This is a genomic window from Schwartzia succinivorans DSM 10502 (genome assembly GCF_900129225.1).
Classification (GTDB): Bacteria; Bacillota; Negativicutes; order Selenomonadales; family Selenomonadaceae; genus Schwartzia; species Schwartzia succinivorans.
In genome coordinates this window covers 1-115,343 of the sequence record NZ_FQUG01000007.1, presented here as the reverse complement: position 1 = coordinate 115,343, position 115,343 = coordinate 1, and the positions used below count along the sequence as shown (strand labels likewise).

Below are 115,343 nucleotides of genomic sequence, written 5' to 3'. Positions count from 1 at the left end.
AACAGCTCTGTCAGTATTTGCAGCGTGTAACGCCTGTGGAACGCAGGGTGGATTTTTTCCTGGCGGATGAGATGAAGCTTTTCCGCAGGCAGGAGGTAAAGGATGCGCTGGCGTTCGTGAAGCTTACGTTGAATAAATACGATGCGGCGAGTATGAAGCGTATTCTGAAGCGGTTTGTGACGGGTATCGGTCAAAAGACGATAGATAAAATTGAGTCTGAGAAAATGCGTGAATCGGGGCTTCGCCTGACAGATTTCCTCGATGAGAGCATTCTTCAGGATGGGGACAGCTACGCACGGCTCATCCGTGAGTACGATGCAGGGAATGTAGTGGTATTTGATGTTGAGTCCACAGGCGTAGATACAACGGAGGATGAGATAATACAGATTGCCGGAGTGCGCCTTGGCGCAGATGGAGGCATAACCGGAAAGTTTAACCGTCTTTTGCGGAATACAAAGCCGGTCGGGATGTCGGAGACAGTGCACCACATATCCGACGAAAAGCTGGCAAAGGAAGGCGGCGATCCGAGGGAGGTCATAACAGAGTTCCTTGAATTCATACGGGGAAGTCTTATTGTCGGGCATAATGTGTCCTTTGACCTCAGTATCCTGCTCAGTGAAACGGAAAGATTGGGGCTTTCACGGCCTGATTTTGCAGGCTGGTATGATACTCTTGACATATACAGACGTTTTTATCCAAGGCTCACAAATCACAAGCTTGAATCTCTTGGCGCGTACATAAAGGTCAGCCATCCGTCCACACACGACGCGTTCGACGATATATGTGCTACCGCGGAGCTTCTTTCATATGCAGTCAGGGAAAATATTCGCCCGACGCAGGATATCCGCCGTCAGTGTATCGCAAAATACGGGCATTTCTTTGAGCAGATTGCGGGGTCTATTGCGGAGCTGCATAGGGAAATTATGCGAAAGCGTCCGATTGAATTCCTGGAGTGCATTATCAAAAATCATCTGCTTGCCTACTATAGAAAAGAAGAGCGAAGGATGGAGCATCTTCGTGAGCTCTACCGTGCAATGCGTAAGTATGATACGGGAGAGCAGAGTACACATGATACGCTCATACGGTTTATACGTACGGCAGCGCTTTCAACAAACCCGCTCGATGCAGGTACACAAAGACAAGAGAAGGTGCCGATTATTACGGTGCATCAGGCAAAGGGCATGGAGTTTGATTACGTCTTTATTGCAGGTCTTCATGAGAATGGATTTCCCAGCTACCGCGCAGTAAAGGACGGAAACCGTGCGGAGGAGCAGCGGCTGTTCTATACGGCTGTTACACGGGCAAGAAAACAGCTTTTCCTGTCGTGGTGTCAGTATGTGAAAAATCATAAAGAACAGATGGAGAGTACGTTCATTGCGTCAATACCGAAAAACTGCATTGTTTATTGTTTATAACTCGGTAAAAGATGTCTCCCACTTCTGGAAGTGGGGGCTGGGACTAATAACAGGCGGTGAGCATATCTCCCGCCTCGTTGAAACGCTGACAGAGGAAGTTTTGCCTTTGGCAAAACTGGAACAAAGGCGTTATGATGGTTAAAATTTAATTAAAAACAGAAAATTCAGAAGGATTTTGTAATTCTGTATAGTATATTATCAAGACATAGGAGAAAATGGAGTTAAATGCTAATGACAAGGAAGGGGTACTTTTTATGAAATGGTTGGACAATATACGCGTGGCGTATAAACTGGCAATACTTGCCGTGATCGCAATTTTTGGAATGGGTCTTGTAGGCTTCTCCGGATATTCTGCAATCCGGTCTGCTGAAGAGGCTCTTGATGAGATTTACGGTTCGTCCGTTGTTGCTCTTGGGATTGTCGGAGAGGCAAATACACAGATGCGTTATTCCCAGGCAATGGCGGTAACGACTACGACGTCTGTCGGCAATCATGAGCGTGTGAAAATGCTTACCGATAACTTCCATCGTGCCGCAGGTATTGTTGATAAGAGTATTAAGGATTATGATGCGCTTCCGTACAAGAACGAAGCCGGAACGGCGCTTATGAAAAAAATTGCAGCAGAATGGGCAGAACAGAAGCCGATTTTTGAGAAAACCTGTCAGCTTGCTGCAGACGGAAAACAGGCAGAAGCATTCGAGTATTACACCAAGAACGGTGCTACGCACGCGGCATCCATAGGTAAAAATTTAAACGAGCTTCTGGCTTTGGAAACAGCAAATGCAAAACGTCTTGCAGATGAAAATAAGGCAGAAATGGAGCAGACTATCCGCTTCATGGTCATTGAGCTTATTGTCATTCTTGCTGTTGCTATTTTCTGTGTTCTCGTTATTTCCAAGAAAATCACGAATCCTCTTGATGTTACGATGGCAGCTCTTGCTAAAATGCGTGACGGTGATTTCGTTGTCACCAATCGTACCATTGACCGCGAGGATGAGTTCGGAGAACTGGCAGACATGGTTGTAGATGTCCGCAAGTCACTCAATACTCTTATGCGTCAGACAAATGAGTCCGCCGAGCATCTCGCTGCGGCTTCCGAAGAGCTTACAGCAAGCTCTCAGCAGGCAGCGCAGGCATCCAGTATGGTTGCGAACTCGGTTACTGATGCTGCAGGTGCTACCGCTGAGCAGCAGACCTATGTCAATGACGCTATGGAATCTATCAATCATACTGCTGAGTCCATTGATCGTCTGAACCGCACGGCAGAGACGGTATCGCATCATGCTGCTGAATCCAAGAATGAAGCGGAAGAAGGAAGCAAGGCAATCCAGCAGGCTGTTGAGCAGATTATGAGCGTTGAAAAGATTGTAAATAATTCTGCCGCAACTGTTGATAAGCTTGGCAAGAGCTCTCAGGAGATTGGTCAGATTGTCAGCGACATCTCCGAAATTGCTGAGCAGACGAATCTTCTCGCACTTAATGCCGCTATTGAAGCAGCCCGCGCAGGCGAAAACGGCCGCGGCTTCTCGGTAGTCGCTGAAGAGGTAAGAAAGCTCGCCGAGCAGTCTCAGGAGGCTGCACAGCGCATCACGACTCTTATCGGTGGTATTCAGGCGGATACAAACGAGGCTGTTCAGTCTATGCAGGAAGGCAGCAGTGCTGTTAAGGCCGGTACTGAATCCGTAAGCAAGCTGAAGGAGGCCTTCGACCGTATTCAGACTGCAGCTCTCGGTGTTTCCGAGCAGGCAGATGCTATCACGGCAGAGGTTCATGCAGTTGCACAGGAGACAACGAACGTCAAAGAAAAATCCTCACGTATCCTCGAGAAGGGTTCGCAGGTATCCGGCGAGATGGAAAATGTTTCTGCGGCATCTGAGGAGCAGTCGGCTTCCGCAAGCGAAATTGCTTCGGCAAGCAACTCTCTTTCGGAGCTTGCTCAGGGACTTCAGAACTCGCTGCATAAATTTAAGTTCTGATTTTCGGAAAAAGGTAATATTGATGAGGGGACTGCGTTCTGCAGTCCTCTTTTTTGTTTAAATTCGTACTTTCATCTGCGAAAAATAATTATGGAAATCTAATAAATTGTCAGAAAAATATATTTACTGTGCTATTATCTAAATGATATAATAGCCATAAGCTGAAAGTATATGCATTTCAAAATAAAGGAGAGGATATGGAATGTTAAAGAGATTGATGAGTATGGTTCTTATCGCGGCAATCGCCCTTATGACGGCGGCCTGCGGAGGTGGCGGCTCTGACACTGCGAAGAAGGACGGCAAGGTTGACCGCAGCAAGGAATTTGTTACGGTGCTGACAGGTCCGACCAGTGGTATTTATTTCCCGATAGGCGGTGCTTTCTCAAAGGTTATCGGCGAGATGGGGTATAAGACTTCGGCGACTGCAACAGGCGCGACAGGTGAGAACATCAATGCAATTCTTACAGGCAAGGGCGAGCTTGCCATCGCAATGTCCGACTCCGTTATTCAGGCTGTGGAAGGCTTTGGAGCGTATGAGGGCAAACCTAAGGCTACTGATCTCCGTGCTATGATGGGCCTGTGGCCGAATGTAGTACAGATTGTTACTACTGAGGACTCGGGAATCAAGACATTTGCCGATATCAAAGGCAAACGCGTCGGAGTCGGTGCACCGAACTCCGGTGTTGAGCTGAATGCCCGCATGATTTTTGAGGCAAACGGTATGAGCTATGATGATGCGAAGGTAGACTACCTTTCCTACGGTGAAGCTATTGACCAGATGAAGAACGGTCAGTGCGATGTAGCTTTTGTAACATCCGGCCTTGGCAATGCAACGATTAAAGAGCTGGGCACTTCAAAGAAGATTGTATTTGTTCCGGTAGAGGGTGAGGCTTTGAAAAAGCTCACTGCAAAATATCCGTTCTACGTTGAGTGGAAGATTCCTAAGGATACCTATGGAACAGCAAATGATACGGTAACTGCGGCTGTCATGAATATTATGCTCGTATCGAAGAATCTCTCTGATGATGTAGTATATGACCTCCTTGAGGGAATTTACTCCGATAAGGGCCTTGAGACCATCGGCGCATCCCATGCAACAGCTAAGCGTGAAATCAAACTGGAGACCGCTCTTCGCGGAATTCAGGGTACCAGCGTGAAGCTGCATCCGGGTGCGGAGAAATTCTATAAGGATAAAGGCATCCTGAAATAAGCCGACATGAAAAAAACGGCTGCTGCGCTTTGCGCGGCCGTCGTCCTCATCGCGGGGCTGTGGGTGCTGAACGAGCTTTCGGCACAGACCGTGCTTCGGATTTACGACTACGAAACGAAAGAAATCTATGTTGAAGTTCCGGCCAAAGAAGGCGATAAGCTTTTCTTTGGCTGGATTCATTCTTGGGAGAAAATTCCGTGGCATGAGTATTACCATATTGATGCGAATGGCGATCTTATACTCGATATGATTGCTTATCCTGCCTTTGGCGCAGGTATCCCGGAAAATAAGGGCACTGAGGTATGGATTGATGACGACGGCATGATTTATATGAACAATATCGGACAGGTTTTTCACGAATTCACATGGATTAATTCGCACTTTGCCACTCGGGACATCGCGCTGAACGACGTCGTGATTGCGACTGGCGAAACGCTGCCCGAGCATACGCGGGTTAATCTCGTGGTTACAAAAAGGAGATTCTTTGATGGCAAAGGAACCGGAAAATAAGCTGCTTCAAAGCGAGGAAGCTGAGAAGCTGGAAGAAAAATCAAAAGAAATTATACGAAAGCTGGACAAGGAGTCGGCAACGCGTTCATTCAAAAATCCGCTGATGAAGAAAATATTCTTTATCGCATGTCTCCTGGTTTCAGGGTATCATCTTTATACGGCGGCCTTCGGTCCTCCGGTGACGCTTGTACACCGTTCGCTGCATGTGGCGATGATTATGGCACTGGGTTTTTTGATGTATCCTGCCGGGAAATCCTCGGACATGACGAAACCGTCTGTTCTCGACTGGATTCTGTCGCTGCTTTCCTTTGCTGCACCGATTTATATCTGGTCTGATTACATGGGCGTGGTGCAGCGTGCAGGCAATCCGAATAACACGGACCTTGCCATGGCAACGCTTCTTGTGGTGCTGGTTCTGGAATGCTCGCGCAGAGTCACGGGAAATGCGCTGACTATTCTTTCTGTGGTGTTTATCATCTATGGACTCTTCGGGCGTGAATTCCCGGGAATGTTCATGCACAGGGGATATGACTGGGCATCTCTTTCTAATCACTTCTTCGCGAACACAGAGGGTATTTATGGTACGTCCGTAAGCGTAGCAGCCAGCTATATCTTCCTGTTTATCCTCTTCGGCACGGTAATGTCGAAGTGCGGCATGGGGCAGTTCTTTAATGATATTGCACTGGCCCTCGCGGGACATACAAAGGGCGGCCCTGCAAAAGTATCTGTTATTGCCTCGGGCTTTTTGGGTTCGATTAATGGTTCAGCGGTAGCAAACGTAGTTACGACGGGTGCATTTACGATTCCGCTGATGAAAAAGACAGGGTACTCAAAGGAGTTCTCAGGTGCCGTTGAAGCGGCTGCCTCGGTAGGCGGACAGCTTTTACCGCCTATTATGGGCGCGGCGGCATTCATCATGGCAGAAATGATAAGCGTTCCGTATTCGACAATCATTACATGGGCTGCGATTCCTGCACTTCTATATTATTTGAGTATTGTCCTGCAGGTGCATCTCAGAGCGTCAAAGGACGGTCTTATTGGTCTTCCGAAGGAGCAGCTTCCGAAGACAAGCGATGTTATGAAGTGCCGCAGTCATTTGCTGCTGCCGGTTCTCTTCCTGCTTTATATGCTGTTCTTCTCCGGAACAACGGTAATTTTCTCGGCGGTAATGACAATCCTTGTTACCATCGTGGTATCGATGTTCAGAAAAGAGACACGCATGAGCCTTTCAGGCTTTCTTGACGCGCTTGCAAACGGCGCAAAGCAGACTGTCTCTGTTGCTGTTGCCTGCGCCTGCGTAGGTATCATCATAGGTGTCTGCTCAAAAACGGGATTCGGCCTGACCATGGCTAACACAATTATCGCGTTAGGCTCTACAAGCTTGCTGTTCACGTTGTTCTTCACGATGATTACCTGTATGATTCTCGGCATGGGACTGCCTTCGATTCCTGCATATATCATCACTGCGACGATTGCAGCTCCGGCATTGGCGAAGCTTGGGATACCAGCAGGCGCGGCCCACATGTTCTCCTTCTACTATGCGATGTTTGCGAATCTGACACCGCCTGTAGCGCTGGCATCCTTTGCCGCGGCAGGACTCTCGGGCGGAAATCCCATGAAGACAGGCGTTGCATCGGTGAAACTGGCGATAGCGGGCTTTATAGTGCCGTTCATGTTCGTTTACGCGCCTCAGCTCATGCTGATAAATACAACCTTGGCAGAGGGAGCGTGGGTTGCGGCCAGCGCCTGCGTTGGCGTATTCCTGATTGCCGTATCCGTAGAGGGATATCTCTTTACACGCATGGCAGCTTGGCTCCGCGTAGTGGCTGCGGCAGGAGCACTGCTCCTGATTAAACCCGGTTTTGAAACTGATGCAATAGGGCTTGCCGTATTGCTTGTAGTTTTGTTCTGGCAAAAGAAGAAAGCGGCAAAGGCCGTCGCTGCGTAAGATGCATAAATAAAACCACCTTCCAGGAAATCTTCGGAAGGTGGTTTTTTATTGGTGTCTGCCTTTGTATGAGCAAAGCGTGTTATTTAGCTGCAGCGAGGTCATTCAGGAAGTTCTGCATGCGTTCCTTCGTCACGTGCTGCATGACGATGATATGTGCAAGGTCGCCTCCAAGTCTGTCATCATAATCAGGCGCAAGGTCGTATTTTTTCATGATTGCTTCGGGAGGTCTCTTGAAATAGATTGTGTTGGACATTGGCTCCTGCCATGCCTAGTGCCGTTGGCAAAACGCTGACAGAGGAAGTTTTGCCTTTGGCAAAACTGGAACAAAGGCGTTATAAATGTGATTTAACAATACACTTTTTGACGTTTCTGCAAAAAGTGTATTGTTAAATTGCGCTTGGACAGATGGAGGCTGCTCTATATATTCAAAGGGGGCAGCCCGGGCACATACCTGCCTGATTTCGCGCTGGATTTATAGGGCTTTGTATGATACAATATAAAGTGATTCTTATCTTTGGTTTGCACAGATTGGAGCGTGGACGATATGCTGAGAAATGTCCTTTGGGGGGGACATGTCCGGCTGATTTCGTGCGCGTTGTTATATGGTAATGCCTTGGAGGGCGGACTATGTCCGCTCTCCTTTTTTTGCATCCGATTGTTTGCGCAGCGGGGCTTCGCTCCCCATCGCAGGGAGAGGGGATTGGGATGAAACGCTACTTTTTCATAGGAATAGCAGTGATTTTGACGTTGGCGTTGGCGCTGGTCGCTTACGGCACATGGCTGAACGTCAGTGACGAGAAGCAGATTGCGCGGCGCATGGACGAGCGCACTCTGATGCTGACGGGAGCGCAAGCGCAGAAGCGTTCCCTGCGCCCTATGGTGGAGATGGACGCGGTACGGCTCTATAGCGAAAATATGGCTGACACCGTTGCTCTCGTGGACGGGCGCATAATCGAAATGTATGTTACGAAAAACAGCCCGGTTCGCAAGGGTGACGTGCTGATGCGTCTTGCGAACGACCAGATTCCGTTGCAGATTCAACAGGCTGCAGCCAACGTCCGCCGCATGGAGGCGGCTCTCGCACAAGCTACGAACGCCTATCATCGCCAGCAGCGGCTGATGGCAAAGGAAGCCACCTCGAAGGAAAAATATGAGGAAGCCGAGGCGCAGTACTTGGCGGCGCAGGAGGCACTTGCCGAGGCGGAGGCGCAGCGCGCGCAGTATCTGGTGCAGGAAGAACGTCAAAATGTTGTCGCTCCCGTGGACGGAAACGTACTATTGATTTATCAGCGAGAGGGCTCTTATGTGCAGGGGGGGACGCCGTTGGCTCTCGTTGGGGATTTCAATCGGTTGCTGTTCTCAGTAACACTGGACGACAAGTACACGCGGCATTTTTCTGTCGGGGAGACGGCGGAGCTGCATTTCCCGGCACAGGCTATGAACAAGGCTTACGATACCGAGTACGCAGCAGGTAATCAGGGCAAAGCGGAAAAAATCTTCGCAACCATCACGGAAATTACGCCGCCTCTTTCCGAGCCGGCGGGCATCCGGCGCGTGGTATGCTCTGTTGACAACCGGGCGAGGGTTTTGGAGCCGCTGACTTACAACGGTGTTTCTCTGCGGATGCGGGATAGCTATGAATGTCTTTCTGTGCCGCTGTCAGCTATGGTGGATGCTTCCCATGAGGAAGTTTTTGTGGTCAATCCCGACGGGACGGTTAATCGTCGGGAGGTCAAGGCGGGAGCAAATGACGGAAGGTATATAGAGATTCTGTCCGGACTGACCGAAGGCGAAGCAGTAGTCGTTGAGAGTTTTGACGGCCTGGAGGATGGAATGAAGGTGGATGTCTCCATCGAAGAAAAGACTGCGAACAACAAGGGGGGCAAGGGCTGATGGCGGAGGAAAACGTCGCGAATACAGGCGCAGCAGCGAGGTATAACAAGAAAAGCGAGGCAATCTTCAGCCAAGAGGCGCTGGATAAGATGCGCTCCCCTGAAAAACTCGATACTGTGCTGCCGATTACCTCTCCCATCAGTTGGATGGGGCTGATTGCCGTGGCGGTGATGATGGCCGCGGTGGTGCTCTGGTCGATTTTTGGGGCGTTTACGGTAAAGGCTACCGGTATGGGGCTGATTATGGATCCGAACGGCGTCGTGAATGTGACCTCGATTATCGGCGGCAGGCTGGATAAAATCTATGTTCATTCCGGTGATACCGTGGAAAAGGGCGAGCGTATTGCACATATCGAGCTGGTGCAGGAAAACGCGGCAACGCGGATGGCTCAGTACGGGCCGGAGCTGGCCACCAGCGGGCGTGACGCGATGAATCGCGTGCAGGAATACGATATGCGCCGCAGTCAGAAGAATGCTTCCGAATATATTTACAGCAGTCATGATGGGACAGTTGATGAAATCCTTGTGGAGGAGGGGAGCACCATTTCGGCGGGGCTTCCGGTATGCAGTCTGCGGCTGGCAGGCGGGCGAAAAGACCTCAAGGGGGTTCTTTACGTGCCCGTGGATAAGGGCAAGCGTATCAAGCCCGGCATGACCATCCAGCTTGCGCCGAACGGCGTGGACGTTTCACAGTCGGGCAGTCTCTTGGGCACAGTGCGCTCCGTTTCACAATACCCGACTACGCTGCAGGCCATGCAAAAGCGGCTTGGCAATGACCAGCTGGCACGGTGGATTGTACAGACGCAGCAGAGCGCGGTGATGGAGGTCACTTTTGATCTTGTGAAGGATGAAAGCTCCGAATCCGGCTATCTTTGGACTTCCTCTGTTGGTACTCATAAGCCTGTCACAGCCGGCAGTTTTTGTACGGGAAGCATCATCATCGAGCGCAAGCCTCCCATCGAAAAGGTCTTTCAAAAGCTCTCTCAATGGTTGAGGAACAGGTGAATCTATGAGCGTAATGGATAAAATTTCGGGGATGTTCTCCCACGGTGACGGATCGCGGGTAAAAGTGCCGACGGTGCTTCAGATGGAGGCCACGGAATGTGGCGCGGCGGCTCTTGGCATGGTGCTCGCTCATTACGGTCTTTGGATTCCGCTGGAAATGCTTCGGCAGGAATGCGGCGTGAACCGCGATGGCTCGAAAGCGAGCTGCGTACTCCGCGCGGCGAGGGCGCGCCATTGCAAAGCCGACGGCTACCGTTGGACGGCAGGCGATATTTTGGAGCTGGTGCCGAAGAATCCCTTTCCATTGATTATTCATTGGGAATTTAATCATTTCGTCGTCCTGGAGGGTGTTGTTGACGGCATCGCGTATCTGAACGACCCGGGCATGGGGCGGCGCACCGTGCCGTGGGAGGAGTTTCGCACCTCTTATACGGGTGTTGCCCTCAAGGTTGAGCCCGGAGAAGGATTCGTCAAAGAGGGAAAACGATATAGCGTGTATGGCGACATCTGGAACAAGCTCAAAGCGGACAAATGGGCAATGGTTTTCATCCTGATTCTGGAGCTTTGCGCGATTATCCCGGGTCTTGCGGCCCCGGTCATGAGCCAGATTTTCATGGATGACATTTTGACGCGCAAGCATCCTGACTGGATGTTCAATTTCTGTCTTGCCATGACGGTTTCTTTCATCGTTACGGGCGCGATTTCTTTTCTACGTGCCGTGGTATTAACTGCGTGGCAGAGGAAGCTGACGCTGGCAGATTCTTCCGGATATTTTTGGCACCTTCTGCGGCTGCCGATGCAGTTCTTTCATCAGCGGTACGCTGCGGAGGTTGCCGGACGTGTGGGATTCAACGAAGCGATTGCGGGTGTCTTGTCCGGCCCCGCGGCGACGGCGGCGCTGGATCTCGTTGTTGCGGTTTTCTATCTGCTTTTGCTGTTGCAGTACAACGTGACGCTGACTCTCATCGGCATAGCCTTCAGCTCGGTGGGGATTATTCTTTTCTTCGCCATGCGCCGTCATCTGACCGATCTCAATATGCGTATTCAGCAGGACGCGGGCAAGGCCTACGGCGTTGCGATGAACGGTCTTCGCATGATTGAGACCATCAAGGCCAACGGCGACGAGGCGGATTTCTTCACAAAATGGGCGGGCTACCAGACGAAGGTTCTGACCGCTTCGCAGGAAACGGCCATGTGGCAGTTATCGGTGACGCTTCTGCCGACGCTCCTCGGCGGTATCAACGGAGCGCTGATAATGACCTTCGGAGGATTCTCAATCATGGACGGTGCGATGACTGCCGGTATGTTCATGGCGTTCCAGAATCTGATGGGAAGCTTCCAGGCTCCGGTGAACACGCTGGTTGGGCTTGGCTCGGCGCTCCAGACGACGGAAATGCAGATGCAGCGGCTGAACGATGTGCGCCGCTATAAGGTAGATGAACTGAACTTTCCGGAAGACGATGCACAGCGGACATTTCCGCGGGAGAGGCTGTCCGGGGAATTGACACTTTCGGATGTGAGCTTCGGGTACAGTCCTTTGGAAAAACCGTTATTGGCGGGGTTCAATATGCACCTTCGCCCCGGCGGATGGGTGGCTGTGGTGGGGGCATCCGGCAGCGGCAAGTCGACACTGGCGAAAATCATCACAGGGTTGTACATGGAGTGGGGCGGCACGGTGGCCTTTGACGGCGTGCCCAGGGAAAAGCTCCCCCGAAGCGTGATTTTGAATTCCGTGGCGGCAGTGGATCAGGATATTTTTCTGATTACGGGTACAGTTGCGGAAAATATCGCGCTGTTTGACGCTTCGGTGTCACGGAGTGACATCGTACAGGCGGCGGAGGATGCCTGTATTCACGAGGATATCATGAAGCTGGAGGGCGGATATGAAGCGAATGTCGCCGAGGGCGGGCTGAATTTCTCAGGAGGCCAACGGCAGCGGCTGGAGATTGCCCGCGCGCTTGCGGTGAACCCGTCGCTTCTTGTGCTGGATGAAGCTACCAGTGCTCTCGACCCGATTACGGAAAAGGCCGTGCTGGAAAATATAAGGCATCGTGGATGCTCCTGCCTGATTGTCGCCCATCGTCTTTCCACCATCCGTGACTGCGACGAGATTATCGTACTGGAGCGTGGCAATGTGGTGGAACGGGGGACCCATAGGGAAATGATGCAGCATGACGGGCCTTACCGGCATTTGATTGAGGAACGGGAGGCGGAGGAATGAAAGTGAAGATGAACGTCGGGGAACGATTCGAATTAACGGAAGAAAATAAATTCGCTAAAATCGTTTCCGGCAGTGCAGAAGTCTATGCCGTGACAACGGGTGACGCTTCCTTCCGCCAGTTTTACCTGATGACTCTGGGTGAGGGCGACGCGGCGTTTCCGGCTTTGGACGAGTTTGGCGAGATTGAGGTGGTGGTTTCGGCTGCCTCCGATATCGAGCTGGAGGAAATTCCTTTTGACGGCCTGACGCCAGAAACTTTGAAACCGCTGATGAAAACGTGGTTCAAGAATCTCGGGGAGATTCCGTGGCTGCGTCTCATGGCGGACAAGGGTGACGATATTCTCCGGTCGTGGCGGGATGATACGGTACTGGAGGGTGCCGTCGAAAGCGATGCGTTGATGACGGAGTTTACCGAGAACGAGCAGATTTTCGCGATGTTCCTCGGAATGCAGTTCGGTTCTGAGGACAAACGCCTCTCTCGCCGCATAAAGCTTCGCGCCTGGGGCAAAAGGATGCTCGTCGAAAATTCCATTCGGAATCTTTTGGGCGAGGAGCCGCTTCCGTATGAGAGCTTCGGGGATGGCGGAGAGGTTGTTGGTGAGGCGGTGTTTGTCGTCACTGAAGTCGCAAAGGCTATGGGAATGCCTGTAGAAAATATCAGACTTTCCGCCGATACGGCGGCTCGGCTTGATCAGGTGGGGATACTGCGCCGCCTCACGCAAAAAGGGAATATGCAGCTTCGTCTTGTGTCGCTTCCGGATGGGTGGCACAAGCAGGATATCGGCATCATGATTGGTTATTGGGGAGAAGAAAAGCAACTAGCCGCGCTGCTTCCGAGTTCGCCGGAGCATTATCGGGCGGTGACGCCCGGACATCCTCAGGGGATTCCCATCGACGACGAGACGGCTGAGCAAATCGCGAAGGACGCGTTTGCCTGCTACGCAGGATTTCCGGCAAGGGCACTGAAGGTCATGGATCTCCTGAAATTCATGTTCAGGCAGTGCTGGAAAGCCGATTACCGCACAATTATCATTACGAGTTTAGTTGCGGGATTGATTCCGCTGGCTACGCCCATCATCACCGAGACGATTTTCCAGGATATCATTCCCATCCTCGACAGACAGGGACTTGCCACCGTCACGCAGGCGCTGATGGTTACAAGCTTTACGACAGCGGCACTGTCTATAGTGCGTTCTATTGCAATCATGCGTATTGCGACGAAAATCGAAATCACCTCTGAGTCAGCACTTTGGGGGCGGCTTTTATCGCTTCCACCCAATTTCTTTCGCCGTTACACTGTGGGCGAGCTGGCAGGACGCATGGGCGGCCTCGGCGCTGTCAAGGGACTCGTTTCCGGCAACTTTGTCGGAACCGTATTCAGCTTCATTTTTTCCTTTTGGAGCATTTTCCTGATGTGCTACTACAGCTTGAAGCTGACGGCTGCAGCGATAGGAGTCTGGATAGTTTATTCCCTGTTCGTTTTTTTTGTTTTTCGCCGGGTACTGGAATTTCAGCGAAAGATTATTGAGGCAAGTAACAAGACGGCAGGAACGGTGCAGCAGATTTTCGCCGGATTGGCGAAGTTCCGCGTACAGGGTGCCGAGGAACATGCATACCACTTGTGGAGCCGTGATTTCGGTAATCAGTGGAACTGGGAACTCAAGCTCCGTTGGCAGAACAACTATACATCGATTATTTCGAGCATCCAGCCCTTTATCCTGACGATGCTGCTTTACTATATCGCGGTAAACGGCAACGGCGATGCAGGCACCGGCGGAAAAGCCGTGCAGCAGGGAATCAGCTATGCGCAATTCATGGCGTTCAGCGCGGCGTATTCGTCCTTCAACGGGACGCTGGGGCAGGTCATGGGCTTCATCGGAACCTTCTTTGGCATCCAGCCACAGCTTGAAAATTTGCGCCCGATTTTGCAGGAAGTACCGGAGAGCGCCGGAGACAAGGCGGATGCCGAGACGCTGACAGGCGCGATGGAGGTCCGCCACCTTTCCTTCGCCTATGAGGGCGGCGAAGAGGTGTTGCACGACGTTAGTTTTCGCGTCCGTGCCGGGGAGAATGTCGCAATTGTCGGAAAATCCGGCTGCGGGAAATCCACGTTGGTTCGCTGTCTATTGGGATTCGAAAAGCCGACGAAGGGGTCGGTTCATTACGACGGACAGGATCTTTCGGAGCTTTCTCTGCCTTCGGTTCGCACGCAGATGGGCGTGGTGCTGCAAAATGGTCAGCTGATGACAGGCGACATTTATACCAATATTGTAGGCACGCGACTGCTCACGCAGGACGATGCCTGGGAGGCTGCGGAAGCGGCGGGCATTGCCCAGGACATCTCGGAAATGCCCATGGGAATGCAGACCGTCATCAGCGAAGGCAGCTCTAATATTTCAGGCGGTCAGCGGCAGCGCCTCCTGATTGCCCGCGCCCTCGTGGGGAAACCGGCAATCCTGATTTTCGACGAAGCGACCAGCGCCCTTGACAACCGCTCTCAGGCTATAGTCACCGAGAGTCTCGACCGACTGAAAGCCACGCGAATTGTTATTGCCCATCGTCTTTCAACGATACGTGGGTGCGACCGCGTGATTGTGTTGGATGAAGGGCGCGTTGCAGAGGTGGGCGGCTTTGACGAGCTGATGAAAAAGGGTGGCATTTTCGCCGAGCTTGTGAAACGGCAAGTCGCGTAATTTGGAAGACTCCCCCTGTCAGCTGTGCTGACATCCTCCTCAAAGAGAGGGACTTTGGTTAAGCCTCTCTCCTTGAGGGAGGTGGCAGGCTGAACAGATAGACTCGTGGTTAAGCCTCCCTCTTTGAGGAGCGACATGCCGGTGGCATGTCGCTTGGCACGAAGTGCCGGAGGGAGTACTAAACAATTTTTAAGGGAATCCATTATGATACAACAACCTTCAATTGAAGAACGACGCTTATATTGGAATAAAACTGCGGCTCTCGCCGTCGCGGACGAAGGCGCGTTCGTGGAGCTTTACAATGAATTTTTTCCGGTGGTCTATAAATTCCTGCTGTCGAAATGTCGGAATGTGGAAATGGCTGACGAGTCAATCAGCCGCACGTTCCTCAATATGTACGTCCATCTTGCCGAATACGACGAGCGCAGGGGAGCTTTTTCTACGTGGCTGTTCCGGATTGCAGTCAATGAGTTTCGCATGATATTACGGGGGAATCGAAGCTCGTTGGATAAGTCATGGGATGAGGGGTTCGACCCGCCGGCGCCGGAAAAGGAAAGCCCCGAGACGCGGATTGTAAAACGGGAGCAGGAAAAAGAGCTTCACGGTGCGCTGCAAAAGCTTTCGGAGAGGGAGCAAAAGATCCTCACTATGACCTATTGGCTGGATATGTCGGCGGAAGAAATAGCGAAAGAGCTCGGTATGACGGCGGAGGCCGTATGGGCATCCCTTTCACGGAGTAGGAAGATGCTGAAAAAATATTTGGAGGAAAATCAATGAGGATACTGATGAAACAGGCGGGACGCCTTGCGGCGGCGATGTTTTTCGCGACGAGCTGCGCATTCTGCGAGGCCGCGATACCGCTTTCCCTGTCTGAGAGTGTCGAGATGGCCCTCGAAAGTGACGAGAGCATTGCGGCTGCTGAGGCAGGAAAGCAAACGGCGAAATGGCAGCTTTCCGCTGCCCGCCGTGCCTCCGGCTTCAATATCAATTGGCGTTCCGGTGCAAATCGTATCGGGGGTTCGGACTATGAAGGGTATCGGCAGCGGTACAGGATTGGATTAAGTGACGACCCATATGAGCACAGATTTACGAATAGCGTTTCTGCCGAGTTTCCGCTCTACACGGGGGGACGCGTAGAGAACAATATCGAGGCGCGCCATCACGGTCTTTCTTCCGCTGACCTTACGCTGGAAAACACAAAGCAGACTGTGAAATATCAAACTACCGAAGCCTATTACAACGTGCTGCAGCGGAAAAATCTTGTGCAGGTAGCCGAAAGCGCGGTACGGATGTCAGGTACGCAGCTTGCCCTGATTGAAGCGCAGTTTAGTGAAGGTGCGGTGGCAAAGTCAGATGTGCTCCAGATGCAGGTGCAGCTCGCGAACTATCAGCAGAGCCTGGTAAGCGCGGAGGGAACTCTCTCCGTCGCGAAGAAATCTTTGCTTGCCTGCATCGGGCTGCCAGCAGATACGGAGTTTGAGACGACGGACAGCTTTTCCTATGAACCGTTTGGTTTGGAGCTTTCCGAGTGTTTGGACTATGCGTTGGAAAACCGCCCGGATGCGGCGGCGGCGCAATATACGGTGAAATCTGCGGAGGCGCAGAAGCAAGCGGCGAAGTCAGGCTATCGGCCTACCCTCTCCGCCGTCGCCTCAAAAAGCATTGCCGATGAAAAAGCTTTTCGCCATGAGCGAAGCGAAGCGTGGGAAGCGGGAGTTACTCTTTCGTGGAATGTTTTTGACAATATGGTGACTGCGGCTAACGTCAACGCGGCAAAGTATACAGCTGAGCGTGCGCAGGCTGAAGCGGAGCTTTTGCTGCGGAACGTCAGGCTGCAGACAGAGAGCGCCTATATTCGGATGAAGGCGGCGGAAGCCAATATACAAACTACAGCTGAAGCGATTAAGTATGCCGAGAATCGTTATGAGATTGCTAAGGTCCGCTATGAGGAGGGCGTTGATATTCTGCTTGCAGTGACGGATGCGCAGGAAAAGTTAACCCAGGCCCGCACAAATTATTATACGGCGCTTTACGAGTACAATCTGAACAAAGCGGCGCTTGCAAAGGCTATGGGCGTCCCTGTGGACATTGATGTGCCGCGTTATGTAGCCGCAAGAGATGAAGGAAAGTCAGAACCGAGGGCCTTCGACGAAGCTTCGCTTCATCCTGCCGTTTCGGCGGACATGGAAAAAACTGGAGACAAAAAGTAAAGGCGGAGGACAAAAATTGCAGCAGGGTGCAGGATTTTCAACCCTGTACCAAAAAACTGAGCAAGGGTGATGTTTTTGAAAAGCAACACATTCCGGGTATCCGGACTAAATTTCAGTGAGGCTGTGGCGTGGCTGGATGCGGAACTGGCAAAGACGAAAGCAACGGAAGAAGAGCAACGAACGGCGCAGCTTCTTTTTGAAGAATGTTTTTCACGGATGGAAGCGGCTTTTTCCCCGACCGAAGATTTTTCCGCACTGCTAGTTGTGCGGCAGCGGTGGGGAGATATATCCTTCCGCCTGTCGGCAAAGGGGGAAGCGTACAATCCGTTGTCAGGAACTAATGAGATATTGGAACACGACGGGGTAGACTCATACGGCCTTGCCATCCTGCTGTCGTATAAGAACAGGATTGGCTATAGCCGTAAAAACGGTGAGAACGTCATCTCAGTCAAAGTGCATGAAGCTGACGGCAAGCAGACGGGAAAGGTTGTCGCGGCTCTTGTATTGGGGGTTGCTTCAGGGCTTCTGATGAAGGCCTTTCTCGGAGAGGTCCCGCTTCGATGGATTGATCATATGATTCTTGATTCAGTTCAGGAGATGTTCATGAATGCCCTTCTGATGATGGTGGCGCCGATGGTGTTTTTTGCTGTGCTGTCAGGCATCACCGGAATTTCAGATGCGGAGGACGTGGGGCGGCTCGGCGGAAAACTCGTTGCCGTTTCTCTCACAAAGCTTCTTGTCACTGCCCTCATTGGCATAACGGCCGGTGTTCTTTTGTTTCCGGACGCATCGCCTGAGCTTCTTGCGACAATCCCGGAGGGGGGCAAAGCGGCGGAATTTTCTTTGAGGGACATGATTGTAGGTATTATTCCCAACAGTCTTATGAAGCCTTTTTTGGGAGGAAGTATCCTTCAGGTACTTTTTCTTGCCTGCTTTGTCGGGGTGATGATTAACCGGGCTGGCGATCGGGCAATGCCGGTAAAGGAGGCCATAGAGTTTTTGAATCGCCTGTGCATGGACATGATTGACGTCGTAGTGCAGTTCATTCCGCTGCTTGTCTTTGCGTCTATGGCGCATCTGATGCTGTCCACCGGGCTTGAGGCATTGCTCCCCTTGGGGAAAGTCCTGATTGGCGACGTTATCGGACTCGGACTTGTGTTTCTTGTCTGCGCGGCTTTCGCTGCGGCCTTCGGGGGTATGGCTCCCGGACATTTTCTAAAGCAGCTCGCGTGCTTTGCCCCCGTTCCCTTTGCGTTGAACAGCTCCAATGCCTGCCTGCCGCAGACTATCTCCTTTTGCGCGGAAAAATTCGGTGTCGACCGAAAGCTTTCCATGTTCGCGCTGCCCGTGGGCATACAGCTCAACATGAACAGCACAGGATTTTATATCGCCATCGTCACGGTATTGATGGCCCGGACCTGCGGCATTGCGTTGGATACGGACACCATGCTTTCTATGTTCATATCACTGTTCATCGTTTCCTTTACGCTGCCTGGATGTCCGGGGGCGGTGCTTATCGGTCTTTCTACGGTTTTTGCTGCCGTAGGCATACCGATGGGAGCGGTTATGTTATTTCTGTGTATTGATCCAATCGTGAGCATGATTAACACGGTCGGCAACGTGACCTCAAATATCACAAGCACGCTCCTTTTGGCACGTACGAAGGAAAACGGAGACGCGCCACGGAATCGGTTGTAATATTTTTTTCAATATTTTTTCAAAATCCTGTCAGGATTTTTCAGCTGACGCATATATACAGGTGAAAGGAAAAGAAAGGAGGGCGGCGCAGATGGATGGTAAAGAACTGGAACGGAAGCTCGGGGAATTTGATTTTTCCCTTCTTAGCCCGGTGCGCGTCCCGTTGCTGCACAAGCTCCTCTCCATGCGACGTTCACAGGGGAGTATCGCGGAGGGAAGCGGAAGCCTCTGGACGCGGCAGCTGGACGACGAGGCACTGGACATGGTGGCAGCGGCAGGTAATCCGATTGTGACGGAAAAATCAAAGGATAAAAATAAACGATAAGAGGGAGGCAGGCAAAATGGCAAATGAAGAAATCATGGCAAAAACGATGAATGAGGATGAGCTGGCGCAGGTGACCGGCGGGACGAGAATAGAAACCTATGAGCTTATCAAATTCTACAAGTCTAAAGGGGTTAAGATGCCGAGCAACTTGGAGGCTGCAGCGAGGCAGGCGTGTATTCTGGTGAATCGTGATCTGAACATCAGCGTTGCCTTGAATATTCAAGATAACAGCGAAGATTCAAAAAACAGCTACTATGACAGGAATAAGAAATATTCTCATGCAGAAATCATGGATATGCTTCATAAAAAGTATGGGAAATAAAAGAATCACTGCATTTTCAAAAACCTGTCAGGATTTTTCGGCTCAAGCACATATACAGATGAAAGGAAAAAGAGAAACAATGATGTAATTCAAAAAGGAGGTAACGAAAATGGCAAACGAATTGATGAACAAGCAGATGACGGACGATGAACTGGAGAATGTGGTGGGAGGCAAAAAGGTAGTCGTCCTGTTCCGGAATGTCTGGCCGAATTTCGCGATCGGCGGGGATTATCAGGGAGATATGGACGAGCTCATTAAGTTCACCAAACAGGGAAATTTCCAATATGTGGACCAGCTCATGAAAAACAGCAAGGGCTATAAGGTCTGGCATCACGTGAATCCGCAGTATATCGACAAATTGAAGGAGCGATGGGAAAAACGCGGCTACGAAGTGATTGTGCACGACATAAAGTAGTAGTGAGTTCATCTTGAATAATCTTGAATTCAAGAAGGAGGAAAACATCATGAAAATCGGAGACAAAGAGATTACGAAGGAAATGCTGGAAAAGGCTTCGGCTTGCAAGACGGCAGAGGAACTCGCAGCCCTCGCGAAGGAGAACGGCGTCGAACTGACCGTAGAAGAGGCGGAGGCGTATCTGGCAAATCAGGAGAAGGGTAAGCTCACCGGTGAGGAGCTGGACGCTGTGGCAGGAGGCCACAAAGTTATGAAACCCGGCGGAAAGCATAAGGGCTGTTTCCTCACCACGGCAGTCTGCGAATATCTGGGCAAGGCGGATGACTGCGAGGAGCTGACGACGCTGCGGGCCTATCGTGACGAGTGGCTGGCGAAGCAGCCGGGCGGCAAGGAGCTGATCGATGAATACTACGAGATTGCTCCCGGCATTGTCCGCGCAATGAAGGAATCTCCGAACTACAGCGAGCTTTGCGAAGAGCTTCTCAGCCGTTATATCCGCCCCTGTCTCGCACTGATTGCCGAGGGCAGAAATGAGGAATGCAAGCGGCTCTATATCGCAATGGTGCGTTACGCTGAAGGACTGGTGAGCGCGGCGGCGTAAGTGCGGCTATGTAACAAAAAAGCCCGCAAAACGCGGGCTTTTTCACAGAAAGAAAGGCGGCTCGGGAAATGAAGGGAGGAGAAGACGATGACGGACGAATTGTTAGATAAAGTGATGACCGACATGGAACTGGATAACGTGGCGGGCGGCGTCGGGTACGCGTACTTTGTGAAGCGCAAGGACGGAAAATACAACGTCGTCAGCGCCAACGACAGATTGACCCCCGAACAGGTCAAAGGGATTATGGCGGGGAAATCTCTCATGAGCCTGGGAATCGAGAGAGGCGTTCATACCCACTTCTTTGGGGGAATCCGGGCGGATAAGCTGGGCGAGCTCAAGGTTAATCTGGACAGGGTATATAAAGGCTGCAGGTTCCAGCACCTTTAAGGAAACTAATAAAAATCATCGGGATTCTACTGATTCGTTCAATAAATATCACTAAACATGCTTTACCTGCGGGGAGAAGGCATGTTTAGTGTCTTTTGGTTGTCGAAGCAATATTGCGAAGAAGGGGGGCGTTCATTTGACCGGCAGGATGAGCATTGAGCGGCGGATTTTCCTGCTGCTGTTTTTTACAGGGCTTGCGTGTTTTGCTGCCTTTGAGGCAGTTTCCTTCATAGGCCTGTATGGCGCGCAGGAATACGCTCTCGAGAACGGCCGGGAAATGGGAAATTCCGCCGCGGCCTTTGCAGAGGAAACTACTGACGAGCAGGCGAAAAAGCGGTTCGCCCTCATGGCGGAAGAAAAGGCGCGCGGCGTCAATAACGAGATAGGCCGACTTCGAGAGGATGCGAATCTTCTTGCCAAGACGATGACGCAGATTTTGACACATAAGGAGCTTTACCTGCCGCGTGAGCTGCCGTTTGGTGGCGAAGTTCCCGTAAGGTCCAAGGAACCATATCTTTTTTTCATCCCTGCGCTTCGCGAAAGCGGTGGGATCGATGACGTCTTGTCCGAAGCGCGGATTGCGGCCAACGCGGCGGACAATTTGGCGCTTTGGACGCAGAGTTATGACGACGGGTACGAGATGACTTGCTTTTATGCCTCTGAGCGCGGATATATCATCAGCGCGGACGTTATGGCGGAGGGGAAGGATTTTGTAGAGTTTTTTGATACTTGGTACTCGCCTGCCTTCGATCCGAGAGAACGCCCATGGTATCAGGAAGTCAAGGCGACCGGGAAGGCTGTGTTCACAGGCGTTTATGTCGGGGTGGAGGGGTATCCCTGTATTTCCTGCGTCGCGCCCTATTACGACGAAAACGGTTTTGCGGGTGTGGCCGGTATTTCCAATAATATCGCCACATTGTATCGGCAAATCTCGATTAATACAATCGGGGACAGGGGCGTTAACTTTATCTTGAACGAGAAGGGAGAGGTCATTCTTTCCTCGGAAAAGGAAGGACCGTTGGCCGCTTCAGCGACGCCGAAGGATTTTCAAAAGTACGGAGAGATGTCCCTTGCGCTGGAAGCGGCGTGCATGACCCGGGGACTGTCCGACGTGGCGCGGATCACGATGGGAGGCAGGGAATATTATCTTGCTTACGCGCCGATTCCAGACGTCGGCTGGAGCTTTGGCACTTTGATTGAGCGTGACGTCGTAGTGCAGCCGGCGCGGGACGCTAAATCGTACCTTTTGACACAGGCGGAGACTTATTCCGCGTCACTGCGTTCCTTTTTCTGGGATAACCTCTTGCGGACGGCGGTTCTGCTTCTGGTGCTTTTGGCGGCGCTCTTTTTCGCGAGCCGAAAGGTCTCGGACCGCTTCGTACGTCCTATCCTTGCTCTGACGGCGGGGGTGCGCGAAATTTCGGGCGGTAACCTCGACAAGAAGCTTGACGTCAAGACCGGCGACGAGATCGAAACATTGGCAGACAGCTTCAATCAGATGACGGACGAGCTGAAATCGTATATCGAAAATCTCGCAAAAACGACGGCGGAGAACGAGCGCATCGAGACGGAGCTTTCGGTGGCGGCACGCATACAGGCGAGCATCCTGCCTAAAAAATTCCCCACGCGGAGCGAGTTTGACCTTTTCGCGTCTATGGAGCCGGCGAAGGTGGTCGGCGGTGACTTTTACGATTTTTATTTCCTTGATGAGAAACATTTGATGGTCACGGTGGCGGACGTTTCGGACAAAGGCGTGCCTGCCGCGCTTTTCATGGTGGCAGTGAAGACGCTTCTCAAGGACTGTGCGCTTACCTACGGCACGGGAGACAAACTGTCGGTCAACGGGAAGCAGCGACGTCCTGCCGCCCCGCTGACACTAAGCCATCCATGGCTGTCGGAGGTCGTGGCCCGAACCAACGACCGCCTCGTGGAGGCCAACGAGGAGGGGATGTTCGTGACGGTGTTTACAGGTGTACTGGACGTCGAAACGGGAGAATTTGTCTATGTGAACGCGGGGCACAAACCTCCATTGGTGCGGCGAAACGGAAGCTTTGCATTTATGCCGGTGGCAAAGGGGCCGATGCTCGGCGTGATGGAAGGAATGGAATTTCCCGCGGAGCGTCTGATACTTTCCCCGGGTGATTTGCTTTTCCTTTACACCGACGGTGTGACTGAGGCTATGAACGGAGAGCTGGACATGTTCGGAGAATCGAGGCTGCAGGAAAAAATATCTCAGTTGTCGGAAGCAGGCACGGTAGAAGAAATCCTCACGGCGGTGCGCGGTGCGGTGGAAGAACACGCGGATGGTACAGAGCCTTCCGATGACATTACGATGCTGGGACTGGCGTACAAAGGTCCATGATATATTTTGGAGGAAACACAAATGGCTGAAGAAACGATTACATTTCAGACAAGCGAGAAAAACGGGTGGACCCTTTGGGCTGTTCGTGGGCGGCTGGACAGGATGACGGCACAGGAGGCGGGAGAACGGGCAGATCAGGTTTTCCCGGCGGCACAGAGGTTCGCTGTCGATATGAGCGGGCTTGAATATCTTTCCAGCGCGGGGATTCGTGTGCTGCTGAGGCTGACGAAGCAGGCAAAGACCGAAGGCAAGGAGTTCGCGCTTGTGGCGCCGTCCGGAATGGTGAAGGTTGTACTGGCCGAGTCCCGTATGGATATGTTTGCCACAGTTTATGCTACAGTTGATGAATTGCCGCTGTACTAAGGAGAAACAGCGAAGGATGGATGATGAAAGGCCCCCGTAAGTTAGCCCAAAGGTCTAACTTATGGGGGCTCTGTATATAGGCGATGGTTCCCCTTTTTTGTAAAAATTTTTTATTAAATTGTAATAAAATTGTAATAACTGCTAGAAGGAATTTTTATAGCTGTGTAGAATACAATTAATACGATATATGTTATTATGTAGATGTAAATAGATGAAACGTTAGGGGGTATTTTATGATGAAATGGTTGGATGATATACGTGTTGCCTACAAGCTGGCGATTTTAGCCGTGGTCACGGTTGTCGGCATGATGATTATCGGAGGCTCGGGCTATTTTGCCATCAAGAAAGCTCAGGCGGATATGGAGACGATGTATGCTTCGTCGGTTCAGACACTGGTGTATATTGGAGCTGCAAACGGAGATATGCGCCGTGCGCAGGCTATGGCGGCTTCGGCAATTGTTTCGGCAAATGATCCGGCACGTGTGAAAAAGCTTACAAACAGCCTTCAGGAAAGCCTGAAAGCCGTGGAAGCCAGCATAAAGAAGCTGGATGAAATCCCGGGAAAGAATGCGGATGCTGTTGCACTGCTGGAAAAAATCAAGAAGGATTATAATGAACTCAAGCCAATTCTAGAAAGGACGCTTGAATACGTTGCAGCAGGGCAGTCACAGTCTGCCGGAGAGTACTATACCAAGAACGGAGCAAGCCGCGCTTCTGCAATCGGCAAGGAGCTGGCCCAGCTCACACAGCTGCAGGCGGATATTGCAAAACAGCTGAACGAACAGAATGATGCTGATACTGAGCGCACAATCCGGTTCATGGTTGTTGAGCTTATTGTTGTTCTCGCTATTTCAGTTGTTGCTGTTCTCATTATTACCAAAAAAATTACAACTCCACTGGAGCTTATGACAAACGCGCTTGTGAAGCTGCGTGACGGTGATTTTATCATTACTCAGCGCACTATTCAGCGCGATGATGAATTCGGCGCTCTCGCAAATATGGTTGCGGATGTACGTAAATCCTTGAACAGGCTCATGAGAGACACCAATGCGTCGGCTGAGCAGCTGGCGGCCGCATCTGAGGAGCTTACAGCAAGCTCTCAGCAGGCAGCGCAGGCATCCAGCATGGTTGCAAATTCCGTTACCGATGCGGCAGGTGCTACCGCTGAGCAGCAGACCTACGTCAATGATGCAATGGAATCCATCAATAATACTGCAGAGTCTGTTGAGCGTCTGAATCAGACAGCTGAGACTGTATCCCAGCATGCATCCGAGTCCAAGGATGAGGCTGAGGCAGGAAGCAAGGCTATCCAGCAGGCTGTCGAGCAGATTATGAGCGTTGAAACAATCGTGCAGAGTTCTGCCGCGACGGTAGATAAGCTTGGCAAGAGCTCTCAGGAAATCGGTCAGATTGTCAGTGACATTTCAGAAATTGCCGAGCAGACAAATCTCCTTGCGCTTAACGCCGCGATTGAGGCTGCCCGTGCAGGTGAAAACGGCAGAGGCTTCTCCGTTGTTGCAGAAGAGGTCAGAAAGCTTGCCGAGCAGTCCCAGGAGGCTGCTCAGCGCATTACAAATCTTATCGGAGGCATTCAGTCTGATACAAATGAGGCTGTTCAGTCCATGCAGGAAGGCAGCAGCGCCGTAAAAGCAGGAACAGAGTCTGTCAGCAAGCTTAAAGAAGCCTTTGACAGGATTCAGGCTGCAGCTCTTGGTGTTTCCGAACAGGCAGACACGATTACGGCAGAGGTTCGTGCCGTTGCAGACCAGACTGCAAATGTTAAGGAGAAATCCGCTAATATCCTCGAAAAAGGTACGCAGGTATCCGGCGAGATGGAAAATGTCTCGGCTGCATCCGAGGAGCAGTCCGCATCCGCAAGTGAGATTGCTGATGCAAGCAATTCGCTGGCGAAGCTGGCTCAGGATTTGCAAAATTCTCTCAGCAAATTCCGTTTCTAAAGCTGATCGAATTAAAGCAGGCTATGGGAAATTTCCCCATAGCCTGTTTTTGTGTGGTAGAATGAAGAAGATGGGAAGGAGATAATGTAATTATGAAAAAGAGTATGTTTCGTTTTATGTTTATGTTTGTTTTGGCTGTATCGCTGATGCTTCCGTCCGTGGGCCGATGCGAACATGGACTGCCTTACAGCTCATATGCCCCTGTGCTTATGTATCATGATTTAAAGCCTGTTCCTCTGAACGGCTTTGATGTGACGCCTGAGGCATTTGAACGGCAGCTTGACTGGCTGAAATCAAATGGATACCGTACGCTTTCCATAGATGAATACATTGAATGTATAGATAAGGGCGCATTCCCCGAAAAATCTGTGCTGATTACATTTGATGACGGATATCAGGGAATTTATGATTATGCGGTACCTGCGCTCACGAAGCGTGAGATGAAGGCGGTTTTTTTCATCATCACCGACGCAGTTGATACCGCACTGAACGGTTATCCGTATATCACAGCCAAGGAGCTTAAGGAAATTTCAAAAAATCCGTATGTTTCCATCGGCTCCCACTCTGTGACACATCCGTCAGACCTCAGGCTGGGAACATACAGGGAAAATCTTCATGAATTTATGGGTTCAAGGGGTTTCCTGAGGCGTGTCACGGGACAGGATTGTAATGCGCTTGCATATCCATGCGGAAATTATGACGAGTCGGTTATCTGGGCGGTAAGTGAAGCAGGGTACAAGGCTGCTTTTTCCGTACAGCGCCGCGGAGCAATGGGGCAGGATACGCGCTGGTCTATTCCACGTATATACATGGGCTTGAGCTTCTGTGAGAATGATGATTATCTTTTCAAAAAATATGTACAGGAATACGCGCAGATGGATGAAGGAATGTTCAAGGAGCAGTATTACTGGATTAATGAGTAAAATGAAATGAGGACTTTATGGACATAAAGGGCGATCTTGTCAACGTCAAAACCCATATACAGGAAAAGCTGATGGCACTGTACGAGCTTACGGTGCCGATAGGTCAGCTTTCGACGCGTGAGCTGAACGAGAGAATGCTGGAGATTACTGAGCAGCTTGGGCGTGAGGTAGCTGTCTATATATCCAGACAGGGACGTATTCTTCAGGTCGCCCTTGGCGATGCAGCAACGGTAGACCTGCCGCAGCTGAAGCAGAAAACACGCTCAGATAAACGTCTTTCCGGAATTCGCTGCATACACACGCATCCGACGGGTGATGTGCGGCTGAGTGAGCCTGACTTGTCTTCACTTCGGCGGCTTCGTTTTGACTGCATGGCTGCCATCGGGAAAAGGGACGGCAGGATTCTCGGCAGCATAGGAGTATTTTCGGGAGAAACACAGGATGATGGGACGCCCGGGCTTTTGGTCTATGGGCCTGCTCCCGATACGGTGCTGCATCAGGTCAATCTTTCGATGATGGTTACAGCTGTCAATAAAAAATTGAGCGAGGAGACGACACAGACCACGGATGACCGCCCTGAGCGTGCAGTTCTTGCAGGTGTTGAACGCATGCAGCGCGGCATATGGGGAATTGAGGAGTCCATGGATGAGCTTGAGCGCCTTGCGGAAACTGCGGGGGCTGTGGTTGTGGGGAGGTTCTCACAGCGGAGAGAAAGACCTGATTCGGCGCTCTTTCTTGGAAAGGGCAAGGTTAACGAAATCGCCATGGAGATACAAAATCTCGATGCTGACCTTTTAATCCTTGATGATGAGCTCACCCCCTCCCAACAGCATAATCTTGAACGGATGCTTGGAATACGTGTCATAGACAGGACGGCACTTATCCTTGATATTTTTGCTCAAAGAGCCAGATCCCACGAGGGAAGGCTGCAGGTGGAGCTTGCTCAGCTGAAATACAATCTTCCGCGCCTTGGCGGACAGGGGCTTGTGCTTTCACGTCTTGGAGGCGGAATAGGAACCCGAGGCCCCGGAGAAACAAAGCTTGAGGTAGACAGACGGCGTATTCACACGCGAATCCATGATATTGAAGAGCAGATTAACGGCATGAAAAAGACGCGGGCACTCTACCGCACGCGCCGTCAAAAATCGCGGATGCCTCTTGTGGCGCTTGTGGGTTATACAAATGCGGGCAAATCCACTCTTTTGAACCGTCTTACGGGTGCAGATGTATTTGCTGAGGACAAGCTGTTTGCAACACTTGACCCGACTACAAGACGGCTGGAGCTTCCAGAAAAAAAGGAAATCCTTTTGACGGATACTGTCGGGTTTATTCAAAAACTTCCGCATACGCTGGTGACTGCATTTCGGGCTACTCTTGAGGAGGTAACGGAGGCAGATCTTCTTTTGCATGTGGTGGATGCAGGAAATTCCAACGCAGAACCGCAGATTGAAGCTGTTATTGAGGTGCTGAAGGAGCTTGGTGCCGACGAAAAGCCGACGCTGTTTGTGTTCAATAAGACAGATTGTGTTGAAAATGAATATGATCTTGAGCGGCTTACGCGGTATCGCGATGCGGTATGCGTTTCGGCAGCTACAGGAGCGAATATAGATATTCTTCTTAACCGCATCGAATGTTTTTTCAAGGCACAGTCTGTAGAAGCGGAGCTGCTTGTTCCATACAGTGATGGAGCCGTAATCACTGAGCTTCACGCGCTGAATGCTGTAAAGGAAACGGAGTATGTCGAAGATGGGACGAAAATTACTGCAAGCATACCTGAGGCTGAAATCGCCCGATTTGAAAAATATATGTTAAAGAAATAGCGGTTCAAATATTTTCATCAAAATATCATAGTAATTTCGTAGCATATCCGCTATGATTAAAGAAGAGTAATCCTTTGATTTGCGGTCTGCAGATGATGCAGGCAGAAGGGAGCTATGTTATGAGTAATACTATTATTGAAGCGCTGAAGACGCGCCGCAGCATCCGCAGGTACAAGCCGGATATGGTACCCCAGGAGATAATTGATGAAATCATAGATGCAGGTCTTTACGCGGCTAGCGGACACGGAGAGCAGAAGCCGATTATAGTTGCCGTTACCAACAAGGAGCTTCGTGATGAAATTTCTGTTAAGAACTGTGAAATAGGCGGCTGGTCACCCGAGGTAGATCCGCTTTACGGGGCGCCTGTGGTGCTTATTGTTCTTGCGCCGAAGGACTGGGCGAACAACAAATACGATGGAAGCCTTGTTATAGGGAATCTCATGCTGGCGGCAGATTCCCTGGGAATAGGAAGCTGCTGGATTAACCGGGCAAGAGAAGAATTTGAGTCCGAATGGGGTAAGGAGCTTCTTAAAAAAATAGGAATAAAAGGCGAGTGGGAAGGAATCGGCCACTGCATTCTGGGATATCCTGAGGACGGTGCAAAGCCGCAGGCTGCTCCGCGTCTGCCGGGACGTGTATACTATGTGAAGTAAAATCAGGAACTGCCGGAGAAGCGTAATTGCATCTTCGGCAGTATTTTTTCCTAATATTAATTTGATTTGAGGGAGTTTTTTGGCAGAAATAATTATTCGCGATGCAGTACCTGAGGATGCAGAGGCGCTTTTGGCAATATACGCGCCATATATCAGGGATACTGCTATTACCTTTGAGTACGATGTGCCATCTGTGGAGGATTTTCAGCATCGTATCATAAACATCAGCGAAAAATATCCGTATCTGGTGGCGGAGGAGGGCGGCAAAATAATCGGCTATGCCTATGCTGCCCCCTTTCACGTAAGAGCAGCATGCGCCTGGGCTGTGGAGAGCTCGGTTTATATCGACCGTGAAAAGAGGAAGGCAGGGCTTGGACGGCGTTTGTATGAAGCTTTGGAGGCGGCGTTGAAAAAGATGGGGATTATAAGCCTCGAGGCATGTATAGCGTGGCCACATGAAGGGCAGGAGGATCCGTATCTTACGAAGGACAGTGTGGGATTTCATACACATCTGGGATTTCGGGAGGTAGGTCACTTCAAGGATATCGGTTCGAAATTCGGACGATGGTATGACCTTATATGGATGGAGAAGCTTTTGGGTGAGCATGTCCCAAATCCTCCTGCTATAAAATCATATAACTCGGCCCAAAGATGTTCCCCACTTCTGTAAGTGGGGGTTAAGACAAATAACAGGCGGTGAGCATATCTCCCGCCTCGTTGAAATGCCGCAGAGGAAAGTTTGCCTGTGGCAAACTTTGATTTAAGGCATTATAATGAGAGCAAATAAAAAACAGCCTGAAGCAGATTTTCTGCGGAGGGCTGTTTTTTATGGCTGCGACAGCAATAATTCCCGTGGTAATTTGGAGGCGGCTTCTACGTCATGGGTTATCAGAATAAGAGTTTTCCCGTTTTGCTGTATATGCGAAATAACATTTTCAATCAGCCGGGCACCCGTGATTTTATCGAGGCCGTCAGTTGGTTCATCCAGAATAAGACAGGGAGCATCACTGGCTATTGCCAGTGCCGTCAGCAGGCGGTTTCTCTGACCGCCTGAAAGGCGGCTGCCGTTTTCACCCATTGGCTCGTCCAGCTTCATCGGCATTATTCTTACGTCATTGCCAAGGCATGCAGTATCCAGTGCCTGCCATATTTTTTCATCTGTTATGCCGGGGTGCAGACGTGTGAAGTTATCACGGATGGAATCGGAAAATATGTGGCACTGCTGGATGGAAGCAGAAAAATAACTGCGAATAATATCAGCCGAAAGATTGCTGTAGGGTGTACCGAACAGAGCTATTTCTCCATGATCCGTCGGATATAACTTTAACAGAAGCTCTGCAAGAGTAGTTTTCCCGCTTCCGCTGTCTCCGCGTACAGCCATGGATTCACCCTTTGAAAGGTTAAAGGAAATGGTAGAGAAAACAGGATACCCTTTCGAATATGAAAAGGATATATTTTCAGCGGAGAGAATATGTTCGGAAGAACTGTCCAAGGGAGAACTCTCTACGATGTCTGCCTGCTGCGGTTTATCTAAGATACGCATAGCAGATTCTACAGCGTTGAGCAAGGGGAAGGCTGCAGCCGTTAATTCCGCGAAGTCGATGTAAAGGCCCAAAAGCAGCAGTATCCATACACCAAGCCAACGCGGTTCAAGGGTGCCGTTTCCAATTGCCTGAATCAGAAGAGAAAGGTATACAACAAAAGAAATCTGTCTGATGATATCGAGACATGCGGAAGTAATTTCCTGCTGCGACTGCTGTGCATTAGCGGCTTCCCCATAGCTGACGGCTCCGTTATCAAGCTTTGCCATGAAGCTGTTTTGCTGTCCGGACATGATGAGCTCGTCACGTCCTTCGGAGACATCTGTAAGTGTATCGCGGTAAATATTTACAGGCTCGTTTCGCTTTACCATATTTATTTTAATAACAGGTAATATTATATGAATACCATAAACAAAGCACACAAGCGCAGATGAAGCAGGAGAGATTTCATGAAGCCAAAGGCACAGACAAAGGGTGAGCATGCCTGTACTTAAGACAGGCAAAAGCCAGCGCAGGTAAAAATCGCGCAGCAGCTCTGCGTCTTTACTGAGCTGCTGCATATACTGTCCCTGTTTTGCAAGAGAGGTTTTCAGAGGCAGTTCGCGGCACATTTTTGTATAAATCATAAGCTGCAGCTTTTCGAAGCATCTGAAAGCCAGCCTATGAGAGAAAAGGCGCATCAGGTATCTTGCGGCTGCACGGCTTATTCCGAAGAAGCGCACACAGGTAATACCGAGTGTCAGAGCGTAAAGGGGAGGATGAAGAGCGGCATAGCTTATAATCCAGGCGGCAGAACCCATGAGGCAGATTCCTGCAAGCCCGGAAATGAATCCCAGGAAAAGCATGAGCAGCAGCTTTGACAGACCTGCCAGCGAAATGAGTTTTTTTATGGCAAGCAGATTACTCATACCGCACCTCCAAGGAGGGCGCAGACATGACAGCTTCAAGTTGTATTTCTCTGTCTGCCCATTTTCTTACCGCATCACGGTGCGATATGACAATCAGGGTTTTACGGCGGGCGAATTCAGAGAGCTTTTCCAGGAGCTCCTGTTCCTCCGCGGGCTCCAGCCCTGCTGTGGGTTCGTCCAGAAGGACTACAGGACGGTCCTGATAAAATGCCCGGGCGAGGCCGAGACGTTGGCACTGACCATTGGAAAGTGCTTGCCCACCGGCACCAAGAACGGTATTATACGGGAGTGAAAGCCCCGTGTACGCTAAAATCTCTTTTATTTTAGTAACGTTATCCGAGGCGTGTTCAAACATGCTTATATTGTCTGAGAGAGTTCCTTGAAATATATGAGGCATCTGGGGGACATAGGTAATAATTTTTTGGCGGCTTTCAAGAGCGAAACCGGCAAGATTTTTGTCATTAAACAATATGCAGCCATTATCTGCAGGCAGAAGCCCGGCGAGCAATTTCAGAAGGGTAGTTTTCCCGATGCCGCTTGTTCCACAGATACAGGTAATATTTTGGGCAGGGAAAAAAAGATTGATATTATGCAGTACAGGAAGCGGCGCATCGGGGTATGTGAAGGAAAGCCCCTGAATTGTTATATCAGGAGGGATTTGAAGGGTATCATCAGTGTGCTGCCCTGAAGATACGTCAGAGACATCAATTGTTTCCTGAAGGGCTTTCCTGGCTGTGCTTACATCTGCGGCAGCATGAAAGGCTGTGCCGCCCTGACGCAGCGGCCGATAAAATTCCGGGAGAAGGAGCAGCAGGAAAAAGGCTGTGGTGAAATCTGTTTCACCATAAAGCAGACGCAGACCAATGCTTACAGAAAGAATAGCAATTGTCAAAGTAGTGATGAGCTCAAGGGCAAAGCTTGACATGAATGCTATTCGAAGCACTTTCATTGAAGCATCGGTAAATGCACGGCTGTTTTTCATGAGCCGTTGGCCATTGGTCTTTTCCTGACGAAAGATTTTAATGGTGATTATACCTGCGAGCATATCCCTGAAGGATGCGGTAAGCCGGGCAAGCTTTCTCCACTGGTCAAGTGTGGCGGATTTTGTTTTATGCCCGATAAGAGCCAAAAGTATTGGAGCAATGGGGAGTGTCACCAGGACAATCACAGCAGACTGCAGGTCTGTAACAAAGATAAGAATAAGAATCAGCGGCATTAAAACAAGGATTGAAAGAAGCTGTGGCAATATACTGCTGCTTATTTTATCCAAAGCATCGGTGGTCTCAACTGCCAGCAGCTGAAGCCTGTCACTGGGGATTGCCTGCATTATGAGGCAGCGGTGGAGCTTTTTTCGTATTTTTAGTTGAAGCCTGGAAGCAAAAGAATGCAGACGGTTGTTGAGCAGATACTGCAGAATAATCCTTGTCAGCAGAAAAAACAGCAGCAGTCCTATATTGGGGGCTGCTGCGTTCAGTGAAAGATTCTGCAGGAATACATCACAAACAACCCGGCTGAGCTGCCAGGCTGCGCCTATGGTGCATATGGAAACAAAAAGCTGAAGCAGGCAGAGAAAGGAAACTGCCTGCTTTTCATTGTATAAAACGTCAGTAATTCGCATGGTCCTGGCCGGCCTTTATTCGATGTCTGAAAACCCAATATGTCCAACCCTGATAAATGAGTACAACGGGGACAAGACAAAGCGCAGCTATCGTCATTATGGACAAGGTGTATTCAGTAGAGGCGGCATTCCGTATAGTCAGGCTCCAGTCAGGATTCAGGCTGGATACCATAAGCCGTGGGAACAGCGCCGAGAAAAATCCTGCTGAAATACAGACAATACTCAGGCCGGTCAAAATAAACGCGCGCAGTTCATTCCGATGCTTCATGCTCAGGTACCCGAGAAGCAGCGAAACAAGTGCAAGCAGGAAAAGAACCACGGTTATCGGGTGGAGTGCCAGATTTACCTTTTGATGAATGAGCAAAGTCAGCAGTGCAAGGCTGATAAATGCAATTTTACCGCCCATAAGCCCGAGCTTCTGAATAGTGAGGTGAAGGCGGTCCTTTTCAAGCTTTAAGGCAAGGAAATTTGCCCCGTGGAAGGTGAAAAGGCTGACAAACGCGATGCCGCCAACAACTGAGGCCGGACTGAGTAAATCTAAAAAAGCTCCTTTATAAATCATATCCTTGCTTATAGGGAGACCAATCAAAAGGTCTGTCATAGCCACACCCCAAAGCAGGGCGGGAAGCGCTGACCCGATAAAAATAGCCTTGTCCCATGTCTGCTGCCACAACAGGGATTCATGGTGATGACGAAGCTCAAAGGCTGCGCCGCGAAGAATCAGCGCCATAAGCATGAGAAACAGCGCAATATAAAATGTGCTGAACATGGTGGCATACACATGAGGAAACGCGGCAAACAAGGCACCGCCTGCGGTTATCATCCAAACCTCATTGCCGTCCCATACGGGAGCAATAGAGGAGATGACCTGACTGCGGTCCTTTTCGCGGCCGCTTATAAATGGCAGAAGTATTCCAACACCGTAATCAAACCCTTCAAGGAAGAAGAAACCGGTAAATAAAACGGCTATGAGGATAAACCAAAGTACATTGTAATCCATCACAAATTCCCCCTTTCCTGGTCGGCGGATTGAACGGTAGTTGTCCTTATGACGCGGCAGGCAGCGTAAAATGCCGCTACAGCCAAAATAAGGTAAATAAGAGTAAAGCCTGTCATGGTGAGAAGTACATTACCGGGAGTAAGATTAGGAGAAACCGCATCTGCTGTTTTCTGAAGACCTACTACAATCCAGGGCTGACGTCCTGCTTCCGCGATGAACCAGCCCGCGGAATTTGCGAGGAAGGGAAGCGGCAGCAGCAGCGGCATGGCTGCAAGAAGACACTTAAATCTAACCAGAAGCTCCGGCTTTACAAAGGAAATTCCTCCGAATATGAAAGCTATGCCTGCCATTGCACTGCCACAGGCAATCATTAAACGGAAGCTCCAGAAAAGACCGCTGACATCAGGAGTATAATTTCCAGGACCGTATTGTGCCTCAGCCGCTTTCTGCAGTTGATTTATGCCTTGAACAGCTCCTTCCGGTTTATTGTACAGCATAAAGGAAAACATACCGGGTATTTTGATTTCCATGTCGTTTTTGCGTGCATCCTGATTTATATCCGCGACAACGGCAAAGGGGGCAGGATTTTCTGTTTCCCAGAGAGCTTCCATACTGGACAGCTTCATTGGCTGTGCTTCAGCAAGATACTGTGTGTGCATGTGCCCTGTGCCCATAGTTCCCATGATTCCGATAAATAAATATATGGACACACCCTTTAAAATCTTCATGAACGCATTGCGTGAAGCATAATCACGGGCAATCTTCCAGGCACATATAACAAGAAGCAGGAATCCGGCGGTTGCTATTCCAGAAAAAATCGTGTGACTGAGCTCACCTATGACGTACGGATTTGTAATAAGTGCAGTAAAATCCGTCATAACGGCACGTCCGTTTTCTATCGAATATCCTACAGGGTGCTGCATAAAAGAATTGGCTACAAGAATCCAGAACGATGAAAGATTGCTTCCGATAGCAACGAGCCATATGCAGGCACAGTGAAGCTTTTCGGGCAGCTTATCCCAGCCGAACACCCATATTCCAAGGAAGGTGGATTCGAGGAAAAAGGCGGTAAGAGCTTCCATAGCCAGCGGAGCGCCGAAGATATCCCCCATGAAGCGTGAGTATTCGGACCAGTTCATGCCGAAATGAAATTCCTGAACAATTCCTGTCACAACGCCCATGGCGAAATTAATCAGAAAAATATTTCCGAAGAATTTAATGAGCTTTCTGCAGGAATCCTTCCAGTGACTTCGGTTTGTCGTTACATAACATGTTTCCAAAAGTGCCAGAAAAAGAGTCAGTCCAAGGGTAACCGGAACAAACAAAAAGTGGTAGACGGTAGTTATGGCAAACTGCCATCGAGATAAGGATACTACGTCCATAAAAACACTCCCTTCTTAGACGTGCCCGCACATTTATGAAACTAAATTTATTATTAATTCAATACTATCATAAATTTATGAAGATTAAATTATATAGAAATTTATTTTCTCATATATGCAAAAACAGCGCCTGAGTGCAAAACATTTTCATCTTTTGTACTCAGGCGCTGCCGCGTTTGTATTTATCCGAATAATTATTTCATGCCTGTGCCTTCTCTTTTTCGTATTCTTCAACAGCGACAAGAGCGGCTTCGATAGCGACCTGGAAGATAGCTTCCTGGATTTCCGTATTATCGATCATAGTAATAGGGCCTTCTTTAAGTGCGTTGTGTACGCGGGTTGCGATGCGTGCACGAAGAGTTATTTCGTTTGCCATGCGTTTCACCTCCCTTTTTCAATGATTATACCATAAATCTCATGAAGCAAACCACCATTTGAAAATATATTTTTTATATACCATATGATTAATAATAATAAGCTTTAAAAGATGCAATAAATGTGAGTCGACATTATTTCTGATACATGTTACGAAAATATCTTTGAAATAATATTTTACATCCTCAGGAAAGGAAATTTTTTACAGGATGTGTTAATATATTACAGGATGTGTGAAAGAATAGGAAAAAATGATGATATGTAAGACAAATGTCTTGTTAACGAAAGAGGGACGTTGAATGATTCAGCTTTATGCTGTTATTTGGATGTGCGTAAACGGGTTTGGGCTTTATATGATGCGTGATTCAGAGGCCGAGGAGAAAGGTGCGGCTGAAAAAGCCGAGGAAATAATTGAGGAAATTGAATTCATGGAAAAATTTACCTCGTATGAATTCAGCGGAAAGGAATTCCTTATATATTTTGCTGTTTTTTTGGCTATGGATATTGGAGGATATTATCTTGCCGCAGGACATGTGGAATTTGCACCCTGGACGCTTTGGCTGTTTTATGCGGCTGTAGGATTTTTGGCTGTGGATGCTGTTCTCGACCTTTACAGCCTGTATGATATAATCCATACGAAGGATTCAAAGGAAAGCAAGGAGAAGTTTGCAGAAAGTCTTCGCTCGGCGGGTGAATCACTGAACTGGATTTCTTTCCTGTCACTTGGAGGTAAGTTTTTGGTTTCTGTAGCCCTTGTGCTTTGGACAGTGTTTCCACGATAACCGGATTCCGATAGAAAGGAGAAGAGAGAATGCTTGGCGGATATGACAGCATAGAGCTTCTTTTCGGAAAGGAAAACCCTTCTTCCTTTGATGGCGTTGCTTTTGTTTCGGATATTTCCCGCTTCAGACGCATTTTGGCGGTCGGGGATATTCACGGCGAGTACCAAAGAATGCGCTCTCTTTTTGACGCGATGGATTACCGTCCGGAGGAAGACCTTCTCGTTTTTCTCGGCGATTACATTGACAGGGGAGCTGAGAGTCTTCGCTGCCTTGCAGAGGTAAAGTCGATTTCAGAGACATATCAAAATGTAATCACACTCAGGGGGAATCACGAATCCCTTCTTTTGGATCACTTTGTTGAGCATGGAATAGAGGATATTATAGCGAGGGAGGGAATATGGCTTGAGAACGGCGGAGATGATACTTTGTACCAGCTGCGCCGACTGTACGAAAAAAGTCCGGCAGAGTTTGAGTCAATGCTCGGCTTTGTGAAAGGCCTTAAACGGATTGCTGTGGTTGGAAGGGATTTTATTTTCACACATGCAGGATTCCTAAAAAAGCCTTATCTTAAGCAGAAAGAGGAAATGCTGTGGGTGCGCAGGGATTTTTACAACGGTTATGCGGGGAAGCAGACCGTGGCAGTGGGCCATACTCCTGTGCAGCGGCTCCGCGCGGAAAGCGACGGGACGCCGATACTGCAGAAAAATCATATATGGCTCTGCGATACCGGTTCATTCCGGTATGACGGGCACATCAGCTGCGTGGACGTAAAGACGGGGGAATTTTGGCAGAGCGAAGATAAAATGGAATAAAAATACGGCGCATCGGAGCGATATTTTCCGATGCGCCTTTGTTGTTTGCCTATTTGCATGTATTTTTGGGTTTGGGAAGAAGAAAGGTGGAAGCCGCCGCGGCTGCGGATATAATGACCACCAGCACCATGACAGAATAAATGCCGTATGTATCTGCATACTTTCCAAGGACAGGAACGATGATGCCGCCAACGCTGAAGGAGAGTCCCAGGGTAATGCCCGAGGCAAAGCCTATACTTTTTGCGAGATAGCTCTGACCAAGGACAACGAATGCCGCATAGGGACCCTGCATTGCAAAGCTCATGGGAATCAGCATAGCGTAAACTGCCCATATATGGCCTGAAAAAACAGCGACTGCAAGACAGGGAACAAGGAGACAGCAGCCGTATCTGAGAGTTTTAACATATCCTTTGCGGTCAGAGAACCAGCCGCCGACCAAAGTGGCAAAAACACCGGAAATCGAAATTATTGAAAGTGTCGCGCTGCCGACGGCATGAGATGTGCCGAGAACCATGATGCAGTACAGCGGAAGGAAACTGCTGATAGATGTAAATACTGTGGAGCGGAACAGTATGACGAGGGTAAGCTTCGAAAAGGCGCTCCAGTCGTTTGTACCTGCTTCTTTGGATTCCGCGCCGGCAGTTTTTTTATCTTCCTCAGCAGCGGCGCGTATACGTGGAGCTAGGACGAGCATTGTGAGTCCCATAATCAGGCTTGTTATGCCGTAGAAAGCAGTGCCCTTCATTCCAAATGTGGAGAGCAGAAAGACGGCGAGGAGCGGGCCGAATCCAAAGCCACCGTTGCCGCCAACGCTGAAAATACTCATACCCTGACCACGGTTTTCCCCGGAAACGGCATTGACCATACGGGCAGCTTCAGGGTGAAAAATCGCGCCGCCTATTCCCATCATAGTAACTGCTGCAAAAATTGCCCAGTAGTCAGAGAGAAATCCTGTCAGTGCCATGGAAAGCCCCGACATCAGTATACCAAGCCCCATGAACCATTGACGTGAGCCCCTGTCTGCCAGCCAACCGAAAATCGGCTGAATGACCGAGGACAAAAATGAGGACGCAAACATAAGACCTGCGATTGCGGTATAATCCATTCCGTATTCTGTTACGAAAAAAGGCAGAACAGCAGGGAGCGAGCCGGAATTTATATCGACGCTGAGATGTCCTGCCGCAAGGAAATACAGGAATTTTTTGTTCATATAGACAGTCTCCTTTTGATATATATTTTACACCGTCAAGGATAATAAAACAAAATCCGCAAATGCGCATTGGTGTTGAAAAGTAATTTGCAAAACGCAGGCAAATGTGCTATAAAAAAGAAAACGTTTGTTTAAGCAGGATTAGGAAAAGCGGAGGTTCGGATAACCGGAAGAAGTCAGTCTGAATTTCGGAGGAGATAAAAGTGGCGGCACCGACTTTGAAAAACTGCCCTGTATGTCATAAGCTTTTTCTCGACAAAGGCTATGGCGTCTGCAACAACTGCATGCAGGAGCAGAGTGAAACAAAGCAAAAGATTCTGCAATATGTGCAGGAGCATCCCGGCTGCACGGTGGCAGAGATTGCCTCTGCACTTAATGCTCCGATGAAGCTTATAAAATATCTCCGTGAGCATGGCGATCTTGTTGACCTTGGGGCGGCGATAAAATACCCGTGCAAAAAATGCGGGGCTTTGATTGACAGGGGTACATACTGTCGTGCCTGCACCAGTGAGTTCGCAGAGGCAAATCAAAAGATTCAGCAGAGAGTTCAGTCGGCGGAGAGGCTGTCTGACCTTTCTAAGGAGCTGAAAAAGGACAACAGCCCAAAGAAAAAAGTAAAGCTTCGTATGCATTTTATCAATATGAATGATGACACCTGACTGTAAACCGTTTTTCGTACTAAATACAATGAAGTGCGAAAAACGGTTTTTTTCTTACAAAGAAAAAAAAATTGTGTTTTAGCAGGATTTTTCTTCTAAAAAGTTGTATTGTAGACATGTGGGGAATGCCTTAAGGCAGAAATTAAACAGATGCTGATTTTAGGGTGTGAAAAGTTATGCGCAGCAATTTTAGGACGAATAAATTTTTATACGCTGTTTTCTTACTGTTTTTTATATATGTGAGCATTTTCGGAAGCACTTGTGTGTGTGCAGCTCCGGACCGGCCCTCCGAAGGCTCCGGTAAGGTGGTACGGGTTGGCTGGTATTACTCTCCGTTTAACTACATTGATAATAATGGCAGGCGTACAGGATATGCCTATGAGTACCAGAAGAAAATAGCGGCTTATACAGGCTGGTCGTATGAGTACGTCACAGGCTCCTGGGTAGAGCTGATGGATATGCTGCGGCGCGGCGAAATAGATCTTATGTCAGATGTGTCTTTCACAGAAAAACGCGCCGCGGATATGATTTTCTCCTCACAGCCGATGGGGATAGAGGAGTACTTTATCTATATTGATACAGGCCGCAGGGATATAGACCCGGATGATTTTTCCACGCTTAACGGAAAACGAATCGGAATCAACCGGGGAAGCGTGCAGGAAAAATGCTTTATCAGCTGGGCTGACGAGCATGATATTCATGCGGAAATCGTTCACCTTGATGGAACAGGAAAGGAAGCCGTTAAGGCGCTTTCTGATGGGGAAATTGATGCTATAGTAAATGTTCCGGCTTTTGCTCTTTACAACGAAAACATCTACCCGATAGCAATGGTTGGCTCATCTCAGTTTTACTTTGTATTAAGCAATAATCGTTCGGACCTTTATATGGAACTTGATTCCGCGATGAATCAGATACAGAGTCTTAACCGTTATTACACTAAGCAGCTGAATGAAAAATACCTCAGCAGTGAAAATGCTTTTCGCTTTCTTCCGGTGAGGGAAGCGGAATGGCTGGATTATCACGGGAAAATCCGTGTCGGGTATTGGGAGCACTATCTGCCGTTTTGCGACAGGGATGAGAATACAGGTGAATTGACGGGATTCCTGGATGAATGCCTGAAGCGGATTTCGACAAGCATGAGGAATGCTCATGTAGAATTCGAACCGGTGCCATATAAAACACTTGAAGCAGCAATGGAAGGTCTTCATAACGGCGAGATTGACTGCGTGTTTCCTATTACGCTGGATCTTCACACTGCCGACGAACAAAAGGCGCTCGTAACAGAGCCTTTTGGAACCTCCGGGGTTATAGCGCTTATCAGAATGAAGGGCCGTGGGGAGTTCAATCCGCTGGGAGTAAAGCGGGCAGCTGTCGAGTCCGGCAATATATGGATGCAGTCTGTCATAAGCGAAGATTTTCCAACGTGGGAAACAGTTGTTTGCGACTCCGAGGAGGATTGCATCAAGGCTGTCATAGATGGGAAAGCGGACTGCTTCCTAGTGAGCAATTATCGCCTGAACAGACTTATGGGAGCCGTGGGAAGAAACGGACTTGTTCCGGTTTCTACAGGAAAAACAGTAAATTTGGCGTTTGCTGTTCGCAAGGATAATGTGATGCTGTATTCTATCCTTGGGCGTATGACAAATACACTTTCGGACGCGGATATATACTCATGGCTTGGTCGTTATTCATACGTCGACAGGAAGGTCAGCCTGTGGGGATATATCAGGGAGCATTTCCTTTTGACGCTGTCAATTCTGGTTGCGATTATTGCTGTTATAAGCATTATGTTTATACGCAGCGTAAGGGCAAGAGAAAGAGCTCAGATTTTGAATAAGGAGCTTGAAAAAGCACGTGAAGCTGCTGAGGCGGCCAACAGCGCAAAGACTTCCTTCCTTTTCAATATGTCTCATGATATCCGGACGCCAATGAATGCAATCATGGGCTTCAGGGACCTTTTGGAGAAACATCAGGACGAGCCTGAAATGCGTGCCCATTATCTGGAGCAGATCAAAGATGCCAGCGGTGTTCTTCTGTCCATCATAAATAACGTGCTTGAAATGGCAAGAATCGAAAAGGGTACCATTGTGCTTGATGAAATGCCTCTGGAAGTTGAAAAATTCGCGAACAATGTATTCTCGGTTTTTCAGGAATTGATGGATGAGAAAGAAATAAAATACACAATGCATCTTAATAACAAGACAAAGTACGTTTACTGTGATGCGACGAAAACAAACGCGGTATTCATCAATATCCTCTCAAATGCAAATAAATATACCGGGGTGGGAGGAAGTGTTCATTTTCAGCTGGATGAGCTTCCGTCCGAAAAGGAAGGCTGGACGGTTTTCCGTACAACAATTTCTGATACCGGAATAGGAATGTCGGAGGATTTCCTGCCACATATTTTTGAGGAATTTTCACGGGAGCAAAATACCACCCACAATAAAATTGAGGGAACCGGGCTGGGAATGCCTATTGTAAAGCGGCTTGTGGAGTTCATGAAAGGAACAATTGAGGTCAAAAGCAAAAAAGGAGTAGGCACAACCTTTATTGTGACGTTTCCTCTCCGCATTGCGCAAAATGCAGCGGATCATCAGCCCGGAGTAGTTGAAGTGAACCCGGAGCAGTTCAAGGGGAAACGCATTCTGCTGGCTGAGGATAATGAGATTAACGCGGAAATTGCAAAAGCAATTCTTGGTGAAGCCGGATTCGACATTGACTGTGCGGAAGACGGAAATATTTGCGTAAATATGCTGGCTGAGGCTCCTGCACATACCTATGATGTGATTTTGATGGATATCCAGATGCCGAATATGGACGGCTATGAAGCCGCCAGAACTATTCGCGCGATGGATGACGTGGAAAAGGCCAATATCCCTATACTTGCGATGACTGCCAATGCCTTTGAAGAGGACAAACGCAATGCCTTTGATGCAGGCATGAACGGTCATATTGCAAAGCCAATAGACGTTAAGCTGCTAATGAGTGAACTCGCAAGGGTATTGTTCAGATAAGTCTTATTAAGCGGTATGGCATTTTGATTTTTAAGAGAGATGAAAGGCGGTAACTCCTGTCAGCTCTCTTTTTCAATTTGCTGTATTCGGGTAGAGAAAAATTTTCTATCGTGATATTATGAACTTGCATGATAGCAGACGGGAGGAAAATAAATGCAAAAAATTGAACGGCACGATATTACGCTGCGTATTTTATTTACGTTTTTGACCTGCGGGCTTTACGGGCTTTACTGGATGGCGCAGGTGACGAACGATGTGCATGCGGTATCAGGAAAGCCTCAGTGTGCCGGCGGAGGAAAGGCGGTACTGTTTTCAGTGCTTACATGCTCCATTTACATGTACTACTGGATTTATAAAATCGGAGGCGAGCTTGTAGAAGCGCGTTATCGGATGGGGCTTGCTCTTGATGTGGTAGAGAAAAAAATCTATAGAAATGTCATTGTGATAATGACACTGGTATCGATTGGCATTTCCGGGCTGCAGATTATCCTGCAGTCATTTGATGATGAATACGCCAAAATGAATCCTGATCTTTTACTTATGCTTTTGTTCTGGGCCTTCATTATCAATGTCGTAATTCAGGGAGGATTGGCGGCGCTGCTCCTTTGGTTCGTGTATAAACGAAGCAATCCAAGTCCACGTATTTTATATGTCCTTATGTTTTTGTTACGTACAAATATTTTTACTTTAGGTTTTCTCCAGGACTCGTTGAATGATATTTCCGACAGACAGGCTAATGGAGAAATAGAATTGCAGCGGTGATAACAGAGGGGAGTGGTTCCTGTGAACGCAGTAAAAATCGACCATATTGTGCTTACGACGACAGCACCTCAAAGATGTCTTCACTTTTATCGGGATATACTGGGGCTTACGGTGGATGAATACGAGGGACGTTACAGCATACGGCTGGGCGCATCGAAAATCAATATTCACACACGTGCCGCAGAATTTGAGCCTGCGGCGTCATATCCGCTTTCGGGAAGCCTTGATTTCTGCATTAACGTGGATGGGGACATTCATGAGGTGAAGAAGGAGCTTTTGGCACGTGGTGCGGTATTGGAACGGGACATTGTACAGAGATACGGATCACAGGGGCCGATGCAGAGTATTTATCTCCGTGATCCCGATGGAAATCTCGTTGAGCTTGGCTTTTACGGAAATGGGGAAAATTCCGGAGACGGAAAATGACGGTATACGCATATTATGAATCCCCACTCGGCAAAATCACCATGGAGGCAGAGGAAGGGGCGCTTACCGGGCTTTGGTTTACCCGCGACAGTGAGAGGGAAATGACGGAATCGGATTCTAAAATTTTTGATGAAACAAAACGCTGGCTGATGGATTATTTTGCCGGCAAGAGCCCCGATTTCATGCCTGAACTGCGTTTGCAGGGGACTGAGTTTCGAAACATCGTATGGAATATTCTGCGAACAATCCCATACGGGGAAACGGTTACGTACGGAGCGGTGGCTTCTGAGGCTGCGCGGCGCATGGGAAAGACCAGAATGTCTGCCCAGGCTGCGGGCGGCGCTGTCGGACATAATCCCATCTGTCTTATTATCCCGTGCCATCGTGTCATAGGCTCGGACGGAAGCCTTACAGGATACGCGGAAGGGCTATGGAGAAAGGAAGCACTGCTGCGGCTGGAACAGACAGGCTGCATTTGAAATATACAATTGGAAGGATAACTACATGGAAAAACATTTTGATATCAATGAACAGGGTTTAAGCGTGCGGTGTAAGCTCTGTTATCATAAAGATATCTCGTTGATAAAACATATTGTAATTTCAGCACACGGCTTTGGTGGTAACAAAGAAAACCGCTCCACGGCAAAATTTGCCGAGAGGTTGACTTCTAAGTACAAGGAGTATGCAGTTATCTGTTTTGACTGGCCGTGTCATGGTGACGATGCACGAAAAAAGCTGGTGCTGGACGAGTGCATGACCTATCTGACGATCGTGACAGAGTACGCAAAAAAGGAGTTTAACACTGAGGATATCTACCTCTATGCCACCAGCTTTGGCGGCTACCTCGGGCTGAAATATATCGCGGAAATAGGAAATCCATTCAGGAAAATTGCCCTTCGTGCCCCCGGAACTGATATGTATGAAATCATGGGGCATAACATATCGGAGCCTGACCGTGTGAAGCTGGAGAAGGGCAAGGAAATCCTTGTGGGCTTTGACCGCAAAATGAAAATAGATAGGGATTTCATGGAAGGACTCAAAAAGAGCGATGTCCGCAATTACGAATACTTTGATTATGCGGACGATATAATCATTATTCACGGAACAAAGGACGAGAAGGTTCCTTTCGAGGATTCTGTGAGCTTTGCCGATAAGAATGTCATTGAGCTGATTCCTGTCGAAAATGGCGACCATATACTCACAAATCCAAAATCAATGGATTTTGCGATACATACGATTATCGAATTCTTTGCCCCGGAAGAATGAAAAGCGTATTAAAAGGGTAGGTCAAAAATCTATTTGTGTTTCAAAATAATCTAGGATAAAAGGCATAGATAAAATTGACAATGATTATTATGCGTGATACGATGAAAATGAAGAACCTTCATATATGATATATTTTGAAGCTTATTGGTACTAAAACTTCCAATGAGCGGATTTGCTTTTGTGCTATGTCTGCAAGAGAAAAGAGCTTTATAGTGAAACGCGATTGTAATAAAACAAATGAATATGAATTTTCAATCCCTTCTTAAATAATAGGAAGGGATTTTATATTTCTGTTATATGGGCATACCAGTATATGTATTAGAAAATGATTGGAAAACTGTTTATAGGAAAGGGTTTTCGTATGGACGTAAAGATTATTTATCTGACAAATGACGGACGCAGATATGCGGCTATGAAGGATTCATGTCTTATGCTGCAGGAGCAGGGGAAAATATCTGATCTCTGCATGCCGGTCAAGATGGAGAAATCAAGTGAGTGGAGCTTTGGCTGGGAGAAAAAGCTTTCAGGAGCAAAGCTCGTGGTGGCGCGTTTTCTAAACAGTGTAACGAAGTCCGATTTTTGGGAATCGTGCATGAGCTTCATGAAAGCGCACAATATTCCGTTTCTTTTGGATTCGGTAAAGGAAGACATTTCCTGGGGAATTGAACCTGAGATTGCAAGACGGCTCAAGGAGTACACTTTTTATGCCGGCCGTACGAACTTTAATAATTTTTGGCTTTATGCGGCCTCGCTTTACTGCGATGGCGTGGAGACTGCCTCTGAGCCAAAGCCTATATGCTGGGCGGGAATTTATCATGCAGGGATGGAAGAGCTGTGCATGACAAACCTCGATGAATACCGCAGCAAGTATTGCAGGAACGACCGTCCAACTTTCGGTATTCTTTTTTACCGTGACGAATGGATATGGGAGGATCTGGATTACATAGACGCGCTGACAGCTGAGGCAGAGGCGCAGGGATATAACGTAATTCCTGTCTTTACGAATCAGGTTGCGGATACTTCAATCGGAATGATGACGCTTCGCGAGGTACTTTCTTCTTATTTCATGAAGGATGGAGTGCCTGTAATCGATACGGTCATCACAACAATGAAATTTTCTCATACCGGGAATGGTAATCTGACCGCAGAGGACTTCAAAAAATATGGGGTTCCATGGCTCTCTGCGTATACGCTTTTAACAACGGAGGAAAGCTGGAGGGAAAACAGCGAGGGCATGAGTGCGGTGGAAACCTCCATAGGCGCTGCGCTTCCTGAGCTGGATGGTGTTATTCACGGAGTTCCTATTTCGGCAAAATATGTCATGCCGGACGGCGCAATCAATTACCGTCCGATACCTGAACGTATCCGCGCTATGATAAAAAAGGCTGGAAAGTGGGCGCATCTCCACAGAATGAAAAATGAGGACAAGAAGATTGCGCTTATTTTTCATAACTATCCTCCGAAGAATTACAACATCGGAAGTGCGTCGGGACTTGACACCATGGAGAGTGCGCGGCTTCTTCTCGAGCGTATGAAGGAGGAAGGGTATTCTCTGGATTTTATTCCGGAGAGCGCAGAGGAGTTTATAAAGCTCATGACGTCGCATGCGACAAATGATTTGAGCCTTATGACTGACCGACAGGCTGAGGAGTGTGAAAAACTCTCTGCTGAGGAATATATTACATATTTCAATACGCTTCCTGAGGAAGCAAAAGAAAAAATGACGGAGCAGTGGGGAGAGGCTCCTGGAAGCATAATGCTTTCTGATGAAGGCAATGTTCTTATTCCGGGAACTATGGATGGCAATGTTTTCCTTACTGTGCAGCCTGCGCGCCAGTATGGCATGGACCCGCAGCGCGTATACCATGATCCGTCGATTTCTCCGACACATCAGTATCTGGCATTTTATTACTGGCTGAGAAATGTGTTCAAAGCGGATGCTGTTATTCATTTCGGTACCCACGGCAACGTGGAGTGGCTTCCGGGCAAGGCTGTAGGTCTTGACGAAGCTAGCTACCCGGATATCGCCATGGGTGAGATGCCGAATATCTATCCGTACCTTATGACGATTGCGGGCGAGGGCATAATCGCAAAGCGCCGTTCGGGAGCCTGCCTTGTTGGTTATCTTCCTGCTCCTACGGCAGATGCCGGGGCCTTTGATGAAATCGCCGAGCTTGAAAAGCTCATGGACGAGTATGCACATTTCAAAAGCCGTCAGGACGGTCAGGCGGCAGAGCTTGAGGATAAAATCAGGGAGCTTGCCCAAAAGGCTGAAATGGACGAGTCCGTCCCCTATGAGGAAGGCATGGACTTTGAGAAATATCTGCGCGAGCTTCATTCCTATATTGAGGATCTGCAGGACAGTGAGATTCACGTCGGACTGCATGTTTTGGGGCAGCCGCCAAAGGGTGAAATTCTCGTAAGTGAGGTGGAGCATCTTCTCCGTCTTTCCAACGGTAAGATTCCTGCTCTGATGGATCTTTGGGCGGAGAAGTTTGAGACAACGCAGGAGGAGCTTGAAAAAGCACCCGATGTATTCATTGATGCGCTTGGCAAGACAGCAGGCGAGGTCATGAATATCATCCGTACGGAAAGCCATGCTTTTGTCGCTGCGCTTGCTGAGGAAGATTTCGCTCCGGAAGCGGCAGAAAATGTAATGAAGCTTTCGATTGTTTCCGAAGGAAAGGAAGAGTGGAAGGAAAAGCTTCACTCTCTTGCGGAGTTTATTGTTACTGAAATTGTGCCGCGGCTCATGCGTGCCACGGATGAAATGCAGCATACAATAGATGCGCTGGCAGGTGGATATGTTCCTGCCGGGCAGTCCGGTTCGCCCAGCGCCGGCGGTGTGGACCTTTTGCCGTCGGGCAAAAATTTCTACGCGGCAGATCCAAGAGCGCTCCCGTCGGAAGCAGGCTGGCTGACGGGCAAAAAGCTTGCGGATAAGATGATTGAACGTTACATTACTGAACAGGGAAATTATCCGGAAAATATCGGAATGGTGCTGTGGTCAGGCCCGAACATGAGAAGCAGCGGACAGGATATAGCGGAATTTTTCTATCTTCTGGGCGTCCGCCCTGTATGGCAGAGAGGCAGCCTTCGCGTGATTGGACTTGAGGTCATTCCAAAGAATGAGCTTAAGCGCCCGCGCATAGACGTGACAGCGCGCATAAGCGGTCTGTTCCGTGATACGCTGCCGCAGATTGCTGAGCTTATGGATAATGCTGTTCTTATGGTGGCAAAGCTTGATGAAAGTGATGAGGATAATTTCGTAAGAAAGCATATAAACGAGGACAGCGAGGCCTTGAAGGCTTCGGGAGTGTCTGCGGATGATGCGTGGCGAAGCGCGGCGTACCGCGTGTTTGGCGATGCGCCGGGAACCTACGGCACGGGCATTAATCTTCTGCTGGATTCGAAGAACTGGGAATCCGAGAAGGATATGGCGGACGTCTATGTACGCTGGGGCGCACATGTATTTGGAGGCGGCCGACGCGGCGAGTTCCAGCCGGAGCTTTTCAAGAAACGGCTTTCAACGACGGAGCTCACGGTCCAAAATCTTGAGAGCCACGATATGAATATTTTGAGCTCCGATGACTACAACGGTTTCCAGGGGGGAATGGTTGCGGCCATCAAGAGCTTTGGAGGCAAGGCTCCGATTTCATATGTTGGCGACAGCGCTAACCGCGGCAAGCCGAAAATCCGGACTGTTGCCGAGGAAATGAAGAGGGTTGTGCGCTCGGAGTCGCTTAATCCGAAATATATCGAAGGACTCATGCAGCATGGCTACAAGGGTGCCATGGATATGGCGAACCGTCTCAACATCAGCTTCCAGTGGGATGCGACAAGCAGTGTCATGGAGGACTGGATGTATGAGGATTACGCGAAGAAGTACGCCTTTGATGAAAAGGTACAGAAATGGATGAAAAAGGTCAATCCCTGGGCACTTCAGAATATCGCTGAGACGCTTTTGGAAGCGGAGCAGCGCGGTATGTGGGATGCAAAGGACGAAACAAAGGAAAAGCTTCAGGAGCTCTATCTTTCTGTTGAAGGAGAGCTTGAGGAAGATGACGAGGATTAAGAAAGGAAGAGCAGATATATGAAAAGAGTAAGTACATTTCCGTTTACGGCAATTATAGGTCAGGAGGATATGAAAAAGGCCCTTATTCTGAACGTAGTCAATCCGCGCCTTGGCGGTGTTCTGATTCAGGGTGAAAAGGGTACGGCAAAATCCACAACGGTGCGCGCTCTTGCCGAGCTGCTTCCGCCGCGTCCCTGCATTGTCGGCTGCCGTTTTCATGATGATCCGCATGACAAGTCGAACTGGTGCGACGAATGTCATGAAAAATATGATAACGCTGAACCTGAGACAGAGCTTCTTCCCATGCGCGTTACGGAGCTTCCGGTAAGTGCTACGGAGGACCGCGTTGTAGGTACTCTCGACATCGAGGCTGCCATCCGCGAGGGAAAACGCTCCTTTGAGCCGGGCATCCTTGCTGACGCAAACAGAAACATCCTCTATGTGGATGAAATCAATCTTTTGGACGACCATGTTGTCGATGTTCTCCTGGACTCGGCTGCAATGGGAATCAATACTGTGGAACGTGAGGGTATATCCTATTCCCATCCGGCACGTTTTTCCCTCGTGGGAACGATGAACCCTGAGGAAGGCGATATTCGTCCGCAGCTTCTTGACCGTTTTGCGCTTTCAGTTTACATAACAGGAGAAAAGGATCTTGATAAGCGCGCCGAGGTCATAAAGCGCCGTCTTGAATATGAGGATGACCCGGAGGCTTTTAACGCAAAATGGGCAGAGGAGCAGGAAAAGGAAGTCCATCGCATTGAGCGTGCTATAAAGCTTCTGCCGCAGGTTACGGTGACAAACGAAATCCTCCGCATGGCGGCAGAGATTTCCATAACGCTTGGAGTAGAGGGACACCGTGCGGATATTACTCTCATAAAGACTGCAGAAACAATTGCTGCTGTAGACGGTCATACCGAGGTTACGAAGGAAGACCTGAGAACAGCTGCACGACTTGCGCTGCCGCACCGTATGCGCCGTCGTCCGTTCGAGGAGCAGAAGCTTGATTGGGAAAATGTTGACAAGGTGATTGACGCATGAGACGGCAGGGATACCCGTTCGCCGCGCTCTGCCGCATGGAAAAGGTAAAGAGTGCCGTGATGATGGCGCTCGTTAATCCAAATGCCGGGGGGCTCCTGGTGAGCGGAGAAAAAGGAAGCGGTAAATCTACCCTTGGACGCGCCGCCCGTGAGCTTACGGATATGCCATGGGTTGAGGTTCCTGTAAGCGTGACGGAGGACCGTCTTTTTGGCTCTATTGATGCAGAGGCAGCTGTGCGCCTCGGCAAGCGTAAGCTGCAGCCTGGACTGCTTGATGAAGCTGACGGCGGCATCATGTATATTGATGACGCAAATCTTCTGCGTGAGGACATTCTGTCCTCTGTTCTTGGAGTACGCGAGGCAGGCGGATACCGCCTTGAGCGTGACGGGCTTTCGGAGCAGTGCGATACGAAGTACACTGTTCTCGCGGTAATGACACCTGAGAGCGGGACACTTGGGGCTTCTGCCCTTGACCGCTTTGGTATGTTTGTATCCATTGACGATGAACCGGATGAAGAAGCGCGCATGGAGATTATGCAGCGTGTTCTTTCCTATGAGAAAAACGGGGAAGCATTCCGTAGGGAATGGCTTGAAGAAACCGGGAAACTGAAAAAACAGATTGCGGATGCCAGAGCGCTTCTGCCCGAGGTGGAAGCATCGGATGCGATGATTCGTCTTGCGGCTGTCTACACCTTGAAGGCAAATGTGGCAGGTCATCGTGCAGATATCTATATGATTGAAGCGGCCCGTGCTATCGCGGCTCTTGCGGGACGTACGTATATACTGCCGAAGGATCTCGAGCGTGCTGCTGAATTTGTCCTGCCGCACCGCATGCGCCCTGAGCCTCCGCAGGCAGAGGAGCCTCAGCAGCAGACTCAGCAGGAACCGCAGCAGCAGGAGCAGCAGCCACAAAAAGAGCCTCCACCGCCGCAGGAAATGTTCGAGCAGCCCCCAACGCCTGAAAACGATAAGATTGACACGGAAGAGCACGAGGGCAATAATGAACAGGATAAAGACGAACGCGAGCACATGGAGAACCCGAATGCGGGAAACGATGAGCGCGTGGATGCTGCAGACCTCAATGTCGTGCTGCCGCCTGTATGGATAGAGCCTGTAAAGGGCAGGGAGAAAAAGAAGGGCAGCGGAAAACGCAGCGCAACAAGAACCGACGAACGACAGGGAAGATATGTCCGTGCAGCACTTCCGCGAAAAAAGGTTACGGATGTTGCCTTTGATGCGACGCTCCGCGCGGCTGCACCGTTCCAGAAATGGCGTAAAAAGACCGATTGCGCCCTCGTTATTGAAAAGGAGGATATCCGTACTAAGATTCGCGAGAAGCGCACCGGAAATATTTTTCTTTTCGTAGTTGATGCCAGCGGTTCAATGGGAGCGCGGGAACGCATGAAAACAGTCAAGGGAGTTATTTTAAAGATTCTTCTTGAAGCATATCAGAAGCGCGACCGTGTCGGCATGATTGCATTCCGCAAAAAGCAGGCGGAGGTGCTGCTGCCTGTTACAAAGAGCGTTGATTTCGCGCAGAAAAAGCTCGCATCAATGCCTACGGGAGGCAAGACACCACTGGCAAAGGGAATCGAAAAGACGGCCGACCTGCTGGACATGATGTACCGACAGGACCCTGCCCAAGACCCTGTTGTAATATTCATTACGGACGGGCGTGCTACGGCATCGTTGAATGAAGGCGGAGATCCGGTAGAGGAAGCAATGCATGAGGCATCCCGTGTCGCGAAGCATAATCTCCCGATTGCCGTTATTGATACGGAGAACGGCTTCATAAAGCTTGGGCTGGCCAAGAAGCTTGCAAAAAAGCTTGAAGCATCTTATTTCCACATGGATAAGCTTTCAGAGGACAGCCTGCTGCATATTTGGAGGAAAATGAGCTGATGATAGAGGTTAAAAATCTCTCAAAGGTTTTTAAGTATAAAGATAAAAAGAATCAGATGGCGGAAAAGACCGCGGTGGATAACCTGTCGCTTGATATTAAAGCGGGGGAAATCTTTGGCCTTTTGGGTCCGAACGGCTCCGGCAAAACCACGACAATTCGAATGCTCACTATGCTGTTAAAGCCTACCACAGGAGAGATTTTTTATGATGGAAGGCATGTGGACATTGATGATAAGGATGTACGCGAGGTTAAGCAGATGTTTGGCATTGTGCCGCAGAATCTTAACTTTGACATGGACCTTACTGTCAGGGAAAACATGGAGCTGCACGGGCGGCTCTACCATATGAACCGCAAGGACCGCGAAGAACGCATTTCAGAGCTTTTGAAATATGTAGGGGTTGAGGAGGTCATAAACGACAAGGTACGCAATCTGTCAGGCGGTATGAAGCGCCGCGTTCTGATTGCACGTGCGCTTATGCATAATCCGCGGATTCTCTTTATGGACGAGCCCACGGTTGCCCTTGACCCGCAGGTACGCCGGCGTATATGGGAGCTTATACGTCAGCTTGCCAATAAGGGTACGACGGTGCTTATTACAACTCATTACATTGAGGAAGCTGAGGAGCTTTGCGACCGTGTTGCAATAGTAAATCACGGAAAGCTTCTCGATATCGACACTCCGCAGGGCTTTATTTCCAGACTTGGACGCTATGTCGTGGAATGGACGGAGGGCACCCATAAGGAGTTCAAGCTTTTCAATTGCCGTGAGGAAGCAGGTCAGTATCTGACACAGCTCGACGCTCCGGGTGGAATACGAAAATCAAATCTTGAGGATGTCTTTATCGAAATGACCGGACGAAAGGAGGGGCTCTGATGCTGGGAGATATCTGGACGGTATTCTGGCGGGATTGGGTTGTTTTGAAGCATCGCATGACGGCATTTATCCTGAGCCGCATGGTCGCCCCGATTCTTTACCTTGTCGCTTTTGGATGGGGACTGGGACGCAGCATTCAGACTGCGGCCGGAGGTTCGTATCTTGATTTCCTTGTGCCGGGTATTATGGCGCTGAACTCCATGAACATCAGCTTTAACAGCGTTATACAGGTACATGCTGAAAAGGTTTACCATAAAAGCATCGAGGAATATCTCACCTCACCGATTTGGCCCCATGCCTTCGTAATAGGCAAAACCCTTGCAGCGGTGCTGAGAGGACTGATTTCATCGGCGATCATAATATGCCTCGCCTATGCCTTCGGTGCGAATTTCACAATTACGCCGCTGTTTTTACTTGTGCTTGTACTGAACTGCGCGGTCTTTGCCGAAATCGGCTTTGCCGCGGCAATGTATATAAAAACCTATGAGCATATGGGACAGGTAAATACCTATGCTCTTTTGCCAATGTCATTTTTGTGCGGAACATTTTTCTCCACACATACTTTGCCTGACGCGCTTCGCTGGTTTATCGAGCTTCTTCCGCTTACACATACCAGCTATCTTCTGCGGGGCATTGCCATGAATCAGGAGGTTTCACTGCTATCTGTAGGAGTGCTTCTTCTTTATCTCGTAATTGTGTTTGTTGTCGGAAGTAAGGCATTTTTGAAGCTGAGAGAATAAAATTTCATATAAATAAAGCCACACAGTGTGATTGCTGTGTGGCTTTTGTGTACCATACAGAATACAGTCAGATAATGTTGAATGACACTGTTATATGTGATAGCATGAAAACAAAAATACCAAATAACAAAGAGCAGGAGTAACAATGATAAACATACGAAAACTGGAAAGTGAATTGTGGGAGTCGGCAGACTTGCTTCGAGCAGGCTCAAAGCTCACATCAAATCAATACTGTATGCCCGTGCTGGGACTTATATTTTTACGCTACGCGTTTAGCCGCTTCAAAATGGTAGAAGCGGAAATCCTAAAGGATAGACCAAAACGCGGCGGTCGTGTAATGCCTGTAGAAGCAAGTGACTTCGCGGCGAAAAGTGCGCTGTTTCTGCCGAAAGAAGCACAGTATGATTACCTTTTGAACCTGCCAAAGGACATAGCGTCGGCAGGGATGGTCAATAAAGCAGGACACTCCATGAACACATTGGGCGAAGTCGTCAACAACGCCATGGAACTTATCGAGGAACAGAGCGAGCAGCTCACGGGTGTATTGCCTAAAACCTACACAGATTTTTCTGATGATCTCTTGAACGACCTTCTCCGTATTTTCAGCAACAGTGCTCTTGATGAAGTAGGCGGGGACATTGTCGGACGTATCTATGAGTATTTCCTCAATAAGTTTGCAAAGAATATTGCTTCCGATGACGGCGTGTTCTTTACGCCGAAATCCTTGGTAAAAATGATTGTAAATATTTTAGAGCCGAAAAGCGGTGTGCTCCTTGATCCCGCCTGCGGATCGGGAGGCATGTTCATACAGTCAGGTGACTTTGTGAACCAGTCGGGAATGAATGCCAACAGCGCTATGACCTTTTATGGGCAGGAAAAGGTGGGCTATAATGCTCAGCTCTGTCTGATGAATATGGCGGTACACGGACTCACGGGCAAAATTAAGTCCGGCGACGAAGCCAATACCTTTTACCATGATGCCCATAATCTCATGGGGAAATGTGATTATGTCATGGCGAATCCGCCCTTTAACGTGGACAAGGTAAAGGCGGCAGACTGCGCGGATGATAAACGACTCTCTTTTGGGAATCCGTCAATCAATAAGAATAACGAATTTGGCAATGCCAATTATCTTTGGATATCGTATTTCTACAGCTATCTGAACGATAAAGGCAGAGCCGGATTTGTCATGGCTTCTTCTGCTACGGACAGCCAGGGAAAAGACAAAGATATAAGACAAAAACTGGTACAGACAGGGCATGTGGACGTAATGATAAGTGTAGGGAACAACTTCTTCTACACGAAATCGCTGCCCTGCTCTTTGTGGTTCTTTGACAAAACAAAACCACAGGAGCTAAAGGATAAGGTTCTTTTTATCGATGCACGGAATTATTTTACTGTGGTGGACCGTACCCTCAATGAATGGTCGGAGTGGCAGCTGAAAAATCTCAATGCTATCGTCTGGCTTCATCGTGGCGAAAAGGATAAATACTCCAGGCTCTTGGCAGAGTATCATGAGGAATTGAACAGCGATAAGGCTTTCGCAGATATTTTAGTGATACTGCAGGACGAGGAAACAAGCCTTCGCGCAGAAGCGAAAAACGCCGTGGACGATGCAAAGAAAGCCGAAAAAGCCGCCAAAGCAAAGAAGGAAAAATATACAGGCAAAAAAGCAAAGGCAGTACAGGCGGAATATGATGAAAAGCTTGCCGAGCTGGCAGAGCGCATCACTACAGCCAAGGAAGCAGTCTGGCTCTATGAAAAATTCGGTGAGGGTGAATATGCTGATGTGCTTGGACTTTGCAAAGCGGCAACAATAGACGAAATCGAGACAAAGGGCTGGTCGCTTACTCCCGGCGCTTATGTGGGCGTAGCTCCCGTAGAAGATGACGGCGTGGACTTCGGCGAGCGCATGAAGGAAATTCGTCAGGAGCTTTTGCAGCTTCAGGCTGAGAGTAATAAACTGATGGATACTATCTCCAAGAACATGAAGGAGTTAGGCGTATGAATGATAATCAGAACGGTGAAATAGTCATTTATCAAACCGAGGATGGCAATACGAAGATAGATGTACGTTTTGAAAATGAAACTGTCTGGCTTACACAAGCACAGTTGGTGGATTTGTATCAATCCAGCAAGGCAAACATAAGTGAACACATAAAGCATATTTTTGAAGAAGGAGAATTGGATGAAAAGTCAACTGTTCGGAAATTCCGAATAGTTCGGGTAGAGGGTAACAGGGAAGTGGCAAGAGAGGTTACTCATTATAATCTCGATATGATAATCTCTCTTGGATATAGAGTAAAGACTATGATTGCCACTCAGTTCCGTCGCTGGGCTACTGAGCGGTTGAAGGAATACATTATCAAAGGCTTTACTATGGATGATGAACGACTTAAAAATGTCGGTGGCGGTAACTATTGGAAGGAACTCCTTGACCGCATTCGGGATATTCGTTCATCGGAAAAAATGCTTTATAGGCAGGTTTTGGATTTGTATGCCACAAGTCTCGACTACAATCCTAAAAGTGATGAATCGAAGCGTTTTTTTCAGATTGTTCAAAACAAGCTCCACTATGCGGCTCACGGACATACGGCTGCGGAGGTTATCTATGACCGTGCCAATGCGGAGGCACCTTTCATGGGATTAAAAAGTTTTTCGGGGGATTTTCCTGTCTTGAAGGATGTGAAAATAGCCAAGAACTATCTTGATGAAAAGGAACTAAAAATACTGAACAACCTGGTATCCGGTTATTTCGATATTGCCGAAATCGCAGCCATGGAGCATAGACCTATGTACATGGAGGATTACATCACTCAGTTGGATGCTGTTTTGACCTCTGGTGGCAGAGGTATTTTGACCAGTGCCGGCAAAGTGAGTCATGATATGGCAATGGATAAAGCAAAGCAGGAATATAGAAAATTTCAGGTTCAAAATCTCTCTCCTGTGGAGAAGGAATATGTTGAGAATATAAAGAATGTGGAAAAGCTCGCAAAAAAGAAATCCAGAGAGCGGTAACATGATTTCATGGAATAATGTAGCTCTCGAAGAAGGAGCAGGGGAATGAGCTGGGAGAAAGTAAAGCTGGAGGATGTGTGCCTGTCAATTTCTGATGGAGATCATCAAGCACCACCAAAGGTAGATAATGGTATTCCGTTTGTTACCATTTCAAATATAAATAGCACAAATAAATTTGATTTGTCTGAGGTAATGTATGTACCGCAGGAATATTATGACCATCTTGATAGCAAAAGAAAGCCTCAAAAAGAGGATATTCTTTACTCTGTAGTTGGTTCATTTGGTATACCTGTTTATATTGATTGTGATGAAAAATTTGTTTTTCAACGTCATATTGCTATTTTAAGACCTGATTCAAAAAAAATAGTATCTAAATTTTTGTATTATGTCATGCTCGGACGCGAGTTTTATTTGCAAGCTGATGCTGTTGCTGTAGGTGCTGCACAACGAACTGTCAGCTTGACAGCTTTAAGGGATATGACTGTGAATGTTCCTTCGATGGAAACTCAAAAGAAAATCGCAGATATTCTTTCCGCTTATGACAAACTGATTGAAAACAATCAAAAGCAAATTAAGCTGTTGGAGGAAGCAGTGCAGAGGTTATATAAAGAGTGGTTCGTTGACTTGCGCTTTCCGGGACATGAAGATGTGAAGATTATTGACGGTGTGCCAGAAGGATGGGAAAGAGTTTGTTTGTCCAATTTTATCGAGTATGAAATTGGAGGCGGCTGGGGGGATGACATTCCGAACAGAGAAAACCCAAACCAAGCGTATGTAATTCGAGGAACAGATATGCTAGGTATAACACATGGAGAAATAAATTCATTGCCGCTTCGATATCATGGTGAAACTAATTTAATGAAGAGAGAACTTCAAGCTGGAGATATAATTTTTGAAGTTTCGGGTGGAAGTAAAAATGAGGGTGTGGCTAAGTGTACATTAATAACGTCACAACTGTTGAATTATTTGCATAAGCCTGTTATGTGCGCTAGCTTTTGTAAGCTGATTCGCCCAATCAGAAATCATTCAAATTATTTACATGATTGCCTTAAGTATTTACGTGCCTCTGGGAGAACGTCAGAATACGATAAACGAAGTGCGAGCAGTATTGTGAATTACCGTTGGAAGGATTTTTTAACGCAAGAAAAAATATTATTTATTCCAAATGATATTCTTGAACGTTACAATGACATGTCGAGCAAAATACATTCAAAGATAATGACTCATTCATTACAAATAGAGTTATTAAAGCAAGCTCGCGACCGTTTATTACCTAAGCTAATCAGCGGAGAGATCCAAGTGTAAATGGGGGTAATCCTATGAGCTACGATTATTCGGAGAATATTTTGGTACAGGAAAGCTCCGGTAATTTATTGGAGAAATTAGGCTGGGATGTCGTATTTGCCTACAATAAAGAAATACTCGGAGACGATGGAACCTTGGGGCGTAAAAGCTACAAGGAAATTTTGCTGTCCCGATATTTTCAAAAGGCATTGAAAAAGCTGAATCCGTGGATGACTGACAGCCAAATAATCGAAGCTCAAAGGGCATTTGAGAGCCATCTTTCTACGGCTTCTCTTTTGCAAATCAATGAGGAGAAATACTCTCTTATCCGTGACGGTATCCCTGTCACTGTAAAAAAGCCCGATGGCAAGACGGAGACGAAGCGGGCAAAGCTCATAGATTTTCAAGCTCCTGATAACAATGATTTCCTCGCGGTAAAGGAAATGAAGATTCACGGCGACCTGTACCGCCGTCGGACGGATATTGTAGGGTTTGTGAACGGCATCCCTCTGCTTTTCGTCGAGCTGAAAGCAACGAATGTAGAGGTAAAGAACGCCTACGAGGATAACTACACAGATTATCTTGATACGATACCGCATCTATTTTACTATAACGCGTTCTTGATACTGTCAAACGGTGTGGAGGCAAGGGTAGGTACTCTCGGCAGCAAATATGAGTTTTTCCATGAATGGAAGCGTCTGTCGGAGGACGATGAGGGCAGCGTTGCACTGGCAACGATGCTCATGGGTATCTGCAAGAAGGAAACTTTTTTAGACCTGTTGGAGAATTTTATTCTCTTCGACCACAGCGGCGGCAGTACGGCGAAGATTTTAGCCCGAAATCATCAGTTCCTTGGGGTCAATGAAGCAGTAAAGGCTTACGGAAATCGGGAGTTCAACGATGGCAAGCTGGGTGTATTTTGGCATACGCAAGGGTCAGGAAAAAGCTACTCCATGGTGTTCCTTGCGCAGAAGATTCTTCGAAAGTTCGCAGGCTCGCCGACCTTTGTTATTTTGACAGACCGCGAAGAGCTGAACAGCCAGATATGCGATACTTTTGAGAACTGCGGTATTTTGGGTGCAGGAAAGGGAACCCGTTATCTTGCAACCAGCGGAGATGATCTGATAAATAAGCTCAGGGGAAATCCGGGCTTTATCTTTACGCTGATACAAAAGTTTAATAATCCGGAGGCGGAGCCCATCTATCCCGACCACGATATTATCATCATGTCTGATGAGGCGCATCGCAGCCAGTACGGAATATTCGCTGATAATATGATGAAGCTCCTTCCGACAGCAGCGAGAATCGGATTCACGGGGACACCGCTTTTATCCAACGACAATATTACTGCCCGCACTTTCGGCGGGTATGTATCGATTTATGATTTCAAACGGGCGGTAGAGGACGGAGCGACTGTACCGCTTTACTATGAGAATCGGGGAGAAAAGATTCTTGACCTACATAATCCTGAAATAACGGATAAGATACTGGAAGCGATAGAGCAGGCTGATTTGGATGTAGACAGGCAGGAGAAGGTGGAGGCAGAGTTTGCCAAGGAGATTCATCTGATGACGGCGGCTCCGCGACTAAGGTCGATTGCCAAGGATTTCGTGCGTCATTATTCGGATTTGTGGACAAGCGGAAAGGCTATGTTCGTATGTCTGAACAAGGTCACCTGCGTACGCATGTATAATTATGTTCAGGAGTATTGGCAGGAAGAAATCAAGGCGTTAAAACGACAGATAAAGGGTGCCGCACAACAGGAAGCGCAGGAGCTTGAGCGAAAGCTGAAGTGGATGGAGTCTACGGAGATGGCTGTGGTAATCAGCCAGGAGCAGAATGAAATTCAGACCTTCAGCAAGTGGAAGCTGGATATAAAGTATCACCGCCAGAAGATGGAAAAGCGCGAGCTGGATAAGGAGTTCAAGGATAGGAATAATCCGCTCCGCGTAGTATTCGTCTGCGCAATGTGGCTTACGGGATTTGATGTGAAGTGTCTTTCGTGCTTGTATCTCGACAAGCCCCTCAAGGCGCATACGCTCATGCAGACCATTGCACGCGCCAACCGTGTCAGCGAAGGCAAGAGCAACGGGCTTATTGTGGATTATATAGGTATAGTGAAGGCGCTTCGCAAGGCGTTGGCTGATTATACGGCGAATGTGGGCAGGGGCGAAGGCGTTGATCCGACGGTGGATAAGGACGAACTGATAAACCGCATACTGGAAGTCATTGCCAAGACGAAGGAATTTTTGTCAGGAAAGGGCTTTGAGCTTGATACGTTGGTCGAGGCGGTAGATTTTGAAAAGATGTGGTATCTGCAGGAGGCGGCAAACCTTGTCTGCGGAAGTATGGAGGATAAAAAGACTTTTTCAACATACGCTTCGGAGCTGAACAGGCTGATGAAGTATGCAGACCGTGATGATATTACAGGGACTGACCGCAAGGAGTATGAGGCGATAGCAGCTATCTTCGCTCAGCTGAAGAAAAAGAGAAAGTCTACGAATATCACTGATCTGATGGTAAGGGTTAGCTGTATTATTGGCGAGTATGTGCAGATTGAGGATATGAAAACGGAAGTTCATGATGCACCTGCCAAGCGGTTTGATATCAGTGCCATTGATTTTGATTTGCTTCGTCGGGAGTTTTCAAGGGTACAGCATAAAAATCTCATGATGAAGGATTTGGAGGAAATAATTCTTCAAAAGCTGGACGGGCTGATTTTTTCTAATCCGAACCGAATTGATTATTATGAGAGGTATCAAAAGATTATTGATGACTACAATAAGGAGCAGGACAGAGCTACCATCGAAAAAACGTTCATGGACCTGATGGCTGTGGTCAAAGACCTCAGTGATGAAGAACAGAGGTATGTCCGTGAAGGTTTTACTGATGATGAGGAGCTGACTTTGTTTGATTTACTGCTTCGTGATGATTTAAGCAAACAGGATATCAAGAAGCTTAAGGAAGTGGCAGCTAGTCTGCTTCAGAAGATAAAGATGCTGATTTCTCAGTTTGATCACTGGACAGATAAGCAGGCAACGAAGTCGGCAGTAGATAATCTTATTCGTGATACTTTATGGGCGGAGCTTCCGGAGTGCTACGATGAGGTAAGTATTTCGAAGTATCGTCAGAAGGTCTATGAGTACGTGTATATGCGTTATAAGGATATTGCGTGAAGTGGTATGACAGAAAATCCCCGACTACGACATTGTGTTGATGTCATAGTCGGGGATTTGTTTTTGCGAGTATTTTACAGCAGTTTTTCGATATCTGCTGCGATAGCGGAGGGGACTGTTGTTGGCTCAAAGCGGGCAACTACATTTCCTTCGCGGTCTACAAGGAATTTGGTGAAGTTCCATTTGATATCGTCTCCCTCGAGGAAATGAGGGAAGTTTTCTTTAAGTGCGGCTACGAGCTTTTCCGTGATGGGATGGTTTGCATCGAAGCCCTCAAAGCCCTTCTGACTGACGAGATATTTAAAGAGCGGCTGTGCTGTTTCATCACGGACATCGCCTTTTTCAAAAATCTGGAAGGTTACGCCGTAATTGAGACGGCAGAACTGCTGTACTTCTTCGTTTGTACCGGGATCCTGCTCCGCGAACTGATTGCAGGGGAAGCCTAAGATTTCAAGTCCCTTGTCTTTGTATTTCATGTAGAGGTCCTGAAGCTCCTTGAACTGCGGAGTGAAGCCGCATTTGCTGGCAGTGTTTACAATGAGCAGTACCTTTCCTTTATAATCCGCGAGGGATTTTTCCTCGCCTTTGCTTGTCTTTACAACAAAATCATAAATTCCCATGTGAGTTCTCCTTTCATCAGAGCCCGAGCATTGCGTCGAGTTTTTCTTTGTCAAAGCTTAATACATAATCCTTGTCGTTAACTGTTGTTATAGGAACGACGAGGTCGCCTGTCAGCTTGTAGCAGGCTTCACGGTCTGCATCGTTTTCCTCGATGTTATGCTCCTCAAATTCTACGTTTTTGCTTTTAAGATATTTTTTTACTTTATCACACCATGGACATTGTGTGATGGAATATACTTTTACCATTCTGTTTTTCCTCCTTTAAGGCCATTGATATATTTTTCAGCCAGAAGAGCGGCTGTCGTTCCGTCTGCGGCGGCGGTAGTCAGCTGGCGTATTTCTTTTTCGCGGATATCTCCTGCCGCAAACACTCCGGGAATCTTTGTGCGGCAGTCCTCGCCTGCAGGAATGCGCCCCCCGTTCAGTCTAAGCTCAGTCTCGAAAAGCTCTGTATTCGGGTCTACGCCGATGTTGACGAAGAGTCCGTCAACGGCAAGACTGTATTTTTGCCCGTTGTTTTTGTCCCAAAGCTCTATGCTTTCGAGGCGGTCTTGTCCGCTAAGCCCTTTGATTTCCATGTTCAGCATGACTTCAACCTTTTCGTTTTCCCTGAGCCGCTGCTGCGAAACTTCATCTGCACGAAGGGGTGAACGGTTTATTAGGTAAAGCTTCTGTGCGTATTTTGTAAGGAAGTTGGCAGCATCTACGGCAGCGTTTCCACCGCCCATAACAGCGATGATTTTGCCCTGATACATGTGTCCGTCGCAGAGCTCGCAGTAGTGTACACCCTTGTTGGCATAGCGCGGTTCTTCAGGCAGCGGAAGCTTGCGGCGTGTCATGCCTGAGGCGATGATGACAACGTCGGCTTCGTATATATGCTCATCGGTTTCGATAATTTTAGGTGTTGCATCAAGCGTTACCTTTTGAATCGAATCAAACTCGTCGATAACAGCGCCGAAGTTTTCCGCCTGCTTCTGGAGAGTTGCGATGAGTTCGCTTCCTGCGACCTTTTCAAAGCCCGGATAGTTTTCAATGCCTGTGGCATTTGCAATCTGTCCGCCGATAATACCGTTTTCCAGAACCAAAACTGAAAAATTCATGCGCCCGGCATAGAGGGCGGCAGTAAGTCCCGCCATTCCTGCACCTATAATCACGATGTTCTTATGCTCGCGTTTTTTTGTCATAAGCGCTCCTTTCCTGCTGAAAGAGTACACGACCTGTTGTTTTTAAAAATACTTTTCTTGTTTAAATTATATATGCTTTATATTATAAATATCAATAGAATACAGAAAATTTATTTTCATTTAATGATTCAAAATTTTATTGAGATCATTCAGTAAGCGTTGGACATTTCGGAGAATGTAGCTTGGGTACTCGGGAAAAAGTTTCAGGACGGCAAATTCTCTGCAGCCTGCTTCGATTTTGCAGCCAAAAAGAAAAATCCCCAAAAGAGGAGATCGATAAAGAAATGTAGAATAAGGTTCAATAGGAATAATATTGCCAGCCGTTATTGTATTACGTCGGATCATGTCTGGTTATGCCGGGTTGCGGCAACGGTCATTCCCATTATATGTTGGGCTATGCTCTCCAAACCGTCGGCACCATGGTGGATATGAATACGGATTCGCACAAGTTTATGACGGAAATCCTCCCTGCCGCCGTCAAGCGGGCAAGGGAAAACGGTTCAACGACTGTCTTTGGCCAGGGCTGGAATCTTGCAAGCTTCCAGTAGGTGAGAATATCAGTTAAAAAATGGGAATGTGCATAAGTGATTCTTCAATCATGCACATCCCCATTTTTCCCATTTTTTCACAGCCCCTTATAACGCCTTCGTTCCAGTTTTGACAATGCTTAACTTGACAAGCTGAGAATCGGAGAGGAAAATAAACATGGATAAATGTGTTTTATTATTTGAAAGATATTGAGTGTAAATTATGAATGCTTCTTTTTGGGGACGCGTTCTACGAGAGGAAAAATCATGGAAGAGATAAAGAAAACTGAGCGTCTCTTTGGAGAAAAGCAGGAAGATTATCTAACGGTGCTTACACAGATTGATATACCTCTTGCGATATATCAGTATGTGAATAATAAAATTGTAACGATTTTTGTTTCGGACGCCCTGATGGAGTATATGGGGCATGGCATTACAGACCGCGAAACAATGATTGAGTTTTATAATGAGGATATGTACAGGTATGTGCATCCTGACGACCGCGACCGCATTATTACTGCTGCGCGGGATTTTGCTACGGGGCGCAGCGGTGTATACGATGTGGTCTATAAGGAACAGCTGCCGGTGCGGACAGGATGGTCGGTTATTCATGCTCACGGATACCATCATAACATGAGCGACGGAACCAGATATGCAATAGTGTATTATGATGATATCACGACGGCGAGGGAGCTGAACAGGGCTCAGGAAGAGCTTGTGAACCGCACTTTCTTCGAGAGTCTTGCTCAGTACGATGAAGCGATTGCTATTTTTGATACGGAAACACATGAGCTTTTTTATGTAAATGAACGAATGAGGAAGTTTGTACCTCCGCCTCCGGGATATGCAAATGGGATTTCTATTGAAGAATATCTTGGAATCAGCGTACTTCCATTTTCGGCGAATGAAATGATTGAACGCGGGAAATTCACCATGATGGTTCCTGAGAAGGAGAAGGTTATGATTTTCCGTGCTTCAAGAACTGAATGGCACGGCCGTGAGGCGTGTGTGCTCCTGCTGGCAACTCACGAGGACGGACAGCTGGTGGATGAGCTGACAGCACTTCCGTCGCTTAATTACCTTCGTGTCCACGGGGAAAAGGAAATGAAGACCTCAATCCCGGGACCAAGAAATTTCAGCGTTATATTTTTTGATATTTGTGATTTCAAGGAATACAATTATCTCTTTGGCTATGATGCGGGAGACAGGCTTTTGAAACAGTGCGCTGATGTTATACGCGAACATTTCAAAGGGGAATTTGTCTGCCGTTTTTATGATGACCATTTTGTTGTTCTGAGTACAAAGGATAATCTGGCAGAAGAAATCGCATCGGTATGCCGTGATATTATCGGTTCCGGCTTTGGCACAACCATACAGCTCAAGGTCGGCGTGTACGAAATGAAGAACAGGGACGAGGGAATTATTTCCGCGTGTGAAAAGGCGCAGATTGCGCGCAAGTGGATTCAGTTTGATTCGTCAAAATTCTGCTGCTTCTATGAGCCTTATATGCAGGAAATAGATGTTTTGCAGCAGTATGTTGCTTCACATATTGACGAGGCAATTGATGAAGGATGGATTGAGGTCTATTATCAGCCGATTTCCTGTACTCTTTTTGGCCGTATATGCAGTTTCGAGGCGCTGGCACGGTGGAGAGACCCCGAACGGGGCCTTCTGGAGCCGGGGGTTTTTGTCGGTGCACTTGAAAAATCCCATCAGATTCATAAGCTTGATGCATATATGATTCATCTGGTGTGCAGGGATATGCGTAAGAGAATGGACGACGGTGAGACGGTTGTGCCGATATCCTTCAATCTTTCGCGCCTTGATTTTGTATCCTGCGATATATTCCAAATAATTGAGGATGCCGTAGCTGCTGAAAATATAGACCGTTCTATGCTCCATATAGAAATTACCGAGAGCCTTTTTGCGGCAAACACGTATATCAAGGAACAGGTTGTACGTTTCCATAAAGCGGGCTACGAGGTATGGATGGACGATTTCGGCAGCGGATATTCTTCTTTGAATGTGCTGAAGGATTATGATTTTGATGCGCTGAAAATTGACATGGTGTTCCTTTCAAAGTTTGACCAGCGGTCTAAGGATATTATCCGTGCCATTGTCGTAATGGCGAAGAAGATAGGTATCCGTACACTTGCAGAGGGTGTTGAAACAGAGGAGCAGCTTGCATTCCTCAGGCAGATAGGTTGTGAGTTTGTTCAGGGATATCTTATCAGCGCGCCTCTTCCTATACGTGATGGCATAAAGCTGCTTGAATCAAAAAATTTCTCGTTGGTCAATCCGAAGGAACGAGTATTTTTCGGTAATGCATCAAAGCTGGATTTTACGACGGACAGATCCATGGCTGTTACTTTTTATGATGGACAGAACCAGCATTTCCTTTTTGCGAATGATAAGTTCAAACAGGCACTTGCTGATGTGGGGATGACTTCACTGAAGGATGCGGAGGATGAAATGAATGAAAGACATCTTCCCACAGGCCGTATGTACCGCAGCTTTGTGGAGCGTACTGCTGCCAGCGGAAAACAGGAGGAGTTTACCTATTCTGCCGGGGGCAAGTATATGAGGCTTACCTTAGAGGCCATTTCAGAGATGGACGGTAAATATATCTTCGTAAATTCTCTGGAGACAATGACGGTGCACGCAGACACGAAAAAGATAGCTCGGTTCAACAGATATCTTATGGCGATGGCTATGAGCTATGATGACGTTGCGCTAATACACTTTGATGAGGATTATGCGGAAACTATAATAAGCTTAGGAGCATTTTATGATGGTGATGATGCGCGGCATTATAAGCTAAAGGAGAGCTGCAGACTTTACGCGGAGATTTTTGTTCATCCGGAGGATCGGGATGCGTACCTGGCTTTTGCTGAGCCTGATACACTGATTAAGCGGATAGAAGACGCGGAAGCAGGTTATCTTTCCGAGGAATTCCGCCGTCGCCGCAGCACTGAAGAACCGTATATATGGCATCAATATACGGTGTTCCTTATGCCTAATTCCGAAAATCTTGTAATGCAGATGGTTCGCCGCGCACCGCATGCCTTTCACTGCGGCTGCAGGGAGTAGGCTATGCTGACATATTCTTTTGAGCATATAGGGAAAACACCGCTTTACGAGCATCTTTACAGATGTGTTCGGGAGGATATTCTTGAGGGACGGCTGGCTCCGGGGGAAAAGCTGCCCTCAAAAAGGGCACTGGCGCGTAACTTGGGGATAAGCACTATAACCGTGGAGAATGCGTATGGACAGTTAATGGCAGAGGGCTACTGCTATTCAGTGCCAAAAAGCGGCTTTTTTGTGACGGAAACAATAGAAAAGCCACCTGTGCAGACGATGCGCCCTGTGACGGAGATTACTGCGGAGCCCGAGCCAGTAAAGTGGCGTATAGATTTCACTGCTAATACGATGCGGCCTGAGGATTTTCCCTTTGCGGTATGGACCAGGCTTTTAAGACAGATTGTCAGCGAGGCCTCCGAGGAACTGCTTGTTCGTTCTCCGAGCAACGGGGTATTTGCACTGCGTCAGGCAATTGCGGAGCACCTGAGAAATTTTCGTGGGCTTAATGTGGCGCCGGAACAGATTGTAGTCGGGGCAGGAACGGAGTATTTATACAGCCTTCTGGTGAAATTTTTTGGCAGGGACAAAAGATTCTGCGTGGAAAATCCCGGCTATGACCGCATAAAGAAGGTCTACGCCGGCAGCGGAGCCTTCTGCGGGACTGCGGATATGGATGAGCAGGGAATAAAGCTTGAGGATGTGGAGCGTCTTGGGACCGATATTCTTCATATCAGTCCGTCGCATCATTTCCCTACGGGAATAATTATGCCCGTCAGCCGTCGGTACGAGCTGCTTTCCTGGGCAGGTCAGAAGCAGGGCCGCTGCATTATCGAGGATGATTATGACAGCGAGTTCAGAATGACCGGACGGCCGATTCCCACACTTATGAGCATTGACGCTGAAGGGCATGTCATTTATATGAATACCTTCAGCAAAAGCTTGACTCCGACGATACGTATAAGCTATATGGTTCTTCCTGTGAATATGGTTCGCCCTTTTAATGAAAAGGTCGGCTTTTACAATTGTACCGTGTCGAATTTCGAGCAGTATACGCTTGCCAGGTTTATACATGAAGGTTATTTTGAAAAGCATATAAACCGTATGCGAAATGTTTACCGCCGCCGCAGGGAGGAGCTGCTGACGCTTCTGCGTTCAAAGGAAAACAGCAAACGTCTTTCCATCATTGAACGCGGCTCAGGGCTGCATTTCCTATTGAAATTCAATACAAAACGCAATGATGAGGAAATAGTACGCCGGCTTGAGGAGAAGGGTATTCGTATGCGTCCGCTTGCTGCATATTATGAAAATCCAAAGCCGGAGGCCGCGCATATTTTTGTTCTGAATTACTCGAACCTTGCCGTGGAAAAACTTGATAAGGAATTGTTCAAGGGAATTTTGTAAGCAAAGTGAATAAACCATAAGAAAAGCCGCCGGGCGTCTGAGAACGCCGGCGGCTGTCTTTTAATCCTGTGATATTTTTCTTGCAAACAAGACTATGCAAACGACTGCGAAGGCTAAACCCGCAGGATAGCTGATATTGGTTCCTAACTGCAGGCCTTCCTTTGCCTGTATTATGTAGGTGAAGGTAACGGCTGACATGAAAGCCGCAGGGATTGCTGCCATGAGCCAGGCCTTGCTGTCTTTGATTGTTTTGTGCAGATAAACCGCACCCGTCCAAAGAACAATCATAGCCAAAGTCTGATTGGTCCATGAGAAATAACGCCAGATGATATCGAAATTCATCTGCGAGAGTATACCGCCTATCGCAAGCAGTGGAACGGCAAACATCAGTCGGTTGACCATATTCTTTTGCTTTACCTTGAACCAGTCTGATAAAGTAAGACGGGCACTTCTGAAGGCCGTGTCGCCTGATGTAATCGGGCATGCGATAGCTCCAAGCATTGCCAGAGTTGCACCTATATATCCTGTCATACTTCCGTCACCGCCCATAAAGCCGGTACAGATTTCGTAAACAACGCTTCCTGCGCCGCCCTTTGCCATGGCAGCTGCCAGTCCGTTTGTGCCGTCGTAGAAGGTTATTCCCGCAGCAGCCCAGATAAGAGCAATGATGCCCTCTGCAACCATCGAGCCGTAGAAGATAGGACGTCCCAGATGCTCATTTTTCAGGCAGCGGGATATAATCGGCGACTGAGTGGAGTGAAAACCCGAGATAGCACCGCATGCGACAGTGATAAACATGAGCGGCCAGATTGGCATTGCATCTCCCTTTGGATGGAGATTTGCCAGCTGCATTTCCGGCATGGTATGTCCGCCGACACCAAGCAGCATGCCTCCCATAATCCCGATTGCCATTATAATCAGGCAGGCGCCGAACAGCGGGTAAAAACGGGCAATCAACGTATCAATCGGAAGTAATGTCGCGAGGAAATAGTACAGCAAAACGCAGGGCAGTACTATGGATACTGATACACCTGTAAGCTTTGAAAGAAGACCTGCAGGGCCTGTCATGAAAACTGTTCCAACAAGGATAAGTAGTACTACAGAGAAAACCCTTATTGCGAAGCCCATGGTGTCTCCCATGTGGTTTGCTACTACCTCGGATATGCTCTGTCCGTCCTCACGCTCAGAAATCATTCCCGAGAGATAATCATGGACGCCGCCGGCAAAAATCGTTCCGAGGACAATCCAAAAATAAACCGAAGGCCCCCAAAGTGCGCCCCCCAGCGCGCCAAATATAGGACCGAGACCGGCAATGTTCAGAAGCTGTATCAGAAACGCTTTCCAGGTTGGAAGCAGGATATAATCAACCCCGTCATTATGAATCATGGCAGGAGTTGGCTTATCCGTCGGTCGAAACAGTTTCTCAACGAATGTGCCGTAAATAATGTACCCCAAAATTAAAGCACCCAAAGCACACAAAAAAGTAACCACAATACCTCATCTCCAGACTTATAAAAATTTTATCTGAATAATTAGATAATAACAAAAATTGTTTGTTTAGTCAAAAACTACATTAAATGATAAGGATAAAATGTTTGCTTGTGGCAAACTCTGATTTAAGGCATAATATTTTTAATTAAACACTATTCGGAGGCGGGTATATGCGTTTTTTTCATTTGTCGGATTTGCATATCGGACTGAAGCTTATGAATCATGACCTCAGCGAGGATCAGAGGCATGTTTTTAAGGAAATCGCTGAATATGCGGGGGAAAGGCAGCCGGATGCCATTGTCATAGCCGGAGATATATATGATAAAGCGGTTCCGTCGGCAGAGGCTGTGGAGCTTTTTGACGAATTTGTCATGATGCTTACGGAGGCTGCTCCAAAGGCAGAGCTTATGATGATAAGCGGAAATCATGACAGCGGCTCGCGGGTGAATGTGTTCCGTGGAATTTTAAGCCGCCATCATATTCATATGATTGGACTTCCACCGCGTTCAGATGATGAACGTATCGAAAAGGTTACGCTTAAGGATGAAAACGGTCCTGTGAATTTTTATCTTCTGCCATTTGTTAAGCCGTCTATGGTGAGGGGCATAGTTGCAAAGGAAGGAGAGGCAGGGCTTTCCTATGAGGAATCCTTGCGCCGTCTTTTTGCACGGGAGAATATAAACACTGATGAACGCAATGTGCTGGTGAGCCACCAGTTTTTCCTGCCGTCGGGCGAGGATGCCCAAAACATAGAGCGCATGGAATCGGAAATCTGCACTGTCGGGAACGTAGATGCCGTAAGCGCAGAGCTTCTAAAGTCCTTTGATTATGCTGCCCTTGGCCATATACATAAGCCAATGAAGGTCGGCTCGGAGCTTATCCGTTACTGCGGTACGCCGCTTGCGTGTTCTGTCAGCGAGGCAGGGCAGGAGAAAGGTGTTATTGAGGTAACGCTTGAAGCGAAAGGCGAAATAAAAACAGAGGTGCTTCCTTTGAAGCCACTGCGTGAGGTGCGCGTACTCAAAGGAAATCTGGAGGAAATTTTGGCTCAGCCGTCGGATGACTATGTGACAGTGATTCTGACAGACGTGAATGGAAATGATTCCTTTGATATGCAGGACCGTCTTCATTTTGCTTTTACTCATCTCCTGGAAATCCGCAGGGAGGAAAACCGCGCGGCAGATTATCAGGTGGAACTTACAGGGCTTAAGCATTTGGATGCCTACGAGCTTTGTACTGAATTTTTGAAGGATTTGAATGATGAAGAAAAGGGTATTTTACGTGAGGTCATAAATACCGCCAGGGAGGTGAACTGACATGCGCCCTGAAAAGCTTGTGATGCAGGCCTTCGGCTCCTATGGAAAGAAGACCGTTATTGATTTTACTATACCTAACCAGAATCTTTTCCTTATTACTGGTGATACTGGGGCAGGAAAGACCACAATATTTGACGCGATGGTTTTTGCCCTTTACGGCGCAGTAAGTGCCGGGGATACAAGAAAAGAAGGAGAAGCGCTGCAGAGTCAGTTTGTCGGAATAGATGTTGAGCCCTTTGTTGAGCTTACCTTTACCGAGGAGGATGGCGGTGAACGAAAAACCTATACGGTAACGCGTGTGCCACGCCATGTCAGACCGTTGAAGCGAGGCAAGGGGACAAAAGAGGAATCGGGATCGGTTACGCTTCTGATGCCTGACGGTGCTGTTTACGATGCCAAGACCACAGATGAGAAGATAATCGAGCTCATCGGACTTACAAAGCAGCAGTTCATGCAGGTCGGCATGATTGCACAGGGCGAATTCCGTCGTCTGCTGGTTGCAAAATCGGACGAAAAGAAAGAAATATTCCGCCGCCTTTTTGATACAGGAGTTTATCAAAAGATTGTAGAAGAGCTGAAGCAGCGTAAGGGAACCGAACAGGCGGAAATAGAGAAGCTCTGGGCAGAGGTAAAGGCACAGACAGGAATCCTGCAGTTCCCGGAGGAAGAGGAGCTTTCCGCGCTCCGCGATACAATAAAAACGTCGAAAAAGCCTGCTGTCGCGGAGCTTGAGGCCCTTTTGGAAGGGCTTGCTCCTTTCTGTGAAAAGGAAGCAGACAGGCTTTCGAAGCTTGATGCTGAGCGAGGGGAAGCTGCGCAAATCAGAGATAAAAAGAAGGAGCTGCTTACACAGGCGGAAACTCTTTTGATCTCCTTTGATCAGCTTGAACAGGCAAGGAAGACCATAAAGGAAAATGAAGTACTTGAGTCGTCTATGAAGGAAAAGGAAAAGCTTTCGACGCAGATAGACACAGCATACGATATTCTTGCGGTTTATAATCGTTTTGAAGACGCAGATAAAGACCTTCGCAATTCCGGGGAAAAGCTTGCTGCACAGAAAGAGCTTTTGCCGAAGCTTACGGAAAAGTCCGGGAATGCGGCAAAAGCAGAGGATGAGGCCAAGACCACGCAGCAGGAAGCCGAGCGCTTGCTGGCAGCGGTAAAGGTAAAGACTGATGCCGCTATGAAGCTTTTTGAGGAACTCTCAAGTGCCGAAAAAGCGGCCAGCACCGCGAGAGGCATGTGGGAAAAGGCGGCTGCCGAAAGGGAAAAGGCGAAGCAGGCACTGGAAAATTTTGACAGGGATATCAGTGAAAAGCGTAAAGAAGCGGATTCCTTGCAGAATACAGGGGCAGAACTCAAGGATGTGGAAAATAAAATTGCTTCCATAAGGGAGGCGGAGTCACATCTTATCGCTGCAAAAACAGCGCATGATGAGTATCGTAAATGCAGTGCTGAATACAAGGCTGCGGTTGAGAAATATGAGGCGGAAAGAAAGAAATATGATACAGCAAACAGTGAATTTGTTTCCATACAAAAATCTTTCCTCGATGCGCAGGCAGGGTTCCTTGCAAGAGAAAAGCTGCATGATGGCGAGCCTTGTCCTGTGTGCGGCTCTTTGGAGCACCCTGCGCCCTGCAGACTTCCTGAAGGGCAGGAAAACCTGACCCGTGAAATGGTGGAACATGCAAAAGCGGAAGCGGAATGCTGTTCAAAAGCACAGGATAAGGCATCAAAGGATGCCGGAGACAAAAATGCGGCACTTGAAGCAAAGAAAGAAGAGCTAAAGGGGCTGCTTGGCTCACTTAGAAATGCAATGCAAAAGGTGATTGAGGTTCCTGAGGAGCTTCGGCTTCCCATTGCTGAGAAAATGATTGCGGAAGCACACGGGGAACTTGATGAGAAGGAAAAAACGCTTAAAAAGAAAACCGACAGGTACAACGAGCTGCAAAAAGAACTGCAGAAAACGGACGAAAATCGTGAAGCGTTGAAAAACGCAGAGGAGCTGGCCTCACAAAAAGAAAGTGAAGCAAGGACCGGAAGCGATACTGCGGCAGCGGCCTTTGAAACGCTGAAGAAAAGAAAGAACGAATATACAACGGAGGCTGAAGCGAAGGAAGCACTTCAAAAGGCTCAAAAAGAAAAATCAGATAAGGATAAAATGCTTTCGGCAGCGCATGATGAGGCTGAAAAAGCAGCCAAAGCAATGACCGAAGCAAAAGCACTGATTGAGAGCTGCGAAAAGGAGATACCAAAAAAGAGAGAGGAATTACAAAAACGGCTTGAAGAATACAAGATGATGTGCAAGGAAAAAGATCTTTCTGAGCTTGAATGGCAGGAGCTTACAGGCAGTCATAAAAAAGAAGATGTGGAACGACTGCGAAAAGAGGTTCAGAAGTTCAGTGATGTCATGAACAGAGCGAAGGCAATAGCAAAGTCTGCGGCAGAGGTGGTTAACGGAAAGTCAAAGCCGGATATAGAAGCACTGCGGGCAGAGGCTGAAGCATCGGATGCTGCCGCGAAGAAGGTACAGCTGGAGTATGAGGAGCTTTCAGGACGTGTAAAGACGAATAAAGCTGCCTATGAAAATCTTTTGAACGGTCTGGATAAAAGAAAGGAACGTATGCACAGATATGGGGTTATCGACTCCCTGTACAGCAGACTTTCTGGAAATGTTACAGGCGGACGAATGGATATTGAAACATTTGTACAAAGGCATTACTTAAAAAATATTCTTATTGCTGCTAACAGAAGATTTTCCATAATGTCCGGAGGACAGTTCGAGCTTCAGCTCATGGACAACGAAAATGCGGCAACTGGGAAAAATCAGGGACTTGACCTCATGGTGTATTCCTTCGTGAATAACAATGAGCGCAGGGTAGATTCTCTCTCCGGCGGCGAGTCCTTCATGGCTGCTCTTTCCCTTGCTCTTGGCATGGCAGACCAGATTCAGGCAGAAACAGCGGCAATCCGCCTTGATGTCATGTTCATTGATGAGGGCTTTGGTTCTCTTGATGGGGCAAAATGCGGACAGGCTGTGAGGATTCTTCAGCGGATGGCGGGGGGAGACAGATTGATAGGAGTAATCTCTCATGTTTCGGAGCTTAAGCAGAGTATTGAAGACCAGCTTATTGTCACAAAGGACGAAGAAGGAAGCCATACACGATGGATCATAAGCTGATAGGGGTTTCCCTAAATGGCGGTTGAAGATAGCGAAACGAAATGATATAATTTCATTATTGAGATTGATTGAATAATCAATAAACAACGGAGGCGACGGAAAATGAAAAAATCATTCCTCTTGCTGGGGACACTCCTTTGTGCTCTGGCAATGCTCTTGGGCGGCTGCGGCGGCGGAGACAAAAAAGCAGATGCACCAAAGGGCGGAGACAAGGAGCTCACAGTTTACACAGCACGCAGTGAGAGCCTGAACAATGCAGTTATCCAGAACTTTGAGAAAGACACGGGAATCAAGGTAAATGTAGTCGTAGCCGGCACGGGCGAGGTCGTTAAGCGCGTCGCGTCGGAGAAGGCTAACCCGCTTGGAGATATTCTCTGGGCAGGAAGCGAAGCTATGCTCGCATCCAAGAAGGATCTTTTCCAGGAATATGTATCTCCTGAGGACAAAAACATGATGCCGGAATTCCGCAACACGACGAAATTCTTCACGCCGGCATTCTCTGACCCGACGGTCATGATTGTTAATACGGATATGACTAAGGACATGAAGATTGAGGGCTTTGCCGATCTTTTGAATCCTGCTCTTAAGGGCAAGATTGCTTTCGGCGACCCGGTCAATTCTTCCTCGGCATTCCAGTCCCTCGTCGTTATGCTCTATGACATGGGCAACGGTGAGCCGTTCAGCGAAGGCGCATGGAACTATGTGGATAAATTCCTCGCTCAGCTTCAGGGCAAGATGTCCAACAGCTCCAGTCAGGTTTATAAAGGCGTAGCAGGCGGTGAGTATGCTGTAGGTCTTACATGGGAGGATCCTGCGGCTTCTCTCGTGAAGAGCGGCGCACACGTAAAGGTTGTTTTCCCGAAGGAAGGCGCTCTTTATGCTCCGCAGAGCGTTCAGATTATCAAGAACTGCAAACATCCTGAGAACGCAAAGAAATTTATCGACTACATGCTGTCTGAAAAGATTCAGAACCTCGTAGGCACAACGCTGACGGTGCGCCCGCTTCGTCAGGGTGCTAAGCTCGCAGATTACATGACACCTGCTGACAAAATCAAGATTGCTCCGAAATTCGATGAGAAATGGGTATCGGAGAACAAAGACAAGTTTACCAAGATGTTCACGGAGCACCTTGAAAAATCCATGTAAGATAGAAAACGAGAGCGCCGGCACATGGGAGATACTTTATGTGTCGGCGTTTTTTATTGAGAAGGAGTTAAGGAAAAAGAAATGAGTGTTTCCATCGAAATTTCTGATGTAATAAAAAAATATCAGGATAATACGGTTATTAAAGGGCTGTCCCTGTCAATAAAACCGGGAGAATTTTTCACCCTGCTCGGCCCGTCGGGCTGCGGCAAAACAACGCTTCTGCGCATGATTATCGGATTTAACTCCATTGAGGGCGGTACTATCGCGGTTGACGGCAATGTTATCAATGATATTCCTGTCAACAAGCGCAACATGGGTATGGTTTTCCAAAACTATGCGATTTTCCCCCATCTTTCCGTTGCGGACAACGTTGCTTTTGGCCTGAAGCAGAGAAATATTCCAAAGGACGAGCAGAAAAAGCTGGTTGAAGAAATCCTTGATGTCGTTAAAATAGGACATCTGAAGGACCGCATGCCGACACAGCTTTCAGGCGGTCAGCAGCAGCGTGTGGCTTTGGCCCGTGCAATAGTCATCCATCCGCAGGTGCTTCTGATGGACGAGCCGCTGTCCAATCTTGACGCGAAGCTGCGTGTTGAAATGCGCAACGCAATCAAATCTATTCAGCAGAAGGTAGGAATTACCACGGTCTATGTTACTCATGACCAGGAGGAGGCCCTTGCCGTTTCCGACCGTATTGCGGTAATGAATGACGGAGTTATTCAGCAGGTAGGTACGCCAAAGCATATTTATCAGCGCCCATATAACCGTTTTGTATCCCACTTTATCGGCCTTTCCAACTTCTTTGACGCAAAGCTGACCAAGGTAAACGGAATGCCTGCCGTAGACTTTGGCGGCTATGTCGAAGCAATGACGAATATTGATACCACCATACTCGGAGATGAATGGGAGAACGCTCCTGTTATGGTTGCGGTACGTCCTGAGGAGTTTGCCGTTGCAAAGGATGGAGAGGGTCTCGAAGCTACAGTCCTCAGCTCGGTATTCCTTGGTATATCCACGCACTACTTCATGCGTCTCGCTGACGGGAAGGACGTTGAGGTCATTACGCCGTCGGACGCAAACGCAATCCTTCCTGACGGAGCGAAGGTAAAGCTCCGTGTTCTGCCGCAGCGTATCAATGTGTTCACCGCTGACGGAAGCCGCACACTTATCGCGGATGACGAGGATGGTGAGCCGGCATGAGCCTGAAAAAGCCAAGCATCTGGATGGCGTTTACACTCGTCATTCTGTGCTTCTTTGTACTGTTCGTCGTATATCCGCTGTTTCTTATCATGTATCAGAGCGTAGTTGACCCTGTAAATCATCAGCTTACGCTTGATTATTTTACGAAGTTCTTCGGGCGGAAATTCTACTGGAGCACTCTGGTAAACAGCTTCAGCGTAACAATCTGCTCAACGCTTTTGGCAGCACTTATCGGACTTCCTATGGCATATCTTTTGCGCAGCTATAAGATTCCTGCCAGCAAATACGTAAATATTCTTATCGTTATTTCGTACCTTTCGCCACCGTTTATCGGAGCGTACGCATGGATTCAGCTTTTGGGACGAAACGGCTTCATCACGCAGCTTATTAACCAGCTGCCCGGAATTCACTTCGGCGGAATTTACGGCTTTGCCGGTATCGTTTTGGTATTCTCTCTGCAGTCCTTCCCGCTGATTTATATGTACGTGTCGGGCGCGCTGAAAAATATGGACAGCTCACTTAACGAAGCGGCTGAAAGCCTTGGCTGCGGTGCTTTTGACCGCGTGCGTCAGATTATACTGCCCTTGGTCATGCCGTCACTTCTTGCAGGCTCGCTTCTCGTGTTCATGCGCGTGTTCTCGGATTTCGGTACGCCAATGCTCATTGGTGAGGGCTATAAGACCTTCCCGGTACTCATTTACACCCAGTTCATGGGTGAGGTATCCACGGACGACCATTTCGCGGCTTCGCTCTGCGTTATTGTCGTGGCGATTACGCTTTTCCTGTTCTTCCTGCAGCGCATGATGGCAAAGCACTATTCCTATGCAATGACAGCTCTTAAACCTATGCAGCCTGTAAAAGCAAAGGGAATGGAAAAAATTGCGTCGTATCTTTTCGTTTACGGCGTCTGCTTTATCGCAATGCTTCCGCAGCTCACGGTTATCTTCACATCGTTCCTTGAAACGGTGGGAGGCGCGGTCTATACAGGCAGCTTCTCGCTGATGAATTATGAGAATACTCTTTTCGCGAAGGATAATTCGTCTATATTCAACACGTATGCCTTCGGCTTGGCAGCCATCGTATTCGTTGTCGTACTGGGTATTTTGATTTCCTATCTCACGGTGCGTAAGCCGTCTATGCTTACAAGTCTTCTGGATACTCTGACCATGTTCCCGTACATCATTCCGGGTTCTGTTCTTGGTATCGCGCTCCTTTCCAGCTTCAACTCAGGGCTTATCGTCCTTTCGGGAACGGCGCTTATCATCATAATTTCGCTGACGATACGCCGTATGCCGTACACCATACGCTCCAGTACAGCCATCATAGGACAGATTTCTCCAAGCGTGGAGGAGGCTGCTGTGAGCCTAGGCGCAAGTGAGTTCACCTCCTTCCGCAAGGTCATGGTTCCCATGATGCTGCCGGGTGTTCTCGCAGGCGCAATCATGAGCTGGATAACGCTTATCAGCGAGCTCAGCTCCTCGATTATCCTCTATACACAGTCCACAAGTACACTGACCGTTGCGATTTACGCGGAGGTTATCCGCAGCAACTTCGGCAACGCTGCCGCGTACTCCACGATTCTGACACTGACCTCTATTCTTTCGCTGCTGCTGTTCTTCAAGCTCACGAAAAACGAGGATATAAGTGTGTGATGTGAATATTTGAAAAAAGAGCCCGTTGCATTAAGCAATTTGCCTAATGCAACGGGCTCTTTTTTCGGGCTTAAATGACGTTATTTTCGTCGATACAGAACGCGGAGAAAATCTCTGAGAGTTTCCCGTTCATCATCGGTAGGGAAATGTGCGTAAATCGTATATCTGCCGTTCATCAGTATGTTTTCCAAATCTGTTAAATCTTCTTCTATTGACGGGTCATCGTTGCCAAGCAGATAATCTATGGAAACGTCATAGAAATTTGCAATCTTTTTCAGCGTCTCATAATCAGGTTCTCGAATGCCACGTTCATAACGGCTATAAGTATTTTGTGTAATGCCTAGCTTTTGTGCGGCTTCGCCCTGAGACATTTCCTGATGTTCCCGTAGGTTTCTTAATCGTTCACCAAACATGCACCATTCCCCCCTGTAATCAGAGTACGATAGTGTTGTCATAAATTGTCCATTTAGGATAATAATATTGAAATTATCCTAAATGGATTGTAAAATTAAATCTGGATTTGATTTGCAGGGAGTGGGGTTTGTGCTATTTAACTCGTATGCGTTTATTTGTGTTTACTTACCTATTGTATTTGCAGGGTTTTTCCTCACAGCAAGATATGTGGGCCATCGAGCTGCGACTTTGCTGCTGGTAGCGGCATCTTTTACCTTTTACGGATACTGGGATATTCGCTATGTTCCGTTGCTCTTTACATCCATATTATTCAACTATTTCATGGGGAAGAATATAGGAGAAACAAGCCGAAAGAAATTATGGCTCATTATAGGATTAACAGGCAATATTGCATTGTTGGGATATTTTAAGTACACGGATTTTTTCATCGCTACAATCAATGACCTTAGCGGGAACGCATTTGATTTGCCAAACATAATTCTGCCCCTTGGCATTTCTTTTTTTACTTTCACGCAGTCAGCGTATCTTGTAGACGTGTATCGGAACGAAGCAGCAAAGCATGATTTTCTCACCTATTGCGAATTTGTGACAATCTTTCCCCATCTTATTGCGGGTCCAATCATCAGCCATAAGGAAATGCTTCCACAGTTCACGTCAGAAAAGACTTTTCACGTCAATATTGAAAATGTAGCGTTGGGACTGACTCTTTTTGTAATGGGATTGGCGAAAAAAGTTTTGATTGCTGACAATCTTGCGCCTATCGTTAATAAAGTATTTTCAATGGCTGACAACCTGACATTTTTCGAGGCGTGGATAGGGGCGCTCTCATATACTTTTCAGCTCTATTTTGATTTCTCCGGTTATAGTGAAATGGCAATTGGATTGGGGCTGATGTTTAATCTGAAATTTCCGGTGAACTTTAATTCACCATATCAGGCGCAAAGCATGATTGATTTTTGGCGGCGATGGCACATGACTCTGGGGCAGTGGGTGAAGGATTACCTTTATGTTCCCATGGGTGGCAACCGTGACGGAGAGTTCATGAAGATGCGGAATCTTTTTGTCAGTATGCTGCTTATTGGATTGTGGCATGGGGCAGGCTGGACTTTCATTTTATGGGGTGGACTTCACGGTGTTTTCCTGATGGTGAATCACTGCTGGCGAAGACTGAAAATAAATCTTCCTGGTGTGGTTAATTGGGGACTTACTTTCATGTGTGTTGTCGTGTGCTGGGTATTTTTTAGGGCGAACAGTGTAGGTGATGCTGTGGCAGTGTTGTCTGCAATGGTGAATGTGCATAACATTGCCTTGCCAGATGGTGGATTTTATGCGAAATATCTGTCGTTCCTTAGTCAGTATGGAGTGCAGTTTATCAAATGGACAGTTACTTCCAGCCTGTTGAATACAGGGGCGTTGTTAGTGGTATTAACCGTGGTTCTTGCGTGCTTTCCTAACCCACAGCTTTTCATCAGTCGTATGCAATCACACCCGCGGCGTATGACGGTGTTGGCAGGGGTGTTGGGAATGCTTTTTGCAATAATACTTCATTCTATGGGTTATGTCGAATCAGAATTTTTATATTTTCAATTTTAAGGGGCGTATAAAACGTGAGTTTTTACCGGAGATACATCATCATTTTTGCTTTAGCAATGATTGCAGGTTTGGCACCAAAACCATTATTGTTCTTTGCTAATTTAGGATACCCTAATATGGCGACATACAATTGTGATGGCTTTTTTCAGGTCAAAGATTCGTATGCAAATTCCATAAACGCACCTAAAATAATGTTCATTTCCGGTTCAAATACTCTTTTTGGCGTTGACACTGAAAAAATTGAAAAAGAATTTCGAATTCCTACAGTTAACTATGGTGTAGCAGCGCCGCTTCATTTTTATATTTTTCATAGGGCAAAGAAATATATTCACAGCGGTGATACCGTTATTCTCCCGCTTGAATATGATTTTTACGACGATGATAAAATGAACCCGTCCTTGGGATATGTTGCATATATAGCAGGTTATGATCCTGCTTTTTTTTACGACATGTCATTTGTCGATAAGATTATTTTTATAAAATCGATGAATATACAAACTTTAATTAAGATAACGTGGAAGCGGATTATATTAGCAGAGAATGAAGATGATGAGCATTATGACCGCAAATATCTCAATAAAAATGGGGATATGACCTATAATCCTGTAGCAAAGAAAAAAGACTTGACAACATATATGGGAGAAATGTTTCCTAACGATTCAATATCGAGTGATGCCCAAAAGGAACTGGAAGATTTTATCAGTTATTGTCATCAAAGTAACATAACTGTTTATGCTGCATGGCCTAATTTGCTACATGGCGAAAAGAAATTTTCGGACAAGGACTTGGGAAGAATACATGCTATTGAAGCTTTTTATCGTGAAAATGATGTTGAAATTCTCGGAAACTACAACGATTGCATCTATGATGCAGAGCTGTTTTATGATAGCTGTTACCACCTTAACGAAGAAGGCAAGCGAATACACACAGATTATCTTATTCGGTTGCTGAAGGAAAAACTTAATCGCTAAGAAGTATTTTTGGCAGTTGTCGTTGCTTGGTAGGTAATAAAAAAGATGTGACAAAAATAAAGTCTTTGTCACATCTTTTTTTACGGTTTCAGCGAGGTAACGGGAACAACATATACACCATCTTCGCGTTTATATGCGGCATTGCTTAAGCCACAGAGGACACAGAGAAATTTTGGTTCTTTTCCTTTGCCTTCTTTTGCAATATCGGCGCGGATGCTCAAAAGATTTTCTGCGGCGGAATCAATTTGATGGGCGCCCAGTTTGATTTCGAACGCGCCCCAGTCGCCGTTTGGCATTTCCACAATCGCGTCGATTTCTTTTTCACGATAGTCCTGATAATGGAAGAGCTTGCCACCGTGGGGCATAGCATAAAGCCACAGGTCGCGCTCGCACATGGATTCAAACAGGAAACCCATTGTATTAAGGTCGTTGATAAGGCCTTCTTCGTTCAGCCCAAGCAGGCTGCAGGCAATGGAGGGGTCGGTCAGGTGACGCTTGCTGCTTTGCTTGACTCGTACCGATGAACGAACACCGGGGCTGAAAGGTGGCTGGTCTTCGATTAGATACAATCTGCGAAAGACATCCAGATATTCTGCAATGGTGGGGTCGCTTATAGCAATGCCATCAACATCCATAATATCTTTTTTGAGTGTCTTGTTTGATACGGTCGTTGATTCGTTTCTTGCCAAAGATTTCAGCAGGCGAATCATTTTTGAGCTGTCTCTTTTTATTTCATCAAGGCGGTTAGAGCCGTCATCGATTATGGCGTTAATATAACCCTGGGGGAGAAGGTGGTATTTTTCCTTCGGAACCGTCAGACTTTGGGGCCAGCCGCCGCGGACAATGAGCTGCGCTATTTTTTTCAGCTCGACGTCTCCGGTCAGCTGTGTCTCGACGTCTCCGGTAAATAAGGAGTGAAGAGATACTTTCCCGTCAGAATCGCCGGATTCCCATAGGGACATTGTACGCATTCGGAGAGGAACGATGCGCCCTGCACCGCTGTGCATTATGCCTTTTCTTTTCGGGGTAGATGAGCCGGTCAGAATGAACTGCCCCTGTGCCTGACGACTATCCACTTCATAGCGTACAGCATCCCAAATACTCGGAACCTCCTGCCATTCATCAATGAGTCGTGGGGCTTCTCCCTTCAAAATCATAGCGGGATCAAGCTGTGCCAGCTTACGGTTTTGAAAATTATCTTTTGAATCACCCAGCATAAACTGACTGTTGCAATTGTGCATGGCAGTCCATGTCTTTCCACACCATTTCGGTCCTTCAATGCAGACAGCGCCGAACGCTTCAAGATGGTCTTTTATTATGCTGTCGATAATTCTGGAGCGGTAGTCATTGTTTTGCATTTTACGCACCTCGTTTTCACAAATTTATGGTATCGATTTTATCAAATATGCTAAATTTATTTTATCAAATTCGTAAAAGTGACTTTATCAAATTTACTAAAATCATTTTATCAGATTTCAAAATTGCCATCAACCTGAATCATCGAATGATTAATTATAATGCCTTCAATTAAAGTTTGCCATAGGCAAACTTTCCTCTGCGGCATTTTGCCAATGGCACTAGCTTCGCGTCGCGCGAGGCGGGAGAGATATGCTCACCGCCTGTTATTAGTCCCAGCCCCCACTTACGACGCGCAGCTAGTCCTTTAGGGCAGAAGTGGGGGACATCTTTTGCCGAGTTATATTATGAACGCAAAAAGACCTGAACAAATGCAGTTTTCGCATTCATTCAGGTCTTTTATTTTGTTACCAGCCGCCGGAAGAACCGCCACCGCCGGAGCTGCCACCGTGACCGCCGCCGGAGGAGTGATGGCCGCCACCGGAATGACCGCCGCCGGAGTATCCGCCACTGCCGCCACCGCCGCCGGTGGGGAATTTATCCGTAAAGTCGATAGCGCCGGAGGAAAGAAGCAGGAGCAGGTAGCTGAGTCCCATGAGAAGCGTATAGAACATCTGCCAGAGGCACCAGATGAGAACCCCGATAAGGCCTATTCCGATTATGGCGCCCACGGCTAATTCCCAAAATGACATATCGTCCACATCTTCCTCGGTTACGACGTTTTGCTTTGTTTTTGCCGCCGACACAGCCGTTTCTACTTCCGCAGGAGGGGTCAGGCCCTCTGCTGAGTATGCTTTTCGGACAAGCTGTCCGTAGGCTGCGAGGATTGCGGGGGAGTAGTTTCCTGCCCGAAACTGAGCTTTCATGCCATCAAGCACCGTACCGGCATAGCCGTCGGTAATGGTTCCCTCAAGGCCGTAGCCAACCTCGATGCGGAACTTTCTGTCATTCTTTGCAATGAGAAGCAGGACACCGTTGTTTTTCTTCTGGTCGCCCAGGCCCCAGTTGCGGAAGAGCTTATTAGCGTATTCTTCAAGGTTATCCCCGTCCAGTGAATCTATCGTCACCACTGCTATCTGAGCCCGTGTCGCTTGGTCGAGAGCTCTGCCCATGGCAAGAATTTTTGCCTTGTCCTCCGCACTGACCATGTTTGCTTTGTCCTGGATATAAATATCCTGCGTGGGCATGGGAGGAATCTCTGCCGCGTTGCACGAGGGCAGAAGCACAGTAAGCCACGCGAACAGAAAAACAAAAACAGAGAAAAGCCGTTTTATTTTTATATTCATAGTTTGCTCCTTTTACCATCCGCCGGAAGAACCGCCGCCACCCGAGCTTCCGCCGCCAAAGCCACCGCGTCCGCCCGATGAGCCTCCTCCGAAACCAAGGAAGTCTTTGAAACTCAGATCAAAGTCGTACCGCCAGTCAATAAAGCCTGAGCTCAAAAGATAAAGTCCCCAAAGAAGAATTCCCATTATGACCCGATAGAAAAAGAAAATCAGGAGAAGGGCGATAGCGCTGAGCACGACGAGAAACAGAATCCCAAGCCAGAAAGGAAACTCATCCTCTGCGTCCTCCACACTTTTGGGAACCTCCATGTTTTCTGCTTCGTAGGCTTTCCGCGCGAGCTTCCCATAAGCCTTGACGATGGCAGGAGAATAATCCCCGTCACGGAAATAGACCTTCATATCGTCGAGAACCTCACCGGCAAAGCCGTCGGTAATGACCCCCTCAAGTCCGTAGCCTACCTCCAGACGGAATTTTCTGTCCTCCTTAGCAATCAGGAGCAGAACACCGTTATTTTTCTCCCTTCTGCCGATTCCCCATGAGCGGAACAGTCGGTTCGCGTAGTCCTCCAGATTTTCTCCGCCAAGCGTATTCATCGTAACAACGACAATCTGCGCTCCGGTTTTTTCGTCAAGCTCTTTGCCGACTGCAAGAAGTGTCTGCCTGTCCTCGGGCGACACCATAACTGCGTTGTCCACAAGATAAATGTCCTGTGTCGGTGCAGGGGGAAGAGCCTGCGCTGCGTGGCATGCAGGAAGGAAAAACGTCAGACATGCGGCAAGACAAAGAAGAAATAAGGCAATCTTTTTCATCCTGCGGATTCCTTAGAACTTCACCTGCGGTACAGCGTGTGCAGCTTCCTCTGCTGCGAACTGTTTCATCGGTGTATAGCCCATCATTCCTGCGAACATGTTGCCCGGGAAGGTTTCGATTTTTACGTTGTATCGCTTGATGGCGTCATTGTAGTCGCGCCGCGCTACAGCAATGCGGTTTTCTGAGCCCGCGATTTCGCGCATAAGCTCAGTGAAATGCGCATCGGACTTGAGCTGGGGATAATTCTCAGCCACCGCAATCAGGCGGCCGAGTGCTCCGGAAAGCTGGTCGTTTGCAGCAGCCATTTCCTCCGGCGAGCCTGCGCCCATGACTCTCGTGCGGGCCTCCGTGACTTCCTTCAAGGTTTTTTCCTCGTACTGCATGTAGCCCTTGACAGTGTTGACAAGGTTCGGAATCAAATCAGCGCGCCGCTGAATCTGGTTTTCTACCTGACCGTACTGTGCATCTACGTCGATGCGGGCTGTCTTAAGCGAATTGTAAATACCGACAAAGCAGCCTGCGACTAGAAGCAGCACACCGAGAATTACGCCGAGAATACGCATGATGATACCTCCGTTTGAAAATTGATTTTTCTTATCTAATAATACAGAAACAAAGAACCTCACGCAATAGGATTCACGATTGATATGTATGGGGCGGTTTGTTGATTTTTTTTGATATAGAAAGGTATACTTTAAATGCGAAACGAAATTATATAATGTGTGTTGAAATGATAAGAATTTTGCAGAGCAATAAAATCGTTAACGGAGATTTTCTATGCGTGTGATAAAAGAAACAGTAAGCCAAGTACAGAGGCTTATTGATGAATGGGACGAAGAAAAAAATAAAGAAGCTGGAATCGACCCGACCAAACTAGGCTCACAATCAAATACTTACGCTTTTTGGAAATGTAACAAGTGCGGGTACAGATGGCGCGCAAAAATCAGCAATCGTTACAATGGGCGAGGTTGTCCTTGCTGTGCTCGCAAGGTAGTAGTCCCGGGAATCAATGACCTTGCAACCACACATCCGAAATTGGCTCAAGAATGGGATTATGAACGTAATGGGGACTTGACTCCGGATAAAGTCCTCTATGGAACTTCAAAGCGTGTTTATTGGCTGTGTCCTGAAGGGCACAGCTATTCCGCAACAATTAATCATCGTTCCGGAGTTAATGGTACATGCTGTCCTAAATGCAATTCCGGCAGACAGACTTCATTTGCGGAACAAGCCTTTTTTTACTACATAAAGAAAGTGTTCCCTGATGCGATTAGCCGTTATACCGAAATCTTTACAAATGGTATGGAGATAGATATTTATATTCCTTCAATCAAGTTAGGAATTGAATATGATGGCGAGGCATGGCACAAAAAGGATAAAAGAAAGCGGGAACAGAAAAAGTATGCAATATGCAAGGAAAATGGAATTTATCTTTTGCGTGTAATGGAAAAGTCGTCGGAGGAAAGTTTTTTAATAGCGGATGAAACCCTTTCGTTGCCGGAACCATTATATGAACATAAATATTTGGCACGGGGGATTCGCGTCCTTTTGGATAGAATTGATCCTTCCTGTAATATATGGACAAGAAAGGATATAAGGCAGGTCTATTCAGATGTGGATATAAATATAGAACGTGATGAACGAGAAATTCGTGCATATATGACTAAATTACGCAGTGGTTCTTTGCAGGAGTTATATCCTGATGTTGCGGCCGAATGGCATCCGCACCTTAACGGAACAGTTACTCCTGATAAGGTAAAACCTGGTTCTGATTACAAGGCTGTATGGATATGTAAAAAGTGCGGAAATATTTATAGGTCTGTGGTAGGGCACAGAACAGGCAAGCATCCAACGGGATGTCCGAAATGTGGGGTGAAAAAAGTTATTGATGTTAATCGAAAAGCAGTAAAAATGCTTGATCCAAAAACGGGGAATGTAATGAAAATATTTCCGTCGATATCTGAGGCTTCTAGGCAAATGCGGATAAGCAATAGCAATATCTCGTCAGTTTGCAAAAATAAAAGGGCCCAGGCTGGTGGGTATGGTTGGGAATATGTGTAGAATTTTAAGACATTAATTTACGGTGCAGCATTTTGACTGCAATATTGTGAGAAATGGAATAATAGTGCTGCCTATGCTATACTAAAAAAGAAAGTGCTCGAAGGGATGTGAATTATATGATGCATCAGTTTATGGAACTAAATGATGGTACTCAGATTGTGCATTCAGATGTCCTTTTCGATGAGCAGGGAAAGGAATATGTAAAAGTCTACATGGAGAAACCAATTCACCTTGGTTTCAAATCTGCTTATTGCTATTTACCTGCCTATAAATGGGATAAAATTGACGGATTTGATGAAGAGGAATTGGCTAGCTTAAAGGAGATTGTTCAGTCAACTGCACATCTGATTATTCAATTTGCACGGCAAGGAGGACTGGGTAATGCCGCAAATTTTTAAGATTGCGGGATACTTGGTATTTTTTTGGTCGAATGAAAGTGAGCCATTAGAGCCAATTCATGTGCATATAACGCAGGGTACACCATCGGCATCCGCAACAAAGGTATGGATTACGCGTACCGGCAAATGCTTATTGGCGCATAATAATTCCAAGATTCCTGAACGAGTTCTGCGAGATATTATGTTCGTAATCGAAGCAAGGTCAGAAGCAATTATTAAGCAGTGGTATGATTTTCATAATGAAATATCATTTTATTGCTAAGGTGTTGTTAAAAATTTTAGCAGAAATTATCAAGGATGTTTACAGCATCCTTATTATTTTGCATTTTATTTAACGTACAGAATTATTGGTTATAAAATACGTAGTAACTGACAGCAAAGGTGGATTTTGTTTGACTGATAATGTAAAAACAGGTATTAGGATTAAGGATATATCTTTCCTTGGTTTTCTTGCGGCGATGGCGCCGCTTTCTACGGATATGTATTTGCCGGGACTTCCGCAGATGACGACTGAGCTGGGGGTAGGAGCGTCGCTCATTCAGCTTACTCTTACAATGTCCATGGCAGGAATGGCAATCGGCCAGCTTTTGGCCGGGCCTGTCAGTGACCATTTCGGACGGAAATATCCCTCTGCGGCAGGAATGACGGTATTCATGCTTTCGTCTCTGGGCTGCGCGATGGCACCGGATATCATATCTTTGCTCGTAATGCGTCTGATACAGGGCTTGTCAGGTGCCTTTGGTATCGTAACGGCGCGGGCAGTTGCCAGGGATTTATACACAGGAGCTGACCTAACCAGGTTCTTTTCGCTCCTGATGCTGGTAAACGGAATAACGCCTGTTCTCGGGCCTGTGGTTGGGGGACAGATTCTCTATTTCGTTTCTTGGCGCGGTGTATTCGTTTTCCTGTGCTTTGTGGGACTTGTACTTATGCTTGGCTCTTTGCGTATGGATGAAACGCTTCCTGATGAACGGCGGATAAAAAGCATGGGCGGCAGCTTTAAAAGCTTTGTAGAGCTTCTCCATGACCGTGCATTTTTCGGACAGTGTTTGGTACAATGCTTTTTCTTTTCGGCATTCTTTTCGTACATAGCAGGCTCATCTTTTGTGTTTCAAAATATCTATGGTATTTCGCCGCAGGAATACAGCATTCTTTTTGGCACGATTGGTATAGCGGTAGGTATTTTCGGAGTTGTTCCTGCGCGTCTTGCAGGTCGTGTTCGTGACATTTCGCTTCTTCGTTACGCCCTTTCGCAAGGATTGGTCGGCAGCATTCTTTTTGCGATTGTTGTATGGCTTCACGGCCCCTTTGCAGCGGCCGTGGGAGCTCTCCTTGTGGCAGTGCCTATAGTATCTGTCATGGGCGCTTCAAGCTTTTCTATGGCAATGCGCACCCAAGGGAAAAAGGCAGGCAGCGCAGCCGCGCTTATCGGATTTTTCTCTATGATATCCGGAGGCATAATGGCACCTCTTGTGGGCATCATGGGCGAAATGGACGCGAGGCCTATGGCGGTGCTGATGGTATGCGGTACGCTCGGCGCTCTTCTCTGCTGCGAGATTTTTGTCGCACCATCGGAAAAGAAAAAATCTGATTCGTAGTTCGTTAAACTGAAAACACCAACCCCTGCAGAGCAGTTAATGCTTTTGCAGGGGTTATTTTTGCAATGATGAGAGGAATATTTTTGTCATTGATTTAAAGTTTCTATATTTTACGTGACATCCCATTATTTCATTACCATGCAATAGTAAATCAGCTTCTGTTCTGCTATTAAATACCATAGGGCATTCGGACAGGAGAGGCACCGAATCGAGTCGTTTTCCAGTAGTAAATCTTGTTTGATTTGATTCAAGCAAGGTGAGGGGTGGAATCTCTTTTCTTCCGTTTTTTCGATTGCTTTTTCCAGCTTTTCCTTGTCCAAATCTTGCGTTGTCATTTCTTCGTTCATTTCTGTCTGCCTCCAAAATTTTCAAGTATGAATCATTAATTTGCTTATATGCAAATTGGATATCTAAGTCCATTTCTTTACCAGAAACCAAAAGCTTTGCGATATCATTTTCGCTTCCAAAAACAGCAATTTTATCATGAAATATATTATTTGAAAGAGATAATGCCATTGCCATTGTTTCGATAGATGCATCTCTTGTAACACATATTTTCCCGTGCTGATCCATCTTAATATTGCCATATGGACTTTCGTATAAAAGGTATTCCTGGTTCAAATTTATGTATTCTTTTTCTTTAGAATCTAAGATTAATCCATTCAGAAATTTATCGTGTTCACGCATCCTTTCTTCATCAATATCTTTATATTTTCCCCCACGCATTATGTAATCAATTTTCTTTCTTCCTTCAATTCTGCTCCCGTTCTTATGGGAGTCATTCTTCATTGTGAAATGGTATGTTGCCATATTTCATCCCTCTTATTTATTCAATTAAGCCATTTATACAAACCATAAAACGAACCCCAAACAACGTAGTTCAAGGAGCGTAGGCGAGTGGCATGAATTTTATTTTTTGAGTGACCGCAAATCCTTTATGGATGCGGTCCGAACGGGGTTTCTTAACATAGAAACCCATAAGTGAGCGTGGTCTTTTTCAGAACCTTGTTTTCGTTACTCCAAATTTTATATATTCGGGAACGTTGAATTATGTTTTTTGATGATAAATTTTGCGATTTTTTAGCACGTAATTTTCGTCAAAAAATGCGCAGCTTTTTAGGCAGAAATTTTGATTAAAAATGCTAAAAATTATTTTCGGAATGTAATGCGCAAAACGTTGATTTTATAAGGAAATGCAGCATTGTTTTTAACGCTGTGGGATTGTTTTTTGGGGTGTAAAATTTCTTGAAAATTTGAGCCGAAATTTAAGCAAAAAAAGATGCTTTTTTCAACGCAAAAAATCACTCAAAATTTTGATGTTTTTATGGAAAAATTTTCATACAAAAATTCAAAAAAAACACGATAAAAATCATGCAAAAATTGAATGGTTTTATCGTGGTTTTTAGTTTAAAATTTAATTTGTAATACAGCAAAAATTTGCTGATAGATAAGGGGCGATTTTTATGTTCAGGGAAATGAGAAGGAAAAATCAGCAGCTGCCGCAGGAGGAATGTGATCGCATTTTGCAGGTTGCAACTTCCGGTGTTCTGGCGGTGGATGGGGATGATGATTATCCCTACGCAGTGCCGCTTTCTTTTGCGTATGATGATGGACGGCTTTATTTTCATGTGGCAAAAAACGGGCATAAGCTGGATGCTTTGCGGCGCAATCCTAAGGCATCTTTTTGCATCATCGAACAGGATAAGGTTGTGCCTGAAAAATTTACGACATACTTTCGCAGTGTAATTGCTTTTGGTTTCGTCAGTATTATTGATGACGATGCGGAAAAACGTCATGGACTTGATTTGCTTGCAGATAAGTATTCTCCCGGCGAGTCGGCTGAGAGCAGGGAGAAGGAGATAAGCAGTCTTTCGAATGCGCTTTATGTTTTGGTGATGGATATAGAGCATATGACGGGGAAAGAGGCCAAGGAGCTCGCGGCTGTGCGTAAGCAGAAATGAGCGTGCCGTATTTTCGGGCATCAGTAAATTCTATTTCACCGCATATTTTTTCAGGTAATCCGCGATTGCCTGTCTGGATGCAGGTATATCGCTGCTGTAGATGGTCAGACAGTCGGATGCTACTGTGGCATTTGTAGCCCGGCGCAGTGCGGAAAGGCTGTCTCCTGCTCCTCCGCTTCCATGGGTTACTATCGGAAGGATGGTTTTTCCTGATAAATCATAGCGCTCCAAAAAGCTTTCAACAGCCATGGGCATTGTGTTCCACCAAAGCGGATATACAAGGATAATTACGTCATATTCTTCTGCAGCAGGAAAAGGCTCACGAATAGCGGGCCGTTCGCCTGCTGCTATTTCTTTTTTGCCTTCTTTTGTCGTATCAATATAGCCTGCAGGATATGTTTTTTCGGTTCTGATAGCATATATTTCGCCGCCTGCGGCATTATGTGCCATGGCTGCAATCATTTCGGCATTGCCGATTATGGTTTCCTTGTCCTTCATGACGGAGGCCCCTGATACTGCATCAACATTCGGTGGAAAATCCGTGTTTCCTACCCGGCTGAAATATACCGTTAATACACGTCCGCGGAATGGCACTTTTTCTCCCTGTACTATTTTTTCTCTGTCGACATGAACCTGATGGAACCAGCGGTCGAGATAGGGCATTCCGAAAATTCCTGCTGCGGCGAGGACAAATACGGCTCCTGCGGCGATGACGAATCTTCGGCCGTGTATGTAGCGCCCTGCATGCAGTAAAAGATGGGTGAAGAGCAGTATCAGTGCCGCGATTGCTGCACCGAGGTGAATGGAACGCCAATTCAGATTTTCGGCGAAATGTGCATTTGCCAGGAGGTCGGGGGAAAGGGCGATGCCTGAAACAGCAAGTATGAGAAGGCTGACTCCGAACAGAATTATGCTGATTTTGTTTGCTGTGCGGTGAGTGTTGTTGGTGCCGCGAAAGAAATTTTTATAAAATTGATTGTTTATTGCGTTATGAACCAAAACCAAAGCAAGCAGGCAGAAGCCCAGCAGCTCATGTAAAAGGCTCGGGAAAAACATTCCGCCAAGCTCAATGAAGAACAGGAGCAGTAATAAAATATCTATACATTTTTTTGCAGCTGTTTTTCCCATTTGTTACACCGCCATTTTGATTGAATTATGCTTTTGTTCAAATTTTATCAGATGTGTAGAGATGGTGGAAGTGGCTGCAGTAAATGAAAAAATCCTTCCCGCTCGGAGAAGGATTTTTTATCATCAGCCCATATATTTTTGTTTGAGTTCGTCCATGGTTCCGTTTGCTTTGAATTCCTGAATAACGAAATTGATGTAGTTAAGGAATTCCTGATCGCCTTTTTTCATTAGTACTCCAAAGGAAGATTTTGTAAAGGGTTTTTCGACGAGGGGTGCTGCGAGGTTTGCGTGCTTGCGGATATACGGACCGACCTCAGGGGTTTCCGTAATCATTATGTCGGCTTTGCCCTCGGAAATCAGACCGGGGATTTCAGCATTCTGCTGATGAACGATAATCTGTGCTTTGTCCAGTTTCGCACGGGCAAATTTTTCGTTTGTTCCGCCGGGGTTTACCATGACACGCACATCAGGACGGTTGATGTCCTCAAGGGATTTAAAGCGTGCAGCCTGATCGGCGCGGCAGAGGATTGTTTTTCCTGCGAAGCAGTAGGCCTCGGAAAGCTCCATTGTCCGCTCGCGGTCAAAGGTACGGGAAATACCGGAGACTGCGATATCGAAGAGATCCTCCTGTGTGTCAGCTGAGAGCGTTGGCCAGCTGGTCTTTACAAATTCAACTTTGACGTGAAGCGTGTCCGCAATCCTCTGCGCCAGCTCTATATCAAAGCCCTCGTAGGTTCCTTTTTCTGCATCGTAATATGACATGGGGCGGTAATCGCCTGTCGTGCCGACGCGGATTGTGCCGCGTTCCGCGATATCATCGAGACGTGCGGCATCGGCATCGGAGACGGGGAGCATGAGGGCAGCCGCGGCAGCGGCGCAGAGAATAGCTTTTTTGATGGACATAGGATTGACCTCCTTAAAATCAATATACGAAGGAATTATATCAATTTACACTTACGAGTGTCAATAGTGTGGAATACAAAAAGACTTTTGTACATATATAGCAGAGAGGTCCAAGAAAAATGTTTTTCGTGACAACAGCGGCAACGGCTGCGAAACTAATGCCGACTATGTCGGCGCGCATATTGGCATAGGGAAGGAAATATCGCCGGCAAACAGCGATACGTATTCCTCTTTGTTCTTTGTCATCACTTTTACAAAAAGAGGTAATATATTGTACAATATGAAAAAGGTTGGTATGAGAGGGGTTTTTGTCATTCGTATCGAGGATGATTTTGATCTGGAAAAAATTGCAGACAGCGGACAATGCTTCCGTTGGCAGAGGGATGGGGACGGTTTCCGTATTCCGTTCAGGGATTCCCTGCTTTTTATTCGGAAGGTTGGCCCGCAGGATTATGAAGTCGACTGCACTGAGGAAGAGTTCGACAGTATATGGCGCCCTTATTTTGACCTTGTACGCAGCTACCGTGCAATACGCGGCAAAATTAAAAAAAAGGATGACCCGGTGCTTTTCGAGGCGGCAAAGCTTGGACAGGGAATAAGAATCCTGAAGCAGGATCCGTGGGAAATGCTCATTACGTTCATCATAAGTCAACGAAAAAATATTCCTGCAATACGTCAGGCTGTTGAGGCGGTATGCCGTGCTGCAGGAAAGAAGAAAACGGCGAAGGACGGGACAGAATGGTATATGTTCCCATCGGCAGAGGAGATTGCTTCGTTATCTGATGAGGCTTTGGCGTCGTGCCGCTTGGGTTATAGGGATAAGTATGTGCGCGCCGCGGCAGAGGCTGCACTTCGCGGTGAGATAGACTTTCGGAAGCTTTCGGCGCTTTCTCATGAGGATTGCCTTGTGGAGCTCCAAAAGCTTTATGGTGTCGGCATAAAGGTTGCCCAGTGTGTATCTCTTTTCGGGCTTCACCATCTGGATGCTTTTCCGAGGGATGTATGGATTTTACGCGTGCTGGACGAGGTGTATGACGGGGGAAAGAATTACCGTTTTGATGCTTATGCACCCTACAACGGAGTAATGCAACAATATTTGTTCGAATATTATCGTAACAAGAATGCAAGGGAGGTATCTGTATGAAATTCATTTCGTGGAATGTAAACGGACTTCGTGCCTGTCTCAAAAAAGGCTTCATGGAATCTTTTTTGAAGCTCAATGCGGACGCGTTTTGCCTTCAGGAAACGAAGATGCAGCCTGATCAGGCGATTCTTGACCTTACAGGATACAAGCAGTACTGGAACAGCGCAGAAAAAAAGGGATACTCGGGAACGGCAATATTTACGCGCATTGAGCCGCTGGATGTCTCCTATGGCATCGGTGTAGATGAGCACGACCATGAGGGCCGTGTAATAACACTTGAGCTGCCTGAGCTTTATCTTGTTACGGTCTATACGCCGAATTCCCAAAATGAGCTGGCACGTCTGCCGTACCGCATGGAGTGGGAGGATGCATTCCGCGAATATCTCTGCGGACTTGATGCGAAAAAGCCGGTAGTGGTGTGCGGCGATCTTAATGTTGCGCATCAGGAAATTGACCTCAAAAATCCGAAAACAAATCATCATAACGCAGGCTTTTCAGATGAGGAGAGGGCGAAATTTACTGAGCTTCTGCAGCATGGGTTTATAGATACCTTCCGTGCGCTGTATCCTGACCGTACAGGCATTTACACCTGGTGGTCATATCTTCGCAAGGCCCGTGATACAAACGCAGGCTGGCGTATTGACTATTTCCTTGCGTCAGAGCGTCTGCGGGGAGCTATCAAAGACGCTACGATTCATAATGAAATTTTTGGAAGTGACCATTGCCCGGTTGGGCTGGAGCTGGATATGGAGGGTAAGTAATGGATACTAGGGAACGAGCCGAAAAGGCTGTGGAATATAAAAAAACTATGAACTGCGCCCAGGCGGTGCTAATGGCATATGAGGCGGAAACAGGGAAAGGCAGAGAAGAACTCATGGCACTCGGTTCAGGCTTCGGCGGCGGTATGGGATGTGCTGAAGCGACATGCGGTGCGCTGTGTGGGGCAGGAATTGCTATGGGACTTATGAATAAAAGCAGTCAGCCGACGAAAATGTTGATGAAGGATGTGCTTCAGAATTTTAAACAACGTTCCGGCGCGACCATATGCGGTGACCTCAAAGGGCTTGGAACGGGGAAGATGCTCTGCTCCTGCGATGACTGCGTGCGTAATGCGGTTTATGCGGCAGACGGAGTGCTCGGCTGAACAGGGTAAGTTCTTTCTTTATATGGAGGGATTTTTGATGAAACGTATTGTGGCGCTTATTTTTGCGCTGTTTATTCTTTTTCCGATTGGGAATGCTTCTGCGGCAAAGTGGCAGCTGATGTATGAAAATGACGCCGTACAGGTGTTTTTTGACGCTGATTCAGTGACGTATCAGATAGAGGAACAGACGGAAGAAAAAGATAAAGATAAAGATAAGAAGAAAGACAAAAAGGATAAGAAGGATAAGAAAGAAAATAAAAAGACGAAACTCATTCCTAACCGAGATATTGTAACACTTTGGACTAAGTGGGATTTTAAGACGGCGGAACGCAGACGTCTTGCGAAAAGTGAAAATGAAGCAGACCGTGCCCGTGCAGATATAGCGGAAATGGTGGAGCTTCACATAATAAATATGAAGGATAGAACAATCCTGCGCTCTATGACGGTGACCTATGATGAGCTGGGGCAGCCGAATCATGACGGACTTTCTATTTCCGGAGGGAATGTGACAAAGGCAGAGCCGGGAACTCTTGGCGCAGTTGAGCTTGAAAAAGTAGCTGAGTTTTGCAAGAAACAGGACAAGAAAATCGTGAAGCATTCCATTGAAGAAGAAAAGAAGCATGCAGAGGAATTAAAGGAAGAAAAGAAATAACGAAAGGAATTTTTTTGAATGAGTGTATTAAACGTATCCAATCTCTCACACAGCTACGGAGGGCGTGAAATCTTCGAGGATGTGAGCTTTAAGCTGAACCGCGGAGAGCATGTTGCCCTTGTTGGTGCAAACGGAGAGGGAAAATCTACCTTTTTGGCAATTATCACGGGGCAGCTTTCGCCGGATGCAGGCAAGGTAGAGTGGGCACGCCGTGTAAAGGTAGGCTATCTTGACCAGCACGCTGTACTGAAACCCGGGATGACAATCCGTGACACGCTCCGCACAGCCTTCGATGATATGGTGAAGGCCGAGAAGGAAATGCTTGAGGCATACGACAAAATGGAGAGTGCGTCCCCTGAGGAAATGGATAAGCTCATGAAGGACGTGGGCGAGATTCAGGATATGCTGGAAGCGGGAAGCTATTACACTATTGATTCGCGAATTGAAGAGGTTGCAGGAGGCCTGGGGCTTCGCGATATAGGACTCGACCGAAAAGTAGACGAGCTTTCGGGCGGTCAGCGTACGAAGGTTCTTTTGACAAAGCTTTTGCTGGAAAATCCTGAAATTCTCCTGCTGGACGAGCCGACAAACTACCTTGATGCTGAACACATTGAATGGCTCAAGGGGTATCTGACGAACTACGAGAACGCTTTTATTCTCGTTTCCCATGATGTGCCGTTCCTTAATGCAGTCACAAACGTCATTTATCATGTGGACAATTTCCATCTGGATCGTTATACGGGAAGCTACGAGCGTTTCGAGGAAATGGTAGCTCTGAAACGCCGTCAGGAGGATGCTGCATACGAAAGGCAGCAGGCAGAGATTAAGAAGGAGCAGGATTTCATCGCCCGCAACAAGGCACGCGTCGCGACACGCGGCATGGCGAACAGCCGTCAGAAGCGTCTGGATAAAATGGAAGTCCTCACGAAAAGACAGGAAAAACCGAAGCCGCATTTCAACTTTAAATCCGACCGCACCCCCTCACGATTTGTCATCGAAGCAAAACGTCTGGTGCTGGGTTATGATTCCGCTCTTACGAATCCCGTTGATGTTACGGTGGAGCGTGGAAAGAAAATCGCAATACGCGGAACGAACGGTCTCGGTAAATCTACACTTTTAAAAACACTTCTTGGTATGATTCCTGCAATCTCGGGAAAAATCGAGCTGGGCGAGTTCGTTACGGCAGGATATTTTGAGCAGGAAAGCGCGGCCGGAAATGACAACACGGCACTTGATGAGCTGTGGCAGGAATATCCGGGAATGACGAATTTCGAGGTTCGTGCGGCACTGGCAAGCTGCGGACTTACCAATGAACATATCACGACAAAAATGATGGCGCTTTCAGGCGGCGAGGCAGCAAAGGTACGCCTCTGCAAGATAATGCAGAAGCCCGTAAATCTCCTCGTCCTTGACGAGCCGACTAACCATCTCGATGTCGAAGCCAAGAAGGAACTGCAGCGCGCTCTGCAGGAGTATAAAGGGACTATCCTTCTCGTATCCCATGAGCCGGAGTTCTACGAGGGCTGGGTAGACTCTGTGTGGAACATCGAATCCTGGTCCACGAAAATTGTATAACTGAAGCTTACATATTTTAAGAGCCATGACAAAATGCAAGTTTTGTCATGGCTCTTTTTTATCTCCTACGAAAACTGTCTCTTTCCCTATGCATAAAACCTCTATACTTCAATACGTGAGATACATCACAAATGACAGCAAGGGAGCGATGCAAATGAATGATGATAAAAACTCCGGTAAATGGGGGTGTGGATGTGCTTGCTTATGTCTCTTTTTTATCTTTGTAGTGCCGTTTCTTTACACTATTTTTCCTATGGGAGCCGTTCATGGTATGGCAATATTAGGGCTTTATGGAATCTGTAATTTTTTTGGATTGGATTAACAAAGATTTTAGGAGAAAACAAAAGGAGCCGTGAAACAGTTCTTTTCACAGCTCCGTAACTTCAAAATAATTACCAGTTTCCTGCCTTGAAATCTGGCGTATTCAGCTCTTTGATAAAAATAATAATGCTTTCAATGCAATGACGGTCAAGGTTGTCCTCAACTATATAACCGAGAGTGGAGGTGTACATCTGATCCTTTTCGTCAAATTTCAGACCGTCATCAAGGCCCTGGGCCTTCTCTAAATCCATTCCTACGCATACATCATTGGGAAGCTTGCCCTGATAGTCATGCAGCGCAGAGATTTTATACAGCTTTCCCTTTGTGAAATAGAGCATCATATAGTCCGGTACAACAATGATTTTCAGCGGTTCGCCTGATTCGCCGGTGTAGTCTTCCCAGTCTTCTTCCTGAAAATATGTTTCGGAGGCCTGAAGAACCTTTACGGTTTCTTCATAGGTAGCATACAGCTTCAAATCTCCGACTCCCTCAAAAGGAACTATAGTAGCTTTCAAATTAAACATTTTACCACTCCTTCATTTGATGGATTCTCTGAGCTTAATTTTATAGCAATACTGAAAATTTTGCCATAGAAAAGGAGAAATAAAATTATGAAGAAATGGTTGATTGTGTTCTTTTTGCTTGCAGCCTGGCCGTTTAATTTCGCAGAGTGGAAGAGTATTTCAGAGCAGATTACCATTGAAGCGGAGATTGTTACCGCACACGGAGTCGGTTGTACATTTGCCAAGCACGCGGTTCTATTATTCTGAGAGGAGATGATATTTTACCTCAATAATGAAGAATTCTAGAATTTTTATTAAGTTCCTACACTATTTATCTTGAAATGCCTATAAAAGGGAGGGTATAATGGTCACTTGTGAAGTACATTTAGACTATGCCAATGTGCATTAAGTACTAAATAGTCATAATCAGCATTAAAATTTAAACAAATTGATTCATATCATGATTGAATAAAAGAATGAACTTGTCTGTTTGCTTGGTATGGAGCTTTTTGAAAGGTGGTGAAGGGCAGGGCAGGCGTATTAATGCTGAGATTGTTCTTGTGAGGTGCAAATTTACAGAACTGTTTAATGAACAACAGTCAGCCTTAAAGAGCACCGTTCAAGCCCATTGTACTTATTTTAGAATACCATGTTCCAAGTATGGGGAATGGTCAATTATCTTAGGAGGATATAACAAGGATGGAGAATATTTTTAATTGGGATTCAACAACAGTAGTATGCTGTATATTATGTGTTTTCGGACTTTTGTTTATTAGAAAGCGCTCATTAAATGCGGTAAAAGAGGGAAGAGTCGATAACGGAGCGCAAAATGCTCTGACGGTAGGTGTTTTCTTTACCTTTATCGGTATCACAATCGCTTTATTCAATTTTAACAGCACAAATATCGCAGAAAGCATCGGAGCATTCCTAAGCGGAATGAAGACAGCCTTTGTAACCTCATTGCTGGGTATGGGTTTTGGCATATACATAAAATCGAAGCAGTCAGATGTTATTGAAGGCAAAGAACAAATCACACAGAAAAATAATGATGTTCTTAACCGGTTGTATGACTGTCTGACGCAAGTCAAAGAGGGAATTGATAGTGGTGATAGAAGCGTAGGACAGAGAAATAATGATGTTCTTAATCAGGTATATTACTGCCTGACACAAGGCCTGACGCAGATTAAAGAAGGGATTGATAATGTTAACATAAGCATAGGACGTACAAATTCCGCAGAGCTTGGGTCACAGTTATCAGAGCTTGGACAGGCGCTCAGAGCATTTACCCAGGGAACTGCAGCTGCTCAGCAGAATATGAATAACCTGGCAGATGTTATGAGGACTCAAATAAGCGGTTTGAGCATGCAGTTAAATGAATCGAATGCAAAACAGGCCGCCTTGCTGGAAAGCATGGGCAGCAATATCAGCTCTATGGCAGAAACTACAAAAGAGTCATATGAAAACTCCCTCAGTCTGATTAATATAACGAATGCTTTTCACGAAAAGAGCATTGCATCTCAGCAGGCATCCTTGGAGCAGCTTGAAGGAAATACTGCCCAGATAGCCGGAATGAAGGAATCCTTTGATAAATTCCTGGATGACATGGCCAAGAGAAACAATGAAGCATTTATCGAAGCGCTTAATAAATCTATTCAGGAACTTAATCAGCAGCTGACAGAACAGCTGGGAGATAATTTCCGTCATCTCGATGAGTCGGTCAAAGAGCTTAATGAATGGCAGAAAGATTACAAGCAGACGATTGTAGACGCTACCGAGGAAATGAAAGCGGCTAACTCGATGTTCTTCGAGTTTTCTCAGAAGGTGGTACCTGAAACAAAGGATTCTCTTGAGAACATCAACAAGTGTCTGACTGGATATAAAGACTATGCATCCCTTAATGAAAGATTTGCGCAGGAGCTGCTGCAGACGCGAGAGGAAATAATCAAAAACAGCGAGAACATGAAAAATGCGGTCACAGAGTTCAGCAGACAAAGCGATGCTTATATCCGTCAGAACAAGGATAATATGGATGAATTTGCACGCCAGGCATCTTCTGCGATGGAAAGCATTGCGGCGGAAGCAAAGGAAATGAACGAGCGCATGATGAACAGCTCCGAAAAGATGATTGAAAAGTATAGTCGGACAATCAATGAGAAAATCGACGACCTTGGCACTGCACAGGAAATACGCTGGAGCAAGGAACAGAAGGCGCTTGAGGAAAGTCTTGGAATGGTCAATAAAGTCAGTGAAGATTTCTATCTCAGCATTAGCGACAAGCTCGATAAATATGACACTATGATGGAAAAATCACTGCAGCGTATCAGCAGTACGCTGGAAGGCTTTGATGTTGATTTCAATAAGGCAATTACTGAAGCTATAGCCGAGCTTAATGCGCAGTTCGCGACAATCACTGAAAATACGGGGAAACAGGGAGAACAGGCAGTAGAAACTCTTGCAGGTACGCTGGCTAAGATTTCAGAGCAGATGGTTGAAAACTATGAGACATTGACAGAAAAAATCGCAGAAGTCGACAGACTTCTTGTATCACGAGGTGAAAAATAATGTTTTCCAGAGAAGGAGGAAATTTTTGGGAGTCAGTTTCTGACCTTATGACAGGGCTGATGATGGTATTTCTTTTTATTGCACTTTCGTTTTTGTATCAGATTGAGCAAAATAAAAACACATATTTAGAGACCAAAAGAGAAATATATGCGGATCTCTCAAAGGAATTTTCACAAGAGGAATTAAAGGGATGGGGGGCAATAATAAATCCCCAAACAATGGCTGTTGAATTTAAGGAACCGGATGTACTTTTCGATGTCGGGGCCTCTGCCCTGAAGCCAAGATTTCAGGAGATTTTGAATTCATTTTTCCCGAGATATGTCGCAGTTTTGAAAAGCGACAAGTATAAAGGTAAAATCTCTGAGATACGTATAGAAGGGCATGCATCCAAGGAATGGAATGGCGATGCTGCATCGGATGCGGCATATCTTTACAATATGAAGCTGTCCCAGGACAGAGCAAGGAATGTTCTTCAATACGTATTTCCCAGGGCGGGACAGAAGGATGATAAGGAATGGCTGAAGCCTTATATTACGGCAAACGGACTTTCCTACGGTCATGCGTCTGACAACGCAGAAAATGACCGCCGTGTCGAATTCCGTGTCCTGACTGACGCAGAACAGGAGTTGAGAAAATTATATGGCGAAGAAATCAGGTATTGAGCAGCATCGTGGAATTATGAATGCCTTTGCTGCGGTTCTGAAAAAATTGAATATCTCCGGGGAAGATGTGGAACTGGCCAGGAGAAAGCTTCAGCTGCCGAAGATAGATCATGCTCTAGAGCTTAAGCTGAAAACAACGGGCCTTGAGGTTGAGAATGGACTGCGAAACGAAAATATAGAGTTTTGCAGCCCTAACAGCTTCATTTTTTACAAACGCCGCCCCATGATGGTTTATATTAAAGACCAATACCACTCCATGGAACAGCATGAAAAAGGAAAATTCAATCCTTTTCATATATGCTACTGCGAACAGCTGCAGGAGAATATACGCAAAAATAAACTTCAAAGATATGTCGTCACAAATAATCTTAGCGGGGAGTTTATAGTCAACCTGAAGGTAAAAGGTTACGATGGAGAAATATTTTTTGAGGAAGAAGGGAGAACAGAGCGCCTTCATGTATGTCAAAGCTGTCTGAGAATGTTAAACTGGAAAAACTTTAATCGGTACTGTAACAACACAGGAATTGGGGTATGGTATAACGGAGGTGATCCTGCGGGACGGTTTAATATAGTAAGACGGTTCAGCATCAAAGAATTCTTTGCAAAGGTAGAGGATGAATATTTTGCCGGTAAGCTGAATTTGTATTCGGCAGCCGCGTCCTTGGATGATGCATATAGATTAACCGGTAAGGAAAAATTCGAATTAAAGGAATCACGCGGCTTCAAATGTGAATATTGCGGACAGAGGAAGCGCCCGGACGCTCTGCAGATTCACCATAAAGATCACAATAAGGGAAATAATTCTCCCAAGAATTTAGCAGTCATATGCGAGGACTGCCATGACCATATTCATGAAATAGAAGGTGGATTTAAGCAGCTCCATTGATTCAAAGGTTTATTGTATTGCGCTATGACAGGCGGCGCTCAAAAAAATGCCTGTTTTTTTACTAATATGACTTCATACGAAAAGTGTCCCTTTTTCCAAATTGAAAAACGTTATACTTCAAAACGGGAAAGAATAGAAACAGACGAAATATGAAAGGGGGATTTTTGTGCAGAATACACAGACTGCTGTGGACACAATGGTGGATGACGGTCCTGATGCAAATATTTCCAAGAGGTATTACGCTGTTGCAGAAGGGGCTATGACAGGTATTTTTGATGACGAGGCGATGTACAGCAGAGCGCTCAATGTATCTCCTGATGCATCCGGATGCGCATGTGCGCGTGGACGTGTCTTTGATAGTTACGATGAGGCAAAGTTATGGCTTGAACAGATGCGCGACAGACGTTTCGGTAAAAGCGCAGCCCGTGAGGAATCACGCAAGGAACGCTGGGACAGGGAAAACACGGAAATTTTAGCGGCAAATCACGAAATAATAAATTTTACAAAAACCATAAAAGAAATAAAACACACAAGCAACCCAAGGCAGCTGCTTGCCGAACGTCTTGAGAGATTTCTGGATATATCAATTCAGGAGAAAGTAAAATCCGGCAGAACAGATTACAAATGGGCAGGCTTTACCCGGGAGACACTTGACCTTATCGCTTTTGGACAAAGCCGCGGATACGACTATGCTGCCGCCTGCGAAGCCCGTATTGCAGAACGGTGGTATGATTACCGTTTTAAGCAGCCCGGGCAGATTACATCCGAATGGATGAAGGCGGCATCCATACCGTCAGGCTACAAGCTCTTGATGAAGAACCTGATTTCTGTATGCCATCAAAAGTTAGTGCGTCAGACAACGAATGAAAATGAAGAATCTGTTGCAGAGTGTGAACATGAAGAAATACAAGAGGAAACAATAAAAGAGAAAGTCGAAAAAGAAGAAACTGTAAAAGAAGAAATTCAACATGTAAGGAAAGCACAGCTGACGTGGATAAAAACCAATACAGAGCGTCTTGAAGCGCGCAGTGCCATGCAGTTCCGTCTTGTAAAGGGGGAAGGAGAAATTGAGAATATTGCTGAGTTCCGCTGCCTGGAACACGCGGAAAAAATGCGTGAAATACTGGAAAGGGATGGAACTTACGGTTATGCGATACAGATTATTCCATGGCACGAGGAGCAGTTTACCGATTACCCTCAGTTTGGAGTTTATGACGTGTCGGATGGAATGCATTTCCTTCTTGCCTGTGTATTTGATGAAGAAACAGGACAGATTCTGGCATGGGAGCTTCGCAGGGGGAATCATAGAAGCCATGTTGTAGAGGAAATTGATTTGAAACGTAACAATGAACTGAAAGCGTTCTGCAAAGAATTTGACGAGAATATTCTGATGCATCACGGTTTCAAATTCCCTGATATGACACTTTACGAGGAAATCCGTGATTGTATAAGTCATGGGATGTGTAAAACTAATCCTGTGGAGTTTTCTTCGAATTACATAAAGCATTACGAAATCAATGCTGCTTTCATATCTGCTGTTCGGGATTTTTGCTTATTCTGCTGGGGGCGTTGGATTTATGAGAAGGCATATAATCCGAATGCAGAGCTTAATGATACGGATATGCAGTCACCGGAAGCAAAAATTTACTACGCGGTTGCTAAGGGCTGGAGTATTGGTATCTTCACGGATAAGGCGGAATTTGACAAAGCGCGTAAAGGTTTTCCCTGTGCGTGCGGAGAGAAGTTTTACAGTAAGTTTGCTGCGGAGCAGTGGATAGAAAGAAATACATGGAAGAAAGGAAACAACGTCAAATATTCCGTTTATAAAAAGAAGAAACAGTGGTTTCTCAGTACTGAAAAGAAGGATATGCCTGTTGTCTATTCCTCCGGGGATTTGGATAAAGTACTGGAATGGATGAGGAACAGATTCCAAAAGGAAGAGCCTTCGCCCCAAATATATAAAACTGCAAAATTACAGACAAATCTTGGAGATATTTTAGCAGAAGCACTACATTTAGAGCTTCCGCAGCAGGAGGCTGAGGAAGCTGATGAAAGTGAGAATGACGACTGCATGAAGGAGAACATAACAAAGGAAAGCAAGAAAATAAAAAAGGCGAAAGCCAGAGCAGCACGAAAAAAAGCCAAGGCTATATCAGAGCAGAAGGTGCCAGCCGTATATGCTGAAGAAATAAGGGATGAAGCCCCTGTGCTTCCGATTGTCAAAGAAGATACGCATACTGTAGGGAGCCCAATATTCAGAGGAGTGCAGTTCGACAAGCATGTTTTCAGGGGAATGCCCCCTGAGGCACAGAAGCGTTTTTGCAGTACATTTTCCGAACGGCTCATCAAGATGGAGCAGATTTTCCGTGGAAACAGCAGGGCGGCGGGAAATGATTTTCGACTTGTATCACCTTTGGGGCGCCGTGTCTTTAAGCGGCGAATCGGGAAAAACCGCCTGAGCATGGTATTCAGGGATGGCATTCTGACGCTTTTGAAATTCAGCAACCATGACAGACAGATGGCTGATATCCGGAATATCCATGGGAAGGCCATCGGTTACGTATATTACGATATGGAGGATTTTCTGCGGCAGATGGAAACCTGGCCCGAAAAGGACAGGAGTATGAGCTTCGGGGATTACATGAGCACGCCGCGTCATTTTATTTTTGACAAGGATCAGGAAGCAATCATCGAGAGCGGGGAAAAGGCAGAAAATCTGTCCGTCATCGGAAACGCAGGGGCAGGTAAATCCGTGGTAGGTCTTAAATGGCTGAACGACCAGCTTAAAAAGCCCAAGCATGACTGCCTTTATCTGACTATGTCCGAAAATCTGGTGTACACACTGGAATTTGAGTTTAATAAAGGCCGGCTGGCAGATAAGGACGCATCCCGTGCGGATATTCGAACGACCTTTGATTTCCTCAGAAGCAGCTTTAAAAGCAAATATCCGAAAATAGCGGAGAACCGTCTTTTGAATGCGGCGCAAAGCTTTGCTCTGTTCAGACGCTTTTGGGCTGAGGAAGTAGACTGGAAGCAGTTCAGGAATTACATGGACGAGCAGTCTGCCATGCAAAGCGAAGAAGCGGTGCTGTTGGCCGCGTGGCGTGAAATTCACGGAATTCTAAAGGGCGCGGTTCCCAAAGACGTAGACTACGGAAGCATGGGGAAAATTCCTGAGGTTTTGTCGGAGAAAGCATATAAGGAACGGCTTCGTCAGGAAAAGAAGGACAGCGTACGCAATATACGATGGGTGGATACGCTGTATAAAACCTACGAAAAATACCGTGACTATCTTCGCAGACGCCAGCTTCTCGATGACAACGATGTCGCGAGGATGCTGCTGCAGATAAAGCCTGGTAAGAGTAAGACATACGCAGCCGTATTCGTGGATGAGTGTCAGGACCTGACGCAGATGGAGCTTTTGGCAATCTTTCATCTGCTGGGAGGCGTGAAGGTAAAGCGTATGTCCTCTGACCGCTGTCAGATGGTACAGCCGACGTATTTCGATGAAGGCTGGATGCGTACAACAGCCAATGAATATGACCGCAGGCTTGGCAAAAAAATGGAAAATGCTGAGCTAAAACCACGCTATCTGCACTACAACTACCGCTCAAGCCGCAGCATTATTGACTTTCAGAATTATGCGGTCAGATACCTGAGGGACAACGACATCCTTACTCTGAAGCAGATGGAGACTGAGAAAATCATCGCTCCGCCGCTTACTCCGCTTGGCGTGAGGCCGATATGGATTACACCAAGTGATGAAAATCAAAGGACTCTGATTGAAGATTTATGGAAAAAGCTGGATGCCAGCGAGCTGCAGACAATCTTCGCTTTCCCGGCATCAGCTGCAAAGAAAGACTTTCCGCTTGACGACTCAGACGCGGTTACAGACGTTGTAAGCTGCAAGGGAATGGAGTATCCATCTGTGCTCCTGTATAACGTTCTCACCGAAACGAGATTTGATTCGGGCATGGCATGGAAGTATTTCTATGTCGGTGCGACCAGGGGAAACCGCTGCCTGCTGATTTATGAAAAGGATGCCGTGCCTGGGACGGGCACATATGATTTCCTGTCCAATGCGGCAGAAGCGGGACTTATCGACCGATGCGACAACCTTTTTGCCCCTGCGAAGGAGGACGGTCTGACATGGCTGGGATATATTTACCAGTGCGTTAGTGAAAATGCCGACGAGAACCGTATGGAAACAGCAGAGAACGCGCTTAACTTCGGACAGTACGAGCTGGCACTAAGCATTTTTACACAGGAAGGTAAAGATAAAAACATGATTGCCTACTGCAGAGGAAAGGTTATGGAAAAGCGCGGAGATTTCCATCAGGCCGTTGAAAGCTATGCAAATCTCGACGCAGACTGGAATGACCGTGGACGCACCAGAGAAAACAGCGTTGACGGCATTCTCGGACATCCGGATATCGAGGGCGCGGAATTTCTCGGGGCTTATCTGCTGTCGCGACGGGGCGAAAAAGATTTGCTGACTATGGCAAAAAGAGAATGGACATACAAGTATGGAAGCAAGGCCGGCTTTTACGAGGCGTTTTATGAGGCGCTGGAGCTTTATCCCTTTGCCGCTGAGCCATTCCACAGATGGACTGAGAAAATGCTTGAACAGACGGAGAATGAAATAAATAAAATCAGGCAGACCGCTGCCGAATGGGAGGAATAAACCATGTCATTTGATACGAAGGAAGACCTGCAGAAGGTCTGCGAATCAATAATAGGCTACCAAAAAGGATTGGAGGAGATAGAAAAATACATCGGGCGGCTGAACCGTTATATGGTAGAGCTAAAAGAAAACGTCGCGCAGGAAAAAGCCGCAGATGTATTTCGAGAGTATGGTGATCAGATTGAAGAAATGATGGAACAGACGTCGCGGCTGGTTGAGCTTTTCCGTGCAGTTCAGGACGGAGAGGACGGTCTTGCAGAGCGTACGAAGGTTTTGGGACGATTCAGATATGCCGTAAGAAACTTCGAGGACAGAATGAAGGAATTCAACCATCGTGTAGACAGCCTGACGCAGAAGCTCTATAACAAGGATTTTGCGAATGCCGTAAAAGCCATGAATGCCATTGCTGAGGAAACCAAGCAGTCTGCTACCTATGAGTACCGCCACATCACGGAGCATGATTACGATATTCTGATGCATGAATATAATATAGCTCTAAAAGGATGTAAGCAGAAGAATGCAGTTAATCAGCTTCTGTCGGGAGTGCAGAAGGCTCTCTGCGAGACACAGCTTAAACGCGGTGAGCATGAATCACTGCAGCGTCTGATTGAAAAAATGGTGCACAGCGACAGCAAATCATTGAAACGCTTTTTGAGCGAGGTTCAGGAAAAGAAATCCCATTGAAATATTTGGTCGGCCTTCTGCCAAACTAACATACGTATTGCAGACCGCTCACTTTATTGTGGGCGGTCTTTTGATATGATTAAAAGTGCTGTTATTTTGGGGTTTATGTATTGCGGGGATGCAGCAGTTACTGTATCTTTATAACAAGAGAAAAGATACGGATTAAGGTGAAAATGATATGAGTTTTTTTACAAAGGAAAATTTTGATAAAGCCGTTGGACAGATAGCCAAGGGAACAAAAGAAGGGGCAAAGGTAATAGGTACAGCGGCGGAAGCCGGTACAGATTTTGTGGCTAGAAAAGCAGGAGATTTGAAAACCTTTGCTCAGGAAAAACATGCGCTTTACAAGGAAACCGAAAGAATCATTGAGGAAGGAAATGAAACACTGAATAAGTTTCAGGCAAAAGAGGCTGCAGCACGCAGCGGATTGACTCAGGAGCTTGAAAATTTTCGTGATTTGATTGAACGCATGGATAAAGGGCCACTCCTTTTATATGCGAAATTCTGCAAGTATGCGGATACTACACCGATTGCCTCGGCAGGACGGCATGGTGACGAAGAGGCGCTTTATAAACCTGAGGTGGAACGCGCAGCCGGGCCGGTTGTTTCATGTGCGGGAACAGGAGCAGCTGCAGGAGCTACCGCCGGGGCACTGGCAGTGGGCGCAATGACGGCACTTGGTTCTGCAAGTACAGGAACGGCTCTTGCATCGCTGTCGGGAGCCGCGTATGGACATGCACTCCTTGCGGCGTTTGGCGGCGGTTCACTGGCGGCAGGTGGGCTTGGAATGGCCGGAGGAGCGGTCGTGCTTGGCTCGATCGTTGCTGTTCCGGCGGCTGCCGCCACCGCATGGGCGGCTGCTTGGAAGGTCGATAAGGATTATGAAAAAGCGCAAACATTTGTTAAAGAAGTCATTGAGTATGGGGAGCGTGTAGATGCTGAGCGTCTGCGTCTGGACAGCATCAGAAGAGCTTTTCGTGCCCTCGGAGCGGAGATGTATTCCTTTTGCGGGTTCTTCCATGAAATGTTGAATATGGCTGCGGTCGCAGAGGCTGTGGGCGACAGCTCCGCTTATCGCGTTATCTTGGAGGAGGCTGCCATGACCTTGATAGGTTTTATGGAGATTCCTATCGAAAAGGACAGGAAGCTATCTCCTGCATTTGAGCCTGCTTTTTCAGATATGTGTGAAAAAGCAGTGAAGTGTCATACAAGGCTGTATGAATATTTTATTTCGTTGAATTCACGCGAACAGAAAAGTATGGCCGTGGCGGCCCAATATGATATTAGTGTTTATGCGGACGATATCAAATCACATATTGATGAAGTGGCACGTTCCATGGGGAAAGGAATCCATGAGCATATCAGGGGTGTTGAGAGGCATTTGGATTCTATAGATGAAACCCTCGGAAGTATTAAGGCGGATATTCTGAGTTATGGCCGTGAAATTACTGCGCTCCAAAGGGAATTGAGTGGAAAGCTGCCTTTGCAGACGTCGGATTCTGCGGCTTTTGAGGAGGCTTTATCCGAATTCGCTGATAAAGTAATCGGGCGTTTGATGGAATCGGCGGCGCTTTCGGGGAATGTGCTGCGCGAGGCCCAGAAGAAAAAATTGTCCGCGAAGTTTGGCGCGGATTGGGAGAAACTCATGCCTTTGTCAAAAAAATATCTGATTACGGCAAAGGTGATGTATTCCCAGATGGAAGCTATTACTGAAGATATGGATTATTCGGGAGTATGCCTTTTGGCAGCAAAGGCATTGGAGATAGAACTTAAAAAACGGTTTTTTGACGAGTACTCGAGGTACGTGGAAGAGCGTTTTCCATTTGCAATGTACCCGGAAAAATGGCCGTCCTGCTTTGCTGACAGAGATGTAAGAAATGGTGAGTACAAACGCAGCAGGAAAAAATTTACGCTAGGAAGTATGCCGTATATATGCGGCATAAAGATGCCCGGTCATGTAACAGATAAAATGCATGAACAGGATTGCAAAATAATGATGGAATACGCGGAAGAGAAGCTGCTTAAACCTGAAGCTGCGGCAGATAAAAGAGTGCAGATGCTTCAGGAAATTGCCGAGCAGGCCGCTATAGTCACGGAAAAATACAGAAACCCTGCGGCGCATACAAATGCTCTGAAGGAAAAAGAAGCCCGTGAATGCTTTGACATGCTCATTGATGTTGAACGTGTGATGCAGAAAATGATGGCGGTGTTTGCATAACCATACGTTAATCCTCTTTTATGATGACTAACCTCCTACGTTTTTTGGCATATTACCGTTTTCAGCTTGTAATATGCTAAGGGAAACGAAGGAGGTTTTTTCATGGAAAAAACAAAAAATCCGCAGGAACTCAAGAAGCTGGGGGCGGCCGTGCAGTGGTTAGCAGACGGTATAAAAAAACGCGTGGATTACTACGCGGGAACTGAACAGGGACGGCGTGAAGCCGGAGAAGCAGCGGAAGCTGTGGGGCATTTTGCATATGAGACAGCCAGATTTGGTGCTGCTGTTGGCGGCGCTGTTATAGGAAGTCTATATAGAAAGGCCCGTGACTGTTTCAAAGCAGGCTCACAGGTAATAGACGGAGATTACAAAGGAGCAGGAAAAACAATTATAGATATGGAAATGCGCAAGGTCCGCGGCGCAGGGCAGCTTATTAAAACTGCAGGCGGAGCGGCAGTAGACGGAGCAGTAATTGCCTATCAGAAAGGAAAAGATAAAGAACCTGATCATGATCGAAAAAACAGATTCAAGCACCGTTTGAAGCAGTGCGCGCTGGCAGGAGGGGTAGTGCTTGCGGGAGCGGAGCTTGTTGATTTCGTTGATGGGGACAACATTTTTGCCGAAGGACTCTTCCCTGAGGTAGATGTAGATGATTTGCCGGGAGTTCAGAACGGTATGCTGGTGAATGCGTCACCTGAAAATCTGGCTGTTCTTGCAGAGCAGGGGGAGCTGCCTGACACAGAGCATCTGACTGAGGTTGTGCGCGATGCAGGAGCAAGGGATGCATTTCTTGCCGAGCATGGGTTCAGCGAGGTTCCCGATGGCTGGGAGGTTCATCATATAGTTCCGCTATCCGAGGGCGGCGCGGACGAACCGTCGAACATGATTCTGCTTCGTGAGCATGACCACGACTGGATTACGACACAGCACCGCATTTTCTATGGATGGCCCGGACCTGAGTACTGGCATCACTCCTCCGCGTTGTAAATAGCGTCAGCCTTTTTCCAATACTCAATGGCTTTGCTCCTGAGGTCCTCAGGTTCGAGGACTATGGCAGCTGAGCCAAGTGAGAGAATTGCCTGCAGGATTTCGTGCTCATCAAAATCATAGTAATACAGCGTCATTTCGTAGGTATCTGATGTATCGTCATAGTCTGCGGTTTTATCGTATGACGCAAATAAAGTGAATGCACGGTCTATGGCGTTGCTCTCGTTGAACAGGCGCATAGTGAAGCTTTTCCTGTGAGAGTCAAGGAATTTCTGGAACTGCTTCTCTGTATTGTCAGGTATTGGTTCCTTTGTGCATTTAACGCTTTTTATCCGAGATACGTTTATTTTCACGGAGCGCTTTTCGTCTTCAAGCCAAACTATAAGGCGGTAACGGTTGCCCGTTGCGTCGTATTCAAGACGGCAGGGGGAAACTGTTCCACTGTGGGACTGACCTTTTACGTCCAGACTTTCATAGGAAATCTTGCGTTTTTTTACCAGTGCTTTCCAAACTGTGGCAAGGACGCTTTGGAATTTATCGTCGTTCGTAGGGTCCCCCGTCTCACGGATGGATTCAAAGGCATCAAGAGGAAGAGGTTCCGTATCTTTGAGCTTTGAAAGAAGCTTTTTGCGCAGAGGATCAGGGATAAGAAATTGTCCCCGTTTATCCTTGAGCATGGACTTCAGCCAGCTTTTTTCAAGATTTGATACTGCTGCGGGGACAGGGGCCTCGATATATGGAGCCGGTTGCTTTCCCGAAGTGAATGGGAGTATCTGCTTTATGTATGAAATACGCTCTTCTCTTTTATCTGTATCCCGTTCAGGGGAAGGATACATTTTTGCTGACGCTTCCTCTAATGTGACTGTTTCACCGCGCAAGATGCTGTTTATGATGCCGGCGGAGATAAAAAACTGCTGGCTTCGTATTTCGGGAAAGAGAAGCTCAGGAGCTTTAACATTATTTTTTTCCGGTTTATTGCTCATAACGGGTAAGAGCCTCCTTGATTTGTTCTTTGATTCGTCCCTGAACGGTTGGGTGAAGAACCTTGATATTGCCGACGAAGGAAAGTGCCCACGGAGCTATACTTAACGGGTCAGAAACATTTACAGTACAGTGGCAGGAGATTTCGTTGTCTACTGATACGGCGAGCTTGTGAAACCGGCTCGATACACTGCTTAGCAGAAATAAAAGCTGCGTTGGCGTATCACCCTTGATTTCCAATGTAACAGGCACTGTTTTATCAGTTACAGAAGGAATTTTTTTGCTTCTGCATACTTTGCCCGGAAGGATATTTTCCAGCTTGTCCAGCCGTGATGTACGCAGCTCCTTGTACTTCGTGGAAGTGTTGCCGGCACGTTTTTCCAGACCACTGAGATAACGGCGTCGTCTGTGGTAATCAGTAATGATTTTGAGCGGCAGCATAGTAGTATTTCTGCCGTTGAGCCGGCAGGAAATATATTCCTTCTTTTGTATTGCGGAGAGTATCGTCAGTACGCTTTCATCCTCAAGGATTCTTGCAAGGTCTATATTTTTGAACTGAGCCGCAGAGCGTTCTTCGTTAAATCCGTATGTTAGGCGAAGCACTTCTGTAAGGAAAAAACCGGGAACGCTGAAATTAGCTGTTGTGCAGTACCATGTGAGTGCGTATAAAAGAGTATGAGCTTCATCATCGGTTAGATCCTGCAGAGGATTATCCGCGAGACTGTATAGCTTTGTGCGGTTATCCTTTTTACCTTCAGTAAGGACGCCTTCTTTCACAAGTTCACCAATAATGCGGCGAAGTGTTTTTTCTTCGGCGTAAGGGGCATAGATAGACTCTTTTTCTCGCAGAGGGGCTGAAGCATTTACGATTTTTTTGTAAATGTCAGGAGCAGAAAGAGGTGATGAAGCTTTTCCGAGGAGCTGAAATATGCAGAGCATGATGGAAAGCTTCTGCGGCTGAATACTGCTGGACTCAAACAGCTGATGCAGATAGTTGTCGAAGCCGTAATATGTATCACCCTTCAGGGCATGGATTATTCTATGCCCGTAGCCTTCCTCCTGCAGCCGTTCCATAGGAAGAATCTGTTTTATCTCACTGAGATATTTGTCGTATGCGGCAGGAGAGATGGACAGTGCTTTTGTTATATATGTTTTATGATAGCAGCCGTAGGATAAAAGCCGCAGAAACTCCCTCAGCTGATTGTAGTGTCGGTTGTATCGTGATGTAAACATGGCAGCGCTCCTCTCTTTGTGGATAGTTTATTACATTTTTGACTGAAAAACAAAAAATATTGATTCGTTTTCACACAAAAATAACCTCCTATGTTTTGTTGACCTTTCTGACAGGGCCTTCAACCTATACTGTCAGTACAGTAAACAACAGGTTGTTAACGAAAGGGGTTATTTCAAATGGACGAACATCTTTATGAAAATGTTATCTTGGGAACATATGGCATGAACGTTATGGATTTTTCGGAGGAGCAGGCAGAAAACATACGCGAGTGTGTAGACAGGCTCAGAAGGAATTTCTGTCATTCGGTATGTCCGAACCGATACGGGGAAGAGCGGGCGCGTGACGCGTATATGGTAACATATTATCCTTATTATGTTGAGCCAATGCGCAGGGTTATGGAGGACTGGGTGATACCGGGTCTGCGGAGGCATTATCGTCAACTGAAGCTTGCATTTTTCTCGGCAGGACCCTGTCCTGAGCTGCGGGGTGTTTTGGAGGCTCTGCAGGGCAAGAACCTTTACGACCATTTATATGTACATGTTCATGATTTGGAACGCGGTTGGATGGAAAAGCAGCGGTGGGCGTGGGATTTATGTGAGATAGATGGACTTCGCTCGGAAATGGATAATTTGTTTCAGGTGGGTGAGTGTGATAATATGAGGCCGTGTGATACCTGCAGAGCGCTGCAGCTGTGTCAGCGCGATATGTATCGGGACACGGATGTGTATTTCATGCAGAACTATCTGAGCCATGTTGAAGATGTAGATGCTTATCTGGTACAGCTTCGTGACCGCTTTGACCGTATGAAGCGCGGAGCGATGTTTGCCATAGTAGACCTTAACTATGCGAATGTACGCGCTGTATTGCAGAGTATATGCTCCGAGCTGCCGCCGGATATGGAAGTGCGTGGAACGAATATATGGAACGCGTTCCCTGAGAGCTGCCCTTATCCGTTTTCCCTTCCCGATGGACTTGAGCAGCGTATCTTTGTGGGGAACTTAAACGGACAGCGGCTCATACCAAAGCGCAGTACGAGGTACTATTACGCGGTTCTGCAGAAGAGGGGGTACTGATTTATGATATTAAGTGTCAGCCGCCGGACAGATATACCGGCTTTCTATAGTGAGTGGTTCATGAATCGCATACGGGAGGGGTACGTCTATGCGGTGAATCCTTTCAATCGCAAGCAGGTCAGCAGTATCTCCCTCAAGCCTGAAGACGTAGAGTGCATAGTTTTCTGGACGAAGGATGCCTTTCCTATAATGTCATACCTTGATGAGCTGGAGGAGAGGTATAAGTTTTATTTCCAGTTTACTATTGACGGGTATGACAAGGATGTTGAGCCGGGCCTTCGTGACAAGGAGGATATTCAGGAGACATTCATCGAGATGTCAAAGAAACTGGGTAAGGAGCGTATGGTCTGGCGCTATGACCCGATTCTTTTGAATGAGAAGTACACGGTGAAGCGCCACATGGAGATTTTTGAAAGCTTCTTTGAAAGGCTGGCTCCTTATACGGAATGCTGTGTCATAAGCTTCATAGACCTCTATGAAAAGACAAAGAGAAACACAGCACCGCTGGGAATGAAGGAGATTACAAAGGAGGATATGGAGGCCATAGCTGAGGGCTTCTCGCGTATCGCCAGGGGCAGCGGGGTAAAGCTGCAGTCCTGCTCGGAGGAAATCGACCTTGATAAGTATGGTATTGAGCATGGTTCCTGTATTGATAAGGCACGTATCGAAAGGGTTCTCGGTGGAACGATTGATATAAAGAAGGACCCGACACAGCGTGCGGTATGCGGCTGCATGAAAAGCGTAGACGTGGGAAGCTACAACACATGTCAGCACCTCTGCCGCTACTGCTATGCGAATTTCAACGAGAAGATGGCGCGGGCTGTACGGGAAACTATGTACGACCCGGCTTCGCCGATTCTCTGCGGAAGGCTTCACGGTGATGAAAAGATAACTGAGCGCAAGGTGGAGCATATCCCTGTAAGCTATATGCAGTGCGAGGAAACAGCGCTGTTCTAAGCAATATGCTATTAGGAGAGATAGACATGGATGGCTTTTGGTAGTGTCAATTATGATTGCTGCTATTATGTTCAAGTTGTTAGTGTTGAGGAGACGAAAAAGGTACTGTATATTCTGTGGAAATGCAGGTCAATAAGCCTGATGGAGATAAGCTGTATAGACGGACAAGATATTATCAGTCTATAATAGATGGAGACTTACTTGCTGTAGGTACAGATTATGATGAACTTAATCCGTGCATTATTATCTTTATCTGTCCGTTTGATGCCTTTGGCAAAAATCGGCATGTGTATACATTCCGGAACTATTGCGAACAGGATAAGGATTTAGAGCTGGGGGATGCAGCCACGAAGATGTTTCTTAATACAAAGGGAACAGTTGACGATGTAACAGATGATGTCAAGGCATTCCTTGACTACGTTGACGGTATCATCAGCAATGATGAATTTGTAAAGGAAATTGATGCTGAAATAAAGGAAGTAAAAAAGATTGAGCAGGAAAGGGTGAGTTATATGACCTTTGTTGCAAAAGATTTTATGTTTGAGGAAACGACTTTATGGAAGACTTATACAATAGATTGACCGCGTTTCCGGATACTTATTTCGGATTTGTTATGGGTGTGATGATTTACGTAAAGCAAAAGCCCGACAGGCTAAAGAAGGTCATGGAGTATTTGAATTCATCGAATAATTTAACGTCATCAGATGTTGTAGAGTTTATTGCTTCTCAGCCGGATTTTCATGAATTTGATGAACCGTCTGATGGGCAGGTAATCCGATAAAAATCTACGGAGATGGTCGGTCTTCGTATGCGTCACATTAAAAATTTTATATCCAAATAAAAAGCTCGTTAAAGGTTGTGTGCCTTTAACGAGCTTTTTTCTTTTTTAATGAGCATAATACCGCAAGCGGTAATGACATACATGTAACTTCCCGGGCTCGGAGCGTGTCTCCGGCCGCACATTCCTGTTTCAATACCGCAAGCGGTAATGACATACATGTAACTACCGTTGTTATCACAA

The 115,343-nt window shown here is 47.1% G+C and carries 94 protein-coding genes and 1 pseudogene (1 of these 95 running past the window's edge); 73 read left to right on the top strand and 22 right to left on the bottom strand.

All coding sequences use genetic code 11. From position 1 onward, the window contains the following. From BUA83_RS09425 to BUA83_RS09405, 5 genes are all read left to right on the top strand, one after another. A protein-coding gene (locus BUA83_RS09425) for a 3'-5' exonuclease (protein ID WP_072935999.1) crosses the window boundary here: on the top strand, positions 1-1,415 show its 3' portion. Its footprint begins 1,177 nt before the window's first position; the window shows 1,415 of its 2,592 coding nt (coding positions 1,178-2,592); the start codon falls outside the window, past its left edge; it ends in the stop codon at positions 1,413-1,415. Positions 1,416-1,669: 254 nt separating this feature from the next. Further along, the gene (locus BUA83_RS09420; RefSeq protein WP_072936073.1) at positions 1,670-3,391 is read left to right on the top strand and encodes a methyl-accepting chemotaxis protein; all 1,722 of its coding nucleotides are present in this window, start codon (positions 1,670-1,672) and stop codon (positions 3,389-3,391) included. A 202-nt stretch (positions 3,392-3,593) separates the two neighbouring features. After that, positions 3,594-4,601 carry a TAXI family TRAP transporter solute-binding subunit gene (locus tag BUA83_RS09415; protein WP_072935998.1) on the top strand — a complete coding sequence of 336 codons (1,008 nt, stop codon included), beginning with the start codon at positions 3,594-3,596 and terminating at the stop codon, positions 4,599-4,601. Between the two features lie 6 nt (positions 4,602-4,607). Then, positions 4,608-5,111 carry a DUF1850 domain-containing protein gene (locus tag BUA83_RS09410; RefSeq protein WP_072935997.1) on the top strand — a complete coding sequence of 168 codons (504 nt, stop codon included), beginning with the start codon at positions 4,608-4,610 and terminating at the stop codon, positions 5,109-5,111. Continuing rightward, entirely contained in the window at positions 5,089-7,059 is a 1,971-nt protein-coding gene (locus BUA83_RS09405) for a TRAP transporter permease (RefSeq protein ID WP_072935996.1), read from the top strand. The genes BUA83_RS09410 and BUA83_RS09405 overlap by 23 nt, the downstream gene beginning before the upstream one ends. Before the next feature lie 82 nt (positions 7,060-7,141). On the opposite strand, the gene BUA83_RS12685 is transcribed toward BUA83_RS09405, so the two are convergent. After that, positions 7,142-7,315, bottom strand: a complete 174-nt coding sequence (locus BUA83_RS12685; protein ID WP_159430507.1) for a hypothetical protein — start codon at positions 7,313-7,315, stop codon at positions 7,142-7,144. A 452-nt stretch (positions 7,316-7,767) separates the two neighbouring features. Between BUA83_RS12685 and BUA83_RS09400 the strand changes: the two genes are divergently transcribed. From BUA83_RS09400 to BUA83_RS09310, 19 genes are all read left to right on the top strand, one after another. Further along, positions 7,768-8,955: an efflux RND transporter periplasmic adaptor subunit gene (locus BUA83_RS09400; RefSeq protein WP_159430506.1), complete on the top strand. Its 1,188-nt coding sequence runs from the start codon at positions 7,768-7,770 to the stop codon at positions 8,953-8,955. Beyond that, a complete protein-coding gene (locus tag BUA83_RS09395) occupies positions 8,955-9,959 on the top strand; it encodes an NHLP bacteriocin system secretion protein (RefSeq protein ID WP_072935994.1) in 1,005 nt (334 codons plus the stop codon). Before BUA83_RS09400 ends, BUA83_RS09395 begins: the two co-directional genes overlap by 1 nt. Before the next feature lie 4 nt (positions 9,960-9,963). Beyond that, positions 9,964-12,180 carry an NHLP family bacteriocin export ABC transporter peptidase/permease/ATPase subunit gene (locus BUA83_RS09390; protein WP_200796046.1) on the top strand — a complete coding sequence of 739 codons (2,217 nt, stop codon included), beginning with the start codon at positions 9,964-9,966 and terminating at the stop codon, positions 12,178-12,180. Beyond that, positions 12,177-14,873 carry an NHLP bacteriocin export ABC transporter permease/ATPase subunit gene (locus tag BUA83_RS09385; RefSeq protein WP_072935993.1) on the top strand — a complete coding sequence of 899 codons (2,697 nt, stop codon included), beginning with the start codon at positions 12,177-12,179 and terminating at the stop codon, positions 14,871-14,873. The genes BUA83_RS09390 and BUA83_RS09385 overlap by 4 nt, the downstream gene beginning before the upstream one ends. Before the next feature lie 204 nt (positions 14,874-15,077). Next, a complete protein-coding gene (locus BUA83_RS09380; protein ID WP_072935992.1) occupies positions 15,078-15,650 on the top strand; it encodes an RNA polymerase sigma factor in 573 nt (190 codons plus the stop codon). After that, the gene (locus BUA83_RS09375; protein WP_072935991.1) at positions 15,647-17,083 is read left to right on the top strand and encodes a TolC family protein; all 1,437 of its coding nucleotides are present in this window, start codon (positions 15,647-15,649) and stop codon (positions 17,081-17,083) included. Before BUA83_RS09380 ends, BUA83_RS09375 begins: the two co-directional genes overlap by 4 nt. Positions 17,084-17,158: 75 nt before the next feature. Beyond that, positions 17,159-18,781: a dicarboxylate/amino acid:cation symporter gene (locus BUA83_RS09370; RefSeq protein WP_159430505.1), complete on the top strand. Its 1,623-nt coding sequence runs from the start codon at positions 17,159-17,161 to the stop codon at positions 18,779-18,781. A gap of 91 nt (positions 18,782-18,872) precedes the next feature. Beyond that, positions 18,873-19,106, top strand: a complete 234-nt coding sequence (locus BUA83_RS09365; protein ID WP_072935989.1) for a hypothetical protein — start codon at positions 18,873-18,875, stop codon at positions 19,104-19,106. 16 nt (positions 19,107-19,122) lie between these two features. After that, positions 19,123-19,428, top strand: coding sequence for a bacteriocin (locus tag BUA83_RS09360; protein WP_072935988.1), 306 nt, complete (start codon positions 19,123-19,125; stop codon positions 19,426-19,428). A gap of 109 nt (positions 19,429-19,537) precedes the next feature. Further along, positions 19,538-19,843 carry a bacteriocin gene (locus tag BUA83_RS09355; protein ID WP_072935987.1) on the top strand — a complete coding sequence of 102 codons (306 nt, stop codon included), beginning with the start codon at positions 19,538-19,540 and terminating at the stop codon, positions 19,841-19,843. 49 nt (positions 19,844-19,892) lie between these two features. Beyond that, positions 19,893-20,444: a CFI-box-CTERM domain-containing protein gene (locus tag BUA83_RS09350; RefSeq protein ID WP_072935986.1), complete on the top strand. Its 552-nt coding sequence runs from the start codon at positions 19,893-19,895 to the stop codon at positions 20,442-20,444. 87 nt (positions 20,445-20,531) lie between these two features. After that, the gene (locus BUA83_RS09345; protein WP_072935985.1) at positions 20,532-20,831 is read left to right on the top strand and encodes a hypothetical protein; all 300 of its coding nucleotides are present in this window, start codon (positions 20,532-20,534) and stop codon (positions 20,829-20,831) included. A 136-nt stretch (positions 20,832-20,967) separates the two neighbouring features. Further along, positions 20,968-23,193 carry a SpoIIE family protein phosphatase gene (locus BUA83_RS09340; RefSeq protein ID WP_072935984.1) on the top strand — a complete coding sequence of 742 codons (2,226 nt, stop codon included), beginning with the start codon at positions 20,968-20,970 and terminating at the stop codon, positions 23,191-23,193. 21 nt (positions 23,194-23,214) lie between these two features. Then, entirely contained in the window at positions 23,215-23,556 is a 342-nt protein-coding gene (locus BUA83_RS09335; RefSeq protein WP_072935983.1) for an STAS domain-containing protein, read from the top strand. Between the two features lie 233 nt (positions 23,557-23,789). After that, positions 23,790-25,514, top strand: coding sequence for a methyl-accepting chemotaxis protein (locus tag BUA83_RS09330; RefSeq protein WP_234988311.1), 1,725 nt, complete (start codon positions 23,790-23,792; stop codon positions 25,512-25,514). 92 nt (positions 25,515-25,606) lie between these two features. Continuing rightward, on the top strand, positions 25,607-26,437 hold the full coding sequence (locus tag BUA83_RS09325) for a polysaccharide deacetylase family protein (RefSeq protein WP_072935982.1): 831 nt from the start codon (positions 25,607-25,609) through the stop codon (positions 26,435-26,437). 17 nt (positions 26,438-26,454) lie between these two features. After that, positions 26,455-28,257 (top strand): GTPase HflX, encoded by a 1,803-nt coding sequence (hflX, locus tag BUA83_RS09320; RefSeq protein WP_072935981.1) that lies wholly within the window; start codon positions 26,455-26,457, stop codon positions 28,255-28,257. A 119-nt stretch (positions 28,258-28,376) separates the two neighbouring features. Then, the gene (locus BUA83_RS09315) at positions 28,377-28,910 is read left to right on the top strand and encodes a nitroreductase (protein ID WP_072936070.1); all 534 of its coding nucleotides are present in this window, start codon (positions 28,377-28,379) and stop codon (positions 28,908-28,910) included. 79 nt (positions 28,911-28,989) lie between these two features. Then, positions 28,990-29,580, top strand: coding sequence for a GNAT family N-acetyltransferase (locus BUA83_RS09310; protein WP_072935980.1), 591 nt, complete (start codon positions 28,990-28,992; stop codon positions 29,578-29,580). 156 nt (positions 29,581-29,736) lie between these two features. Here the strand turns inward: BUA83_RS09310 and cydC are convergent, their stop codons facing one another. The 5 genes from cydC to BUA83_RS12680 form a co-directional block, all read right to left on the bottom strand. Next, a complete protein-coding gene (cydC, locus tag BUA83_RS09305) occupies positions 29,737-31,359 on the bottom strand; it encodes a thiol reductant ABC exporter subunit CydC (RefSeq protein WP_072935979.1) in 1,623 nt (540 codons plus the stop codon). Next, positions 31,352-32,977, bottom strand: a complete 1,626-nt coding sequence (cydD, locus tag BUA83_RS09300; protein WP_072935978.1) for a thiol reductant ABC exporter subunit CydD — start codon at positions 32,975-32,977, stop codon at positions 31,352-31,354. Before cydD ends, cydC begins: the two co-directional genes overlap by 8 nt. Further along, positions 32,964-33,977 (bottom strand): cytochrome d ubiquinol oxidase subunit II, encoded by a 1,014-nt coding sequence (gene cydB, locus BUA83_RS09295; protein ID WP_072935977.1) that lies wholly within the window; start codon positions 33,975-33,977, stop codon positions 32,964-32,966. Before cydB ends, cydD begins: the two co-directional genes overlap by 14 nt. Further along, the gene (locus tag BUA83_RS09290) at positions 33,977-35,359 is read right to left on the bottom strand and encodes a cytochrome ubiquinol oxidase subunit I (protein ID WP_072935976.1); all 1,383 of its coding nucleotides are present in this window, start codon (positions 35,357-35,359) and stop codon (positions 33,977-33,979) included. Before BUA83_RS09290 ends, cydB begins: the two co-directional genes overlap by 1 nt. 199 nt (positions 35,360-35,558) lie before the next feature. Next, positions 35,559-35,735 (bottom strand): hypothetical protein, encoded by a 177-nt coding sequence (locus BUA83_RS12680; protein WP_159430504.1) that lies wholly within the window; start codon positions 35,733-35,735, stop codon positions 35,559-35,561. A gap of 298 nt (positions 35,736-36,033) precedes the next feature. Here BUA83_RS12680 and BUA83_RS09285 point away from each other — a divergent pair, with 298 nt between their 5' ends. Next, positions 36,034-36,516: a hypothetical protein gene (locus BUA83_RS09285; RefSeq protein ID WP_072935975.1), complete on the top strand. Its 483-nt coding sequence runs from the start codon at positions 36,034-36,036 to the stop codon at positions 36,514-36,516. Between the two features lie 29 nt (positions 36,517-36,545). Beyond that, positions 36,546-37,328: a metallophosphoesterase gene (locus BUA83_RS09280; RefSeq protein WP_072935974.1), complete on the top strand. Its 783-nt coding sequence runs from the start codon at positions 36,546-36,548 to the stop codon at positions 37,326-37,328. 49 nt (positions 37,329-37,377) lie between these two features. Here BUA83_RS09280 and BUA83_RS09275 read toward each other — a convergent pair whose 3' ends face one another. Continuing rightward, positions 37,378-38,538: an MFS transporter gene (locus tag BUA83_RS09275; protein WP_072935973.1), complete on the bottom strand. Its 1,161-nt coding sequence runs from the start codon at positions 38,536-38,538 to the stop codon at positions 37,378-37,380. A 203-nt stretch (positions 38,539-38,741) separates the two neighbouring features. On the opposite strand from BUA83_RS09275, the gene BUA83_RS09270 reads away from it, so the two are divergent. The 15 genes from BUA83_RS09270 to BUA83_RS09200 all read left to right on the top strand — a co-directional run bounded on the left by BUA83_RS09270 (position 38,742) and on the right by BUA83_RS09200 (position 60,775). Further along, positions 38,742-39,197, top strand: coding sequence for a winged helix-turn-helix transcriptional regulator (locus BUA83_RS09270; protein WP_072935972.1), 456 nt, complete (start codon positions 38,742-38,744; stop codon positions 39,195-39,197). Positions 39,198-39,460: 263 nt separating this feature from the next. Next, positions 39,461-42,211 (top strand): transporter substrate-binding domain-containing protein, encoded by a 2,751-nt coding sequence (locus tag BUA83_RS09265; RefSeq protein ID WP_072935971.1) that lies wholly within the window; start codon positions 39,461-39,463, stop codon positions 42,209-42,211. 153 nt (positions 42,212-42,364) lie between these two features. Next, positions 42,365-42,973, top strand: a complete 609-nt coding sequence (locus tag BUA83_RS09260; protein WP_072935970.1) for a DUF4234 domain-containing protein — start codon at positions 42,365-42,367, stop codon at positions 42,971-42,973. A 21-nt stretch (positions 42,974-42,994) separates the two neighbouring features. Continuing rightward, positions 42,995-43,399, top strand: coding sequence for a VOC family protein (locus BUA83_RS09255; protein ID WP_072935969.1), 405 nt, complete (start codon positions 42,995-42,997; stop codon positions 43,397-43,399). Further along, positions 43,396-43,878 (top strand): methylated-DNA--[protein]-cysteine S-methyltransferase, encoded by a 483-nt coding sequence (locus BUA83_RS09250; RefSeq protein ID WP_072935968.1) that lies wholly within the window; start codon positions 43,396-43,398, stop codon positions 43,876-43,878. Before BUA83_RS09255 ends, BUA83_RS09250 begins: the two co-directional genes overlap by 4 nt. 25 nt (positions 43,879-43,903) lie before the next feature. Then, positions 43,904-44,665, top strand: a complete 762-nt coding sequence (locus BUA83_RS09245; protein ID WP_072935967.1) for an alpha/beta hydrolase family protein — start codon at positions 43,904-43,906, stop codon at positions 44,663-44,665. A 361-nt stretch (positions 44,666-45,026) separates the two neighbouring features. Then, a complete protein-coding gene (gene cobN / locus BUA83_RS09240; RefSeq protein WP_072935966.1) occupies positions 45,027-48,740 on the top strand; it encodes a cobaltochelatase subunit CobN in 3,714 nt (1,237 codons plus the stop codon). Positions 48,741-48,758: 18 nt separating this feature from the next. Continuing rightward, positions 48,759-49,781, top strand: a complete 1,023-nt coding sequence (locus BUA83_RS09235; protein WP_072935965.1) for a magnesium chelatase ATPase subunit I — start codon at positions 48,759-48,761, stop codon at positions 49,779-49,781. Beyond that, a complete protein-coding gene (locus BUA83_RS09230) occupies positions 49,778-51,682 on the top strand; it encodes a VWA domain-containing protein (protein WP_072935964.1) in 1,905 nt (634 codons plus the stop codon). Before BUA83_RS09235 ends, BUA83_RS09230 begins: the two co-directional genes overlap by 4 nt. Next, entirely contained in the window at positions 51,682-52,557 is an 876-nt protein-coding gene (locus tag BUA83_RS09225) for an ABC transporter ATP-binding protein (RefSeq protein WP_072935963.1), read from the top strand. Before BUA83_RS09230 ends, BUA83_RS09225 begins: the two co-directional genes overlap by 1 nt. Beyond that, on the top strand, positions 52,557-53,297 hold the full coding sequence (locus BUA83_RS09220) for an ABC transporter permease (protein ID WP_072935962.1): 741 nt from the start codon (positions 52,557-52,559) through the stop codon (positions 53,295-53,297). The genes BUA83_RS09225 and BUA83_RS09220 overlap by 1 nt, the downstream gene beginning before the upstream one ends. 145 nt (positions 53,298-53,442) lie before the next feature. Continuing rightward, positions 53,443-55,305, top strand: a complete 1,863-nt coding sequence (locus BUA83_RS09215) for a class I SAM-dependent DNA methyltransferase (protein ID WP_072935961.1) — start codon at positions 53,443-53,445, stop codon at positions 55,303-55,305. Further along, complete coding sequence (locus BUA83_RS09210; protein ID WP_072935960.1) at positions 55,302-56,315, top strand: virulence RhuM family protein; 1,014 nt, start codon at positions 55,302-55,304, stop codon at positions 56,313-56,315. The genes BUA83_RS09215 and BUA83_RS09210 overlap by 4 nt, the downstream gene beginning before the upstream one ends. 45 nt (positions 56,316-56,360) lie before the next feature. Continuing rightward, positions 56,361-57,620: a restriction endonuclease subunit S gene (locus BUA83_RS09205; protein WP_072935959.1), complete on the top strand. Its 1,260-nt coding sequence runs from the start codon at positions 56,361-56,363 to the stop codon at positions 57,618-57,620. A 14-nt stretch (positions 57,621-57,634) separates the two neighbouring features. Beyond that, positions 57,635-60,775, top strand: a complete 3,141-nt coding sequence (locus BUA83_RS09200) for a type I restriction endonuclease subunit R (protein WP_072935958.1) — start codon at positions 57,635-57,637, stop codon at positions 60,773-60,775. Positions 60,776-60,849: 74 nt separating this feature from the next. On the opposite strand, the gene BUA83_RS09195 is transcribed toward BUA83_RS09200, so the two are convergent. Genes BUA83_RS09195 through BUA83_RS09185 form a run of 3 tightly spaced genes read right to left on the bottom strand, consistent with a single transcriptional unit; the run spans position 60,850 to position 62,580 of the window. Then, entirely contained in the window at positions 60,850-61,395 is a 546-nt protein-coding gene (locus tag BUA83_RS09195; RefSeq protein WP_072935957.1) for a glutathione peroxidase, read from the bottom strand. Between the two features lie 16 nt (positions 61,396-61,411). Then, positions 61,412-61,642, bottom strand: a complete 231-nt coding sequence (locus BUA83_RS09190; RefSeq protein WP_072935956.1) for a glutaredoxin family protein — start codon at positions 61,640-61,642, stop codon at positions 61,412-61,414. Continuing rightward, on the bottom strand, positions 61,636-62,580 hold the full coding sequence (locus BUA83_RS09185) for an NAD(P)/FAD-dependent oxidoreductase (protein WP_072935955.1): 945 nt from the start codon (positions 62,578-62,580) through the stop codon (positions 61,636-61,638). The genes BUA83_RS09190 and BUA83_RS09185 overlap by 7 nt, the downstream gene beginning before the upstream one ends. A gap of 794 nt (positions 62,581-63,374) precedes the next feature. On the opposite strand from BUA83_RS09185, the gene BUA83_RS09175 reads away from it, so the two are divergent. Then, the gene (locus BUA83_RS09175) at positions 63,375-66,197 is read left to right on the top strand and encodes a GGDEF domain-containing phosphodiesterase (RefSeq protein WP_072935953.1); all 2,823 of its coding nucleotides are present in this window, start codon (positions 63,375-63,377) and stop codon (positions 66,195-66,197) included. Positions 66,198-66,200: 3 nt separating this feature from the next. Beyond that, positions 66,201-67,589, top strand: a complete 1,389-nt coding sequence (pdxR, locus tag BUA83_RS09170) for a MocR-like pyridoxine biosynthesis transcription factor PdxR (protein WP_072935952.1) — start codon at positions 66,201-66,203, stop codon at positions 67,587-67,589. 60 nt (positions 67,590-67,649) lie between these two features. On the opposite strand, the gene BUA83_RS09165 is transcribed toward pdxR, so the two are convergent. Continuing rightward, positions 67,650-69,080, bottom strand: coding sequence for a carbon starvation CstA family protein (locus BUA83_RS09165; RefSeq protein ID WP_072935951.1), 1,431 nt, complete (start codon positions 69,078-69,080; stop codon positions 67,650-67,652). A gap of 170 nt (positions 69,081-69,250) precedes the next feature. Between BUA83_RS09165 and BUA83_RS09160 the strand changes: the two genes are divergently transcribed. The 5 genes from BUA83_RS09160 (at position 69,251) to BUA83_RS09140 (ending at position 77,575) form a co-directional block, all read left to right on the top strand. Then, complete coding sequence (locus BUA83_RS09160) at positions 69,251-70,396, top strand: exonuclease SbcCD subunit D (protein WP_072935950.1); 1,146 nt, start codon at positions 69,251-69,253, stop codon at positions 70,394-70,396. Between the two features lies 1 nt (position 70,397). Beyond that, positions 70,398-73,577, top strand: a complete 3,180-nt coding sequence (locus BUA83_RS09155) for an AAA family ATPase (RefSeq protein ID WP_072935949.1) — start codon at positions 70,398-70,400, stop codon at positions 73,575-73,577. Positions 73,578-73,679: 102 nt separating this feature from the next. Further along, positions 73,680-74,723: an extracellular solute-binding protein gene (locus BUA83_RS09150; RefSeq protein WP_072935948.1), complete on the top strand. Its 1,044-nt coding sequence runs from the start codon at positions 73,680-73,682 to the stop codon at positions 74,721-74,723. An 81-nt stretch (positions 74,724-74,804) separates the two neighbouring features. After that, positions 74,805-75,923 carry an ABC transporter ATP-binding protein gene (locus BUA83_RS09145; protein WP_072935947.1) on the top strand — a complete coding sequence of 373 codons (1,119 nt, stop codon included), beginning with the start codon at positions 74,805-74,807 and terminating at the stop codon, positions 75,921-75,923. Next, complete coding sequence (locus tag BUA83_RS09140; RefSeq protein ID WP_072935946.1) at positions 75,920-77,575, top strand: ABC transporter permease; 1,656 nt, start codon at positions 75,920-75,922, stop codon at positions 77,573-77,575. Before BUA83_RS09145 ends, BUA83_RS09140 begins: the two co-directional genes overlap by 4 nt. Before the next feature lie 80 nt (positions 77,576-77,655). On the opposite strand, the gene BUA83_RS09135 is transcribed toward BUA83_RS09140, so the two are convergent. Continuing rightward, on the bottom strand, positions 77,656-77,988 hold the full coding sequence (locus BUA83_RS09135; RefSeq protein ID WP_072935945.1) for a helix-turn-helix domain-containing protein: 333 nt from the start codon (positions 77,986-77,988) through the stop codon (positions 77,656-77,658). An 82-nt stretch (positions 77,989-78,070) separates the two neighbouring features. On the opposite strand from BUA83_RS09135, the gene BUA83_RS09130 reads away from it, so the two are divergent. Together BUA83_RS09130 and BUA83_RS09125 are read left to right on the top strand one after the other, a co-directional pair. Next, on the top strand, positions 78,071-79,582 hold the full coding sequence (locus tag BUA83_RS09130; RefSeq protein ID WP_234988310.1) for an MBOAT family O-acyltransferase: 1,512 nt from the start codon (positions 78,071-78,073) through the stop codon (positions 79,580-79,582). A gap of 14 nt (positions 79,583-79,596) precedes the next feature. Next, positions 79,597-80,553 carry a hypothetical protein gene (locus BUA83_RS09125; RefSeq protein ID WP_144340526.1) on the top strand — a complete coding sequence of 319 codons (957 nt, stop codon included), beginning with the start codon at positions 79,597-79,599 and terminating at the stop codon, positions 80,551-80,553. Positions 80,554-80,633: 80 nt separating this feature from the next. On the opposite strand, the gene BUA83_RS09120 is transcribed toward BUA83_RS09125, so the two are convergent. The 4 genes from BUA83_RS09120 to BUA83_RS09105 form a co-directional block, all read right to left on the bottom strand. Next, entirely contained in the window at positions 80,634-81,911 is a 1,278-nt protein-coding gene (locus BUA83_RS09120; protein WP_072935942.1) for an ATP-binding protein, read from the bottom strand. A gap of 405 nt (positions 81,912-82,316) precedes the next feature. Continuing rightward, positions 82,317-83,195 carry a TPM domain-containing protein gene (locus tag BUA83_RS09115; protein ID WP_072935941.1) on the bottom strand — a complete coding sequence of 293 codons (879 nt, stop codon included), beginning with the start codon at positions 83,193-83,195 and terminating at the stop codon, positions 82,317-82,319. A 12-nt stretch (positions 83,196-83,207) separates the two neighbouring features. Continuing rightward, on the bottom strand, positions 83,208-84,005 hold the full coding sequence (locus BUA83_RS09110) for a TPM domain-containing protein (RefSeq protein ID WP_072935940.1): 798 nt from the start codon (positions 84,003-84,005) through the stop codon (positions 83,208-83,210). Between the two features lie 12 nt (positions 84,006-84,017). Then, positions 84,018-84,569, bottom strand: coding sequence for a LemA family protein (locus BUA83_RS09105; protein WP_072935939.1), 552 nt, complete (start codon positions 84,567-84,569; stop codon positions 84,018-84,020). A gap of 214 nt (positions 84,570-84,783) precedes the next feature. Between BUA83_RS09105 and BUA83_RS09100 the strand changes: the two genes are divergently transcribed. From BUA83_RS09100 to BUA83_RS09085, 4 genes are all read left to right on the top strand, one after another. Beyond that, positions 84,784-86,067: a zinc-ribbon domain-containing protein gene (locus tag BUA83_RS09100; RefSeq protein ID WP_072935938.1), complete on the top strand. Its 1,284-nt coding sequence runs from the start codon at positions 84,784-84,786 to the stop codon at positions 86,065-86,067. A 116-nt stretch (positions 86,068-86,183) separates the two neighbouring features. Next, complete coding sequence (locus tag BUA83_RS09095) at positions 86,184-86,465, top strand: hypothetical protein (protein WP_072935937.1); 282 nt, start codon at positions 86,184-86,186, stop codon at positions 86,463-86,465. Continuing rightward, positions 86,449-86,727 (top strand): DUF4160 domain-containing protein, encoded by a 279-nt coding sequence (locus BUA83_RS09090; RefSeq protein WP_072935936.1) that lies wholly within the window; start codon positions 86,449-86,451, stop codon positions 86,725-86,727. The genes BUA83_RS09095 and BUA83_RS09090 overlap by 17 nt, the downstream gene beginning before the upstream one ends. Positions 86,728-86,857: 130 nt before the next feature. Then, entirely contained in the window at positions 86,858-88,063 is a 1,206-nt protein-coding gene (locus tag BUA83_RS09085) for a multidrug effflux MFS transporter (protein ID WP_234988309.1), read from the top strand. Positions 88,064-88,117: 54 nt separating this feature from the next. On the opposite strand, the gene BUA83_RS09080 is transcribed toward BUA83_RS09085, so the two are convergent. Then, complete coding sequence (locus BUA83_RS09080) at positions 88,118-88,873, bottom strand: hypothetical protein (protein ID WP_072935935.1); 756 nt, start codon at positions 88,871-88,873, stop codon at positions 88,118-88,120. Between the two features lie 653 nt (positions 88,874-89,526). Between BUA83_RS09080 and BUA83_RS09075 the strand changes: the two genes are divergently transcribed. Then, on the top strand, positions 89,527-90,024 hold the full coding sequence (locus BUA83_RS09075) for a pyridoxamine 5'-phosphate oxidase family protein (RefSeq protein ID WP_072935934.1): 498 nt from the start codon (positions 89,527-89,529) through the stop codon (positions 90,022-90,024). Positions 90,025-90,054: 30 nt separating this feature from the next. On the opposite strand, the gene BUA83_RS09070 is transcribed toward BUA83_RS09075, so the two are convergent. Together BUA83_RS09070 and BUA83_RS09065 are read right to left on the bottom strand one after the other, a co-directional pair. After that, entirely contained in the window at positions 90,055-91,152 is a 1,098-nt protein-coding gene (locus tag BUA83_RS09070) for a flavodoxin (protein WP_072935933.1), read from the bottom strand. Positions 91,153-91,275: 123 nt separating this feature from the next. Continuing rightward, positions 91,276-92,055 carry a transporter substrate-binding domain-containing protein gene (locus BUA83_RS09065; RefSeq protein ID WP_072935932.1) on the bottom strand — a complete coding sequence of 260 codons (780 nt, stop codon included), beginning with the start codon at positions 92,053-92,055 and terminating at the stop codon, positions 91,276-91,278. 280 nt (positions 92,056-92,335) lie between these two features. Between BUA83_RS09065 and BUA83_RS09060 the strand changes: the two genes are divergently transcribed. The 6 genes from BUA83_RS09060 to BUA83_RS12675 all read left to right on the top strand — a co-directional run bounded on the left by BUA83_RS09060 (position 92,336) and on the right by BUA83_RS12675 (position 96,892). Beyond that, a complete protein-coding gene (locus tag BUA83_RS09060; protein ID WP_234988315.1) occupies positions 92,336-93,199 on the top strand; it encodes a DNA-3-methyladenine glycosylase family protein in 864 nt (287 codons plus the stop codon). Further along, positions 93,196-93,960, top strand: a complete 765-nt coding sequence (locus BUA83_RS09055; protein WP_072935931.1) for an exodeoxyribonuclease III — start codon at positions 93,196-93,198, stop codon at positions 93,958-93,960. The genes BUA83_RS09060 and BUA83_RS09055 overlap by 4 nt, the downstream gene beginning before the upstream one ends. Next, positions 93,960-94,343 carry a C-GCAxxG-C-C family protein gene (locus BUA83_RS09050; protein WP_072935930.1) on the top strand — a complete coding sequence of 128 codons (384 nt, stop codon included), beginning with the start codon at positions 93,960-93,962 and terminating at the stop codon, positions 94,341-94,343. The genes BUA83_RS09055 and BUA83_RS09050 overlap by 1 nt, the downstream gene beginning before the upstream one ends. Before the next feature lie 37 nt (positions 94,344-94,380). Next, positions 94,381-94,995: a hypothetical protein gene (locus BUA83_RS09045; protein ID WP_072935929.1), complete on the top strand. Its 615-nt coding sequence runs from the start codon at positions 94,381-94,383 to the stop codon at positions 94,993-94,995. A gap of 18 nt (positions 94,996-95,013) precedes the next feature. Next, positions 95,014-96,570, top strand: coding sequence for an ABC-F family ATP-binding cassette domain-containing protein (locus BUA83_RS09040; protein WP_072935928.1), 1,557 nt, complete (start codon positions 95,014-95,016; stop codon positions 96,568-96,570). A 154-nt stretch (positions 96,571-96,724) separates the two neighbouring features. Then, positions 96,725-96,892 carry a hypothetical protein gene (locus BUA83_RS12675; protein ID WP_159430503.1) on the top strand — a complete coding sequence of 56 codons (168 nt, stop codon included), beginning with the start codon at positions 96,725-96,727 and terminating at the stop codon, positions 96,890-96,892. 70 nt (positions 96,893-96,962) lie between these two features. Here BUA83_RS12675 and BUA83_RS09035 read toward each other — a convergent pair whose 3' ends face one another. Further along, a complete protein-coding gene (locus tag BUA83_RS09035; protein WP_072935927.1) occupies positions 96,963-97,415 on the bottom strand; it encodes a hypothetical protein in 453 nt (150 codons plus the stop codon). Positions 97,416-97,502: 87 nt separating this feature from the next. Between BUA83_RS09035 and BUA83_RS12670 the strand changes: the two genes are divergently transcribed. The 8 genes from BUA83_RS12670 to BUA83_RS09000 all read left to right on the top strand — a co-directional run bounded on the left by BUA83_RS12670 (position 97,503) and on the right by BUA83_RS09000 (position 110,077). Further along, positions 97,503-97,661 carry a hypothetical protein gene (locus tag BUA83_RS12670; RefSeq protein ID WP_159430502.1) on the top strand — a complete coding sequence of 53 codons (159 nt, stop codon included), beginning with the start codon at positions 97,503-97,505 and terminating at the stop codon, positions 97,659-97,661. A 432-nt stretch (positions 97,662-98,093) separates the two neighbouring features. Beyond that, positions 98,094-99,956: a hypothetical protein gene (locus BUA83_RS09030; protein ID WP_072935926.1), complete on the top strand. Its 1,863-nt coding sequence runs from the start codon at positions 98,094-98,096 to the stop codon at positions 99,954-99,956. Next, positions 99,956-100,618, top strand: coding sequence for an OmpA/MotB family protein (locus BUA83_RS09025; protein ID WP_072935925.1), 663 nt, complete (start codon positions 99,956-99,958; stop codon positions 100,616-100,618). The genes BUA83_RS09030 and BUA83_RS09025 overlap by 1 nt, the downstream gene beginning before the upstream one ends. Then, positions 100,596-101,504, top strand: coding sequence for an HNH endonuclease signature motif containing protein (locus BUA83_RS09020; RefSeq protein ID WP_072935924.1), 909 nt, complete (start codon positions 100,596-100,598; stop codon positions 101,502-101,504). Before BUA83_RS09025 ends, BUA83_RS09020 begins: the two co-directional genes overlap by 23 nt. 166 nt (positions 101,505-101,670) lie before the next feature. After that, entirely contained in the window at positions 101,671-106,188 is a 4,518-nt protein-coding gene (locus BUA83_RS09015; protein ID WP_072935923.1) for an RNase H1/viroplasmin domain-containing protein, read from the top strand. Positions 106,189-106,191: 3 nt separating this feature from the next. Continuing rightward, the gene (locus BUA83_RS09010; RefSeq protein WP_072935922.1) at positions 106,192-106,872 is read left to right on the top strand and encodes a hypothetical protein; all 681 of its coding nucleotides are present in this window, start codon (positions 106,192-106,194) and stop codon (positions 106,870-106,872) included. A 178-nt stretch (positions 106,873-107,050) separates the two neighbouring features. Further along, positions 107,051-109,090 (top strand): hypothetical protein, encoded by a 2,040-nt coding sequence (locus BUA83_RS12760; protein ID WP_072935921.1) that lies wholly within the window; start codon positions 107,051-107,053, stop codon positions 109,088-109,090. Positions 109,091-109,192: 102 nt separating this feature from the next. Then, positions 109,193-110,077 carry an HNH endonuclease signature motif containing protein gene (locus BUA83_RS09000; protein WP_072935920.1) on the top strand — a complete coding sequence of 295 codons (885 nt, stop codon included), beginning with the start codon at positions 109,193-109,195 and terminating at the stop codon, positions 110,075-110,077. On the opposite strand, the gene BUA83_RS08995 is transcribed toward BUA83_RS09000, so the two are convergent. Next, positions 110,059-111,060 carry a WYL domain-containing protein gene (locus tag BUA83_RS08995; protein ID WP_072935919.1) on the bottom strand — a complete coding sequence of 334 codons (1,002 nt, stop codon included), beginning with the start codon at positions 111,058-111,060 and terminating at the stop codon, positions 110,059-110,061. The two genes, BUA83_RS09000 and BUA83_RS08995, sit on opposite strands and share 19 nt — an antisense overlap. After that, positions 111,050-112,291 carry a helix-turn-helix transcriptional regulator gene (locus tag BUA83_RS08990; RefSeq protein ID WP_072935918.1) on the bottom strand — a complete coding sequence of 414 codons (1,242 nt, stop codon included), beginning with the start codon at positions 112,289-112,291 and terminating at the stop codon, positions 111,050-111,052. The genes BUA83_RS08995 and BUA83_RS08990 overlap by 11 nt, the downstream gene beginning before the upstream one ends. 177 nt (positions 112,292-112,468) lie before the next feature. Here BUA83_RS08990 and BUA83_RS08985 point away from each other — a divergent pair, with 177 nt between their 5' ends. The 4 genes and pseudogenes from BUA83_RS08985 (at position 112,469) to BUA83_RS08970 (ending at position 115,103) form a co-directional block, all read left to right on the top strand. After that, on the top strand, positions 112,469-113,365 hold the full coding sequence (locus tag BUA83_RS08985) for a hypothetical protein (RefSeq protein ID WP_072935917.1): 897 nt from the start codon (positions 112,469-112,471) through the stop codon (positions 113,363-113,365). Positions 113,366-113,368: 3 nt separating this feature from the next. Beyond that, positions 113,369-114,322: a DUF1848 domain-containing protein gene (locus BUA83_RS08980; protein WP_072935916.1), complete on the top strand. Its 954-nt coding sequence runs from the start codon at positions 113,369-113,371 to the stop codon at positions 114,320-114,322. Between the two features lie 107 nt (positions 114,323-114,429). Beyond that, positions 114,430-114,903: pseudogene (locus BUA83_RS08975) on the top strand (Rpn family recombination-promoting nuclease/putative transposase); the annotation flags it as partial. Continuing rightward, positions 114,879-115,103, top strand: coding sequence for a hypothetical protein (locus BUA83_RS08970; protein ID WP_072935914.1), 225 nt, complete (start codon positions 114,879-114,881; stop codon positions 115,101-115,103). The pseudogene BUA83_RS08975 and the gene BUA83_RS08970, both read left to right, overlap by 25 nt. Positions 115,104-115,343 lie beyond the last annotated feature (240 nt).

Excerpts from the sequence above, each read along its gene's own strand:
- BUA83_RS09420 (WP_072936073.1), top strand. The coding sequence starts at position 1,670 with ATGAAATGGTTGGACAATATACGCGTGGCGTATAAACTGGCAATACTT.
- BUA83_RS09415 (WP_072935998.1), top strand. The coding sequence starts at position 3,594 with ATGTTAAAGAGATTGATGAGTATGGTTCTTATCGCGGCAATCGCCCTT.
- BUA83_RS09410 (WP_072935997.1), top strand. The coding sequence starts at position 4,608 with ATGAAAAAAACGGCTGCTGCGCTTTGCGCGGCCGTCGTCCTCATCGCG.
- BUA83_RS09405 (WP_072935996.1), top strand. The coding sequence starts at position 5,089 with ATGGCAAAGGAACCGGAAAATAAGCTGCTTCAAAGCGAGGAAGCTGAG.
- BUA83_RS12685 (WP_159430507.1), bottom strand. The coding sequence starts at position 7,315 with ATGTCCAACACAATCTATTTCAAGAGACCTCCCGAAGCAATCATGAAA.
- BUA83_RS09400 (WP_159430506.1), top strand. The coding sequence starts at position 7,768 with ATGAAACGCTACTTTTTCATAGGAATAGCAGTGATTTTGACGTTGGCG.
- BUA83_RS09395 (WP_072935994.1), top strand. The coding sequence starts at position 8,955 with ATGGCGGAGGAAAACGTCGCGAATACAGGCGCAGCAGCGAGGTATAAC.
- BUA83_RS09390 (WP_200796046.1), top strand. The coding sequence starts at position 9,964 with ATGAGCGTAATGGATAAAATTTCGGGGATGTTCTCCCACGGTGACGGA.
- BUA83_RS09385 (WP_072935993.1), top strand. The coding sequence starts at position 12,177 with ATGAAAGTGAAGATGAACGTCGGGGAACGATTCGAATTAACGGAAGAA.
- BUA83_RS09380 (WP_072935992.1), top strand. The coding sequence starts at position 15,078 with ATGATACAACAACCTTCAATTGAAGAACGACGCTTATATTGGAATAAA.
- BUA83_RS09375 (WP_072935991.1), top strand. The coding sequence starts at position 15,647 with ATGAGGATACTGATGAAACAGGCGGGACGCCTTGCGGCGGCGATGTTT.
- BUA83_RS09365 (WP_072935989.1), top strand. The coding sequence starts at position 18,873 with ATGGATGGTAAAGAACTGGAACGGAAGCTCGGGGAATTTGATTTTTCC.
- BUA83_RS09360 (WP_072935988.1), top strand. The coding sequence starts at position 19,123 with ATGGCAAATGAAGAAATCATGGCAAAAACGATGAATGAGGATGAGCTG.
- BUA83_RS09355 (WP_072935987.1), top strand. The coding sequence starts at position 19,538 with ATGGCAAACGAATTGATGAACAAGCAGATGACGGACGATGAACTGGAG.
- BUA83_RS09350 (WP_072935986.1), top strand. The coding sequence starts at position 19,893 with ATGAAAATCGGAGACAAAGAGATTACGAAGGAAATGCTGGAAAAGGCT.
- BUA83_RS09345 (WP_072935985.1), top strand. The coding sequence starts at position 20,532 with ATGACGGACGAATTGTTAGATAAAGTGATGACCGACATGGAACTGGAT.
- BUA83_RS09335 (WP_072935983.1), top strand. The coding sequence starts at position 23,215 with ATGGCTGAAGAAACGATTACATTTCAGACAAGCGAGAAAAACGGGTGG.
- BUA83_RS09330 (WP_234988311.1), top strand. The coding sequence starts at position 23,790 with ATGATGAAATGGTTGGATGATATACGTGTTGCCTACAAGCTGGCGATT.
- BUA83_RS09325 (WP_072935982.1), top strand. The coding sequence starts at position 25,607 with ATGAAAAAGAGTATGTTTCGTTTTATGTTTATGTTTGTTTTGGCTGTA.
- hflX (WP_072935981.1), top strand. The coding sequence starts at position 26,455 with ATGGACATAAAGGGCGATCTTGTCAACGTCAAAACCCATATACAGGAA.
- BUA83_RS09315 (WP_072936070.1), top strand. The coding sequence starts at position 28,377 with ATGAGTAATACTATTATTGAAGCGCTGAAGACGCGCCGCAGCATCCGC.
- cydC (WP_072935979.1), bottom strand. The coding sequence starts at position 31,359 with ATGAGTAATCTGCTTGCCATAAAAAAACTCATTTCGCTGGCAGGTCTG.
- cydD (WP_072935978.1), bottom strand. The coding sequence starts at position 32,977 with ATGCGAATTACTGACGTTTTATACAATGAAAAGCAGGCAGTTTCCTTT.
- cydB (WP_072935977.1), bottom strand. The coding sequence starts at position 33,977 with ATGGATTACAATGTACTTTGGTTTATCCTCATAGCCGTTTTATTTACC.
- BUA83_RS09290 (WP_072935976.1), bottom strand. The coding sequence starts at position 35,359 with ATGGACGTAGTATCCTTATCTCGATGGCAGTTTGCCATAACTACCGTC.
- BUA83_RS12680 (WP_159430504.1), bottom strand. The coding sequence starts at position 35,735 with ATGGCAAACGAAATAACTCTTCGTGCACGCATCGCAACCCGCGTACAC.
- BUA83_RS09285 (WP_072935975.1), top strand. The coding sequence starts at position 36,034 with ATGATTCAGCTTTATGCTGTTATTTGGATGTGCGTAAACGGGTTTGGG.
- BUA83_RS09280 (WP_072935974.1), top strand. The coding sequence starts at position 36,546 with ATGCTTGGCGGATATGACAGCATAGAGCTTCTTTTCGGAAAGGAAAAC.
- BUA83_RS09275 (WP_072935973.1), bottom strand. The coding sequence starts at position 38,538 with ATGAACAAAAAATTCCTGTATTTCCTTGCGGCAGGACATCTCAGCGTC.
- BUA83_RS09260 (WP_072935970.1), top strand. The coding sequence starts at position 42,365 with ATGCAAAAAATTGAACGGCACGATATTACGCTGCGTATTTTATTTACG.
- BUA83_RS09250 (WP_072935968.1), top strand. The coding sequence starts at position 43,396 with ATGACGGTATACGCATATTATGAATCCCCACTCGGCAAAATCACCATG.
- BUA83_RS09245 (WP_072935967.1), top strand. The coding sequence starts at position 43,904 with ATGGAAAAACATTTTGATATCAATGAACAGGGTTTAAGCGTGCGGTGT.
- cobN (WP_072935966.1), top strand. The coding sequence starts at position 45,027 with ATGGACGTAAAGATTATTTATCTGACAAATGACGGACGCAGATATGCG.
- BUA83_RS09235 (WP_072935965.1), top strand. The coding sequence starts at position 48,759 with ATGAAAAGAGTAAGTACATTTCCGTTTACGGCAATTATAGGTCAGGAG.
- BUA83_RS09230 (WP_072935964.1), top strand. The coding sequence starts at position 49,778 with ATGAGACGGCAGGGATACCCGTTCGCCGCGCTCTGCCGCATGGAAAAG.
- BUA83_RS09225 (WP_072935963.1), top strand. The coding sequence starts at position 51,682 with ATGATAGAGGTTAAAAATCTCTCAAAGGTTTTTAAGTATAAAGATAAA.
- BUA83_RS09220 (WP_072935962.1), top strand. The coding sequence starts at position 52,557 with ATGCTGGGAGATATCTGGACGGTATTCTGGCGGGATTGGGTTGTTTTG.
- BUA83_RS09215 (WP_072935961.1), top strand. The coding sequence starts at position 53,443 with ATGATAAACATACGAAAACTGGAAAGTGAATTGTGGGAGTCGGCAGAC.
- BUA83_RS09210 (WP_072935960.1), top strand. The coding sequence starts at position 55,302 with ATGAATGATAATCAGAACGGTGAAATAGTCATTTATCAAACCGAGGAT.
- BUA83_RS09205 (WP_072935959.1), top strand. The coding sequence starts at position 56,361 with ATGAGCTGGGAGAAAGTAAAGCTGGAGGATGTGTGCCTGTCAATTTCT.
- BUA83_RS09200 (WP_072935958.1), top strand. The coding sequence starts at position 57,635 with ATGAGCTACGATTATTCGGAGAATATTTTGGTACAGGAAAGCTCCGGT.
- BUA83_RS09195 (WP_072935957.1), bottom strand. The coding sequence starts at position 61,395 with ATGGGAATTTATGATTTTGTTGTAAAGACAAGCAAAGGCGAGGAAAAA.
- BUA83_RS09190 (WP_072935956.1), bottom strand. The coding sequence starts at position 61,642 with ATGGTAAAAGTATATTCCATCACACAATGTCCATGGTGTGATAAAGTA.
- BUA83_RS09185 (WP_072935955.1), bottom strand. The coding sequence starts at position 62,580 with ATGACAAAAAAACGCGAGCATAAGAACATCGTGATTATAGGTGCAGGA.
- BUA83_RS09175 (WP_072935953.1), top strand. The coding sequence starts at position 63,375 with ATGGAAGAGATAAAGAAAACTGAGCGTCTCTTTGGAGAAAAGCAGGAA.
- pdxR (WP_072935952.1), top strand. The coding sequence starts at position 66,201 with ATGCTGACATATTCTTTTGAGCATATAGGGAAAACACCGCTTTACGAG.
- BUA83_RS09160 (WP_072935950.1), top strand. The coding sequence starts at position 69,251 with ATGCGTTTTTTTCATTTGTCGGATTTGCATATCGGACTGAAGCTTATG.
- BUA83_RS09155 (WP_072935949.1), top strand. The coding sequence starts at position 70,398 with ATGCGCCCTGAAAAGCTTGTGATGCAGGCCTTCGGCTCCTATGGAAAG.
- BUA83_RS09150 (WP_072935948.1), top strand. The coding sequence starts at position 73,680 with ATGAAAAAATCATTCCTCTTGCTGGGGACACTCCTTTGTGCTCTGGCA.
- BUA83_RS09145 (WP_072935947.1), top strand. The coding sequence starts at position 74,805 with ATGAGTGTTTCCATCGAAATTTCTGATGTAATAAAAAAATATCAGGAT.
- BUA83_RS09140 (WP_072935946.1), top strand. The coding sequence starts at position 75,920 with ATGAGCCTGAAAAAGCCAAGCATCTGGATGGCGTTTACACTCGTCATT.
- BUA83_RS09135 (WP_072935945.1), bottom strand. The coding sequence starts at position 77,988 with ATGTTTGGTGAACGATTAAGAAACCTACGGGAACATCAGGAAATGTCT.
- BUA83_RS09130 (WP_234988310.1), top strand. The coding sequence starts at position 78,071 with ATGGATTGTAAAATTAAATCTGGATTTGATTTGCAGGGAGTGGGGTTT.
- BUA83_RS09120 (WP_072935942.1), bottom strand. The coding sequence starts at position 81,911 with ATGCAAAACAATGACTACCGCTCCAGAATTATCGACAGCATAATAAAA.
- BUA83_RS09115 (WP_072935941.1), bottom strand. The coding sequence starts at position 83,195 with ATGAATATAAAAATAAAACGGCTTTTCTCTGTTTTTGTTTTTCTGTTC.
- BUA83_RS09110 (WP_072935940.1), bottom strand. The coding sequence starts at position 84,005 with ATGAAAAAGATTGCCTTATTTCTTCTTTGTCTTGCCGCATGTCTGACG.
- BUA83_RS09105 (WP_072935939.1), bottom strand. The coding sequence starts at position 84,569 with ATGCGTATTCTCGGCGTAATTCTCGGTGTGCTGCTTCTAGTCGCAGGC.
- BUA83_RS09100 (WP_072935938.1), top strand. The coding sequence starts at position 84,784 with ATGCGTGTGATAAAAGAAACAGTAAGCCAAGTACAGAGGCTTATTGAT.
- BUA83_RS09095 (WP_072935937.1), top strand. The coding sequence starts at position 86,184 with ATGATGCATCAGTTTATGGAACTAAATGATGGTACTCAGATTGTGCAT.
- BUA83_RS09090 (WP_072935936.1), top strand. The coding sequence starts at position 86,449 with ATGCCGCAAATTTTTAAGATTGCGGGATACTTGGTATTTTTTTGGTCG.
- BUA83_RS09080 (WP_072935935.1), bottom strand. The coding sequence starts at position 88,873 with ATGGCAACATACCATTTCACAATGAAGAATGACTCCCATAAGAACGGG.
- BUA83_RS09075 (WP_072935934.1), top strand. The coding sequence starts at position 89,527 with ATGTTCAGGGAAATGAGAAGGAAAAATCAGCAGCTGCCGCAGGAGGAA.
- BUA83_RS09070 (WP_072935933.1), bottom strand. The coding sequence starts at position 91,152 with ATGGGAAAAACAGCTGCAAAAAAATGTATAGATATTTTATTACTGCTC.
- BUA83_RS09065 (WP_072935932.1), bottom strand. The coding sequence starts at position 92,055 with ATGTCCATCAAAAAAGCTATTCTCTGCGCCGCTGCCGCGGCTGCCCTC.
- BUA83_RS09060 (WP_234988315.1), top strand. The coding sequence starts at position 92,336 with ATGAAAAAGGTTGGTATGAGAGGGGTTTTTGTCATTCGTATCGAGGAT.
- BUA83_RS09055 (WP_072935931.1), top strand. The coding sequence starts at position 93,196 with ATGAAATTCATTTCGTGGAATGTAAACGGACTTCGTGCCTGTCTCAAA.
- BUA83_RS09050 (WP_072935930.1), top strand. The coding sequence starts at position 93,960 with ATGGATACTAGGGAACGAGCCGAAAAGGCTGTGGAATATAAAAAAACT.
- BUA83_RS09045 (WP_072935929.1), top strand. The coding sequence starts at position 94,381 with ATGAAACGTATTGTGGCGCTTATTTTTGCGCTGTTTATTCTTTTTCCG.
- BUA83_RS09040 (WP_072935928.1), top strand. The coding sequence starts at position 95,014 with ATGAGTGTATTAAACGTATCCAATCTCTCACACAGCTACGGAGGGCGT.
- BUA83_RS12675 (WP_159430503.1), top strand. The coding sequence starts at position 96,725 with ATGAATGATGATAAAAACTCCGGTAAATGGGGGTGTGGATGTGCTTGC.
- BUA83_RS09035 (WP_072935927.1), bottom strand. The coding sequence starts at position 97,415 with ATGTTTAATTTGAAAGCTACTATAGTTCCTTTTGAGGGAGTCGGAGAT.
- BUA83_RS12670 (WP_159430502.1), top strand. The coding sequence starts at position 97,503 with ATGAAGAAATGGTTGATTGTGTTCTTTTTGCTTGCAGCCTGGCCGTTT.
- BUA83_RS09030 (WP_072935926.1), top strand. The coding sequence starts at position 98,094 with ATGGAGAATATTTTTAATTGGGATTCAACAACAGTAGTATGCTGTATA.
- BUA83_RS09025 (WP_072935925.1), top strand. The coding sequence starts at position 99,956 with ATGTTTTCCAGAGAAGGAGGAAATTTTTGGGAGTCAGTTTCTGACCTT.
- BUA83_RS09020 (WP_072935924.1), top strand. The coding sequence starts at position 100,596 with ATGGCGAAGAAATCAGGTATTGAGCAGCATCGTGGAATTATGAATGCC.
- BUA83_RS09010 (WP_072935922.1), top strand. The coding sequence starts at position 106,192 with ATGTCATTTGATACGAAGGAAGACCTGCAGAAGGTCTGCGAATCAATA.
- BUA83_RS12760 (WP_072935921.1), top strand. The coding sequence starts at position 107,051 with ATGAGTTTTTTTACAAAGGAAAATTTTGATAAAGCCGTTGGACAGATA.
- BUA83_RS09000 (WP_072935920.1), top strand. The coding sequence starts at position 109,193 with ATGGAAAAAACAAAAAATCCGCAGGAACTCAAGAAGCTGGGGGCGGCC.
- BUA83_RS08995 (WP_072935919.1), bottom strand. The coding sequence starts at position 111,060 with ATGAGCAATAAACCGGAAAAAAATAATGTTAAAGCTCCTGAGCTTCTC.
- BUA83_RS08990 (WP_072935918.1), bottom strand. The coding sequence starts at position 112,291 with ATGTTTACATCACGATACAACCGACACTACAATCAGCTGAGGGAGTTT.
- BUA83_RS08985 (WP_072935917.1), top strand. The coding sequence starts at position 112,469 with ATGGACGAACATCTTTATGAAAATGTTATCTTGGGAACATATGGCATG.
- BUA83_RS08980 (WP_072935916.1), top strand. The coding sequence starts at position 113,369 with ATGATATTAAGTGTCAGCCGCCGGACAGATATACCGGCTTTCTATAGT.
- BUA83_RS08970 (WP_072935914.1), top strand. The coding sequence starts at position 114,879 with ATGGAAGACTTATACAATAGATTGACCGCGTTTCCGGATACTTATTTC.